The organism is Streptomyces sp. NPDC048521 (assembly GCF_043199855.1).
Classification (GTDB): Bacteria; Actinomycetota; Actinomycetes; order Streptomycetales; family Streptomycetaceae; genus Streptomyces.
On the sequence record NZ_JBICWR010000022.1, the window covers coordinates 1 to 111,339 of the forward strand.

Below are 111,339 nucleotides of genomic sequence, written 5' to 3' on the forward strand. Positions count from 1 at the left end.
TGAACGCGCACAAGTCCGGCACCATCAAGGGCCTGACCGCCGACGTCGGCGCCTCCATCACCTCGGGCGCCGCCATCTGCGAGATCAAGGACTGAGCACGGTCCGGGTACGCATGCTCGCAGGAGGGCCTCGACGGTGACGGGGGTTCGCGGACGCGGCGGCCGGTGCCGTGGAAGACCGCGTTGGTGATGGCGGGGGCCACGCCGACGTGGACGGCCTCACCGAGGCCCTTGACGCCGAGAGGGCCGGCCTCGCGGTCCTGCCCTTCCGGGTGGATCGCCCGCAGGCCGGGACGTCGGCGTTGACCGGGACGAGGTAGTCGGCGGGGTCGGCGGTGACGATCCTGCCGTCCCGGGGTCCGTGACCGTGTGCTCCAGCAGGGCGGAACCGATGCAGGCCACCATGGCGCGAAGCGCCTGGCTGTCGGTCGGTTCGGGGCTGATGATGCGGCCCGTGTCGGACACGCCGGGGTCCGTGCCGGGCGGTGGACCGATGGGAGCGGGTGCTCGATCCTGCCGCCCGTTGCCGCGACAGCCGTCAGCGCGGCGGTGCCTGGATGCCGGGTCGGAACTTGGGGACGCGAACCGTGATCTTCGTGCCGGCTCCGACGCCCGTCTCGATGACGAGGCCGTAGTCGTCGCCGTAGACCTGGCGCAGTCGTCGGTCGACGTTGCTCAGGCCGATACCGGTGGACGGGCCGGCGGTGCCGCGCAGGATCGCGCGCAGGCGTTCCGGTTCCATGCCGATGCCGTTGTCCTCGATGACGACCCGGGCCTCGGTGCCCTCGTCCTCGGCGACGATGGTGACGCTGCTGCGGTCGACGGATTCCTCCAGGCCGTGCTTGAGGGCGTTCTCGACGAGGGGTTGCAGGCAGAGGAACGGGAGCGTCACGGGCAGCACCTCGGGGGCGACGCGCAGGGTGACCCGGAGGCGGCGGCCGAAGCGGGCGCGAGCGAGTTCCAGGTACTGCTCGATGGACCGCAACTCCTCGGCGAGGGTGGTGAAGTCGCCGTCACGGCGGAAGGAGTACCGGGTGAAGTCGGCGAATTCCTGGAGGAGTTCGCGGGCCCGCTCAGGATCCGTGCGGACGAAGGAGGCGATGCTCGCCAGGGAGTTGTATATGAAGTGCGGGGAGATCTGGGCGCGCAGGGCCCGGACCTCGGCCTCGTGCGCGCTGGAGCGGGCCCGGTCGAGGTCGGCGAGGTCGAGTTCCGCGGAGAGCCGGCGGGCGGCTTCCTCGGCGGCCCGGACCAGCGTGGTGGACTCCGCGCCGCCGAGCACGGCGAGGGTGCCGAGAGTCCGGCCGTCGGCCGTGAGGGGGACCAGTACGCCCCAGCGCACGGGGCAGTCCTCCTCGTCGCACGGCAGCGGGAGGATCCGGGTGCGGGGGCTGGGGGCGAGCTGTGCCGCGAGCTGGTCGCGGTGGTGTTCGGCGGCTCCGTCCCAGGCGAGGACGGTGTCGTCGGCGACGGCGACGGCGAGCGCGGACGTGCCGAGCAGGGGACGCAGCCGGCGGACCGCCTTCCGGGCCGCCTCCGGGGTCAGTCCGGCGCGCAGGGGCGCGGCGGCGAGCGAGGCGGTGTGCAGGACGTGGAAGGTGGTGCGTGCCACGTCGCTGTCGGCGGAGTGCTCCTGCTGCCGGCGGGCCGCGCCGTGCCCGAGGGCGGCACCCAGGGCGAACACGGCGAGACCGGCGAGGACGAGGGCGGCGGTGACGAGCACGGTCATGGGCGGCACGCTCGATCCTGGTACGGCTGGTACGGACGGCCGGCGTGCCCGGCGCCCGCGGCGCCCGGGGAGCCGGCTCGCGGGAGGTGACGGGCGGGTGCGGGGCCCGTGTCGGCGGGGCCCGCCGCCGTGTCCGTGGGACTCGTGTGCACGGTGGCTCCTCGTCAGGTGGCGGGTCCGGGGCGGGCGGGCGCCGGTTCGGGCAGGTGCAGCCGGGCCATCGTCGCGGCGGTGCCCGCCGGGACGCGGTCGCGGGTGGCCAGGGAGGTCAGCACCATGGCCGCGAATCCCACGGGGACGGACCAGACCGCGGGCCAGGCGAGCAGGGTGTGCAGCCAGCCCGAGCGGGCGCCGCCGGCGATGGTGACCGTCACCGCGGTGAGCGCCGAGCCGCCGCCCAGGAGGAGCCCGGCGATCGCGCCCGGCGGGGTCAGGCCGCGCCACCAGATACCGAGGACGAGCAGGGGGCAGAACGAGGAGGCGGAGACGGCGAAGGCGAGTCCGACCGCGTCGGCCACCGGCAGGTCGCCGACCACGGTGCCCGCGGCGGTGGGCACCGCGATCGCGGGCAGTGTGGCCAGCCGGAAGTGGCGGACGTGGCGGATGCCGAGTGTGGGCAGCACGTCCTGGGCGAGCACGCCCGCCACGGACATGGTGAGCCCGGAGGCCGTGGACAGGAACGCGGCACAGGCACCGCCCGCCACGAGCGCGCCGAGCAGGTCGCCGCCGATGCCGCCGACCAGGCGCTGCGGTAGGACCAGGACGGCCGCGTCGGTGTCGCCGGTGAGCAGCAGGTCGGGCGCGTAGAGCCGGCCCAGCATGCCGTACAGGGGCATCAGCAGGTAGAAGGCGCCGAGCAGGCCGAGCACGATCACGGTGGTGCGGCGGGCGGCGCGGCCGTCGGGGTTGGTGTAGAAGCGGACGACCACGTGCGGCAGGCCCATGGTGCCGAGGAAGGTGGCGAGGATCAGCCCGTAGGTGGCGTACAGGCTGTGCTGTTCGCGGCTCGACGACAGCGGTCTGGCCCAGCTGGACGGGGCGGTGCGGTCGGGCGTCCGGTCCGGCAGGGGAACCCGGGCGCCGGCCGGGAAGCGCATGGTGGTGTCCGCGCCGAGCCGGTGGCGGCCCTCGGCCAGCCGCAGCGAACCTCCCCGTACGGGACGGCCGTCGACGGTTCCGGACACGGTCACCCGGACCGGCTCGTGCACGGTGACGGTGAGCGGTGTGTCCAGGCGTACCTCGGTGGAGCGGTGGAAGACGGGCCGGTCGTCCCAGGCGGGGACCGGGCTGTGGTCGGCGCGCCAGGCGAGCAGCAGGAACGCCACGGGCACCAGCAGGGCGGTGAGTTTCAGCCAGTACTGGAAGGCCTGGACGAAGGTGATGCTCCGCATCCCGCCGGCGGCGACGGACGCGGTCACCACGGCGGCGACGAGCAGGCCGCCCAGCGGACCGGGGACGCCGGTGAGCAGCCTGAGGGTCAGGCCGGCGCCCCGCAGCTGGGGCAGCAGATAGAGCCAGCCGATGCCGACGACGAGCACGCCGGCGATCCCGCGGACCGCCCGTGACTCGAGCCGGGCCTCGGCGAAGTCGGGCAGGGTGTAGGCGCCGGAGCGGCGCAGCGGGGCGGCGACGAAGGCCAGCAGCACCAGGAATCCGGCAGTGTAGCCGATGGGGAACCACAGCATGTCGACGCCCTGGGCGAGGACGAGTCCGGCGACGCCGAGGAAGGAGGCGGCGGACAGGTACTCGCCGCTGACCGCGAAGGCGTTGATCCGCGGGGCGACGGTGCGCGAGGCCACGTAGAAGTCGGAGGTGGTACGGGAGATGCGCAGGCCCAGCGCGCCGACGAGGACCGTGGCGAGGACCACGGCCGTGACGCCCGCGATGCCGTACGTCTGGTTCACCGGGCGGTCCCGGTGTGTGCTCGGCGCATGGTCAGGCGCGTTCCCCGGGGGCGGGGGCCGGGGCGCCCGTGGCGGTCTCGTCGCGCGCCGTGCCGGTCTCGTTGCGCTCGGCACGGCGGACGTACCAGGCGCCGATGGCGAGCAGGGCCGGGTACGGTGCCACGCCCAGGAGCAGCCAGACGCCCGGCGGGACGCGGGACGCGGCGTCGGGGAACGGCAGGACGCGCAGGACCACGGGGAGCAGCCCGAGGAGGGCCGCGAGCAGGGCCGTGGCGATGAGCGCGGCCCGCAGCTGTTCCCGCATCAATCGCCGTACCGAGGCGTCCACCTGCGGCGCGGGCCGGGTCTCCGGCGAGGCTGCCGGGCGCGGTGCGGTCGTGCCGTCGCAGGGGCGTGGCCGTCCGGTGACCACCTCTCTGCGAGGGACGGACTCCGCACCCATGACGCACTCCCCGACGCCGCGGTGATCACCTGTGTGCGGCGAGTGTACGCAGCGGGCCGGTGGGGAGACAGACGGCGGACGAGAATCGCCACAGGTCCGTCACGCCGGGGGCCGGGCGGCCGGCCGTCCCGGCCGGATCAACGCGCCCGCGCCGCCGCGTGCCGGGCCAGCAGGTCCCGTAGTTCCCGTGCGTTGCGCCGGCTCACGGCGAGGACGCGGTCCCCGATCCGGACGGTCAGGTTGCCGCCGTCCAGGCGGAGTTCCTCGATCCGGCCGAGGGCGACCAGCCGGCTGCGGTGGATCCGCACGAAGCCGCGGTCCCGCCACTGCTCCTCCAGGGTGGACAGCGGGATGCGCACCAGGTGACTGCCGTGGCGTGTGTGCAGCCGCGCGTAGTCACCGTGGGCCTCGACATGGCTGATGTCAGCGACGGGCACGAACCGGGTCACCCCGCCCAACTCCACCGGGACCTGGTCGCCCAGGGCGGGGACCGGCTCGGGCGAGGTCACCGGCAGGACGGCCGGGCGGGGTCCCTGCCCGGCCCGGATCAGCTCGGCGACCCGCCGTACGGCCTCGGCGAAGCGTTCCTTGCGCAGGGGCTTGAGCAGGTAGTCGACGGCCTTGAGGTCGAAGGCGCGGACCGCGAAGTCCTCGTGGGCGGTGACGAACACGATCAGCGGCGGTGCGGCGAACCCGCCGAGCAGGCGGGCCAGTTCGAGACCGTTCAGGCCGGGCATGTCGATGTCGAGGAAGACCACGTCGAAACCCTCCGGGCCGTCCGGGCCCTCCTCGACGGACCGGCTCAGCCGGCGCAGCGCCTCGGTGGCCGACGGCGCGGGCACCACGCGGCCGACCCGTGGGTCCTCCCCCAGGAGGTAGAGCAGCTCCGCGAGCGCGGGTTCCTCGTCGTCCACCGCCAGGACGCGCAGGGCGGCGCCGGTCACGCTCATGCCCTCGAAGCCCCTTTCTCTTCCTCGGTTTCCTCTCGGGCCATCGTGGTCCCCGCGGCCGCCGCCGTCGAGTTCGCGGGCGGCGGTGTGTCACGGCGGTCACCCGGTCATGATCCCTTTGTCCGCGGATCGACCAGCCCAAAGGAGGCCCGGTGGCACATCTGACGCCCGAGGAATGGGACGCGCACTACGCGAGCGGCGGCCGGTTCCGGTCGCTGGGCGGCGCCGAGCGGCGGCTGCTCGCCGCGCACGCCCCGGCGCCCGCGGACGGCCGCGCCCTGGACGTGGGCTGCGGTCTCGGTGAACTCGCCCGGCATCTGGCAGGGTGCGGATACCGGGTGGACGCCGTCGACCGGTCCGCCGTGGCGCTCGCCGAGGCCAGGCGCGCCGACGGCCCCGGGGTGACGTACCGGCGGCTCGACATCGAGCGGGACGACCTCGGCGGACTCCCCCGCTCCTGCTACGACTTGATCACCGTCCGGCTCGTCTGGGCGTTCGTCCGCGACCGCACCCGCGTGCTGCACCGGCTGCGGGAGCGGCTGCGTCCCGGTGGCGCGCTGTGCGTGATCACACCGGTCGCGGACGCCGTACCGGCCAGCCGGCGGGACATCGCCCTGGACGAGGAGGAGATCGGGCTGTTGTGCGCGGGCTGGGAGTCCGCCGAGCGGTACGACGCCGACGGGCTGGCCGTGCTCGTGCTGCGCGGCCCGTCCCCCGCCCCGCCCGGCAGCGCCGGCAAGGGCCGTCCCTCCCCGCACGCCCTCACCGGCGCCGGTGTCGTCGTCACGGACCGGGCGGGCCGGGTGCTGTTGGGCTGGTCGGTGCGGGGCGTGTGGGAGTTGCCCGGCGGCAAGAACGATCCGGGCGAGGACTTCGGCGCGGCGGCCGTGCGGGAGCTGGAGGAGGAGACGTCCCTGAAGGCCGACCCCGCCGGTGCGCGGGTGCTGGCGATCCTGATGGACTCCGTGGACGGCATGCCGAGGCTGACGGCCGCCGTCCGGGTCACCGACTTCACCGGCGAACCCGTCGTCACCGAACCGCGGTTGGTCCGCCGCTGGGAGTGGCACGAGGTCAGCGACCTCCCCGTGCTCGGCCGGCCCCTCTTCACGCCGAGCGCCCATGTCCTCGACACGGTGTGGCCGGGGCTGTTGCCGGGCCTGCCGCCCGTGCACCGGTACCCGGTGGCGGACGGCTGAACGGCCTCACTCGGGCAGCACCAGCCGTGCCGTCACCCCCGGCCGCACGGGTACCACCCGGTCCCGCAGACGGACGTCGATGGGTGAGCGGTCCGAGGACGGTACGTCGATCTCCAGCAGGCCGCTGCGCAGGCGCAGGTGGACGCCCCAGTGGCCGTGGTAGCGGAGGGAGAAGCCGTAGGAGGAGAGTTCGGGCAGCGGCACCGGGTCGAGGCACAGGGCGCCGCCCCGGGTCTCCAGGCCGGTCAGTCCGCGCTGGACGAGGTCGAGGGTGCCGGCCATCGCGCCGAGGTGGATGCCCTCGCCGGTGGTGCCGCCCTGCAGGTCGGCGATGTCGCCGCGCAGGGCCTCCTGGACGAAGGCCCAGGCGTCGGCGCGGCGGGCCCGGGCCAGGATCCAGCCGTGGACCAGGCCGCTGAGGGTGGAGCCGTGGCTGGTGCGGTGCAGATAGTGGTCCACGGTCGCCGTCCAGGTCCGCTCGTCGAGCCGGTAGCCCAACCGGTCGAACAGTCCGCGGAGTTCGGGGGGCGCGAAGAGATAGCCGAGCATGAGGACGTCGGCCTGCTTGGACGCCTTGTAGCGGTTGACCGTGTCGCCCTCGGCCTCCAGGATCCGGTCCAGGCGGCGGATGTCGGCGTACCGCCCGCGGTAGCCGTCCCAGTCCAGCTCGGCGAGGTCGCCGTAGCCCGCGAACTGGCTGATCACCCCGTCGTGGAAGGGGATGTGGAGGGTGCGCGAGATCTCCTCCCAGCGGTCGGGTTCGTCGCTCTCCAGCCCGGCGCCCTCGGTGAGTTCGCGGCGGCGCGGCTCGGGCAGGGCGTGCAGCAGCTCCAGGGTGCGGGTGAGCACCCAGGCGGCGGTGACGTTGGTGTAGGCGTTGTCGTCCAGGCCCGGCCGGGTCGCGCCGGGGTAGGCGTCGTGGTACTCGTCGGGGCCGACCACGCCCTGGATGCGGTACCGGCCGAGGTGGTCGTCGTAACCGGCCGAGTCCGCCCAGAAGCGGGCGATGTGCAGCATCATCTCGGCGCCCTCGCCGTGCAGGAAGTCGATGTCGCCGGTGGCCTCCCAGTACTGCCAGACGTTGTACGCCACCGCCGAGCCGACGTGGTGCTGGAGCCGGGAGTGGTCGGGCAGCCAGCGGCCGGAGCGCGGGTTGAGGTGGAGCTGCTGGGTCTCCTCGCGGCCGTCGCTGCCGCTCTGCCAGGGGTACAGCGCGCCGCGCCGGCCGCGTTCGCGTGCCGCGTGGCAGGCGGCGTCCAGGCGGCGGTGGCGGTAGTGGAGCAGGGCGCGGGAGACCTCGGGGAGGTGGAGGTTGAGGTAGGGCAGGACGAAGAGCTCGTCCCAGAAGACGTGGCCGCGGTAGGACTCGCCGTGCAGCCCGCGGGCGGGGACGCCGACGTCGAGGTCGGCGGTGTGCGGGGAGAGGGTCTGCAGCAGGTGGAACAGGTGCAGGCGCAGGATGCTGCCCGCCTCGCCGGGTACCTCCAGCGCGGTGCGCCGCCACAGCTGCTCCCAGGCGGAGGCGTGCGCGTCCAGCAGTTCGTCGAAGCCGGGCGCGGCGCGGACCCGGTCGACGGCCGCACGCAGCGGGTCGCTGATGGCGGGGTCGTGGGAGGTGTGCAGGGCGACGGTCTTGTCGACGGTGACGGTACGCCCGGGCGGCAGGCGCAGGCGCAGGTGCTGTACGGCGCGGTGGGCTTCGTTCGCGTGCGTGACCGGCGCCGCCCCGGCGGTCAGCCGGCCGGCCAGTCCGAAGCCGATGTCGGAGGTGCGGGTACGGCAGCGCAGCCAGACCGTGCCGGGTGCGGTGGTGCCGACGTGGATCTGGGTGAGGTGCCGGCCGTCCAGGTCGCGGTAGCGGGCGACACCGGAGTTGGTGACGCTCCCGTCGAGCGCGGCCTCGACGTCCAGGTCGACGGTGCGGCCTTCGGTGGTGAACTCGGTGCGCAGGGCGGCGAGATGGGGGTCGGCCAGATGGACGAGGCGCTGTTGCCGCACGAGGAGGGTGCGGTTGGCGCCGAGGGTGTAGCGGGTGCGGCGTTCCAGCAGGCCGGGATCGAGGTGGAGCATCTGGTGGTGTTCGGTGACGGGGGCGGTGTCCGGGGTGAGCCAGTCCTCGCCGACGGGACGGAAGCGCAGTGGCAGCCAGTTGGGCAGGTTGACCATGTCCTCGTTCTCGACCCGGCGTCCGGCGACCTCGGAGGTGAGCCGGTTGTAGCAGCCGGCCCCGTAGGTGCCGGGGTAGTGGACGTCGTCCGCGGTGCACTCGGGCAGCGCCCCGCGGGTGGCGAAGTACCCGTTGCCGAGGGTGCACAGGGACTCCCGCAGGCGTTCCTCCTCGGGCCGGTAGCCGTCGTACTCCCAGGTCGGTCCCGTCACCGTCACCCCTCGGACAGCAGGGCGGTGAGGATCCGGTCGGGGGTGAGGGGAAGTTCGCGGAAGCGGATTCCGGTGGCGTGGTGGACGGCGTTGCCGAGGGCGGCGGCGGTGCCGACGATGCCGATCTCACCGATGCCCTTGCTGCCCATGGGGTTGAGGTGGGGGTCGTCCTCGTCGATCCAGTCGGCCTCGATGTCGGGGACGTCGGCGTGGACCGGCACATGGTAGGAGGCGAGGTCGGCCTCGGTGAAGTCGCCGAACGCGCGGTCCAGGGTGCTGTGTTCGGTGAGGGCCATACCGAGGCCCATGGTCATGGCGCCGACGAACTGGGAGCGTGCGGTGCGGGCGTTGAGGATCCGTCCGGCGGCGAAGACGCCGAGCAGCCTGCGCACGCGGGTCTCGCCGGTGACGGTGTCGACGGCGACCTCGGCGAAGTGGGCGCCGAACGCGTGCCGCGCATAGGGGCTGTCGGCGTCGGCCTTCCCTGTGGTGTCGGCGCGGACCTCGATGCCCTCGGTGGGCAGTGGTCCGGTGTGCGCGGCCAGCCGGGACGCCACCTCGGCACAGGCCTCGTGGACGGCCCAGCCCCAGGAGGCGGTGCCCATGGAGCCGCCGGCCAGCGGGGCCGGGGGCAGATCGCTGCGCCCGACCTCGGTGCGCACCCGGTCCAACGGCACGCCGAGGGCGTCGGCGGCGACCTGGGCGAGGACGGTACGGGACCCGGTGCCGATGTCGGTCGCGTTGGTCCGGACGACGAAGGTGCCGTCGGGCAGGGCCCGGGCGGTGGCCGTGGACGGGGCGATCTGGACGGGGTAGGTCGCGGCGGCCACGCCGGTGCCGACGAGGAAGGCGCCCTCGCGGCGGGCGCCGGGGCGTGGGTCGCGGTCGGCCCAGCCGAAGCGGCGGGCGCCCTCGCGCAGGCACTCCACGACGTGTCGGCTGCTGAAGGGGTCGCCGCTGCCGGGCTCGCGGTCCGGTTCGTTGCGGATGCGCAGGTCCACCGGGTCCATGCCGAGCGCGTCGGCGAGTTCGTCCACGGCGGACTCCAGGGCGTACATGCCGGGCGCCTCGCCGGGGGCCCGCATCCAGGACGGGCTGGGTACGTCCAGCGGGACCACCCGGTGGCTGCTGCGCAGGGCGGGGGTGGCGTACATGACGCGGGAGACCACCGCGGCCTGCTCCACGAACTCCTTGACGTGCGAGGTGTACGTGGTCACCTCGTGCAGCAGGGCGGTGAGCCGGCCGTCCGCGCTCGCGCCGAGCCGCATCCGCTGCACCGTTGGGGCGCGGTGGCCGACGACGGTGGGCAGCTGCCGGCGGGGGTAGGCCAGGGTGACGGGGCGGCCGGTGTGCCGTGCGGCCATCGCGGCGAGGACGACGTCGGGGCGCGGGGTGCCCTTGGAGCCGAAGCCGCCGCCGACGTGCTCGGCGACGACGGTGATCCGCTCCTCAGGCAGCGCGAACAGCTGGGCGAGTACGGAGCGGACGGTCGTGCCCCCCTGGCTTGAGGTGTACACGGTGAGCCGGTCCCCGTCCCAGTGGGCGGTGCTCGCGTGCGGCTCCATGGGGTGGTTGTGCAGCGGCGGCACCCGGTAGACGGTGTCGACGCGGACGTCGGCGGCGGCGAACGCGGCCTCCGGGTCGCCGTGCTCGACGCGCCCGGGCCCGCTGCTGACCTCCTCCGGCTCGTAGGCGCCCGGGTGGCCCTCGACGAGGTCGACGTCGTGGGGCGCGGTGTCGTACGTGACGCGGACGGCACGGGCGGCGGCGCGGGCCGTCTCCGGGGTCTCGGCGACGACGAGGGCCACGCACCAGCCGCGATGGGGCACGTCCGGGCCCTGGAGCACGGCGAGGGTGGCGTCCTCGGGTTCGGCGAGGCGGGGCGCGTCACCGGGGGTGAGGACGGCGAGGACGCCGGGCAGGGAGAGGGCGGCAAAGGTGTCGACGCCGGTGACCCGGCCGCGGGCGATCGCGGCGGGCACGGGCCAGGCGTGGGCGCGGCCGGGCAGGGCGTACTCGGCGGCGTAGCGGGCGGCGCCGGCGACCTTCTGCCGTCCTTCCCGGCGCTCGGCGGGCGCGCCCAGGGCGGTGCCGGTCATGGGATCCTCCAATGGCGTGCCGGTCGACTCAGACCCCCGCGGGCGCCGGGGCGAGACGGCCCAGGACGTCCAGGGCGAGGTTGCGGGCGAGGGGCACTTTGTAGGCGTTGTCCCGCAGCGGTTCGGCGTGGGCGAGTTCGAGGGCCACGGCGCCTTCGAAGGCCGCGGGCGTGGCGGGGGCGCCGAGCAGGGCCAGCTCGGTGTGCCGGGCCCGCCAGGGCCGGTGGGCGAGCCCGCCGTAGGCGACGGCCACCTGGTCGACGACGCCGTCCGCGACCCGCAGCACGACGGCCACGGAGGCGAGGGCGAAGGCGTACGACGCCCGGTCCCGGGCCTTGCGGTAGGCGGACGGGACACCGGCGGTGGCGGCCGGCAGCAGCACGCCGGTGATCAGTTCGCCGGGTCGGATCCAGGTGTCCCGCTCGGGGTGCTCGCCCGGCAGCCGGTAGAAGTCGGCCACCGGAACGCGCCGGGGGCCGTCGGTGCCGTGCAGCTCGACCTGGGCGTCGAGGGCGGCGAGCGCGACGGCCATGTCGGAGGGGTGGGTGGCGATGCAGTGCGGGGAGTGCCCGAGGACCGCGTGGTCGCGGTGGACGCCGTCCCGGGCGCCGCAGCCGCTGCCCGGTTCCCGTTTGTTGCAGGGTTTGCCCAGGTCCTGGAAGTAGGGGCAGCGGGTGCGCTGGAGCAGGTTGCCGCCGGTGGTGGCGGCGTTGCGCAGCTGCCCGGAGGCACCGGCCAGGAGCGCCTGGGACAGTGCCGGGTAGCGGTCGCGGACGCGCGGGTCGGCGGCCAGGTCGCTGTTGCGGACGGTGGCGCCGACTCGCAGGGAGCCGTCGGGCAGGTCCTCGATCGTGTCCAGCGGCAGCCGGCCGACGTCGATGAGGACCGTGGGACGCTCCACGCCGAGTTTGAGCAGGTCGACCAGGTTGGTGCCGCCGGCGAGGTAGGACGCTCCGGGGTGGGCGGCGAGGGCGTCGACGGCCTCCTGGACGGTGCCGGGCCTGAGGTATCCGAAGCCGTTCACCGGATCACGTCCTCCACCGCCTCGACGATGCGGGGATAGGCGCCGCAGCGGCACAGGTTGCCGCTCATGCGCTCACGGATCTCGGGCCGGTCCAGCGGGACGGGCCGGCCGGAGGGGGCCGTGGGGTCGGTGACGTGGGAGGGGTGGCCGGCCGCGGCTTCGGCGAGCATGCCCAGCGCGGAGCAGATCTGCCCCGGCGTGCAGTACCCGCACTGGAACGCGTCCCGGTCGAGGAACGCCTGCTGGAGCGGGTGCGGCTCCTCGCCGTCGCCGCCGAGGCCCTCGACGGTGGTGACCTCGCTGCCGTCGAGGGTGACGGCGAGCAGCAGACAGCTGTTGACGCGGCGCCCGTCGACCAGGACGGTGCAGGCGCCGCACTGGCCGTGGTCGCAGCCCTTCTTGGACCCGGTGAGATCCAGGTCCTCGCGCAGCAGGTCCAGCAGGACGCGCCGGTGGTCGACGTGCAGGGTGTGGGGCTTGCCGTTCACCCGGAGGGTGACCTCGGAGTGGTGGCCGGGCTCGGGTGCACTGGTCATGGCACGAAAGTGACCTTCCGGACGGGCGGTGGTGCCGTGCAGACCGCGTATCCACACCGGGGCGGCTCACACGTATCAGCCGGCGCCCGTGCCGGTCCTGGTCATCTTGCCCGTGACGTCCGCGGTGTCCCCGGCGGGCGGCGCGCCGACCCGCACCTCGGTGCCGTAGTCCGAGAAGCGCAGCACGGTCGTGCTCGTCACGGCGGCGTTCCCCTGGCCCGGTGTCTTCTGGTCGAGCGGGTGCAGGGTGAGCCGGACGCGCTCCTGCCGAAGCCGGCCCTGCCCGTCCAGCCACAGCTCCAGGGGCAGCGTGGAGGTCCCGAGCTGCCGTCGCAGTTCCCGCTCCTGCCCCGCGGTGCCCTGGGAGAGCGCGGAGACGGGGACGGACACGCGGTAGTGGGTGGTGGGGGTGCCGTCGAGGGTCTGGGTGCCGAGCCGGGTGACGTCCTCGGAGCCGATGTCCTTGAGGTAGCGCACCGGCTCGGCCGGGTCGCTGACCTGGGACCGCCCGGCCGAGCCGTTCTTCGCCGACCGGGTCAGGTCGATCTTCGTCCAGGTCTTGCCGTCAGGGACGGTCCCGCGCTGCGTGCCCGACGGCTTCTGGTACACCACGCCGTCGACGACGCGCTGCTCGACGGTGGTGCCCTGCGAGGTCAGGGTGACGCGGCTGGTGCCGTCCTTCAGGTCGGCCACCCCGCTGCCGTGTGCGGTGAGGGCCTGACCCTCGGCGACGACCTTGCTGGTGACGGTCATCTTCGCGGTGCCGGCGGCCACCGTCTTGCGGTAGGCGTCCTGGACGGCCCGGACGGGCGGGGTGGCGCTCGGCCGGGCCTCGGCGTCCCCGCCCTTGCCGTTGCCGTCCTCGCTGCCGCAGCCGGTCGGCCCGGCGGCGAGGACGAGGACGGCGAGGGCACTTGTGATGCGGGCTTTCGACACGGTGGGGGTCTCCTTCAAGTCGGGCCACTTCGCACGTACTTGACCCGACCCCGGTTTCCCCGTCCGGTGCCGCTCACGCCCGTCCGGTCACGGGTAGCGGACCAGGTTCGCCACGTTCGTGCCGGAGTTGGAGGGTCCTCCCGTGTTGTTGACGACATGGCTGATGGTGCCGGTGCCGCCGAGGGAGACGGTCACCATGCTGGTGAAGCGCACATTGGGGTTGTTCGGCGCCTCGATGGCGCGGGCGGCGACGACACCGGGGTTGACGTTGAAGTAGCAGTAGCTGCCGAGGCCGTACGCCTGGTGGCTGGTGACGGAGTCGGCGACCTTGTAGGCGGCGTAGCCCTGGGTGGAGCCGTTCATCCAGGCGGACTGGTTCGGCGGGTCGTAGGGCATCTCGTTCTGGAAGAAGTAGGTGCGGCCGCCGTTGCCGTTCCAGATGGTCTGGTACTTCTGGAAGTGCTCGACGAACAGCCCGTACATCGTCACGTCGTCGCCGTTGACCACGAGCCCGGTGTCCGCGGTGTTGCTGGTCCAGCCGACGCCGCTGCCGTGGTCGGCGCGCCAGATCCACATGTGGTCGCCGATGACGTTGTCGCTGTTGACGACGAGGCTGGTGGCCGCCTTGCCGACGCCCGCGCCGCCGACGCGGAAGTACACGTCGTGCAGGGAGGTCGGGTCGGTCGCGTGGGAGGCGCTGGAGCCGGCCGGCCCGACCTCGACCAGGGTCTTCGAGCTGGTGGTGCCGGCGTCGAAGAGCAGACCCGCGATCTTGACACCGTCGACGTCGGCGACGGTCATCGCGGTGATGCCGTTGTCCGGGACGAAGGTGGCGAGCCCGAGGCCGAGGACGACCGTGTCGGGGCGGGTCACCTTCAGGGTCTGGTCGAGGTGGTAGACGCCGGGCGTGACGAGCAGGTTCTGTCCGGCGGCGAGCGCTGCGTTGATCTGCGCGGCGGTGGCGCCGGGCTTGACGACGTAGAACTGGCTCAGCGGCAGCGAGGAGCCGGACGGGCTGCCGCTCGCCCAGCTGGTCGCCGTGGAGTCGGTGCGCAGCGACGGCACGAACACCTGGTAGTTCCCGGAGCCGTCGACGTACAGGAACGGCTTCTCGCGGCTGACCGGGCTCTGGGCGACCGTGGTGTACGGCGGGTTGGGGAAGCTGGTGCCCGGGACGCCCTGGCTGCCGACGAACACCATGTTCCAGTTGGACCCGGTCCAGCTGCCCAGCTGGGAGTTGCGGGTCAGCCACTGCTGCTGGCTGCCGGAGTTGACCTGCCCGTCGACCTTGCTGTCGGCGAGGTAGCCGCCCGACGACCAGCCGCCGTCGTCGAGGGCGAGGTTGCCGCGCAGATGCATCCGGCGGTACGACGCGGCCTGCGAGACCGCCCAGCGGTCGCCGCCGCCCGTGGGGCTGACGGAGAGGTTCTCGGCGCCGCGCCAGAAGTTCTGGGTGGCGTTGCCCTGGAACCAGTCGGCCTCGGCGTGCACCGCACCGTTGACGGAGACCGCGTCCGGGGTGAGGCCGAGGCCCAGCACCTGGGTGTAGAAGCCTACGTTGACGTTCGCGTTGTACGTGCCGGGCTTGAAGAGGACGGCGTAGCGCTGGGAGCCGAACTGGTTGGTCTCCTGCTGCTTGAAGATCGAGTCCAGCCTGCTCTGGATGGTGGAGGACGGCATCGACGGGTCGAAGACGACGACGTTGGGGCCGAGGTCGGGGTTGCTCGACTGGTTCACCGGGACCACCTGGAAGCGCTGGGCGGCGGTGCCGTTGCAGGTGTACTGCACGAACTGCACGCTGTCGGCGGTCGAGGCGCCGGGGTCGTCCAGGCACTTGCCACTGCCCCGGTTCACGAAGTGGAAGGCTCCCCCGCCGTCGTCCACGGGCAGCCACTGCTGGTTGGCGCCGCCGCCGTAGGTCCACAGGTGGACCGGCGCGTTGTCGGCCGTGGACACGTCGGCGACGTCGACGACCTGGTTGGTGTCGTTGCGGTTGTTGATGCGGACGTAGCCGTTGCCGGCGTCGGTGAAGCTCCACTGCTGGGCCGTGGTGCCGTTGCACGTGTACTGCTGTACGGCGGTGCCGTTGGCGGTGGCGGCGGCCTTGGCGTCGAGGCACTTGCCGCTCGCGGCGTTGACGACGGTGGCGAAGCCGGTGGGCAGGGTCGCGGCCTGAGCGGGTGCGGGCGCGGCGGTGAGCAGGGACGCGGCCGCCACGGTGAGCAGCGCGGCCGCGGTCGGTCCGCGGCGGCGGGAGAGGCGAGGCACGGGATCTCCTGGGGGACGAGGGTCAGCCGGTGTAGGCGGCGAAGACGCGGGTGTAGTCCCAGGCGGACTGGGAGACGCCGGAGCAGCTGTCGGCGGGGCCGCCGGTGCAGGGGCGGTCGCGGTTCGCGGACCAGAAGGTGAGCCGGGCCAGGTGGTGCTGCTGGGCGTAGGCCAGGATGGTCCGGAAGTCGTTCACCGTGACCGTCTCGTTCTGGTCGGTGATGCCGTTCATGGACGAGATGCCCATGTCCCGGTAGGCCTGGTCGTCGCTGTAGTGGTAGGCGTTCTTCAGCGCGTTCTTCAGGCCCTCGGCGGCCTGCGTGGTGAGGTTGCCCATGTTCTGTCCGGCGCCGCCGAAGTCGAACGGCATGATGGCCCAGGCGTCCACGGTCAGCCCGGAGGAGGCGGCCCGGTTGATGAGGCTGGTGTCGGGGCCGCTCTGCCCGGTGCCGATGGTGATGTACACCTTCAGGCCGGGGTTGTTGGCCTTCACCGTCTTCAGCGCGTCCACGGTCCGCTGCTGCACGGTGCCACTGCTGTAGGCGTCGGCCTCGAGGTCGATGTCGATCGCCTTCAGGCCGTAGGTGTTGATCACCTTCTGGTAGGCGGCGGCGAGTTCGCCGGCGCTGGAGCAGGAACTCTCCAGCTTGTTGCCGCTGTAGCCGCCGAAGGACGGAATGACGTCACCGCCGTTCGCCCGCACCGTGTTGACCGTCTGCTGGTCGACCCCGCCGGTCAGCGGGCGGCTGCCGTCCCACTGCGGGTTGCAGTAGCCGTTGCTGAGGACGAAGGCGAGCGTGAAGTACTTGACGCCCGTGGCCTGGGTGATGGTGGTGGGGCTGGGCGGGCTGCCCCAGCCGTTGTAGAGGTACGGCGCCACGGCCATCGGTGCGGCGGGGGTGCTGCCTCCGGACGAGGGCGCGGTCCACTTCTGGTTGGCGGCGCCGGTGCAGCTCCAGATCTGTGCCCGGGTGCCGTTGGCGGAGGTGTTGCCGGTGGCGTCCAGGCACTTGTCCGCCTGCGGGTTGACGATGTCGTGGGCGGCGGTGACGGTCCACTTCTGGTTCGCGCCGCCGGTACAGGTCCACAGCTGCGCCTTGGCGCCGTCGGCGGTCGAATTGCCCGTCACGTCCAGGCACTTGCCGAGTGCCCGGATGGTGCCGTCACTGCCGACCGTCCACTGCTGGGCGGCGGTGCCGTTGCAGTCGTAGAGCTGGACGGCCGTGCCGTCGGCGGAGCTGGCCCCGGCGACGTCGAGGCACTTGCCGCCGAGTCCGGTGATCGTACCGGTGGCGGCGTGGGCGGGAGCGGCGGTGAGCACGCCGGTGGCGAGGGAGAGCGCGGCGAGCGACAGGGCTGCGGTAAGCGGTCTGGCCATGCGGGGGCGGCCTTTCGGTGGGGGTACCGGAACGCGCCCAACTCGGGGGGACAGTTGGGGCGTTGGGCGCGCCCGGTGTCTTTGTTTAAGGCGTGAAGTTAAAGGTCCGGACCACTGGAGTCAAGAGGTTGGACAGCGGTCATGGACTTGGACGCCCCGTGAACTGCCGCTCCTTCAGACGACCGGCACCTCGTCGTCCCGCCGCGTGAACTGCGTCCGGTACAGCTCGGCGTACCGCCCGTCCGCCGCCAGCAGCTCCTCGTGCGTGCCCCGTTCCACGATCCGCCCGGACTCCACGACCAGGATCTGGTCGGCGGCCCGCACGGTGGACAGGCGGTGGGCGATCACGACGGCGGTGCGGCCCTCCAGGGCCTCGGTGAGCGCCTCCTGCACGGCCGCCTCGGAGGTGTTGTCCAGGTGGGCGGTGGCCTCGTCGAGGATGACCACGCGCTGGCGGGCCAGCAGCAGCCGGGCGATGGTCATGCGCTGGCGTTCGCCGCCGGAGAGCCGGTAGCCGCGCTCGCCGACGACCGTGTCCAGGCCGTCGGGCAGGGACCGTACGACGTCGGCGAGGCGGGCGCGGTCGAGGGCGTCCCACAGTTCGTCCTCGGTGGCGGCCGGGCAGGCCAGCAGCAGGTTGGCGCGCACGGAGTCGTGGAAGAGGTGGCCGTCCTGGGTGACCATGCCGAGGGTGGCCCGCAGGGACGCGGCGGTCAGGTCGCGCACATCCACCCCACCGATGCGGACGGCGCCCGCGTCGACGTCGTACAGGCGCGGCAGGAGCTGTGCGATGGTCGACTTCCCCGCGCCGGAGGAGCCGACCAGGGCGACGGTCTGCCCGGGTTCCGCGCGGAAGGAGATGCCGTGCAGGACCTCGGAGCCGCCGCGGGCGTCGAGGGCGGCGACCTCCTCCAGGGAGGCGAGGGAGACCTGGTCGGCGGACGGGTAGGAGAAGCGGACGTCGTCGAACTCGACGGTGACCGGACCCTCGGGGACCTCGCGGGCGTCCGGCTTCTCCTCGATGAGCGGCTTCAGGTCCAGTACCTCGAAGACCCGCTCGAAGCTGACGAGGGCGCTCATCACCTCCACCCGGGCCCCGGCCAGCGCGGTCAGCGGGGCGTAGAGACGGGTCAGCAGCAGGGCGAGGGAGACGACCGCGCCCGCCTCCAGGGTGCCGCGCAGCGCGAACCAGCCGCCGAGGCCGTAGACGAGGGCCAGCGCGAGGGCGGAGACCAAGGTGAGGGAGGTGATGAAGACCGACTGGGCCGTCGCCGTGCGGACCCCGATGTCCCGGACCCGGGCGGCCCGCGCCGCGAACTCCGCCGACTCCTCCTCCGGGCGGCCGAACAGCTTGACCAAGGTGGCGCCGGGCGCGGAGAAACGCTCGGTCATACGGGTGCCCATGGCCGCGTTCAGCGCCGCCGCCTCGCGCTGCATCCGGGCCATCCGGCTGCCCATGCGGCGGGCGGGCAGCACGAACACCGGCAGCAGGACGAGCGCGAGCAGCGTGATCTGCCACGACAGGGTGAGCATCACCGCGAGGGTGAGCAGCAGCGTGACCAGGTTGCTGACGACACCGGAGAGGGTGTTGGCGAAGGCCCGCTGTGCGCCGATCACGTCGTTGTTGAGACGACTGACCAGCGCTCCCGTACGCGTACGTGTGAAGAACGCGACGGGCATGCGCTGCACATGATCGAACACAGCCGTTCTGAGGTCGAGGATGAGTCCCTCCCCGAGCGTCGCCGACAGGCGCCGGCCGAGTATGCCGAGCCCCGCCTCCGCGAGGGCCACGACCGCGATGAGCAGGGAGAGCCGGACCACCGTGCCGGAGTCGTGCCCCACCACGATCGCGTCGACGACGTGGCCGGCGAGCACGGGGGTCGCCACGGCGAGCAGTGCCGTCACCACCCCGAGGAGCAGGAACCGGACGATGCCGGCGCGGTGCGGGCGGGCGAAGACGGCGATGCGGCGCAGCGTGGCGCGGGCGAAGGGGCGGCGCTCGGACTGCGCGTTCATCACGCTGTGCAGCTGCGTCCATGCGGTGGTCTCCATGCTCATGGAAGAGAACATAGAACCTCAAGGTTCGTTGAGGTCAATGTCCGCGCTTTCTCACCCCCACCGGCGTCCCCCCGACCGAAGGCCCCGATGACCACAGTCCGCACACCGCCGTCCCCGGTTCCGCCACCCTGTGCCGGGGCGGCGCGGACAGCCGCTGCCAAGGGGACGGCCGTCCCGCTCGCCCCGCTCCCCCGGGGACGGCTCCCCCGTCGCGTCCCCGTCCGCCAGGTGCTGTGCCTCGTCCCGCTCCTGCTCGTCGCCGTGGCCGCCGTACGGCACCGCTCGGTGCTCGCCGAGGGCTTCGGCCAACTGCGCACCGCCTCCTGGCCGTGGCTGCTCGCGGCGGCCGGGGCGACCTGCCTGACCTGGGTGGCGGCCGCGTTCACCCGGCAGGGCGCGGTGGTGCAGCCGCTGCCCAAGGGGCGGCTGCTGGCCACCCAGTTCGCGGCGGGGGCGGCCAACCACCTGCTGCCGACGGGCTCGGCGCGGGCGCGGTGAACCTGCGCTTCATGACCGTGTGCGGCGTGCCGCTCGCCCGTTCCTCGGCCGCGCTCGCCCTGTACCTGCTGGCCGAGTGCGTGGGCCGGCTCGGCCTGCCGGCCGCGCTGCTGCTCGCCTTCCCGGACGCGCTGCGGCTCGGCACCCTGCTGCCGGACGGCTCGGCGCTCCCGGTGCTGCTGGGCGCGGCCGGCCTGCCGCTCGCGGCGGCGGTCGTCCTGGCGCTCGTACGGCGGTTGCGCACGCGGGTGTGCGCCTTCGCGCGGGACGTCCTGGGCGAGGCGCGGTCGGTGCACACCCGGCCGGCCCGCGCCCTGACCCTGTGGGGCGGCTCGCTGGCGTTCACGGCGCTCCAGACGGCCGGTCTCGCCGCGGTCGGCCGGGCGCTGCGGCTGCCGGTGCCGCCCACGCACATGGCGCTGGCCTATCTCGCGGCGACGGCCGCGGTCGCCCTGGTGCCCACACCGGGCGGGCTGGGCTCCGTCGAGGCGGCGCTGATCGTGGCGCTGGTCGCGGTGGGCGGCCCGGCCGCGGTGGCCACGGCGGTGGTGCCGGCCTACCGGGTCATCACCGTGTGGGTGCCGCTGGTGCCGGGGGCGCTGACGCTGGGGGCGCTGGTGCGGCTGAAGTTCATCTGAGGCACAGTGGCCCTCCGAGCCGCCCCCCGAGAAGGAGCACCCGCCGTGCCGGTCCGCGTGGAACGCAAGGAGTACGTCACCACGGTCGTCCTCTCCCGTCCGGAGGCCCGCAACGCGGTGGACGGTCCGACGGCCGCCGGACTCGCCGCCGCCTTCCGGGCGTTCGAGGAGGACGACAGCGCCCGCGTGGCGGTGCTGTGGGGTGAGGGCGGCACCTTCTGCGCGGGCGCAGACCTGAAGGCGATCGGCACCGAGCGCGGCAACCGGGTCGCCGAGGACGGCGACGGCCCGATGGGGCCGACTCGCATGCGGCTGTCGAAGCCGGTGATCGCCGCGGTGGCCGGGCACGCGGTCGCGGGCGGCCTGGAACTCGCCCTGTGGTGCGATCTACGGGTCGCGGAGGAGGACGCCGTCTTCGGGGTCTTCTGCCGCCGCTGGGGCGTGCCGCTGATCGACGGCGGCACGGTACGGCTGCCCCGTCTGATCGGTGCCGGCCGGGCCATGGACATGATCCTCACCGGCCGCCCGGTACCGGCCCGCGAGGCGTACGGGATCGGCCTCGCCGACCGGCTGGTGCCGACCGGGACCGCCCGCGCGGAGGCCGAGGCGCTCGCGGCGGGCATCGCCCGCTTCCCCCAGGCCTGCCTGCGCAGCGACCGCGCGTCGGTCCTCGACCAGGAGGGGCAGGACGAGGCGACGGCCCTGCGGGGCGAACTCCGGCACGGGGTCGGCGTACTGGCGGAGAGCAGGGAGGGCGCCGCACGGTTCGCCGCGGGCGCAGGACGGCACGGGTCCCCAGCGGAGCTGTGAGGGCCCGAGAGGGCTCCGCCACCGAGCTGCGAGGGCCCCGGGGCTGTGCTCAGCGCCCGCGGCACCAGCGGCACCCACACGGAGATGACCCGGTGGGCCGGCATCACCGGCGTGGCCCCCGCGGCCCACCCGCGGCTCCGACCGCTGCCGCCCTGGTGCCCGCGCCGGGCGGGCTGGGTTCTGCCGACGCGGCGCTGATCACCGGTGTGCCGCTGCGCGGGCTTCGACTCGGTGCTCGACACGTTGCACCCCGCTGTCATGGCGCTGGTCGCGGTGGGCGGCCGTTCGGCCCATGGCCGGTACCTCAGCGGTTGGGGCCCGGTGCGACCGCACCGCCCGATCAGGCCCCGGCCTCCTGCGGCCACTCCGCTCCCGCCAACCATTCCAGCACCGCGCCGGCCGCCAGCGTCCCGTTCCGGGTCGCCGCCTCGGCCCGCTGCCCAGGGGCGAGGACACCGCCCGCGGCGAAGACACCGGGCCGCGAGGTGTGCGGACGCGCGTCCAGGGTGAGGCCGCCCCGGCGGGCGAGTTCCTTCTCGGGGACGAAATCGCCGGTCCCGAAGATCACCGCGTCAGCCTGCCGTCCACCCCGACCCCGCGTCAAGGCGTGCCGGATGACGGTCAACTCACCTGAAGGAATAGTTCAGTCGGCAATAATGGTGAGGGGGGAACCGCCGCCTCTATAGTGACCGCCGACCACCACGCGACACCTCGATCACCGCCCAGGGGAGGGCTGTTCTGCCTGCCGCAGGCCTCACCGGTGACGGTCGACACGATGAACTACGCCTCGATCGCCCTCCCCGTGGTCCTGGTCCTCGCCAGCGTCTGGTGGTACGTCGCACGCCGGTCGTACAGCACGCCCACCACCGCGGCGTACGGCAGCGACCGTGACCAGGCGGAACTCGCCGAGGGCATCGTCTGAGCCGTCTGCCGGGGCGCCGGTCCGGGTGCGAACTGGCGTGCCGGATACGGCAGGATGAGCGAGCGCGCGGTCGCCGGGGGACGGCCGGCCCGCGCGATCGCACATCCCGGACATCGAGCAGGTGACAACGTGACGAGACTTCACAACAGGCTCCGCGCAGCCTCTTCGCGCCCCGGAGGTGACCGGTGAACCGCGCGCTGACCGTGGACGACCTCGTCCTCGCCGGAATCGCCCTGGGGGCGGGCCTGCTGCTCGCCTTCATGTCGCGCACGCTGCTGCGCTGGCTCGCCAAGCATGCCAAGCGGACCCGGTGGAGCGGCGACGACGTCATCGTGGACGCGCTGCGCTCGGTCGTCCCCTGGGCGGCCATCGCGGGCGGCGCGGCGGCGGCAGCGGCGGTGCTGCCGCTGACCCGGACCGTCCAGCACCACGTCGACCAGATCCTCCAGGTGTGGCTGATCTTCGTGGTGACCCTGTCCGCGGCCCGGGTGATCGCCGGCCTGGTCCGCACGGTCACCCAGTCCCGCTCGGGCGTGGCGGGTTCGGCGAGCATCTTCGTCAACATCACGCGCGTCCTGGTGCTGGCGATCGGCTTCCTGGTCGTGCTCCAGACGCTCGGCATCTCCATAGCGCCCCTGCTGACCGCCCTGGGCGTCGGCGGTCTGGCCGTGGCCCTGGCCCTGCAGGACACCCTCGCGAACCTCTTCGCGGGCATCCACATCCTCGCGTCCAAGACCGTCCAGCCGGGCGACTACATCCGGCTCAGCAGTGGCGAGGAGGGATACGTCGTCGACATCAACTGGCGCCAGACGACGGTCCGCCAGCTCTCCAACAACCTCGTGGTCATCCCCAACGGCCAGCTCGCCAAGGCCAACATGACCAACTACACGCGGCCGGAGCAGGAGTTGACCGTGCTGGTGCAGGTCGGCGTCAGCTACGACTCCGACCTCGAGCAGGTCGAGCGGGTGACGGCCGAGGTCGTCACGGAGGTCATGACGGACGTCACGGGCGCCGTCCAGGACCACGAACCCGCCATCCGCTTCCACACCTTCGGCGACTCCCGCATCGGCTTCACGGTGATCCTCGGCGTCGGCGAGTTCAGCGACCAGTACCGGATCAAGCACGAGTTCATCAAGCGCCTGCACCGCCGCTACCGCGAGGAGGGCATCCGCATCCCGGCCCCCACCCGCACGGTGGCCCTGCAGCAGGGCACGGTGGTGATACCGCAGCAGCGCAGCGGGGACGAACGAGCACCGGACTCCTCCCTGGCCGACTAGAGCCGACCGCGCGGGCGGGTGGGCCGGGGGGCGCGCCGGCACCTCGGGTCCGGGGCCGGTGCGGCGAGGGTGTGCAGGGCGTCGCGCGGCAGACGGGAACGGTCAGACAGGCACTAGGCTCGAGGCAGCATGACGTCCTCTCCCGGGCCGCACTCCCCCGGCCCCTCCTCCCCCGGCCCCCGCTCGCTCGACCAGCGGCTGGACGCCCTCGCGCGGCAGCCGTTCCGGGCACGGTTCCGGCTGCGCGGGCGGGACAGGGCGACCGCCGAGCTGAAGGGGCCGGCGACGATCCGCCGGCACGCGTACGACCTGATCGCCAAGCGGCTGGCGCCGGCCGAGCCGTACAAGGACGGAAAGCAGACGCCGTACCGGGGGCATCCGGTGTTCGTGGCCCAGCACGCCACGGCGACCTGCTGCCGCGGCTGTCTTCAGCGCTGGCACGGGATTCCCCCGGGGCGGGAGCTGACCCGCGCGGAGCACGCGTACGTGGTGGACGTGATCTGCCGGTGGATCGAGCGCGAGATGACGGGCGGGGGCGGTGCGGACCCCGCCCGCCGCGCTTGATCAGAGCGTGGCCGAGTTCTCGTGCCAGTGACCGCCTCGCCTGCTGTGCGGGGCGGCGAAGGACGAGCTGACCGGGGTCACCGTCCAGTCGGGGTGACCGGGCATGCGCGGGGTCTTGGTGCCGTACAGCCAGTCGCGCAGGAACCCGGACCGGTCCTGGCCGGAGACCTCCGAGGCCACCGCGATGTAGTCCTCCGTGGACGCCGAGGAGTCCCGGAAGCGCTCCAGGAAGGCGCGCTCGACGGCGCTGAAGACGTCCTCGCCGACCAGTTGCCGGAAGGCGTACAGGACGAGGACGCCGCCCAGGTAGCGCTGGCTGTCGAAGAGGTTGGTCGCGTTGGGCGCGGCCACCGGGCCGGAGTCGTGGCGCCACTGGTCGCCGCGGGCGTAGGTGTCCTTCATCCGGGCCTCCATGGTGGTGAGGCCGAGGGAGTCGGTCCAGCCGCGCTCGTAGCGGTAGAGCAGCCCGTAGAAGTCGGCGTGGCCCTCGTTCAGCCACAGGTCGGCCCAGGTGGCGGGGCTGACCAGGTTGCCGAACCAGGAGTGGACCAGCTCGTGCATCATGTGCGAGCCGATCTTCTTCTCCTCCTGGAGCAGGAAGTTCGGCTTGTACAGGGTGAGGGTCTGGGTCTCCAGACCGGTGAAGTCGAAGGCGTTCGGGTCGTCGGAGTTGCACGGCAGCAGGCCGTACGTCTCGAACGGGAAGGCGCCGAGGCGCTCCTCCAGCCAGCCCACGAGGCCGGGGGTGAGGGAGAGGGCCGGTTCGAGGGCGGCGGCGCGGGCGGCCGGGACGACATCGCGCAGAGGCAGTCCGTGCGGGCCCTGCCGGTCCTTGATCACATAGTCGCCGACGGTGATCTGGACGAGTTCCGTGGCGATCGGTGATGCCGAGCGGTACGTGTACGCCGTGCGGTCGTCCGCGAGGGCCTCGGTGCCGGTGAGCAGGCCGTTCGCGACCGCGCGCAGCCCGTTCGGGACGGTCAGCCGGAAGGAGAGGTCGGCCTTGTCCGAGGGGTGGTCGTTGCACGGGAAGACGGTGTGCGCGGAGTTCGGCTGCGGGCAGATCGCGAAGCCGTCCGGGGTGGGCACCCAGGCGGTGTGCGGGAGGGTGCGGCGCGGGTCGGCGGAGTAGGTCACGCAGACGGTCGCCGTCTTGTGCGCCGGGAGCGGCGCGGCGGGGGTGATGCGCAGCTTCTCGTCCGCCTGCTCCCAGCCGGCGCCGCGCCCGGTCACGCGTATCGCGCGTATGTCCAGGCCGAGGGAGTCGAGGGAGAAGCGGCTCAGCGTCCGCGTGGTGCGGATCCGCAGGGTGGCGGTGGCCTCCACCAGGCGGGTCGTGGCGTCGTAGGCCAGGTCGAGGTGGTACGACGACACCCGGTAGCCGTCGTTGCCGAGGGCCGGGAAGACCGGGTCGCCGAGGGTCTCCGGGCCCGGCTCCCCGGTGCGCCTGGCCGGGGCGGCCTGGGCCGGGGAGTCCAGGGTCAGTGCCGTCGCCGTACCGATCATCAGTGCGGCCGCCGGGGCCGTCAGTCTGGTGCGATATCTCATGGTCCGCTTTCGCTCGGGCGGCCGGGAGGTCAGGACCGGCCACCGATGAGTGGAGGATCGCCCGTGGTCGGCGGGCGATCGCTTGTCATGACCACATGGGGCGGGATTCGGTTGCACGGCGCGGCGGGGTTTCCGGCCGGGACCCCTGTCGAGCCGACCCCGATCACGAGATATCTTGATGTCGAGCAATGTTGCAGACGTGGAGCGGAGCACCCGGTGACTGACTCGACCATCATCTACACCTACACAGACGAGGCCCCGGCCCTGGCGACGCACTCGTTCCTGCCGGTGATCCAGGCGTACGCCTCGCAGGCCGGTGTGCCCGTGGAGACCCGCGACATCTCGCTGGCCGGGCGCATCATCGCCGTCTTCCCGGAGTACCTGAACGAGGACCAGCGCATCCCGGACGCGCTGACCGAGCTGGGCGAGCTGGCCAAGACCCCCGCGGCCAACATCATCAAGCTGCCGAACATCTCGGCGTCCATCCCGCAGCTGAAGGCCGCCGTCGCCGAGCTGCAGGGCAAGGGCTACGCGCTGCCGGACTACCCGGACGACCCCAAGACCGACGAGGAGCGCGAGATCCGCGCCCGCTACGACAAGGTCAAGGGCTCCGCCGTCAACCCGGTGCTGCGCGAGGGCAACTCCGACCGCCGTGCCCCGGCCTCGGTGAAGAACTACGCCAAGACCCACCCGCACCGCATGGGCGCCTGGACCTCCGAGTCCAAGACGAACGTGGCGACCATGGGCGAGAACGACTTCCGCTCCACCGAGAAGTCCGTCGTCGTCGCCGAGGACGGCGCGCTGCGGATCGAGCTGGTGGGCGAGGACGGCACCACCACCGTCCTCAAGGAGTCCGTACCGGTCCTCAAGGACGAGGTCGTCGACGCCTCCGTGCTGCGCGTCGCCGAGCTGAACTCCTTCCTCGCCGCGCAGGTCGCCCGCGCCAAGGAGGAGGGCGTCCTGTTCTCCGTGCACCTGAAGGCCACGATGATGAAGGTCTCCGACCCGATCATCTTCGGTCACGTGGTGCGCGCCTTCTTCCCGAAGACGTTCGCGAAGTACGGCGAGACCCTCAAGGCGGCCGGCCTCACCCCGAACGACGGCCTCGGCGGCATCCTCAAGGGCCTGGAGAACCTGCCCGAGGGTGCCGAGATCAAGGCCTCCTTCGACGCCGAGATCGCCGAGGGCCCGGCCCTCGCCATGGTCGACTCCGACAAGGGCATCACCAACCTGCACGTGCCGTCGGACGTCATCATCGACGCCTCCATGCCGGCGATGATCCGCACCTCCGGCCACATGTGGGGCCCGGACGGCCAGGAACACGACGCCCTCGCCGTCATCCCGGACTCCTCCTACGCCGGTGTCTACCAGGCCGTCATCGACGACTGCCGCGCCAACGGCGCCTACGACCCGTCGACCATGGGCTCCGTCCCGAACGTCGGCCTGATGGCGCAGAAGGCCGAGGAGTACGGCTCCCACGACAAGACCTTCGAGATCCCGGCCGCAGGCACCGTCCGCCTGGTCGACCAGGCCGGCAACGTCGTGATCGAGCAGCCGGTCGCCAAGGGCGACATCTTCCGCGCCTGCCAGACCAAGGACGCCCCGATCCGCGACTGGGTCAAGCTGGCCGTCACCCGCGCCCGCGCCACCGGCGACCCGGCCGTGTTCTGGCTGGACGAGGGCCGCGCCCACGACGCCAACCTGATCGCCAAGGTCAAGCAGTACCTGCCGGAGCAGGACACCGAGGGCCTGGACATCCGGATCCTGTCCCCGGTCGAGGCCACCAAGCTGTCGGTGGAGCGCATCCGCCGCGGCGAGAACACCATCTCGGTCACCGGCAACGTGCTGCGTGACTACCTGACCGACCTGTTCCCGATCCTGGAGCTGGGCACCAGCGCCAAGATGCTGTCGGTCGTCCCGCTGATGGCGGGCGGCGGCCTGTTCGAGACGGGTGCCGGCGGCTCCGCGCCGAAGCACGTCCAGCAGCTGGTCAAGGAGAACTACCTGCGCTGGGACTCGCTCGGCGAGTTCTTCGCGCTCGTCCCCTCCTTCGAGCAGTACGCGGCGGCCACCGGCAACACCCGCGCCAAGGTCCTCGCCGACACCCTCGACCGGGCCACGGCCACCTTCCTCAACGAGGACAAGTCCCCGACCCGTCGCGTCGGCGGCATCGACAACCGCGGCAGCCACTTCTACCTGTCCCTGTACTGGGCGCAGGAGCTGGCCAGGCAGACCGACGACGCCGACCTGGCCAAGGCCTTCGCGCCGCTCGCCGAGTCGCTCGCGGCGGCCGAGCAGCGGATCGTGGACGAGCTGAACGCCGTCCAGGGCTCCCCGGCCGACATCGGCGGCTACTACCAGGTCGACAAGGCCAAGGCGGACGCGATCATGCGGCCGTCCGCCACCTGGAACGAGGCGCTGGCGTCGCTGAGCTGACGTCCCAGCCCGAGGATTCCTGAAGCCCCCGCCCCGGCCGGCACCGCCCGACCGGGGCGGAGGCGTGTCCGGGGCGGAGGCGTGTCCGGGGCGGAGGCGGTGACCTGCCGCCTGTGGTGCGCAACGACAGGTATCGATGTGTGACAGACCGCCATGGCATGCTGCACACACGGCTCTTTCACTCGTCCAAGACGCCAGGAGCCTGCCGAACCGTGGTTCGGCCCCCTCGGCTCGGTGGACCGTGCGGGACAGGGGCCCCGAGCGTCCACCAGCCCATCCGTCCACCCGTTGGAACGCCCCCGGAGCAGCCCGTGACCGCACCCGCCACCTCGTTCGAACTCCTGCCCGGTGCCGCCGAGTCGCCCGTGCTGCTGCACGTGCCGCACTCCGCGCGGGCGATACCGGACGACGTGCGCCAGGGAGTCCTGCTGGACGACGCGGCGCTCGAGCGGGAGCTGGACCACATCACCGACGCGCACACGGCGCAGATCGCCGAGCAGGCTGCCGCGTCGGCCGGGGTCAGGCCATGGCGGTTCGTCAACCGGCTGTCGCGGCTGGTGGTGGATCCGGAGCGGTTTCCGGACGAGCGGGAGGAGATGCTCGCCGTGGGGATGGGGGCCGTGTACACACGGACCACGCACCGGGGCGAGCTGCGGGCCGCGGACACCGATCCGGAGCCGCTCGTGGAGCGGTACTTCCGGCCGTACGCCCGGGCCATGACGGAGGCGGTGGCGGGGCGGCTGGCCGCGACCGGGCGGGCCGTGGTCATCGACGTGCACTCGTATCCGACCGAGCCGCTGCCCTACGAGCTGCACGCCGCCGGACCGCGACCGCCGGTGTGCCTGGGCACGGACGCCTTCCACACGCCGCCGGAGCTGACCGAGGCGGCCCGCAAGGCCTTCGCCGGGTGCGGGGAGACGGGCCTGGACAGCCCGTTCGCCGGTACGTACGTGCCGCTGGGGTTCTACGGCCGCGACGCCCGGGTCAGCGCGCTCATGGTCGAGATCCGGCGGGACACGTACATGACGGAGCCGGGCGGCCCGGCAGGTCCGGGACTCGACCGGCTGGCCTCCGCGCTGGCCGCGCTCGTCGACGCCCTGTAGTCCGACGGGGACGATCCGCGGGCCGCGGTCGCTCCCGGTCACCCGGTGAGCGTGGTCAGGCCCGCAGCCACTCGGTGACGATCACCTCCGCGCCGGTCCGCAGCCGCAGGGCGAAGGGGCCGGCCGGCGGGCTGTCGCTGGTGAAGCGGCCCAGGGTGTCGACCGTGACCGGGTGGGCCGTCTGCGGGCCGCCGAGCACCTCGACGCGCGCCGACCGCGGCGGCAGCACCTGGCCGATCAGCCCGTCGTCGGTGACCTCGACGTCGACCGTCACCTCCCCCGCGCGGAACGTCAGCATCCGCGGCGCGTCCGTGACGCCCCTGACCGGCAGGGCGTCCACGAGCGAGTCGAAGGTCAGCTCGGCGATCCGGGCGTCGAGGTCGTGCAGGGCGTAGGCGTCCAGGGCGAGTTGGCGCAGCCCGTCCGGGACCGGGTCCAGCACGGCGGCCGCCTGACGCAGCTCCTCCTCCAGCAGCGCGTCCGCGAACTCCTCCCCGTCCACGCCCCGCGTCGCCGCGAACTCCTCGCCGTCCGCATCGCGCGCCACCGCGAACCGCTCACCATCCGCACCCTGCGCGCCCGCGAACTCCTCACCCTGCATGTCCTGCGCCGCCGCGAACTCCTCACCGCCCGCGTCCCGCGCGACCCTGAACTCCTCGCCGTCCACGCCCCGCGTCGCCGCGAACTCCTCGCCGTCCGCATCGCGCGCGACCGCGAACCGCTCACCATCCGCGTCCCGCGGAGCGAAGCCGTTCTCGTCGTGTCCGTTCACGCCGCACCCCGTGCGTTCATCCGGGCCCGCAGCCGGCGCAGACAGCGCTGGCGCAGCGGCCCGATGCTGCCGACCGCGATGCCGAGCGCGGCCGAGATCTCCACATAGCTGGGTGGCGGGGAGGCCATCAGCACCCGCAGCAACTGCCGGCACCGGTCGCCCAGTCCGTCCAGTTCCTGCCACAGGCGGCGGACCCGCTCGGCGCGGTCCGCCGCCTCTTCCGAATCGATCAGCGACTCCTCCGGCGTCCGGTCGTCGCTCGCCCGGTCCAGGATCTGCGGATCGTCGGTCAGGGTCAGCCGGGTCAGGCCCTTGAGCACCTTCAGGCACTCGTGGCGGGCCGTACTGGCCAGCCAGGAGCCGGCCTTGTCGGGCTCGCGGATCCGGCCCAGGTGCTGGGCGAAGCGGAACCACACGGTCTGGAAGACCTCGTGTCCGTCGGCGTCGGAGAGCCGGTGCGCTCGCACGACCGACCACACCAGTGGACTCATCCCTTCCACCAGCGCCTTCCAGGCCGCGGCGTCCCCGTCGACGGCGGACCGGACCAGCGCGCCGACCTCTGTTCGGTCCACGGCTCCACCCCTCGTGTACGGGACGTCATCGTACGCCGTGGAGCGGAGGGTTCCGGCCCTCATGCGGGCAGCGCGGGGGTCGCGAGCGGGACCGGGCGCCAGGTGGGCGGGCGGAGCGCCGGGACGTGCGCCCCGCGCACCTCGGCCCGGTCGGTGGTGTCCGCGAGGAGCCGGGCGCCGGCCGTGCGCGGGTCCGGCTGCTGGTGCGCCGTCATATGGGCGGCCACGAGGCCGGCGGCGACCGGGGTCGCGAAGGAGGTGCCGCTCCACTGCGCGAGCCCCTCGAACATCACCTGGTCCGCCTTGGACCCGGTGCTCTCCCGTCCTTCGCTCAACACTCCGGTGTGGGGCGGGAACTGGCAGGTGCAGGCGTAGCCGGAGCCGTACCGGCAGCTGTCGTAGGTGGAGTGCTGGTAGAGGTACGGCACGGGCGTGTCGAAGCCGGTGAGGGCGCTGGTCAGGCGCTCGCCGGGGGCGTAGACCCGGACCCAGGGGCCGTGGTTGCTGAAGCAGGCCTCGCCGTCGCCGTCGGCGCGCAGCGCGCCGACCGACAGGACGCTGTCCGCGTATTCGGGCAGGGCGGCGTAGGCGGCGGGCCAGAACGGCGTGTCGCCGCCGTTGTTGCCGGCGGCGGCGACCAGCAGGGTGCGCTGGGCGCGCAGTTCCCGCATGAAGGCGTCCAGGCCGATGAGACCGTCGGCGCTCTCGGTGGGCGTGCCCGCGGACAGGCTGATGACGTCGGGCCAGCCGTCCCGGTCCACGGCCTCGAAGAGCTTGGCGCCGAACTCGGACTCCAGGACGGCGCCGGCGTCGTTCAGGGTGCCGCGGACGGTGATGGCGGTGTTGGGTGCGACGGCCGCGAGGATGCCGGCGATGAACGTGCCGTGGCCGACGTACTGGTGGAGCACTCCGTCGCCGCCGGTCTCGTTCAGCTGGGGGTCGCCCGTGGTGTGGGCGAGGAGCGGGTAGGAGCGGTGGTCGTGCACGAGACCGGTGTCGACGACCAGGACCCGGACGGCGGAGTCCGGGTGGTGACCGCCTTCCGCGGCGCCTGGGTTGGCGGCTGCGGTGCGCGGGACGGGCACCGGTTCGTCGCCGGGGCAGGCGTTGACCGCGATGTGCACCACGTGGTTCCGGCTGACCAGCCGGCGACCCCGGCGGTCCTCGGCCTGCCGCAGGGCGCGCAGGGCGTGCGGCACGGTGTCGTCGCCCACGTCCGGATCGGCGACCCGGATGCGGGTGACGCCGGTGCGGTTGGTCTGCGGGCCCGTGCGGCGTACGTGGTCGGGGAGCAGGCCCTGGGTCTCGGTGAAGTGGGCGCGCACGGTGTCCTCGACGACCCGTGCCTCCTCGCCGTCCCGGGCGAGGACGACGCCCTTCTCGTACAGGAAGTGGGCGTCGTCGTCCGGGCCCATGGCCAGTGGGACGTCGGGCATCGAGCGCTGGATGTGGTCGAACTGCTCGTGGAATCGCTGTGGTGCCATGTCGTGTCCTCCCCCTCAAGACGGCGTTCGACAGTGAGAGTCGCGGGGCCACCGTCTGATACAGCAGGCCACTACGATGCGAGACGTGACGGCGGGAAGCGAGTCGGTTCTCGAACTGCTGCCCCTGGTGTTCGCCGACCCGGGCGAGGCCCGGGCGCGCGCGGAACAGGTGCTGTGTGCCGCTGCGCCGCCGTTGCACGCCAGCGTCGCCCACCAGGTGCTCGGCATCTGGCAGCGGGACTTCGGCGATCTGCGGATCGCGTTGCGGCATCTGCGGCGGGCCCGGGCCCTGGCCGCGCGCGCCGAGTCGGCCGACCGGGAGGCCGATGTGCTCGCGACGCTGGGGGTCGCACTGGTGCACGCGGGGCGCACGCGGCAGGGGCTCGCGTCGTTCGAGCGGGGGGTCGCACGGGGCACCGGACACACCCGAGCACGGGTGCTGTTCCGGCGGGCGTACGTGTGGTGGGTGCTGGGGCATCACCGGGAGGCACTGGAGGACGTGCGGCGGGCACTGCCGGTGCTGCGGCAGGTCGCCGACGACATCTGGACCGCGCGGGCGCTGACCCTGAGGGCGACCGTGCATCTGGCGCTCGGCGCGGTGGACCGGGCGGTCGCGGACTTCTCGGCGGCGGAGCGGCTGTGGGACACCACCGGTCAGGAGCACGACAAGGCGGACGCGGTGGAGAGCCGGGGGCTCGCCGCGTTCCGGACCGGGGACATCCCGGCGGCGCTGCGGCTGCTGGACGAGGCCGAGGAGCGGTACGCGAAACTCGGCACGCCGACCTACATGCTGTCCGTCCGGCGCTGCGAGGTGCTGATGGCGGCCGGGCTCGCCCCGGAGGCGCTGGCCGAGGCGGACGCGGCGATCGCGCTGCTGGACCGGATCGGCGGGCAGTCCACCCGCAAGGCCGAGCTGCTGCTCGCCGCCGCGCGGGCGGCCCGCTCGGCCGGGGACCCGCACACCGCGATCGCCCGCGCCGCCGTCGCCGTACGGCTGTTCGCGGCGCAGCGGCGGATGTGGTGGGAGACCCACGCCCGGCTCGTGCTGATCGAGGCGCGGGTGGCGGCCGGTCGCCGGTCGGGGCGGCTGGTCGCGGACGCGGCGGCGGTCGCCGAGCGGCTGGCCGGCTTCGGCTCGCCCGCCGCGCCCGAGGCGTCGCTGCTCGCGGGCCGGATCGCGCTGGCCCTGGGCTGGACGGCCGACGCGGAACGGCACTTGGCGGTGGCCGCGCGCAGCCGGCACGCCGGACCGCCGACGGCCCGGATGACCGGCTGGGCGGCGCAGGCGCTCAGGGCGCGCGCGGCCGGGTCCCGGCGGGGTGTGCTGGAGGCGTGCCGGCGCGGTCTGGACGTGCTGGACGACCACCGGATGACCCTCGGCGCCTCCGAGCTGCGGGCCCACGCGACCGCGCAGGGCGCCGAACTGGCCGCGCTCGCTCAGGAGGTGAGCCTCGCCCAGGGTGATCGACGACGGCTGCTGGTGTGGAGCGAGCGCTGGCGGGCGACCGTGCTGTCCGCGCCGCCGACCCGGCCGCCCGACGACCCGGCGCTGCTGAGCACCCTCACCGCCTACCGGGAGATCGCCGCGCGCGCGGAGGGTGCCCGGATGGAGGGGCGTCCGGTGCCCGCGCTGGAACGCGAACAGCGGCGCCTGGAGCGGGAGATCCGCTCCCGCACCCACCACATGCGCGGGGCCGCGCCCGGCTCCGGGGACCGCTTCGACGCGGCCCGGCTGCTGGACCGGCTCGGTGACGGCCGGCTGGTCGAACTGGCCGTGGTGGACGGGCGGGTGCACGTCCTGCTGTGCGGACAGGGGAAGGTGCGGAGGTTCGACGGCGGGGCGCTGGCGGAGGCGGTGGCCGAGGCGGAGTACGTGCAGGCCGGGCTACGGCGGCTCGCGCATCCCGGGGCGGAGGCGCGGCTGCCGCTCGTGGAGGCGACGGGCCGGCGGCTGCAGGAGCTGCTGCTGGGCGGGGCGGCGGCCCACCTCGGTTCGGGTCCGGTGGTGATCGTGCCGCCGGGGGCACTGCACCGGGTGCCGTGGGCGCTGCTGCCCGCGCTGCGGGACCGGGTGCTCAGCGTGTCCCCGTCGGCGGGCAGCTGGCTGCGCGCCCGGGAGACGGAGCCGCCGCCGGACGGCCGGGCCGTGCTGGTGCGCGGCCCCGGCCTGGCGACGGGCGGTGCGGAGGTACTGGAACTGGCGGACCGGTACGGCACGGCGACGGTCCTGGAGGGTGACGAGGCACAGGTGCCGAGGGTGCTGGCGGAACTCGACGGCGCGGGCCTCGCGCACCTCGCGGCGCACGGCACGTTCCGCGCGGACAGCCCCTTGTTCTCCGCGCTGCGGATGGCCGACGGCCCGCTGATCGTGCACGACTTCGAACGGCTCGCCCGCAGCCCCTACCGGATCATCCTCTCCAGCTGCGACACCGCCCGCCTCGCCTCGGTCGGCGCCGACGAACTCCTCGGCCTGGTCACCGCGTTGCTGCCGCTGGGCACGGCCGGGGTGGTGGCGAGCAGCGCGCCGGTCAACGACGCGGCGGTGGTGCCGCTGATGCTCGCCCTGCACAAGGGCCTCGGCGCCGGCCTCTCCCTGGCCGAGGCCCTCCGCGACGCCCGCGCGGCCCTGCCCGGCGACGCGGTGCACCAGGCAACAGGCTGGGCCTTCGCGGCGTTCGGGGCGGCGTAAGGGTGCGTTCGAGGCCGACGGCACGCCACCGGCCCACCACGCGTCGACAAGGGGCGCCGGGAACTGCGCGATCAGCCACGACGCACCCGCAGCCGACCGCCGACCCGCAGCCCCCTACCCCCGGCCCCCTCCCCCTCGCACATACGACTACGCCGACTCCGCGACCGGCGGCTCCACCAGCCACGGCAGCGCCCCCCGATCCCCCGTACCGAGCCGCGTATACGCGCTGTACAGGTGATTCCCCACCGTCCGGACCGACAGAGTCAACCGCTCCGCGATCTCCCGGTTGCTGAGCCCCGCCGCCGCCAGACCCACGATCTGCCGTTGCCGAGCGGTGAGTTCACTCAGGACGAGCCCTGCCAGCGCCGGCGTACGGGCCCCCTGGCACCGCCCGGCCAGGGCAAGCGCACGGGTACGGGAGCGTCGCGCGGCACGCGGATCACGATGCGCCCGCACGGCCTGCGCATGCGCCTCCGCCGCGTACAGCAGAAAGCCACGCTCCTCGAGGGCCGCCGCGGCCTGGTCCAGCGCGGCGCCGTGATCGCGGGCCAAGGCCTCGGCGTGCCGGGCGAACACGCTGCCGGCCGGCAACCGTCCCGCCATCCGCTCGGGGTGGCCGAGACGGACGGCTTCGTACCGCGCGTGGACGTCGTCCCCGTCGACCCCCGCGGCCCGCGGCCGCGCCTCGGCCGTCTTCGCCGACTCGGCCTCCGCGAGCCGCAGTTCGCTCCGGCATCCGGGGTCTCCCGGCGCATGGCGCAGCCCTTCCCGGGCCCACGCCGCCGCGTCCCGTACCTCGCCGCGCAGCCGCGCGTACCGGGCGCGTACGGCTGCGTAACCGGCCGGGAGCGGGATGCCCTCCGCCACCAGCCAGTCCCCCACGGGCGTGGGCACCGGCCGGACGTCCAGCTGCTCGATCCGCCGGGCCAGGGTGCGCTGTTCGGCGTCGAGAGCGGGGCCGCGGCCGTCCGGGGTGCGGGCCAGCCGGCGGGCCCGCAGCCGGCCGGTCGTGGCCCGCAGGGCCGAGCCGTGCAGGGGGTGGGCGAGGGTGACGGCGCCCTGCTCGTCGACCTCGATCAGGCCGTCCGCCTCCAGGCGTTCCAGGACGTCGAGGTCGAGGTCGTCCAGGGGCACCGGCAGGGGCTCGGCGAAGGCGAGGCGTTCGAGGGCGTCGCGTTCACCGGGGCCGGAGCGCTCCAGGACCGGGGCGAGCCGCTCGCGCAGGGCCGGGGTGACCGGCAGCGCGCCCCGCCAGGCCCGCTCGCCGGTGCCCGAGGCGGGGGCCGGCCGCCCGGAGTCGCCGAGTGCGGTCACCAGGTCGCGCAGCAGTCGCAGATCGCCCCGGCACACGCGGTGCAGGCGGCCGACCGTGAGGGGTTCCAGGCCTGCCGCGGCGAGCAGTCGCGCGGTGTGCTCGCGGGGCAGCGGGGCGAGGGCCAGCCGGGGCAGCAGCTCGCCGGTCCACAGCCGGGACACCGCGCCGGGCGCGGGCACCTCGTCCACCGCGGCCACGAGCAGGCGGGTGCGTCCGTGTGCGGCGAGCTGGTGGACCAGCGCCGCGGAGGCCTCGTCCAGCAGATGCGCGTCGTCCACGACCAGCAGCCGTACGCCGGACAGGAGCTGGACCGCGCGGTGCAGTGAGACGGTGTCGGGGAGCAGGTGTGCGAACGCCGCGAAGGGCAGGTTCTGGGCCTCGGGGGTGCCGGTGACCCGGGTGTGGTCCGTGCCCCGGACCGCCTCCGTGAGCAGCCGGGTCTTGCCGTGGCCCGCCGGACCGGTCACCACCATGCCGTGCCCACCGGTGGCCAGCGACCCGCGCACCAGCTCCAGTTCGTCCTGCCGGCCGGTGAACGGCCAGGGCATCTGCAGTGTCTTCGCGTCCTGTTCGAAAGTCCTCACATCATCCGGAGCGCGCGTACTCAGCTTTGATACAGGTGGACTTGAGTAGCCCCCGACTCAGGCGCCCGGCACCGCGGGCGGGCACGCTGGCCGCATGACCCGACGCCTCTGCTCGCTTCCGCGGCAGCCGGCTCCGTCCTTCGCGGCGGGGCTGACGGCCGAGCGGCAGGGTGCGCTGCTCGCCGGGCGGCGGATGTGGGTCAACGGCACGGTCCTGCACTACTGCTTCCTCGACGCCGACTCCGACGCCTCGGTGATCCCGGTCCCCGGGAGCGGGGAACTGCGCCGGGTGCCGTGGGCCGGGGGCGAGGAGCAGCGGGACGTGGTGCGCGAGTGCTTCCGCGAGTGGCAGGGTCTCGGCATCGGCGTCACCTTCGCCGAGGTCGGCGACCGGGGGGAGGCGGAGCTGCGGATCGGCTTCCAGGCCGGAGCCGGTTCCTGGTCGGCGGTGGGCCGGGAGGCGCTGTCGGTGGGCCGGGGCGAGCGCACCATGAACCTCGGCTGGGATGTGACCGCGCCCGGGGAGCGCGGGACCGTCCTGCACCAGATCGGGCACGCGCTCGGCATGGTGCACGAGCACCAGAGCCCGTTCGCCGGGCTCCACTGGGACGACGAGGCCGTGTACGCCGAGCTGGCGGGTCCGCCGAACTTCTGGAGCCGGGAGACGACGGACACGAACGTGCTGCGCGCGCTGGACGCCGGCGAGGCGAGCGGCTCGGTGTGGGATCCGCAGTCGGTCATGGCGCTGCCGTTCGGGCCGGGGCTGGTGCTGGAGCCGGAGCAGTACCGCGGGGGGCTGCGTCCGTCCGGCACACCGTCCCCGGCCGACAAGGAGTTCGTGCTCCGCTGGTACCCGCCCGCCGACCCTGCCGGGCCGGCCGCGCTGGTGCCGTTCCGGTCGGTGCCGCTGGGTCTGGGCCCGGCGGAACAGGCCGACTTCACCGTCGAGCCGCCGGAGACCCGCGCGTACACCGTGGGTACCTTCGGCGACGCCGACACCGTGCTCGTGGTCTTCGAGGAGCGCGACGGGGAAGCGCGCTTCCTCGCGGGCCACGACGACGGCGGCGGCCCGGACAACGCCGTTGTCGGGGTGCGGCTCGTCAAGGGCCGCCGCTACTTCGTCCGCGTCCGCCTCCACTCCACGTGGGGTGCGGGAGAGACGGCCGTCATGTGCTGGTGACGGCACACGGACGACGAGGACCACGGTCCGGCACCGGGGGAACGGTCGCGGACGTCACCTACGGGGGAGGTGACGTCCGCGGCCACACCGGTGCTTCCGGGGTGGGTGAGGAAGCCCGGGGGGACGCCCGTGACCGGGTCGGTCCGGTACGTGATCAGGTGATCGTGAGGGACCTCAGGACGCGGCACGCTCGGCCGAGGCGCGGGCGTCCGCGTCGGGGTGGGCCAGACCCAGGTGGTCGCGCAGGGTCGTGCCCTCGTAGTCGGCGCGGAAGACGCCCTGTTCCTGCAGGATCGGGACCACCTTGTCGGCGAACGGGTCGAGGCCGCCCGGGGTGATGTGCGGGACGAGGATGAAGCCGTCGGAGGCGTCCGCCTGGACGAAGTCGTTGATGGTGCGGGCGACGGTGGCCGGGGAGCCGATGAAGGTCTGCCGGTTGCCGGTGTTGATGACCAGGTCACGGATGGACCACTTGTTGGCCTCGGCGAGCTGCCGCCACTCGCGGGCGATGGCGATCGGGTCGCGGTACATGCGCACCTGGGCGCGACCCCGGGAGATGTGCTCCTCGCTCACCACCGGGTCGACGTCGGGCAGCGGCCCCTCCGGGTCGTAGGCCGACAGGTCCCGGTTCCAGACGAACTCCAGGTGCTTGATGGCGGTGGCACCGCTGACCTGCTGCCGGCGCACCTCGCGCGCCAGCTCGGCTGCCTCCTGGTCGGTGTCGCCGAGGACGAAGGTCGCGGCCGGCAGGATGAGCAGCTGGTCGGGGCGGCGGCCGTACGCGGCGAGGCGGGACTTGACGTCCTTGTAGAAGGCCTGGCCCTCCTTCAGCGTGGCGTACCGGCTGAAGATCGCGTCCGCGCCGGCCGCGGCGAACTCGCGGCCCTCGTCGGAGTCGCCCGCCTGGAAGATCACCGGGCGGCCCTGCGGGGAGCGCGGGACGTTGAAGCGGCCGTGGATGTCGAAGTGCTGCCCCTGGTGGACGAAGGATCCGGCCTTGGCGTCCCGCAGGAAGGTGCCGGTGGCCTGGTCGGCGAGGATCTCGTCGCCGCGCCAGGAGTCGAACAGCTCGTTCGCGGTGGCCAGGAACTCCTTGGCGCGGGAGTAGCGCTCCTCCTGCGGCAGGAAGCCGCCGCGGCGGAAGTTCTCGCCGGTGAAGGCGTCCCAGGAGGTGACCACGTTCCACGCGGAGCGGCCGCCGGAGAGGTGGTCGAGGCTCGCGAACTGGCGGGCCACCTCGTAGGGCTCGTTGAACGTGGAGTTGATGGTGCCGGTCAGGCCGAGCCGGTCGGTGACGGCGGCCAGCGCGGCCAGCACGGTGAAGGTGTCGGGGCGGCCGACGACGTCGAGATCGTAGATCCGGCCGTTCTGTTCGCGCAGGCGCAGGCCCTCGGCGAGGAACAGGAAGTCGAACTTGGCGCGTTCGGCGGTGCGGGCGAAGTGCACGAAGGAGCTGAACTCGATGTGGCTGCCGGCGGCCGGGTCGCTCCACACGGTGGTGTTGTTGACGCCGGGGAAGTGGGCGGCCAGATGGATCTGCTTCAGCGGCTTGCTCATGGCGTTGCGTTCCTCCGGCTCAGGCGATGGCTGCGGCATAGCGGTTGGTGGGGCGGCCGAGGCCGAGGAGACCACGCAGGGTGTCGGCCTCGTAGGCGTCGCGGAAGCGGTGGCGGCGCCGCAGTTCGGGCACCAGGTCCCGGCTGATGCGGGGCAGGTCGTGGCCGGCGACGGCGGGCCGCAGTCGGAAACCGGTCAGTCCGCCTTCCGCCAGCTCCTCCAGCAGGTCGGCCAGTTGGTGGGCGGTACCGGTGAAGATCCGGGCGTCGCTGGTGTACGGCTCGCCCGCGAGCGTGTCGAGGCGGTCCCGGCGGGCCTCCGCCTCGGCCGGGGTGTCGTCGAGGAGGACGACGAGGTCGCCGAAGACGTGCACGGTCTGGTCGGCGCGGCCCGCGGCCTGCTGTTCGGCGCGGATCTCGGCGACGATCGCGCGGGCCTGCTCCAGGTCGTGCGGGGTGACGTAGCCGATGTCGGCCTGGCGGGCCACGAGCCGGTACGGGATCGTCTGGTGGGCGAGGGCGGTGACCAGCGGCTGGCCCTGCGGCGGCCGGGGCGTGATGGAGGGGCCCTTGACGCTGAAGAAGCGGCCCTCGAAGTCGATGTAGTGCAGCTTGTCCCGGTCGACGAAGCGGCCGGTCGCCGCGTCCCGGATCTCGGCGTCGTCCTCCCAGCTGTCCCAGAGCCGGCGCACGACCTCCACGTAGTCGGCGGCCTCGTCGAACAGCTCGGTGACGAGTTCCAGCGCGGCCGGGCTGTCGTAGGCGTCGATCGGGTCGATGGTCCGGCGGCCGAAGTGCGCGGCCTCGTTCGGGCGGGCGGTGATCTGCACGCGCAGACCGGCGCGTCCGCTGCTGACATAGTCGAGGGTGGCGATCGCCTTGGAGATGTGGAACGGCTCGGTGTGTGTGGCCACCACGGTCGGGACGACACCTATGTGCCGGGTGAGCGGGGCGACGCGGGAGGCGACGAGGACCGCGTCGAGCCGGCCGCGGACCTGATCGGTGCGCTCGTCCGGCTCCAGGAACCGCGCGGACTGCGGGCCGAGGCCGTCCTCGATGGTGACGAAGTCGAGCAGGCCGCGTTCGGCCTCGGCGACCAGGTCGGCCCAGTAGCCGGCGGTGAACAGTTCCCGGGGGCGGGCGACCGGCTCGCGCCAGGACGCGGGATGCCAGCCGGTGCCGTCCAGTGCGACGGCAAGGTGTAGAGGGGAAGGAGGAGTTGAGGACATGTCGGTGCCTTCCTTGATGTCCGTACGAGAACACCGGCTCGCGCGGCAGGGAGGTGGCGAGGGGCGAGCGCGGCAGGAGGAGACGGCCGGGGGCCGGGGGGAGAGTCAGTGGCGACAGAGCGCGGTGGACACGCGCTGGAGATCTATGTGCGGCCGGGAGTGCAGGCGGACCGAGCGGTACGGGTGCGCAAGGCGCACCGGGAGTACCCGTGTCACGGCCGTCACCTCCGTCCGTCGGGCGCGGCGGGCCGGGTCGGCGACCGCCGTGCGGATCTCGTCGCGACGGACAACGCCCGGCCCGCGCCGGATGTTCCCGGCGCGCGGACCTGGACGATGCGTGAGCGGCGGCGCAGGGTGAACCCGATCGACTCGTAGAGCCGGATCGCCCGCGCGTTGTCCGCGGCGGCATGCAGGAACGGAGTGTCCCCGCGGTCCCGGATGCCCGCGGCGACCGCCCGCACCAACCGCGTGGCCAGCCCTCGGCCGCGGTGCTCGGGGTCGGTGCAGACGGCGCTGATCTCCGTCCAGCCGGGCAGCCGCAGCCGCTCCCCGGCGAGCGCGATCAGCCGGCCCTCGTGCCGGATGCCGAGATAGGTGCCCATCTCGACGGTCCGCCTCAGGAACGGGCCGGGGCGGGTCCGGGCGACCAGGTCGAGGATCTCGGGGACGTCGGCGGGCCCCAGCCGTACCGCCTCCGGGGCGGGCTCGGCCCGCAGCGCGGTGCCGACGAGCTGGACGCCCTCCCCGCCGCCGACGACCTGCCATCCGTCGGGGACCCGCTCGACGGGCTTGATCCGAACGGTGTTTCCGGGACCGACGAGCGTGTGCAGGTCGGCCCAGGCGGCCGGGTCCGACGGGTCGGCGAGGGCGGCGAAAGCGTAGGTCTCGGGCCGGTAGCGGGCGGCGCGGCCGACCCGTTCGGCGAGGTGGGCGTGCGGGCCGTCGAGGGCGGCCCAGACGGCGTTGTCGAGGAGGGTGGCTCGGGGCAGGGCCTGGGGGGCTCCGCCTGCGCGGACGCCGGTGGGGCGGGCCACGGAGGCGGAGTCCCTGCTTGGCTCACGTCGCATATCGGCTGTGGCGGCCCGTCAGGAGTTGTCCAGCGGCAGTCCGGGCGGGTTGACCTCGGACTTGGCCACGGCCTCGTTGGAGAGGTTGTAGGCGGCCAGCCACTTGGCGTACTGCCCGTTCTTGATCAGATGGTTGATGGCGTCCGCGAGCGGCTTGGCCAGTCCGCTGTCCTTCTTGGCGGTGGCGGCGATCAGACCCTGGAGCGTCTCGCCGGCGCCGGAGAAGGTGCCCGCGTTGCGGGTCGGGTTGGGCGTGTTCGCGGTCTGCCGGGCGCGGTAGGCGACACTGGGGTTGGGTCCGAGGAAGGCGTCGATCTTGCCGCTGCTGAGCGCCAGGTTGATGGAGTTCTGGTCCGGGAAGTACTTGACGGTGAGCTTCTTGCCCTCCTTGGCCAGCTTGGCCTTCCACTCCAGGAGGATCTTCTCCTGGTTGGTGCCGGAGCCCACGGAGACCGTCTTGCCGGCGAGGTTCTCGTAGTCGCCGTCGAAGTTCCAGGGGTTCTTCTTCAGTACCTCGAAGGCGAGGTTGTCCTGCCGGTAGGAGGCGAACTCGTACTTCTTCTTGCGCTCCTCGGTGTCGGTGACGTTGGAGAAGGCCACGTCGACCTTGCCGCTGTCGATGCCGACGAAGAGGTTCTCCCAGGTGAAGTTCTTGATCTCGGGCTCGAGGCCGAGGACGGCGGCCACCAGGCGGCCGAAGTCGGGCTCGGAGCCGGTCAGGGTCTTCTGGTCGCTGCCCACGTAGTTCAGCGGCGCGGATCCCGCGGGCAGGGCTCCGATGCCGATGACGAGCTTGCCGCTCTTGCGGACGGATGCGGGCAGTTCGGCGCTGATGGACTTCACCTCGGAGACCTTCAGCTCGGTCTCCTTGGCGGCCCCGTTGGACAGCTGTCCCACGGTGACCGTACCGGCGGCGTCGGTCCTGGCGGCGGCCTCGCTGTCGCCCCCGCAGGCGGCGAGCCCGGTGGCGAGGGTGGCGACGGCGGTCGCCGCGGTGATGCCGCGTATCAGGCTGCGTCGGGTGATGTGGGTAGGCATGGCTCGGCTGTCCTTGTCTCGCTGATGAGGGTGGTGGCGGTGATGTGGTGGGGGAGGTCGTGGGGGCGTCGCCGGGGAGGGGGTCAGAGCACCTTGGCGAGGAAGTCCCGGGTCCGTTCGTGCCGGGGCTTGTCCAGCACCTGACCGGGCGGGCCCTGTTCGACGATCCGGCCGCCGTCGATGAAGACGACCCGGTCGGCGACCTCGCGGGCGAAACCGATCTCGTGGGTGACGATGACGAGGGTGGTGCCGCTGGTCGCGAGGTCCTTGATGACGGCCAGCACCTCGCCGACGAGTTCGGGGTCGAGCGCGGAGGTCGGCTCGTCGAAGAGGATGACCCCGGGACGCAGGGCGAGGGCGCGGGCGATGGCGACGCGCTGCTGCTGCCCACCGGACAACTGCCGGGGGTAGGCGCCTGCCTTGCCGCCCAGGCCCACGCGTTCGAGCAGTTCGCGGGCCAGTTCCTGGGCCGCCGGCTTGGTCAGCCTGCCGGTGGCGGCGGGCGCGGCGGCGACGTTGTCGAGGACGGTCAGGTGCGGGAAGAGGTTGAAGTTCTGGAAGACGAAGCCGATCCGGCTGCGCTGGGCCAGGATGGCGCGCTCGCTGAGTTCCTTGAGCCTCCCTGGGCCCGCGCCCGTGGGGACCCCCGCTCCGTGCCGCTTCACGCCGATCAGTTCGCCGCCCACGCTGACGTGGCCGATCTCGGGCTTCTCCAGGTGGTTGACGACCCGGAGCAGGGTCGACTTGCCTGAGCCGGACGGCCCGAGGATCACGGTGACCTCGCCGGGGCGGATGGTCAGGTCGATGCCGTCGAGGACGCGGTGGGCGCCGTACCACTTGTGCACGTTGTGCACCTCGATCGCGGCGGGAGCGGCCTTCTCGAGGATGTGGGCGCTGGTCATACGGCGGCCTCCCTGCGCAGCCGGGCCCGCAGGTCGGCCAGGCCGGCCCGGGCTTTCTGCAGTGGTGTCGGCGGCAGGGTGCGCGTGGCGCCCCGGGCGTAGTACCGCTCGACGTAGAACTGGACGACGGAGACGGCGCTGGTCAGGATCAGGTACCAGACGGTGGCGACCAGCAGCAGCGGCACGATGTCACCGGGGTAGGTGTTGCCCATCGCCTGCACCGAGCCGAACAGGTCGAGCAGGGAGACGTAGAACACCAGGGACGTGCTCTTGATGAGGCCGATCAGCTGGTTGACGTAGTTCGGGGTGATGGACCTGAGGGCCTGCGGGAAGACGATCCTGCGGAACTGGTAGCCGTTGGGCAGGCCGAGCGCGGACGCCGCCTCGTGCTGTCCCTGGTCGACGGAGAGGAGACCGCCGCGGACCACCTCGGCCGCGTACGCCGCCTCATTGAGGCTGAGGCCGACGACGGCGATCGCCATGTCGGTGGCCAGCTTCGACTCGTCGAAGCTGACGAAGGCCGGGCCGAACGGCACACCCAGGCTCAACGTCTTGTACAGGGCGCTGAAGTTGTAGAGGAAGATCAGCACCACGATCAGCGGTACGGAACGGAACAGCCAGGTGTAGGTCCAGCTGACCGCGCGCAGCACCGGGCTTCCGGAGAGCCGGCCGAGCGCCAGCACGATCCCGCCGGCCAGACCCAGCACGGCGCTCAGGGCGGCGACTTCGAGGGTGACGAGGAGGCCGTCGAGAACGGTCGGGCGCAGGAACCAGTAGCGGAAGCGGTCCCACTGGTAGAAGGGGTTCGTGACCAGTCCGTGCAGGATCTGCGCGACGAGCACGAGGACGACGGCGGTGACGATCCACCGTCCTGGCCGACGCAGTGGCTGAACACGCTGTGCCGACAAGTTTCTTGACGGTGTGTCGGTGGGTGGCGCCTCGGCGAGGGAGAGGGCGGCGCCTGGGGGTTCACTCATGGCGGGCTCCGGCGGAATCGGACACCCCGGGACGGCGGCGAGCGAGCGTGGGTCACGACGGCGCATGACGGCACTACGGCACGAGGTGGCACACGGGAACGCGCGGAACCGGGAGCTGGGCGGGCAACGGCACACCACACGGAGGGTGTGCGTGACGAACGCGGGGGCTGGGAAGCGGGTGTCAGCCCCGACAGCGGGCAGAGCCCGGTGCGGTACACAGTGCGCTGTTGACGCGGAGCAGATCGACGGCGCGGTTCGCGACGAGGAGCTGGGCGTACGGCGGTACGCAGCCCTGGGGGCGGCTCGCGGCCGTCCTGGGAGCTGCGTACATGGCGTCACCTGTCACTGTTCCGGCCCCGTGGGGCCTCGCGCTTACCGAAAACGTCATCCGGTCCGGTCGTCACCTGGGGCACCCCACCGCGATGCGAGGGTTGCCGGTCAGCGAGCCAGGGCTTGGCGCTGACGCTCATGACCGTTCTGAGCCGTAAGTAAGGCAGTTGTCCGTTCGAATGTCAACGGCCGTCCGCGTAGTGGACTTACGACATTCGCTCTCACCTGCGGCAAGCGCCCGGAGCATCGCCCGCGTGGCCGACCCAGTCCAGGATCTGGACAGCCGCTCCGGCGGCCTCCAGGCCCTGGCAACGGCCGTGGTGGCGGCGGGAGATGCCGTCCAGGTCGAGGTGGCGGCCGAAGGCGGGGTGGGCGGCCAGGCGGCGGGCGTAGGCCCACAGGGCGCGGTGGTCGGCGATCCGGTGCACGGCGGAGGCGTCGAGGTGGCAGCGGTGGACGGTGTCGAGCTGCACGAGGGTCACCCACAGCTCGATGTCGGCGGCGGTGAGCAGGTCGCCGACCAGGTACTCCTCACCGGTCAGCCGTCGCTCCAGCCGGCCCAGGGTGTCGAGCAGCACGTCGAGGGCGGCGGCCTGCTCGGCGGGGTCGGCACCGGCGCGTCCGGCGCGCTGGGCGGCCTCCTCGATGCCCTCGGCGCACATCCGCTCGACCGCCTCGATCACCGACTCCGTGCCGCAGGGGTACAGGGAGGCCTGGTCGTCGCCCGGGAAGCGGTCCAGGTCGCGCAGGATGTCGGGGGCGTGGGTGCTCACGATGCGTCCGGACCAGTCGTCGCTGAGGACGGGCGCGAGGGCCGGGCCGGTGTAGTGGTGGGCGCTCGCCTCGTACAGCGGGCGCAGTGCCGTGTGGCCGCCGCCGGGACAGTCCGGGACGGCGGGCAGAACGGTGACCGGACAACTGCCGTCCAGGCCGAGGAGGCTGTGTCCGACGGCGAGGCGGAGTCCGTCGGGACAGGCGGTCGAGAGATGGAGCCGGTAGCGGTGGGGCACGGCGTAGTGGCCGCTGCGCGCGTCCCGGCCGATCCGGCCCCGGAAGCCGGGGGTGGATCGGCGGACGTGGGCAGCGGCGGTGAGCGGACTGACGGACATGCGTCTCCCCGGGTCATGGGTGTGCGGACGGGCGCGCCGACAGGCGCCGTCCTTCGATGAGGGCGAGGGGCCGGGCTCAGCGCCGGCCGCTGATGGCGCTGCAGACGCGCAGCAGGTCGATGTGGAGCCGGGAGGTGAGCAGGGGTGTGCGCAGCGGCGACCGGCCCGCTCGGCCGGTGACCGTATCGAGGCGCGCCATGATTCCCTACCTGTTCACTAGGATTCCCTACCTGGAGTGTCGATCCGGCTCCGTACGACGTCAAGGGGGCGTCCACACCTGGGACTCCGCGCGGACGACCAGGGGCCGGCCGGGCGAGCGGCGCCGGGCGCACGGGGTCTCCTCAGGGACTGCGACATGTGACATAGTACTGGCGTGGTGAAGCGACTGACCTGCGATGTCGTGGTCGTCGGAGCCGGGACGGTGGGCGCGGCGTGCGCGTGGTACGCCGCGCGGGCCGGCCTCGACGTGAGGGTGGTGGACCGGGGCCCGGTGGCCGGCGGCACCACCGGCGCGGGCGAGGGCAACCTGCTCGTCTCCGACAAGGAACCGGGTCCCGAACTGGACCTGGCCCTGCTGTCGGCTCGGTTGTGGGCGGACCTGGCGGGGGAACTGGGCAGGGCGATCGAGTACGAGCCCAAGGGCGGCCTCGTGGTCGCCTCGACGCCCGCCGCCCTGGCCGCGCTGGCGGACTTCGCCGCGGGGCAGCGGGCCGCCGGAGTCACGGCTGATCCGATCGACGGTCACGAACTCCACGGCCTGGAACCGCATGTGGCACCCGGCATGGCAGGCGGCGTGCACTACCCGCAGGACGCCCAGGTCATGCCCGCGCTGGCCGCCGCCCACCTGCTGCGCGCCTCCGGCGCCCGCCTGCACACCGGCCGGACGGTGACGGGAGTGCTGCGGGCGGCGGACGGCAGGGTGCGTGGCGTCCGCACCGACCGGGGCGACCTCCACGCGCCGGCGGTGGTGAACGCGGCCGGCACCTGGGGCGGCGATCTCGCGGCGCTCGCGGGCGTCCGGCTGCCGGTGCTCCCCCGGCGCGGCTTCGTGCTGGTCACCGAGCCGCTGCCCCGGATGGTCCGGCACAAGGTGTACGCCGCGGACTATGTGGCCGACGTCGCGAGCGACTCCGCCGCCCTGCGCACCTCGCCGGTCGTGGAGGGCACGGCCGCCGGACCGGTCCTGATCGGCGCCACCCGCGAACGGGTGGGGTTCGACCGCTCGTTGTCGCTCCAGGCGGTACGGGCGCTCGCGGCCGGGGCGATCGGGCTGTTCCCGTTCCTGGAGCGGGTCAGCGCGCTGCGGACGTACGCGGGCTTCCGGCCGTACCTGCCCGACCACCTGCCGGCGATCGGCCCCGACCCCCGGGCGCCCGGACTGTTCCACGCCTGCGGGCACGAGGGCGCCGGCATCGGACTCGCCACCGGCACCGGGCAGTTGATCGCGCAGACGCTCACCGGGAAGGCGGCGGAGCTGGATCTCGCCCCGTTCCGGCCGGAGCGGTTCGACACCGACGGGAGCGGGACGCCGTGAATCCGAGAGAGTTGGTCCGGGCCCGTCCGGGCGAGACCTTCACCGTCACCTTCGACGGCAGGCCTCTGCAGGCGCTGCCCGGCCAGACGGTGGCGGCGGCACTGTGGGCCGCGGGCGTCACGGCCTGGCGCAGCACCCGTGGCTCGGGCCGACCCCGCGGGGTCTTCTGCGGGATCGGGGTGTGCTTCGACTGCCTCGTGACGGTCGATGACCGCCCGAACCAACGGGCTTGCCTGGTGCCGGTGCGGCCGGGAGATGTGATCCGCACACAGGAGGGGACGGGCCACGACGATGACTGAACGACCTCACCTCGCCGTCATCGGCGCGGGCCCGGCCGGCCTCGCCGGGGCGCTGGCGGCCGCCGCACGGGGCGTCCACGTCACCCTCCTCGACGCGGCCGACCAGGCGGGCGGGCAGTTCTACCGGCAGCCCGCCCCGGCCCTCGGCGCACGCCGGCCACAGGCCCTGCACCACCAGTGGCGCACCTGGGAGCGGCTGCGGGACGGACTGGACCGGCACCTCGCCACGGGACGGATCCGTCACCTGACGGACCATCACGTCTGGTGTGCGCAGCGGGACCCGGCCTCCGCCTCCTTCTCCGTGCACGCGCTGCGCGGCCCCGCGCAGGAGGAGGGCGTCACCGTCCGCGCCGACGCGGTTCTGATCGCCACCGGCGGCTACGAACGCGCCCTGCCCTTCCCGGGCTGGACGCTCCCCGGGGTGGTCACGGCCGGTGGCGCGCAGGCCATGCTCAAGGGCCGCCTGGTGCTGCCCGGCCGGACGGCCGTCGTCGCCGGCACCGGCCCGCTGCTGCTTCCCGTGGCCACCGGGCTCGCCGCGGCCGGCGCCCGGGTGGCCGCGCTGGTCGAGTCCGCCGACCCCGGTGCGGTGCTGCGCCGCGCGCCGGTCCTGGCCGCACATCCGGACAAGCTCGCCGAGGGCGCCTGGTACGCGGCCCGGCTGCTGCGCCACGGCGTACCCCTCGTGCCCCGGCACGCCGTGGTGGAGGCGCACGGCACCGACCGGCTGGCGGCGGTCACGGTGGCCGCGCTCGACCGGGACGGGCGGACCACACCCGGCAGCGCCCGCCGCATCCCCTGCGACACCCTCGCCGTCGGCCACGGCATGCTGCCGCACACCGACCTCGCCGAGACCCTGGGCTGCACCCTGTCCGGCACCGCCGTACGGGTCGACGACGAGCAGCGCACGGACGTGCCCGGCGTCTGGGCCGCCGGGGAGACCACCGGCATCGGCGGCGCGGCCCTCGCGCTCGCCGAGGGTCACATCGCCGGACGCTCGATCGCCGCCCGCCTGCACGGCACTACCCCCGATCCGCGCCGCTGGTCCGCCGCCGCCCGGGCCAGGACCCGGCTGCGGCACTTCGTCGCGGCGCTCGACGCGGTCTGCGTACCGCCGGCGGGCTGGGCCGACACGGTCCCGGACGACACGGTGGTGTGCCGCTGCGAGGAGGTCACCGCCGGGGAGATCCGGACGGCCGCGGGCACGCTCGGCGCCTCGGACCTGCGCACGGTGAAGCTGCTCACCCGGGCCGGAATGGGCTGGTGCCAGGGCCGGATGTGCGCACCCGCGGTGGCCGGCCTGACCGGCTGCCCGCTCGCCCCGGGACGCCGGCCGTTCGCACGGCCGGTACCCCTCGGCGTCCTGGCCGCACTGCCCGACCCCGACTGATCGGCCCCTGAGCACCATGCACGGCACCGCACGACACCACCCCCAAGTGCTATGTCACACCCTAGTGAGTGAGGAATCGCATGCCCCATCCGCAGCACCGCCCCTGGCGCGGCATCCTCGTCGCCACCGCGCTCCCCCTCCGCGACGACCTCTCGATCGACTTCGACCGCTACGCCGAGCACTGCGCCTGGCTGGTCGAGAACGGCTGCGACGGCGTGGTACCCAACGGCTCGCTCGGCGAGTACCAGGTGCTCACCGCCGAGGAGCGCGCCCGGGTGGTGGAGACCGCCGTGGCCGCGACCGGGGGCGAGCGGGTGATGCCGGGCGTCGCCGCGTACGGTTCCGCCGAGGCACGCCGCTGGGCCGAGCAGGCGGGCGAGGCCGGCTGCGCGTCGGTGATGCTGCTGCCGCCCAACGCGTACCGCGCCGACGAGCGGTCCGTCCTCGCCCACTACGCGGAGGTCGCGAGGACGGGCCTGCCAGTGGTGGCGTACAACAACCCGATCGACACCAAGGTCGACCTGGTGCCCGAACTCCTCGCCCGGCTGCACGGCGAGGGTCACATCCACGGCGTCAAGGAGTTCTCCGGTGATGTCCGCCGCGCCTACCGGATCGCCGAACTCGCCCCGGAACTGGACCTGTTGATCGGCGCCGACGACGTCCTGCTGGAGCTGGCCGTAGCCGGTGCCAAGGGCTGGGTGGCCGGCTACCCCAACGCGCTCCCCCGGGCCTCGGCCGAGCTGTACCGTGCCGCCGTGGCCGGGGACCTCACCACCGCGCTCCCCCTCTACCGGCAGCTGCATCCGCTGCTGCGCTGGGACTCGCGGGTGGAGTTCGTGCAGGCGATCAAGCTGTCCATGGACGTCGTCGGGCGGTACGGCGGCCCGGTGCGCCCACCGCGCGTCCCGCTGCCGCCCGAGCAGGAGGCCGCGGTCCGCGCGGCCACCGAGAAGGCCGTCGCCGCGGGGCTCGTCTGACAGGGAGGCCGGAGCATGCGCAGCAAACTGGTCCTGCACGCCGTCGACTCGCACACCGAGGGCATGCCGACCCGCGTGATCACCGGCGGGATCGGCACCGTGCCCGGTGCGACGATGAACGAGCGGCGGCTGTACTTCCGTGAACACCGCGACCACATCAAGCGGTTGCTGATGAACGAGCCGCGCGGCCACTCCGCGATGAGCGGTGCGATCCTGCAGCCGCCGAGCCGCCCCGACTGCGACTGGGGGGTCGTCTACATCGAGGTCTCCGGCTATCTGCCGATGTGCGGGCACGGCACGATCGGGGTCGCCACCGTGCTCGTCGAGACCGGCATGGTGGAGGTGGTGGAGCCGGTGACCACCCTCCGGCTCGACACACCGGCGGGCGTCGTGGTCGCCGAGGTGGCGGTGGAGAACGGCGCCGCGCGGAACGTGACACTGAGGAACGTCCCGTCGTTCGCCGTCGCCCTGGACCGTAAGATCACCCTCCCCGGCGGCCGCACGGTCACCTACGACCTCGCCTACGGCGGCAACTTCTACGCCATCCTCCCGCTGGACGCCTTCCGTCTGCCCTTCGAGCGCTCCCGCAAGGACGACATCCTCGCGGCCGGCCTGTCCCTGATGAGCGCGATCAACGCGGAGTCGGAGCCGGTGCATCCCGAGGACCCGTCCATCCGCGGCTGCCATCACGTCCACCTCTACGCGCCCGGCGCCACCGCCCGGCACTCCCGCCACGCGATGGTCATCCACCCGGGCTGGTTCGACCGCTCCCCGTGCGGTACGGGTACGAGCGCGCGCATGGCGCAACTGCACGCACGCGGCGAACTCCCCCTGCACACCGAGTTCGTGAACGAGTCCTTCATCGGCACGCACTTCACCGGGCGGCTGCTGGGCACGACGGAGGTCGGCGGCATCCCGGCGGTGCTGCCCAGCTTCACCGGCCGCGCCTGGATCACCGGGACCGCGCAGTATCTGCTGGACCCCACCGACCCGTTCCCGGAAGGGTTCGTCCTCTAGACTCACCCCGGTGATACGTGACATGGCACAGAACACGCCGGGCACGGACATGCCCGCGCTCCCCCGGCTGGGCGGCCGGCGGAGCAGCTACCGCGAGCGGGTGGCCGACGCGCTGCGCGCCGCGCTGATCGCGGGCGAGCTGCGACCCGGCGAGGTCTACTCGGCGCCGTCGCTCGCCGCCCGCTTCGGCGTCTCGGCGACGCCGGTGCGGGAGGCGATGCTGGACCTGGCCAAGGAGGGGCTGGTCGACACGGTGCCCAACAAGGGCTTCCGGGTCACCGCCGTCTCCGACCGGCAGCTGGACGAGTACACACACATCCGCGCACTCATCGAGATCCCCACCGTGGTGGAGCTGGCCCGCACGGCCGACCGCGTCTCGCTGGAGGCGCTGCGCCCGGCGGCCCGCGAGATCGTCACCGCCGCGGTGGCGGGCGACCTCATCGCCTACGTCGAGGCCGACACCCGCTTCCACCTCGGCCTGCTGGCCCTGGCGGGCAACGCCCACCTCGTCGAGGTCGTCGCCGACCTGCGCAAGCGCTCCCGCCTCTACGGGCTCACCGCACTGGTGGAGGCGGGCCGGCTGCTGTCCTCCGCGCAGGAGCACCTGGAACTCCTCGACGCCCTGCTGGAGCGCGACGAGCAGGCCGTGCACGAGATCATGACCCGGCATCTGGGGCACGTCCGCAGCCTGTGGGCGTCCGCCGACTGACCGCGTACGCCTGTGCGGCCCCACGCTTGCCGAGGCGGCCGGACATCTGACGGCGCCAGAGTCCCCGCACCACGCTTTTTACGTGCTCCGGCAGGTCTGACGGGACAAGAACCGGCGATTTTGAGCCAGATCGGAGCATCCCCGACCATGGGGCCGTCCCGGCGATCCCGGGAACGTCAGTTCCATGAGAGGCGCACCACCCATGCACAGCACCGGAACCGTCCCGCAGTCGGCTCCGGCCTCCTCGGAGACCCGCGCGGTTCCCGTCGAGGACCCCCACGGCGACACCGGCAGGCACGCCCGCCGGTTCGGCCTGCCCGTCGCCACCGCTCTGGTGATGGGCAACATCATCGGCGGCGGCATCTTCCTGCTCCCCGCCTCCATCGCCCCCTACGGCACCGTCAGCCTGGTCGCCTTCGGCGTCCTGACCGTCGGCGCCATCGCCCTGGCCCTGGTCTTCGGCCGGCTCGCCGCGCGTGACCCACGCACCGGTGGTCCGTACGTCTACGCCCGCGAGGCCTTCGGCGACTTCGCCGGCTTCCTCGCGGCCTGGGCGTACTGGATCACCACCTGGGTGTCCAACGCGGCGCTCGCCGTCGCCGCCGTCGGCTATCTCGACGTGCTGATCCCGGTGGGCGGCCACGCCTGGACGGCCTGCCTGGCCGCCCTCGCCCTGCAGTGGCTGCCCGCGCTCGCCAACTTCGCCGGCACCCGGTACGTGGGCGCCGTGCAGCTGGTGTCCACCGTGCTGAAGTTCGTCCCACTGCTGCTCGTCGCGGTGGGCGGCCTGTTCTTCTTCGATCCCTCCCGGCTCGGGCCCTTCAACGCCAGTGGCCACGGCGCGGTCGGCGCGGTGTCCGCCTCCGCGGCCCTGCTGCTCTTCTCCTACCTCGGTGTGGAGTCCGCCGCCGTCAGCGCGGGCGAGGTCAGGGACGCCCGCCGCAACGTGGGGCGCGCCACCGTCATCGGCACCGCGGGCGCCGCGCTGGTCTACCTGCTGGGCACGCTGTCGGTCTTCGGCACCGTCGCGCACGACCGGCTGGTCACCTCCACGGCGCCGTTCTCGGACGCCGTGAACACGATGTTCGGCGGCAGCTGGGGCGGTACGGCGGTGGCGCTCGCGGCACTGGTGTCGATGACCGGCTGCCTCAACGGCTGGACGCTGCTGAGCGCCCAGACCCCGTACGCCGCGGCGAAGGACGGCCTGTTCCCGGCCGCGTTCGCGCGTCGCCGCCGGGGCGTGCCGACGGTCGGCGTCGGTGTGACCGTCGCCTTGTCCTCCCTGCTCACCGCGTACAACTACCTGTCGGGCTCGGGGAAGGTCTTCGAGGTCCTGGTCCTCGTCACCACGTTCACCGCGACCGTGCCGTACCTGCTGGCCACCACCGCGCAGATCTTCCACCTCGTCTCCGGTCGCGGCCCGGTCGACCGGGCGCGGCTGGTGCGGGACTCGGTGATCACCTCGGTCGCGGCCGCCTTCTCCATCTGGTTGATGGCGGGCGCCGGTTACGCGGCGGTGTACCAGGGCGTGCTGTTCCTGTTCGTCGGGATCATCGTCTACGCGGTGCTGGCGGCACGACGTCATCGACGCGAGGCGGCGACGGACGGCCGGGTCTGACCGCAGGGGCGGCACGGCGCATGAGATCCGGGGCCGTATGACGAGGAGATCCGTCGGGGCGGCATGACGAAGGGGTGGTGCAGAATACTCTGACACCACCCCTGACCTGCGCTTCGGCAAGTCGGGACGACAGGATTTGAACCTGCGACCCCTTGACCCCCAGTCAAGTGCGCTACCAAGCTGCGCCACGTCCCGCTGCGGTCTCACCCGGGATGCCCCGTGTGATCACGCAGGTCAACCCTACCGCACCCGCGCGGGTGCCCGTGTCGGCTCCGCCGGTACGGCGTCCACGACGCGGCCGGGGCGGCGGACCGGGACGAGGAGGGCGGCGCCGGCCGCGGCGAGGCACAGGAGGGCGAGCAGGGCCCAGCCGTGGGTGTAGCCGGAGGCGTAGGGAAGGCCTGAGGGCTGGAGCCGGCCGGTGACCAGAACGCTGGTGAGCGCGGCGCCGATGGAGCCGCCGATCGTGCGGATGTTGGCGTTCATGCCGGTCGCGGCGCCGGTCTGCTCGGGCGGGACGCTGCCGACGATGAGGTTGGCCATCGAGGCGAAGGCCAGTCCGATGCCGAGCCCGAACAGACCGGCGACGACGGCGATCTGCCACTGTGCGTCATGCCACAGCGTGAGGAAGCCGCAGGCCAGCGCGCCCAGCGCGGCCCCCGTCGTGAGCAGGGCCTTCGCGCCGACGCGGGGCTCCAGGCGGCCCGTCAGGACGCCGGAGAGGAACATCGCGACGAGCATCGGCAGCATGAGCAGTCCGGACGCGGTGACGCCGGCGCCGAAGCCGTAGCCGGCCGCGGAGGGTGTCTGGACGAAGCCGGGCAGGAAGGACCAGATCGCGTACATGCCCGCGCCGAAGAGCAGCGCGGCCGCGTTGGTCGTCCACACCGCGGGCAGCCGCATCACGCGCAGGTCGATCAGCGGGGTGCGGGAGCGGGCCTCGGCCGTGAGCCACAGGGCGAACAGCACGACGGCGGCGGCGAACAGGCCGAGCACCTTCGGCGAGCCCCAGCCCCACTGCCCGGCCTGGCTCAGCGGCAGCAGCAGGGCCACCAGCCATGCGGAGAGCAGCGCGGCACCGGCCCAACCGACCTTCCCCTGTGCCCGCTTGGGCGACTCGGGGACGTAGCGCAGGGCGATCAGGACGGTCGCGGCGACGATGCCGACCGGGATCCAGAACAGCCAGCGGTAGTCGAGCGCGGAGACGATCGGTCCGGCGGCCACGATCCCGACGCCGCCGCCCGCGGCGATCACCGCGGAGAGGTTGCTGATGCTGCCGCTGACCTCGGCCGCGGCGAACTCGTCCCGGATGATGCCGAAGGAGAGCGGGAACAGGGCGCCGCCGACGCCCTGGACGACCCGGGCGACGATGAGCACGCCGATGTTCGGGGCCAGCGCGGCGACGAGACAGCCGGCGAGGACGGTGACCAGGACGGCGACGAGGGTCCGTTTCTTGCCGACGAGGTCGCCGACCCGGCCGAGGATGGGGGTGAAGACCGAGGCGGACAGCAGGTACGCCGTCATCACCCAGGTCGCGGTTGCCTGGGAGGTGTGCAGGGCCTGCTGGACGGTCGGCAGGGCCGGCGCGATCAGCGACTGCAGCATGGAGAACACGCCCGCACCGGTCGCGAGGACCGCGAAGGTGAGGCGGGTGGACTTGCGGGGCATCGAGAAGCCTCTCCGAAATCCGTGACGCGGAGTGTGAGTGTTGCGGGGCCGGGCGCTACGGCCCGTGCGGCAGGGGTGCGGTGGCAGGCGCCCGGACGCGTCCGTCCCGGGTGCGGCCACCTCCGCACTGCTAAAGTGGAGGTACCCCTCCACTGTAGCGGAGGCACACCTCCGGTTCAAGGAGCGGGTGGATACCTCCGCTTCTCCGATCACCTCCCAGGAGGCAGCAGTGACGGCCACGCCGTTCCCCGTCGGTGAGATCGTGGCGGCCCGCCGGCCGCACCGTAAGGACGCCGCCCGCAACTACGACGCCCTGATCGCCGCCGCCCGCGAGGCGTTCGCGGAGCACGGCTCGGACGCCTCCCTGGAGGACATCGCCCGCCGCGCGGGCGTGGGCATCGGCACGCTGTACCGCAACTTCCCCACCCGCCGCGACCTCTTCGAGAGCGTCTACGCGGACGAGGTGAACGCGCTGTGCCGGGCCGCCGTGGAGCTGGCCGACCGGGAGCCGTGGGAGGCTCTCACCGCCTGGCTGGACCGGTTCGCCGGCTACATGGTCACCAAGCGGGCGGTGCGCGAGGCCCTGGACGACGAGTCGGACATCTTCGCGGCCTGCCGGGACTCCATGTACGGCGCCGGCGGCCCGCTGCTGGAGCGCGCCCAGCGGGCGGGTGTGGCGCGGGCGGACATGGACTTCGGGGACCTGCTGCGGATGGTCGCCGGGATCACGGCGACGGCGTTCGAGGACGACACCCAGCGCGACCGGGTCCTCGCCATCGCGCTGGACGGGGTCCGCACCGGCCGCTGAGCCTCGCGCGACGGTCGGCGGTTCGTGCGGGTGCGGTCCGCCATGCCGAAGCAATCCGGCGGCCGCTGCGTCAGCCACGCCGATCCCCTTGCTCATGCGGACCGGCCACCTCCTCCCCGCGGCCCGCCGCCCGGCTACTCGATGAACGCGTTCGCCACGACCACGACCACGCCGAGCAGGGCGTCCCCCGCGCCGGTGGCCACGGCGACGGCCCAGGTGCGTCCCGCCCACCGGGCGGTGGCCAGGCCCAGCGCGAACAGCAGGGCGATGTTGAAGGAGAACACCGGGACCTCGATGTCGCGGGCGGGCCACCAGCCCCAGCCGGCTCCCGCGAGGATCAGCGCGGTGGGCAGCACGGCCACGACGAGCGGCCACTCGCGGACGAGGACTCGCAGCGCCTCCGTGCGGGGGCGGGGGCCGCGCTCGGCGATGTAGTGGGCGTAGCCGTGTGCCAGCGCGGAGGCGAACCCGGTCACCAGCAGCCAGGCGGCGTCGTAGAGTCGGCTCTGCCGTGTGGTGTGCCCGTACTGGATGAGCGCCGCGACCATCGCGCTGGCCAGGACCGAGCCGTAGACGCCTCCGAACAGCATCTGGGACCGGGTGTCGTGCGCGGACCACGTGCGGACGGTCTCCGTTGTGTCCGCCATGGCTGCTCCCTTCGCGGCGTACGGAGACGGTTGCTCCCACGATCACCTGAGCAGTGCGCCGCCGCCACCCCGTCCTCCGGCCGCGACGAAGTGTCCGCGCGCCCACGCCGATCCCGCACACACTGTCGACGCCCCAGGGGCCGACGACCGGGCTAGGGTTCGTCCGCCTCCGTGTCCGTGACCACTCCCGGGGTGATCTGCCAGATCCCGCGGAGCTGCCGGCCGTCCGGTGACTCCCAGACCAAGCTGTTCGTGGTGATCAGCGGCTCGGCGACGATCGAGGTGGCGGACGGGCCCACGCTGACGGTGGGCCCCGGCGACATGGCGGTGCTGCGCGCCGGCGACCGTACGACATGGACCGTGCACAAGACGCTGCGCAAGGCGTACGCGATCAATCGGTGAGGCCGCCCCCGGGCGGTCCTGTGGTCCCCCGGACCTCCAGCGTCGGTACGGCCAGGTGCACGCGCCCCTCGCCCGCCGGCCGCTCGAAGCGGTCCAGCAGGCAGCGAGCGGCGCGCCGGCCCACCTCGTGCGGGGCGGTGTCGACGGTGGTCAGCCACACATGCCGCAGCCGGGAGATGCTGGTGTTGTCGTACCCGGCCACCGACAGGTCGCGCGGCACCCGCAGGCCCAGCTCCTCGGCGGCCGAGAGCGCGCCGACCGAGGCCATGTCGTTGACGGCGAAGAGTGCGGTGGGCCGGTCGGCGCGGCCGAGCAGGCGTACGGTCCCCCGGTAGCCGCCCTCCTCGGTCAGGTCGCCGGGCTCGACGAGCGGTTCGGCGCCGTGGGCGCGCATGGCCGCTTCGAAGCCGCTGCGGCGCAGCGCTCCGACGGCGCCGTGGCCCGCGAGGTGGGCGATCCGGCGGTGGCCGAGGCCGAGCAGGTGCTCGGTGGCGAGCCGGGCCCCCTGCTCGTCGTCCCCGGCGACGACGTCCACGCCCGCGGGCCGGGGCTCGCGGGCGCCCGCCACGACGACGGGCATCCGCCGCGCGAGGGCGTCGAGCCCGCCGGCGTCCGGGACCGTGCCGACGACGACCAGCCCGTCGACGCCGAGGTCGAGGAAGGGTTCGGCGAGGTCCTGGCCCATGCGCCGGTTCAGCCGGGCGTCGGCGAGGAGCATGTGCAGGCCGGCCGCGTGGAGCAGGGAGTTCAGGCCGTCGAGCAGCTCGACGAACCAGGGGTTGCGCAGATCGTCGAGGAGGACGCCGACCGTTCGGGTGCGCTGTTCGCTCAGGCTGCGGGCGGCGGCGTTGGGCCGGTAGCCCAGCTCGCGCACGGCCTTCAGGACGGCGTCCCGCTTCTCCGCGCGCACCGGGCCCGAGCCGCGCAGCACCAGCGAGACCAGCGACTTCGACACTCCGGCCCGCTCGGCCACGTCGCGGATCGTCGGAGATCTCATGGGATGGACCGTTCCATGTGCACGGTGGGCTGTCAAAGGCCGGGCTCGAGCGGGGACGTCCCTGCTTGACAGCCGCTCCATGTCCGGACATGGTGACCGGGACAGGAGATGGACCGGTCCAAAAAGGGGCTGTCATGGTGGATGCGCTCGGTGTCGCCGTCGTCGGGTTCGGCTGGATGGGCCGGGTGCACACCCAGGCGTACGCCCGCCTCCCGCACCACTATCCGCGGCTTGCGCTGCGCCCACGGCTCGTCACGGTCGCCGACGAGGTGCCGGGACGGGCCGAGGAGGCCGCCGAGCGGTTCGGGTTCGCCTCCGCCACCCGGGACTGGCGGGAGGTGGCCGCCGACCCGCGCGTGCGGGCCGTCAGCATCACCGCGCCGAACTTCCTGCACCGGGAGATCGGCGTGGCGATGGCCGAGGCCGGCAAGCACATCTGGATCGAGAAGCCGGTGGGACTGACCGCCGGGGACGCCCGCGCGGTCGCGGACGCGGTCGCCGAGGCCGGCGTGCAGGGCACCGTGGGCTTCAACTACCGCAACGCGCCCGCCGTCGAGGCCGCACGCGACCTGATCGCGTCCGGCGGGATCGGCACGGTCACGCATGCCCGCCTCCGCCTGTTCAGCGACTACGCGGCACATCCGGACTCCGCCCTGACCTGGCGGTACGAACGGGAGCGCGGTGGCAGCGGGGTACTCGGCGACCTGGCCTCGCACGGCGCCGACCTGGCCCGCTTCCTCCTCGGCGACATCGTCTCCCTGACTTCCGACACCGCGATCTTCGTACCGGAACGGGCCCGCCCGGCCGGCGCCACCGCCGGCCACGCCCTGGCCTCGGGCGGCGAGCCGGGTCCGGTGGAGAACGAGGACTACGTCAGCTGCCTGCTGCGCTTCGCCTCGGGGGCCCGCGGGGTCCTGGAGGCCTGCCGGGTCTCGGTCGGTGAGCAGAACAACTACGGCTTCGAGGTGCACGGCACCAAGGGCGCGGTGTTCTGGGACTTCCGCCGGATGAACGAGCTCGGGATCAGCCGCGGCACGACGTACCAGGACCAGCCGGTGAGCACGGTGTACGTCGGCCCCGGCGCCGGGGAGTTCGCCGCGTTCCAGCCGGGCGCGGCCAACGCGATGGGCTACGACGACCTGAAGGTCATCGAGGCGTACCGCTTCCTACGGTCCGTCGCCGAGGGCACGCCGTACGGGGCGACCCTGGCGGACGCCGTCCACAGTGCGGCCGTGCTGGACGCGATGGCGCGGTCCGCTCAGCGTGGCTCCTGGGTGGGCGTCGGCCACCGCTGAGCCAGCCGTGCCACACCGGCGGCGAGGGCGTCGGCCACCGGCCGCGGGGGTGTGTCGGCCGCACCGGTGGTCCGGGCCAGGAGCGGCAGTTCCACCTGTACGCCGCCCAGACGGGTCAGGTTGACCGGGTTCCTGGGGTGCAGGCCGCGCAGGGCGGGCGGGATCGCCGTCAGGTCCGTGACGGTCCGGAACCTGGGCGTGAGGGCGCGCAGTTCCTCGGCGAGGACGAGCGCCGCCTCGCGGTTGCCGCCGCCCAGGAAAAGGGTGTGCGTGGCCCAGGGCCGCATGTGGCCGTGCAGGGACACGGTGAGGCAGACCCGGTCCAGGAACGCGCGCAGGAGGGCGCAGTGGTCCGCCGCCATGCGCGGGGACGGGATGTGCACGGGCCGCCGCACCCCCGGCTGGGTGAAGACCAGGCTGGTGGCGCCGCAGCGGCGCGCCACCAGCTCCGCCAGCTCGGCCGTGCCTCCCTCGTTGCTGCCGTGCAGCGACAGCAGCCCGATGCCGCTGCCCGGGAGGAGGGTGGCGACCAGCGGCACGCCCTCGATCTCCACATGCTCGGTGCGGGCCACGGCGTCCCCTCTCACTCGGCCGTCTGCGCGGGCAGGTTGTAGGGCGTGACGACCTGGATCGCGGACGGCAGCGCCGGCCCGGCCGGAGGCAGCGCGCCGTGCGCGCGCATCACGAGGTGGCAGGCCTCGCGCATGTCCTGGCGCAGGTCGTGGTGGAGGACCGCCGACAGCCGGTGCCCGCGCAGCAGGCGGGTGTTGTCGTGGTCGAGGTCGTGGGCGATGAACACCGCGCACGCGCGGCCGGCGTCGGCGAACGCCCGCAGGGTGGCGTTGTTGCCGCCGCCGATGGAGTACACGGCCCGGATCTCCGCATCGCGCGCCAGGGCGGCGCGGACGAGGTCGTACTGCGTGGCGTCCAGGCCCTGGCCCTCGGTGATCTCGACCAGGGTCCGCTCCGGATGCCGGGCCCGCATGACGCCGCGGAAGCCCATCTCCCGTTCCTCCTCGTTGCGGAAGAAGCCGCTGCTGAGGCTGGTGAGGACGTTGCCGGGCCGGTCGCCGAGCCACTGGCCCATCAGATAGGCGGCGGTCGCACCGGCCGCCCGGTTGTCGATGCCGACGTAGGCGAGGCGCCCGCTGCCGGGCAGGTCGGTGACGAGGGTGACGACCGGAATGCCGGCGGCGGTGAGCCGGCCGACGGCCGCGGTGACCTCGGGGACGTCCGGCGCCTTGAGGATCACGCCCTGCGAGCCGCGCCGGGCGATCCGGTCCAGCGTCCTGACCTGCTCCTGCACCGGGCCCGTCTCGCGGAAGTGGAAGCGGGAGCGGACCACCGCGGGGTGCAGGGCGGGCAGTTCGGCCTCCAGGGCGGCGCGCACGGCGGTGGTGAAGCGCTCGGGCGCCTGGACCACGATGTCGACCATGAAGGTCCGGCCGACCAGCCGGACCTGGGTGCGCTGCCGGTCGAGGTCGGCGATGGCCCGGTGCACCTCCTGCGCGGTGCTCTCCCGCACCCCTCCCCTGCCGTTCAGCACACGGTCCACGGTGGCCTCGCTGAGGCCCGCCTGACGTGCGATCTCCCGGATCGGGAACGGGTGGCCCATGGACCGCCTCCTTGAGGGGTTTTTGATGGCTTCCTGCTGGTTGTTCGAGGGGTTTGTACTGACAAGAATGACAGGGCCGCGCCGCTCCCGTGCCCGAAAGAAGGACACCGATGTCCCTCACCTCCGCTTCCGGACGCACCCGGCTGACCGAGCAGGACTGCGATCTCGACGCCTTCCGCGCGCTGGTCGGCCGGACGACCGATCTCGCGGACTATCCGCACGCCGCCTCGGTGACGGAGAACGTCCTGGTGTACGAGGGTGAGCGGCTGCGCACGGCCGATGACCGGGACGTTCTGCGGGGCGAGCTGGTGCGGGCGCTCACCGACGGCCCCGGGATCGCCGTCGTCCGGGGTGCCTTCCCCGACCCGTCGGTGGTCGACCGGGTCACGGCGGTGTTCGAGGCGCTGATCGCCGAACAGCGGGCCTCCGGCGCGAGGGCCGGCGACCACTTCGCCGAGCCGGGCGCCAACGACCGGGTGTGGAACGCCCTGGAGAAGACGGCCCTGTACGACCCGGAGGCGTTCGCCGACTACTACGCGAACGAGGTCCTGGCCCTGGTCTCCACGGCCTGGCTGGGCCCCGGCTACCAGGTCACCTCGCAGGTCAACGTGGTCAACCCGGGCGGCGCCGGGCAGACCGCGCACCGGGACTACCACCTCGGCTTCCTGAGCAACGCGGCGGCGGCCGCCTACCCCGCCCATGTGCACCGTCTCTCCCCCGTACTCACGCTGCAGGGCGCGGTTGCCCACTGCGACATGCCCGTGGAGTCGGGTCCGACGCTCTACCTGCCGTACTCCCAGCTCTACGAGCCCGGCTATCTGGCCTGGCGACTGCCCGCGTTCCAGTCGTACTTCGAGGCACACCACGTCCAGCTCCCGCTGGCCAAGGGCGACGCGGCCTTCTTCAGCCCCGCCCTCTTCCACGCCGCCGGCACCAACCGGACGGCGCACGTGCGGCGCACGGCCAACCTCCTGCAGATCTCGTCCGCGTTCGGGCGCGCGATGGAGACGGTGGACCGGGAAGCGGTGGCGAACGCGGTCTTCCCGGTGCTGCTGCGGCGCAAGGCCGCGGGCGCGGCGCCGGAGTGGCTGGACAACGTCGTCGCGGCGAGCGCCGAGGGCTACCCCTTCCCCACCGACCTCGACAGCGATCCGCCGGTCGACGGTCTGGCCCCGCCCGCGCAGGCGGACCTGGTACGGCGGGCGGTGCGCGAGGAGTGGACGCCGGAGCGGCTGCGCGCGGAACTCCGGGCCGGCGGCGAACGACGAGAGAGCTGAGGAACGACATGGGACGTGCCGACGGACTGCTCCGGGACAAGGTCGTGCTGGTCAACGGCGGCAGCCAGGGGGTGGGCGCCGCGATCGCGCGGGCCGCCGTCCGCGAGGGTGCGGTGGTGGCGGTGACCGGGCGCCGGCCAGAGCCGGGCGAGGCACTGGTGGCGGAGCTGACGGCCGCCGGCGGCACGGCGCTGTTCGTGCGGGCCGATCTGGCGGACGCCGGGCAGGCCAAGGCGTCGGTGGCCGAGGCCGTGGACGCGTACGGGCGGATCGACTGCCTGGTGAACTCGGCCGGGCTGACCTCCCGGGGGACGCTGCTGGACACCACCCCGGAGCTGTTCGACGCGCACATCGCCATCAACCTCAAGGCGCCGTTCTTCGCGATGCAGGCGGCGGTCGCCGACATGCTGGCCCGCAAGGCGCCCGGCACGATCGTCAACATCATCACCTCGTCGGCGCACGGCGGGCAGCCGTTCCTCGCGCCGTACGTCGCCGCCAAGGCGGGCCTGGCGGGCCTGACCCGGAACGCGGCGCACGCCCACCGCTGGGACCGGATCCGGATCAACGGCCTGAACATCGGCTGGACCGCGACGGAGGGCGAGGACGCCACCCAGCGCGCCTTCCACGGGGCCGGCGACGACTGGCGGGAGCGCGCCGCGGCCCGGCTGCCGATGGGCAAGCTCGGCCGGCCGGACGAAATCGCGGACTTCGTGGTCTTCCTGCTGTCCGACCGGTCAGGGGTGGTCACGGGGTCGGTGATCGACTGGGACCAGAACGTGCTCGGCGGACTGGACTGAGACAGGCCGGCCCGTCTCGGGGTGCCCCCTTGGGCAGCTGGAGGTCGGGCCCGAAGGGTGACCGGGGTCCGGGGCGGAGCCCCGGCAGCGGACCGCAACCACATACAAGGAAGCAGCGAAGCAATGCGTATCGGAATCCTCGGCCTCGGCCGCATCGGCGCCTTCCACGCCGAGACCCTCTCCGGACTGGACGCCGTCGAGTCGCTCGTCGTCGCCGACCCGTTCGCGGACGCGGCCAAGGCCGCCGCCGAGCGGTTCGGTGCCGAGGTCGCGGACTCGCCGGAGGCGCTGCTGGCCGCCGGCGTGGACGGCCTCGTCGTCGCGGCGGCCACCGACGCCCATCCGGCGCTGATCCGGGCCGGTGTCGAGGCCGGTGTGCCGGTCTTCTGCGAGAAGCCGGTGGCCCGCACCATGGCGGAGGGCGTCGAGGTGGGGAAGGCCGTGCGCGGCAGCGACGTCCCGATCCAGATCGGCTACAACCGCCGCTTCGACGCGGGCTTCACCGCCGCGCGGGCCGCGGTGCGCGCCGGTGCGCTGGGCACGCTGCACACGGTCCGCTGCACCACCCTGGACCCGGCGCCGCCACCGGCCGCGTACATCGCCGCGTCCGGCGGGATCTTCCGGGACTGTTCCGTGCACGACTTCGACATCATCCGCTGGGTGACGGGCCGCGAGGTCACCGAGGTGTACGCGGTGGGCGGCAACCGGGGCGCCGACTACATCGCGGCGGCGGGCGACGCCGACACCACCGGTGCGCTTCTCACCCTGGACGACGGCACCATCGCGACGGTGTCCAACTCCCGCCACAACGGACGGGGTTACGACGTGCGCATGGACCTGCACGGCTTCACGGACTCGATCGCCGTCGGCCTGGACGACAAGCTGCCGCTGCGCTCGGTGGAGCCGGGGGTGACCTTCCCGGCCGGGACCCCGCACGACTTCTTCATGGACCGTTTCACCGACGCCTACCGCGCCGAACTCACCGCGTTCACCGAGGTGGTGGCCGGCTCCCGCCCCTCCCCCTGCACGATCGAGGACGCCCTGGAGGCGGGCTGGATCGCCGAGGCCTGCACCCTGTCGATGCACGAGCACCGGCCGGTGACGCTCGCGGAGGTGCGGGAGCGCTGAGAACGCCGTGCGGCGCCGGTGCGTGACCGGCGCCGCACACTCGTCTCAGCCGCAGTACCGGATCAGCCACTCGTCCGGGTTGTAGGTGTCGCGTGCCGGGTCCGGCACGGTCGCCGGCTTCGTCTCCACCGTGTCCTGAGGGCGTATCCGCTCGGGCAGCGTGCCGAAGCGATTGCGGCGCAGGACGGCCGCGTCGGTGGTGTCCGTGTCCGGGGCGCTCCCCCGGGGTTCGGTGCGCTGCGTCATCTCGTCCTCCCGTCTGTGCGGGCATCCCCCGTCATCGTGCACAACGCCCGCGTGGGCCCGGTTGGTTCCCGGCCGCCCCCTGGCCGAATCCCCTGAGGTTCCGCAGGGACCGGCGGGCGCGGACGCAGAAGGCTCCGGGCCCGCCGACCTCGGGAACCGGCGGGCCCGGACGGGTAACGCTCAGGCCCCGCAGGACCGCAGGAAGCGGCGGGTGCGCACGGCGATCGGCAGTGGCTTGTCCGGCTCGCACGGGTACATGTCCTGTTCGACGATGGCGAACAGCTCCACGCCGAGCTTCTGCGCCGCCTCCAGCACCGGTCCCAACGCGGGTACGCCGGAGGGTGGTTCGCACATCACGCCGCGCTGTACCGCCGGCCCGAACGGCACCTCGTGCGCGATCACCTCGGCGAGGATGTCCGGGTCGACCTGCTTGAGGTGCAGATAGCCGATCCGCTCGCCGTAGGTCTCGATCAGCTTGACGCTGTCGCCGCCGCAGTATGCGTAGTGCCCGGTGTCCAGGCACAGGTTGACCAGCTCGCTGTCGGTGGAGTCGAGGAAGCGCTCGACGTGCTCCTCGGTGTCGACGTGGGTGTCGGCGTGCGGGTGCACGACGAGGTCCAGGCCGTACGTCTCCTTGACCTCGTGGCCGAGCCGTTCCATGCCCTTGGTCAGATGCGCCCACTGCTCGGCGGTCAGCTCCGGCGGCTCCAGGATCTCGGCGGTCCTGTCGTCCCGCCAGAAGGAGGGGATCACGACCAGATGCCGGGCGCCCATCGCCTGGGTGAGCGCGGCCACCTGGCCGACGTGCGCCCAGGTCTCCTCCCAGACGGACGGGCCGCGGTGCATGCCGGTGAAGACCGTGCCCGCCGACACCCTGAGGTTCCGCTTGGCCACCTCCTCGGTCAGCCGGGCCGGATCGGTGGGGAGGTAGCCGTAGGGGCCGAGTTCGATCCAGTCGTAGCCGGCCTCGGACACCTCGTCGAGGAAGCGTTCCCAGGGGACCTGCCGCGGGTCGTCGGGGAACCAGACACCCCAGGAGTCGGGGGCCGAGCCGATCCGGATGCGGTCCAGCGAAGACGGGTGCGCCATGTCAGGTGGTCCCTTCCGGGGAGGTCGCCACGGGTGCGGTGAGGTCGTCCGCCTCGGGCAGCTCCTCCACGTCGACGCCGCGCACCTGCGCCAGCTCGTGCTTGAGCGCGGCCAGTTCGGCGCCGCCGGCCATGTGGTTGGTCAGTTCCTCGAGGCTCACCGCGCTGCGGTCGGCGGAGAGTTCGAGGGTGCCCAGGCGCAGCACGCTGAAGTGGTCCCCGACCATGTAGGCGTGGTGGGGGTTGTGGGTGATGAAGATGACGCCGAGGCCGCGGTCGCGGGCGGCGGCGATGTACTTGAGGACCACCCCGGACTGCTTGACGCCGAGGGCGGCGGTCGGCTCGTCGAGGATGAGGACGCGGGCGCCGAAGTAGACGGCGCGGGCGATCGCCACGCTCTGGCGCTGACCGCCGGACAGGGTGCCGATGGGCTGCTCCAGGTCGTCCAGGACGATGCCCATGTTGCGCAGCTCCTGGTCGGCCGTCCGCTTCATGCGGGCGATGTCGAGACGGCGGACGGGCCAGGGGCCCTTGGTCATCTCGGAGCCGAGGAAGAAGTTCCGCCACACCGGCATGAGCGGGACGGTGGCCAGGTCCTGGTAGACGGTGGCGATGCCCTTGTCGAGGGCTTCGCGCGGGGTGCTGAAGCGCACCGGCCGCCCGTCCACGAGGAAGTCGCCCTCGGTGTGCTGGTGCAGCCCCGAGATGATCTTGATGAGGGTGGACTTGCCGGCGCCGTTGTCGCCGAGGACGCAGGTCACCTGGCCGGCGTGGACCCGCAGGTCGACACCGTGCAGGGCACGGATGTTGCCGTAGGACTTGCCGGCGCCGCGCAGTTCGACCAGGGGGCCGTCCTGGGCGGGCGGGGCGTCCTTGAGGACGGCACCGTGGGTTCCGGTCGCGTTGTCAGTCATCGGTCACCTCCGGGTCGCCGCGCGCTGGACCCATAGATTGATCAGGACGGCGCCGAGCAGCATCACGCCGAGGAACGCCTTGAACCAGTCGGGGTTCCAGCCCGCGTAGACGATGCCCTGCTGCACCATGCCGAACATGAAGGCGCCGAAGACCGGGCCGATCGCGGAGCCGTAGCCACCGGTGAGCAGACAGCCGCCGATGACGGCAGCGGCGATGTAGATCAGCTCCTGGCCGACGCCCTCGCCGGACTGCACGGTGTTGAACGAGAACAGGTTGTGCATGCCGACGAACCAGGCGCCGAAGCCGACCAGCATGAACAGTGAGATCTTGGTGAACCTCACGGGGACGCCGACGGCGCGGGCGCTGTCCTTGTTGCCGCCGACCGCGAAGATCCAGTTGCCGTACTTGGTGCGCCACAGCACCCAGGTGGCGAGGGCGGCGAAGACCAGCCACCACACCACGGTGATCTTCACCTGGACGCCGCCGACGTCGAAGGACGAGGCGAAGATGTGCCTGGCCTGGTCGAAGCCGTCCATGTCGCTGATGTCGTCGGTGGCGACGGTGTCGGTGACCAGCTTGGTCACGGCGAGGTTCACGCCTTGCAGGATCAGGAAGGTCCCGAGGGTGACCAGGAAGCTGGGCAGTCCGGTCTTCACCACCATCCAGCCGTTGAAGGCGCCGATCGCGAGGGAGACGATCAGGGCGACGATCACGCCGGTCCACACGTTCACGGTCAGCTGGTAGCTGAGCATGCTCGCGGTGAGCGCCGAGGTGATCACGGCGACGCCCGAGGACAGGTCGAACTCGCCGCCGATCATCAGCAGGGCCACCGGCAGGGCCATGATCCCGATGGTCGAGGACTGGTAGAGGATCGTGGCCATCGAGCTGCCCTGGCGGACCGAGGGCGCGACGATCAGGAAGAAGACCAGGACGGCGGCGGCGCCGAGGAAGACACCCACTTCGGGCCGGGCCAGCAACCGCAGCGCCAGCGGGCGTCGGGCGGTGCGGCCGTCGGTCTCCTCGGGGCCGGAGGCCGGTGGTTTGCCCACCGCCGGCCCTGCCTGCTGGGCCATGCTCATCACCGGGTGCCCTTCGCGGCGAACTCGGCGACCTTGTCGACGTTGGACTTGTCGACGAAGGCCGGGCCGGTCAGCACCGGCTGCTCACCACCGCCGCTGTAGTTGCCGTTGTTCTTGTAGAGCCACAGGGAGTCGACCGCCAGGTAGCCCTGCAGGTAGGGCTGCTGGTCGACGGCGAACTGGATGCTGCCGTTCTGGACGGCCTTGACCAGCTCCTTGTTGAGGTCGAAGGTGGCCACCTTCGCCTTGCTGCCCGCGTCGCCCACGGACTGGACCGCGGTGAGGGCGAACGGGGCGCCGAGGGTGACGACGGTGTCGATGGAGTTGTCCTGCTTCAGCTTCGCCGTGATGGTCGACTTCACGGACGGCATGTCGGTGCCGTTCACATACAGGGTCTCAGTGGTGCCCCCGAACGTCTTCTTCACTCCGTCGCAGCGCTGGGTGAGGCCAACGTTGCCCTGCTCCTGGATCACACAGACGATCTTCTTGGCGCCGGTGGTGTTGAGCTTCTTGCCGAACGCCTCGCCCGCCACGCTCTCGTCCTGCCCGAAGAACTCCAGCAGCCCGAGCTTCTTCCAGTCGCTCAGTCCCGAGTTCAGGCCGACGACCGGGATGCCGGCCTGCTGCGCCTTGCCGATCACGTTCTTCATGGCGTCCGGCTTGGCCAGGGTGACCGCGATGCCGTCGACCTTCTGGTCGATCGCGTTCTGCACCAGGCTGGCCTGGTTGCCGGCGTTCGGGTCGGCGGAGTAGACCAGTTTGATGTTGTCCTTGGCCGCCGCGGCCTCCGCGCCCTTGCGGACGGTGTCCCAGAAGGTGTCGCCGGCTGCCTGGTGGGTGACCAGCGCGACGGTCATCCGTGGGGTATCGGCCTTGCCCGCGGAGGCGTTCGCCGCTCCCTCCTCGGCCTTCTTGCCGCCGGAGCTGCTGGAGCAGCCGGCGAGGGTGAGGGCTGCCGCAGCGGCCACGGCCACGAAGGGGGCCAGTCTGCGGGAGCGGGGGCGAGAAGAGCGGTCCATCTTTCCTGCACCTCACTGTGCGACGGGGGAGGGACGCTGTTGCGTGGGCACGCTGTCGCGTTGGGACGCGATCAAAGCCCTTGACGGGCCCGCTGTCAATACTTTGTTAAGACATCATTTCACAAGCAGGTCCGAATGTAAGTACAAACTATTGACATCGCTGCCTCTCCGCGCCTACACCTGGCGGGTGCGGTTCCTGCGCCCAGTACACCGCACCCGACGGCGAACGGCACCGGCCGATCGCCGCGAAGTCCCGCTCCGCCTCTCGGAAGGAGGTGCCCCCGTGGCGAGGACCGGCAACCCTTCCCGCCCCGTGCCCGGCTCCGCGCTCGACTCCCTGACCTTCGCCCTGGACCGCACGAGCCCGGTACCGCTGTACCACCAGCTCGCCCAGCAACTCGAAGCGGCCGTCGAGCAGGGGGCGCTGGCACCGGGGAACCTCCTCGGCAACGAGGTCGACCTGTCCGTGCGGCTCGGACTGTCCCGGCCCACCGTCCGCCAGGCGATCCAGTCCCTGGTCGACAAGGGGCTGCTGGTGCGCCGCCGCGGGGTCGGCACGCAGGTCGTGCACAGCCAGGTCAGACGGCCGCTGGAGCTGAGCAGCCTCTACGACGACCTGGAGTCGGCCGGACAGGCCCCGACCACCCGGATCCTGCGCGAGGAACGGATCCCTGCGACCGCGGATGTGGCCGCGGCCCTCGCCATCACGGAGGGCGCCGAGGTCACCGTGCTGGAACGGCTGCGCTGCGCCCACGGCCGGCCGGTGGCCTTCCTGCGCAACCACCTGCCCGCGTCCCTGCTCGAACTCGGCACCGAGCGACTGGAGGCGACGGGCCTGTACCGGATCATGCGCTCCGCCGGGATCACCCTGCACAGCGCCCGGCAGTCGATCGGCGCCCGCGGCGCCACCGCGCAGGAGGCCGCGCTGCTGGAGGAGACGGCGGGCGCGGCCCTGCTCACCATGCGGCGCACCGCCTACGACCACACCGGGCGGCCGGTGGAGTACGGCAGCCACGTCTACCGGGCGTCCCGCTACGCTTTCGACTTCCAGCTGCTGGTCAGACCCTGAAACGGAACCACCCGTGTTCGCACAGCCCCCACGGCCGCCGGCGCCGTGGGGGCCGTTCCGCCCGGCTTCCACCAACGGTGCAGGTAACGATGACGATTACGTTTCGGGCAAGAGACCCCCCAGTGCGACCGCACCTATTGACGCATGAGCGGACATGGGGCTGTTATTACGCCCACGATGTTCGGTCGAGTTGGTTTCTGAGCGGTTTCGAGAACCTTCCGGTGATCAACTCATCCCCTTGGCCGAACCCTGCATTCCTCAGGAGCCGCCATGCGCCTCTCCCCCTCCGGTCTGTCCGTCCCGGGGCCCAGTCGTCGTTCGCTGCTGCGCGGAGCGGGCGGTGCCGCCCTGCTCGCCGGTGCCGGCATACCCCTGCTGTCCGCCTGCGGAGGCAGCGGTTCCTCGTCCGACCCGAAGACCGTCACCCTCGGCTCCAACGCCTCCGACGCGGTGCCGAAGAAGGCCTTCGCCGAGATCTACGCGGCCTTCAAGAAGCAGTCGGGCATCACGGTCGACGTGAACACGAAGGACCACAACACCTTCCAGGAGCAGATCAACTCCTACCTGCAGGGCACGCCGGACGACGTGTTCAACTGGTTCGCCGGTTACCGCATGCAGTTCTTCGCGTCGAAGAAGCTGGCCACGCCGATCGACGACGTGTGGGCGAAGATCGGGGACAACTTCCCCGAGGCGATGAAGAAGCTGAGCAAGGGCGCGGACGGCAAGTACTACTTCGTACCGCTGTACACGTACCCCTGGGCGATCTTCTACCGCAAGAGCGTCTTCCAGCAGCACGGCTACGAGGTCCCCACCACCTGGGACCAGTTGGTCGCCCTGTGCAAGCAGATGAAGAAGGACGGGCTGGTCCCGATCGCCTTCGGCGACAAGGACGCCTGGCCGGCGATGGGCACCTTCGACCAGATCAACTTCCGTCTCAACGGCTACGACTTCCATGTCGAACTGATGGCGGGCAAGGCCTCCTGGACCGACTCCAAGGTGAAGGCCGTCTTCGACCACTGGAGCGAGCTGCTCCCCTACCACCAGGACGGCGCGATGGGCCGTACCTGGCAGGACGCCGCGCAGACGCTGGTGGCGAAGAAGGCCGGCATGTACCTCCTGGGCTCCTTCGTGGCCCAGCAGTTCACCGACAAGGCCGATGTCGAGGACCTGGACTTCTTCGCCTTCCCGGAGATCAACTCCGCGTACGGCCAGGACACCGTCGAGGCGCCCACCGACGGATTCATGGTCAGCAAGGCCCCGAAGAACCACGCCGGCGTGGTGAAGCTGCTCGAGTACCTCGGCACCCCCGAGGCCGAGGCGATCTACCTGAAGTCGGACCCCAGCGTGGTGGCCGCCTCCAGCAAGGCCGACACCTCCTCGTACACCGCGCTGCAGAAGAAGGCGTACACGATGATCAGCGGTGCCAAGAGCCTCACCCAGTTCATGGACCGCGACAGCCGCCCGGACTTCACCTCCACGGTGATGCAGCCCGCGCTGCAGAAGTTCATCCAGAACCCCAAGGGCGTGGACGGGCTGCTGTCGTCCATCGAGCGCCAGAAGAAGACCATCTTCGCGTCCTCGTGAGCAGCCCGATGACGACGGATACGACGACGAAGAGCCCGGAGGCGGCCGCCGTGCCGCCTCCGGGCACCGTGCCTGAGCAGAAGCGGGTCACGCAGGGCCACCGGCGCCTGCTGACCCGCCGTGACCGGTTCACGCTCGCCCTGATGGCGGGCGTGCCCACCATCCTGCACGTGGCCCTGGTCTGGGTCACCGCCATCGCCTCGATCTTCCTCGCCTTCACCACCTGGGACGGCATCGGGTTCGACTCGATCAAGTGGGTGGGCCTGGACAACTTCAAGCAGCTCTTCAGCGACAACCCGCAGTTCTGGCCTGCCGTCCAGCACAACATCGTCTGGTTCGTGGTGCTGATCCTCGTCCCGACGCCGTTCGGCCTGTTCCTAGCCGTGCAGCTGGACAAGAAGATCCGGTTCAGCCGGGTCTACCAGACCGCGTTCTTCCTGCCGGTCGTCATCTCGATGGCCTGCATCGGCTTCGTCTGGCAGTTGGTGTACAACCCGGACACGGGCCTGATCAACAGCATCATCGGCGCGAACAAGCCCGGCCACTACATCGACTGGATCGGCGACCCCGACCTCAATCTGTGGGCCGTCCTCATCGCCGCTTCCTGGCGGCACGCGGGCTACATGATGATCCTGTACCTGGCCGGCCTGAAGAGCGTCGACCCGTCGCTGCGGGAGGCCGCCGCACTGGACGGCGCGGGCGAGTGGCAGACGTTCAAGAACGTCATCTTCCCCACCCTGCGCCCGACCAACACGGTCGTCCTGGTCGTCACCATCATCGAGGCGCTGCGCGCCTTCGACCTGGTCTTCGTCTTCAACAAGGGTGCCCAGGGCACCGAGTTGCTGTCGATCCTGGTCACCAACAACATCATCGGCGAGTCCAGCCGCATCGGTTACGGCTCCGCCATCGCCGTCGTCCTGCTGGTGATCTCGCTCGCGGTGATCATCCCGTATCTGATCGCCACCTTCCGGAAGGAGCGGCGCGCATGAGCGGCACCCCTCTCCCGCTGAAGCGGCGCGCCCCGATCCGCCCGGCCCGCGTCCTGCTGCACGTCTTCCTCGCCGGCACGGCCCTGGCCTGGCTCGCCCCGCTGCTGTGGGCGGTCTTCTCGGCGCTGCGCCCGTACAGCGAGACCAGCACCAAGGGGTACGTGTCCTGGCCGGACAAGCTGAGCCTGGACAACTTCACGAACGCGTTCCAGCAGTCGGACATGCTGCACTACTTCGGCAACACGCTGCTCATCGCGGTGCCGGCCGTGCTGCTGACGCTGTTCCTGTCCTCCTGCGTGGCCTTCTACGTCAGCCGGTTCGACTTCCGCCTCAACCTCGCGCTGCTGCTGGTCTTCACGGCGGGCAACCTGCTGCCCCAGCAGGTCATCATCACCCCGCTGTACCGGCTCTACCTGCTCACCGACCTGCCCGGCATCACGATGAGCGGCAAGCTGTACGACTCCGCGCTCGGCCTGGTCCTCATCCACGTGGCGTTCCAGTCCGGTTTCTGCGCGTTCGTGCTGAGCAACTACATGCGCTCGCTGCCGCACGAGCTGACCGAGGCCGCGCTGGTCGACGGCGCCTCGGTGTGGCGGCTGTACTGGCAGATCACGCTGCCGCTATGCAAGCCGGCGATGGCGGCCCTCGCGACCCTGTTGTCGATCTGGATCTACAACGACTTCTTCTGGGCGCTGGTGCTGATCTCGACCGGTGAGAACATGCCGATCACCTCGGCCCTGAACAACCTCTCCGGCCAGTACTTCACCGACCCCAACCTGGTCGCCGCCGGCGCCCTGCTGACGGCGATCCCGACCCTGATCGTGTACTTCGTGCTCCAGCGCCAGTTCGTCAGCGGCCTGACCCTCGGGTCCAACAAGGGCTGAGCGGCGCGCACGTGAAAGAGAACCCCGTGAATCGCACCCTGTCCGTCCCCGGCCTCGCCTACGGCGGCGACTACAACCCCGAGCAGTGGCCCGAGGAGGTGTGGGCCGAGGACATGCGCCTGATGCGCGAGGCCGGCGTGAACCTGGTCAGCGTCGGCATCTTCTCCTGGGCGCTGCTGGAACCGTCCGAGGGCGTGTACGACTTCTCGCGCCTGGACAAGGTCCTCGGCCTGCTGCACGAGAACGGCATCGCGGCCGACCTCGCCACGCCCACGGCGGCGCCTCCGGCCTGGTTCTTCCGGGCCCATCCGGAGGCGCTGCCGGTCGACCGGGACGGCCGTACCCTCTCCTACGGCAGCCGCCAGACGTTCTGCCCGTCCAGCCCCGCCTACCGTCAGGCCGCCCTGCGCATCGCGGGCGCGCTCGCCGAACGGTACGCGGACCACCCGGCCGTGGCCATGTGGCACGTGCACAACGAGTACGGCTGCCACAACGCGGCCTGCTACTGCGACACCAGCGCGGCCGCGTTCCGCCGCTGGCTGCGGGCCCGCTACGGCGACGACCTCGCGGCCCTCAACCGCGCCTGGGGCACGGCGTTCTGGAGCCAGTGGTACTACGACTGGGAGGAGATCCTGCCGCCGCGCGCCACCGGCGCCGTACCCAACCCGACGCACCAGCTGGACTGGCGCCGCTTCTGCTCCGACGAGTTGCTGTCGCTGTGCACGGCGGAACGGGACGTGCTCCGGGCGGCGGCCCCCTCGGTCCCCGCCACCACCAACTTCATGGTGATGGCCACCTTCGACGCCCTCGACTACCGGCGCTGGGCGCCGGAGCTGGACATCGTCTCCAACGACCACTACCTGATCTCCACCGACCCCGAGTCGCAGATCGACATCGCGCTGAGCGGCGACCTGACCCGCTCGCTGGCGGGCGGCCCGTGGCTGCTGATGGAGCACTCCACCGGCGCGGTGAACTGGCAGCCCGTCAACCGGGCGAAGCGGCCGGGCGAGCTGCGGCGCAACGCGCTCGCGCACGTGGCGCGCGGCGCGGACGGCATCGCCTACTTCCAGTGGCGGCAGTCGAAGGCGGGTGCCGAGCAGTGGCACTCGGCGATGTTGCCGCACGCCGGGACGGACAGCCGGATCTGGCAGGACGTGGTGCGTCTCGGCGCCGACCTGAAGGCGCTGGCCGAGGTGCGCGGCAGCACGTCCCCCGCCGAGGTGGCGATCGTCTGGGACTGGAACGCCCGTTGGGCGCTGGAGCTGCCCTCCCAGCCGAGCGGCGAGCTGCGCTACCTGGATCTGGTCCGGGCCTGGTACGAGCCGCTGTGGCGGGCCGGGGTGGCCGTGGACTTCGTGGCGCCGGACGCGGACGTGTCGGCGTACCGGCTGGTGCTGGCCCCGAGCCTGTACCTGGTGGACGACGCGGGCGCGGCCAACCTCTCGGCGTACGCCGAGCGCGGCGGCACCCTCGCGGTCGGCTTCCACAGCGGGGCGGTGGACGAGAACTGCCACGTGCGGCTGGGTGGTTACCCGGGTGCCTTCCGGGAGGTGCTGGGCGTCCGCTCGGACGAGCCGTTCCCGCTGCTGCCCGGTGAACCGGTCGCGCTGAGCGGTGCGGTGCCGGACCGGGCGACGGGCTCGCTGTGGTCGGAGCGGCTACGGCTGGCGGGCGCCGAAGCGGTCGCGACGTACGCCGACGGTCCCCTGACCGGCGTCCCGGCGGTGACGCGTCGTGCCCACGGCTCCGGCGCCGCCTGGTACCTGGCGACGCTGCCCGACCCGGCCGCGCTGACCGCGCTGCTGGACCGGATGCGCGGCGAGGCGGGCGTGGAGCCGGTGCGGACCGCCCCGCCCGGAGTGGAGGTGGTCCGCCGGCGCGGCACCGAGGCGGACTACCTCTTCGTCATCGACCACTCCGGGCAAGGCGCCGAACTCCCCGTGGCGCCGGGCTCCTCGGAACTCCTCAGCGGCAAGCAGGCGTCCGGCTCGGTCACGGTCGCGCCGGGCGACGTCGCCGTGGTGCGGGAGCCGCGCGGTCAGTGAGCCGCGTCCAGCCGGGTGCGCTGCTCCTCGGTGAGTTCCAGGTCCACGGCGGCGAGGTTCTCCTCGAGCTGGGCCACCGAGGAGGCCCCGGCGAGCGGTATGACGGGCAGCTCTCCACTCAACTGCCAGGCGAGCACGACCTGGTTGACGGTGGCCCCGGTCTCCCGCGCCACCTCGCGCAGCACCGCGAGGCGGGCCGGGGTGCCGGGGTGGTCGTAGTCGGGCGGGAGCGGCTTGTCGGCTCGGGTGTAGGCACCGGCCAGCAACGGTGAGTAGGCGACCAGGGTCAGCTGCGGCTCCGCCCGCAGGTAGTCCCGGAGCTGGGCGTCGGCGCCGCCGAGGCTGCCGTCCGGGAACAGCTCGCTCGGCACGTCCGTACGAGGCCGCAGGTAACTGTGCTGGTACTGGAGGACTTCGTAGCCGGGCAGCCCCGCCGTCGCCGCGAGGGCGCGGGCCCGCTCCACCCGCCACACGGCGTGGTTGCTGACGCCGAGCAGGCCGACGGTGCCCTCGGCGACCAGTGCGGCGAACCCCTCGACGGTCTCCCGCAGCGGCACGGTGGGGTCCTCGATGTGCGCGTACAGCAGGTCCAGGCGGTCCACGCCGAGCCGTTCCCGGCTGCGTTCGGCCGACTCACGGACGACCTTCGCGGACAGGCCCTCGGGGTTGTCGGTGTAGCTGGTGCCGGGGGCGAGCGGGCGGGCGCCGAGCTTGGTGGCGATGACGATCTCGTCCCCGATGCCCCGGCTGCGCCGCCACCGCCCGAGCAGCTCCTCGCTCTGGCCGCCCTGGCTCCCGTCCTCCCAGAAGGCGTAGTTGTCGGACGTGTCGATGAAGTTCCCGCCGGCCTCGACATAGCGGTCGAGGACGGCGAAGGAGGTCTTGTCGTCGGTACGCGACCCGAACAGCATCGCCCCGAGCGCCAGCACACTCACCTCGCGGCGGGTGGCCGGATCCGAGCCGATCGTGCGGTACTTCATGCTGGTCCCTCCCGTGGACGGCTGACAGCACGGGAGTGTTCAGCTTGAAGTGCACGCGAAGTCAAGGGACATGATCGCGGGCGCCGACGCCGCCCCGGACAGCCCGGTGACCGTCACCGCGGGAGGGGCGGCCGACCGCGCCCGCCGCCGGGAGACCCGGCCCGGTCATGGGCGCCCCGCACCCCGGGCCGGACGTCCGCGCCGCTATCCGGAGCCGACCGCGCGCCGTGGCCCGTTCCCCCGTCGGCACGGGGGAGGAGCCGCGGCGCGGCGGGGGTCAGGCGGCGGTGCGCGTCCGCGGTTCCGTCGGCCGCACCGTCTCCTGCTCGAAGCGCGCGTGGAACCGGCGGTTGTGGTCCACAGGGCGTTCGGGGCCGGTCAGGGTGACCGTCGCCGTCAGGCGGGCGTCGGTGCTGGACGCCGCCAGGCGCAGCTGCAGCTCGCCCGGTTCGACCACCCGTCGCCCGTCGCGGCCGGTGAAGGAGGCCAGGTCGGCGGGCACGGTCACGCGCAGGCGGCGGGCCTCCCCCGGGGCGAGCGGGACCCGGGCGTAGCCGATGAGACGCTGCACCGGCTGAACGACGGAGGCGACCGGGTCGTGCAGGTAGAGCTGGACGACTTCGGTGCCGTGCCGCCGGCCTGTGTTGCGCACCGTGAAGGCGAGGGCGAACTCGCCGCCGGTGTCCGCCTCCGGCCGGTCGACCGTCAGGTCGCTCCAGTCGAAGGACGCGTAGGACAGGCCGTGCCCGAAGCCGAAGGCCGGCGTCGGATCGATGTTGGACACGTCGCCTGCCTGGGCGAGCCGGGCGCCGAGATAGGTGGCGGGTTGCCCGCCGGTACCGCGGGGCACGCTGACGGGCAGCCGTCCGCAGGGGTTGGTCCGGCCGCTCAGCACGCCGGCGATGGCGGTGGTGCCCTCCACGCCCGGGAAGAAGGACTGCACGATCGCGGCGGCCTCGTCCGTGGCGCGGCCGAGGGCATAGGGCCGGCCGGCGAGCAGGACCGTCACCACGGGCGTGCCGGTGTCGAGCAGCGCGTCGAGCAGGTTCTGCTGGGCGCCGGGCAGGGCCAGGGACTCGGCATCGCAGCCCTCGCCGCTGGTACCCCGGCCGAAGAGGCCCGCGCGGTCGCCGAGGGCGGCGACGACGATGTCGGCCCGGCGGGCGGCGCTGACGGCCTCGGCGATGCCCGCGAGGTCACCGTCGTCGACGCCGGTGCCGCGTACGACGGTGAACTCCGCGTCGGGGAACTCGCGCCTGAGGGCGTCGTCCAGTGTGGGCAGGTCGATGCCGGGCGGTGTCTGCGGGTGGTGCACGCCGACGTGCTGGGGGAAGGAGTAGCAGCCCAGGACGGCCGTGGCTTCGGTGGCGTTGGGGCCGATCAGGGCGATGCGGCGCGGCCGGGTCAGGGGCAGGGTGCCGTCGTTGGTCAGCAGGACGACGGCCTCCTCCGCGACGGTACGGGCCAGTTCCCGGTTCTCGGCGGTGTCCAGGTCGACGGTGCCGCGCAGCGCGTCGGGGTCGTTCAGGTCCGCTCCCCCGAGTGCGGCCGGGACCGGGTCCCAGTCCGCGTCGAGCAGTCCGAGCCGGGCCTTCTGGACGAGCACCCGGCGCAGGGCGCGGTCGATGAGCGCCTCCGGTACCCGGCCCGTGGCGACGGCTTCGGCGAGGGGCGCGCCGAACGTCTTGACGGTGGGCAGTTCCACGTCGACGCCCGCGCGCAGGGCAGCTCCGGCGGCTTCCGCCCAGTCGCCGGCGACACCGTGCAGGGTCTTGAGGAAGGCGATGCCGAAGTAGTCGGCGACGACCGTGCCGTCGAACCCCCAGGTGTCGCGCAGCAGCCCGGTGAGGAGCTCCTCGTCGGCCGCCGAGGGCATGCCGTCGGTGTCGGTGTAGGCGTGCATGACGGAGTCCGCCCCGCCCTCGCGCACGGCCATCTCGAAGGGCGGCAGGAGGACGTCCGCCCGCTCGCGCGGGCCCATGCCGACGGGCGCGAGATTGCGGCCGGCGCGGGAGGCGGAGTAACCGGCGAAGTGCTTCAGGGTGGCGACGACACCGGCGGACCGCAGACCCTGCACATAGGCGGTGCCGATGCTGCCGACGAGGTAGGGGTCCTCTCCGATGGTCTCCTCGACGCGGCCCCAGCGCGCGTCCCGCACCACGTCCAGGACGGGCGCGAGGCCCTGGTGGACGCCGACGGACCGCAGGTCGCGGCCGATGGCGGCGGCCATCCGGCGGATCAGGCCGGGGTCGAAGGTGGCGCCCCAGGACAGGGGAACGGGGTAGGCGGTGGCGCCCCAGGTGGCGAACCCGGCCAGGCACTCCTCGTGCGCCAGGGCGGGGATGCCGAAGCGGTTCGCCGCGGCGATCCGGGTCTGGGTGCGCAGCAGGGAGAGCGCGCCGAGCGCGGGGTCGACGGGCGCCGTGCCGAAGGGCCGGGTCAGCTGTCCCAGGCCGGCCGGCAGCAGGGCGTCGAGGTCGACGGCCTCCTCCATGTCGTGCTGGTGCGGGGCGACTTCGCCGCCCTCCGCGGAGGCGCCGACCCACACGCCGTACAGCTGGGCGGTCTTCTCCTCCAGGGTCATCGCGTCGATCAGCGCGGACACGCGGGTGCCGATGTCCTGGGTCGGGTCGTTCCAGAGGGGGACTTCGGGGGTGGTCTCTACGGCCACGTTGGCGGTCACTTTCCTCCCATGCCCATCAGGCCCTGGACGAGGGCCCGGCGGGCGAACAGGTAGACGAGCAGAACGGGCACCATGGACAGCGTCACCGCGCCCAGCAGGCCGGGGATGTCGATGCCGTGCTCGGTCTGGAAGTTGTACAGGCCCAAGGTGATCACCTTGGTGGAGTCGGACTGGGTCAGGACGAGCGGGAACAGGAAGCCGTTCCAGGCCTGGAGCGCGGAGAACACCACGATCGTGGACAGTCCGCCGCGGGAGAGCGGGACGACGAGCTGGAAGAACATCCGTCTCGGGCTCGCGCCGTCCATCGTCATCGCCTCGAACAGCTCCGGGGAGATGTCGCGCATGGCCCCGCTGAGGATGAGCGCCGACATCGGCAGGCAGAACGCGGCGGTGGGCAGGATGATCCCGAGGAGGTTGTCGTACAGGCCCGCCTCGCTGATCAGGTAGAACATCGGGACGATGACGGCCTGGGCGGGGATGGCGAGGCCCAGCAGGAACAACCGGAAGATCTGCGAGGTGACGCGGCTGCGGCTGCGCACGATCGCGTAGGCCAGCGGCGGTACGAGCAGCAGCACCACGCCGACGACGCAGACGGTGACGACGATGGTGTTGAGGAAGTACTGCCCGAAGCCCGAGTCGAACGCCCCGGTGTAGTTGTCGAGGGTGAAGTCGCCGGGGAAGGACAGCGGGCCCTTCTTCGCGTAGTCCTGCCGTGAGCGCAGGGTCGCGGCGAGCATCACGTACAGCGGCAGACCCACCAGGACGAGCCAGACGATCGAACCCGCTCCGGCCAGGTAGTTGGGGCGGTTCCTCATGACACCCCCTCCATGTCGCTGCGCATCTTGTCGTAGCCGGAGACGCGGACGACGATCAGCGAGACGACCGTGGCCGCCACGACCAGGCAGAGGGCGATGGCCGAGCCGGCGCCGAAGTCGAAGCCCTTGAACGCCTTTTGGTACATGTAGTAGGCGCTGATCGTGGTGTCGGTGCCCGGTCCGCCCTGGGTGAGGATGAGCACGGTCTCGAAGGTGGTGAGGCCGCCGACGATCATCAGGATCATCGAGGTGACGACCGAGTTGCGCAGCTGCGGCAGGGTGATGTGGAAGAACTGGCGGTAGCGTCCCGCACCGTCGATCTCCGCCGCCTGGTACAGCACCCGCGGGATCGCCCGGGCGGCGCCCTGGTAGATGAGCGTGTGGAACGGGGTGAACTGCCAGGTGCTGACGAAGGCCAGCACGCCGATGGCCGAGGCCTGCTCACCGAAGAGGTTGCCGTCGCCGAACAGCCAGGTCATGCGCGCGGGGATGCCGAAGTTCGGGTCGAGCAGCGCCCGCCAGAGCACCGACACGGCGGTCGAGGACAGCAGCAGCGGGATGAAGTAGATCGCCGAGAGGACGGCGCGGTTGCGCTGGTGTCCGGCGGCCCAGACGCCGAGCACGATGCTCAGCGGGGTCTGGAGGGCCACGCCCAGGGCGGTGAGCAGCAGGGTGAGCCAGATGCTCTTGATCATCACGGGGTCGTCGAGGATGCGCTGCCAGTTGTCCATCCCGACGAACTGGGGGGACCCGAGGCCGTTCCAGCTCATGAAGGACAGCACCGCCACCATGATCAGCGGTGCGATGGCGAAGAGAGAGAAGAACAGGGTGGCGGGCAGCGCCCAGAGGAAGCCGGGGCGCGTGCCGTGGGCGGCGTAGGAGCCTTCCGGCCGCCGCCGGGCCTTTCCGGGGGCCGCGGCGGTGGGCGGAGCGCTCGTGATCTGGGTGGTCATGAGCGGTTCATTCGGCCGGGAGGGCCTGCATGGCCTTGATGAAGCCGTCCGCGTCGAGCTGTCCGTTGAAGAACTGCTGGACGGCCTGGTGGATGGGCGTCATGGCGGACGGCGGGTAGGCCTGGTCCCAGGACAGCTGGAAGGACTTGGCCTTGGCGACGAGGTCGTACTGGAAGCGCGAGTAGGCGGGGCTGGCCGACGTGTCGAGGAACTGCGGGGTGTTCGTGGTGGTCGGCAGGTTGCCGATGGCCAGCTGGGCCTTGACGAACTCGTCGGAGTACATCAGCTTCAGGAACTCGGCGACGGCCTCGGGGTGCTTGGTCTTCTTCAGCACCGAGTAGAAGTTGTTGGTGTTGCCGACGACGTCGGACGGGTCGCCCTTGCCGCCGGGGACGGTCGGGAACGTGCTGTAACCGAGGCCCTTGGCGGCGAAGTCCTTGGCGTCCTGCTGCTGTTGCGCGTAGTACCAGGACCCCATCAGCTCGAAGCCGGCCTTGCCCTGGGCCACCAGCGCGGGCGAGGCACCGTTGGTGTACTTCACCGAGTCGTAGTTCTTGCCGAAGGCGCCGGCGTCGACCAGTTCCTTGAGCATGCCGAGCGCCTTCTTGCTGTCCGCGCTCGCCCAGGCGTCCTTGTCTCCGCTCAGGGCCTTCTCGAACAGCTCGGGGCCGGCGACGCGGTCGTAGACGTACTCGAACCACATCAGCGTCGGCCACTGGTCGCCGCCGCCGAGGGCGATCGGGGTGACACCTTCGGACTTGAGCTTCTTGACGGCGTCGAGCAACTGGTCCCAGGTCTGGGGTTGCTTCACGCCCGCCTTGTCGAGCACGTTCTTGTTCTGGAACAGCAGCACCGGCTGCGTGCCGCGCATCGGGATGCCGTAGGGCTTGCCGTCGACGACAGCGCTGTTGTAGACGCTGGGCAGGAACTTGTCGTCGAGGTTCGGGTCCTTCTTGACGAAGTCGTCCAGCGGCATCAGCAGCCCGGCCTTGACGAACGGCTGGATGCTGCCGCCGCCCCAGTTGAAGAAGATGTCCGGCGCCTGCGGCGTGTTGATGATCGTCTGCAGCTTCTGCTGGTAATCGGCGCCGGGGATGGTGTCCAGGACGGCCTTGACGTCCGACGTCTTGTTGAAGGTGTCGACGATCTGCTTCTCCACCTTGTTGCTGGCGTCCCCGTAGACCAGCACATGGATCTTGCCGTCGTTCGAGGAACCTCCGCTTCCGTTCCCGCAAGCGGCGAGACTCGCCGCCAGCGCGAGCGTCGCGCCACAGGCGAGCACCCGGGGCATCCGTGTACGCATGATCATCCGCCTTCCGAAAGTTTCGGTAGTTATGCCGAAAGTCCTGCGGCTGGACAGTAGGAGCGTGGAGAAGAATTGGTCAACGGTCGTGCACCTACGCATCCAAACCGTTACCGGACCTCGTGGCCTATGCTGCGGTTATGCGTGAAGAAGCCCAGGTCGGTCGCAGAGTCACCTTGGCAGCCGTGGCCCAAGAGGCCGGGGTCTCGCTTCCGACAGTTTCGAAGGTCCTCAACGGTCGTTCGGATGTCTCTCCGGCGACCCGCGTCAAGGTCGAGCGCCTTCTGGAGGTCCACGGCTACCGCCGGCGCGCCCCGGGACGGCCACCGGCCCCGCTGATCGAGATCGTCTTCCACGAACTCGAGAGCGTCTGGGCGATGGAACTCATCCGCGGCGTGGAGAACGTCGCCAAGCGGAACAACGCGACCGTCGCGCTCACCGAGAGCGGGACCCGGCAGGCTCCCGGGCCCGAGTGGATCGAGGGGGTCCTGCGCCGTCGGCCGCTCGGCGTGCTCCTGGTCTTCTCCACGGTGCCGGAGGACGTGAAGAGGCAACTGCGGTCCCGGGCCATTCCGTTCGTCATCGTGGACCCGGCGGGCGATCCCGACCCCGACGTCCCGTCCGTGGGTTCGGCCAACTGGGCCGGAGGTGTGGCCGCCACACGCCACCTCACCGACCAGGGGCACGAGCGCGTCGCCATCATCACCGGCCCGGAGGACCTGATGTGCTCGCTGGCTCGGCTGGACGGATACCGCTCGGCCATGGCGATGGCGGGTTACGAACCGGACCCGCGGCTGGTGCGTTTCGGCGACTTCCACGTCCAGGGCGGCTTCGAGCACGCCATGGACCTGCTGCGGCGGCCGGACCGCCCGACGGCGATCTTCGCCGGGAGCGACCTGCAGGCGCTCGGCGTCCTGGAGGCGGCACGGGTACTGGGCCTGAGCGTGCCCGGGGAGTTGTCGGTGGTCGGCTACGACGACGTGCCGCCGGCCCGGTGGTCGAGCCCGCCGCTGACCACCGTGCAGCAGCCGCTCCAGCGCATGGCCGAGGAGGCGGCCCGGATGCTGCTGCGGCCCCCGGATCCCAAGAAGTCCGCGCTGCGCATCGAACTGGCCACGCATCTGGTGGTACGGCAGAGCACCGCGCCGCCGGCGGGCGGCTGAACACAGGCCGCGGGTGAAGCGCGCCGCCGGCACACAGCCGCACGCGGCCGGACGAGCCGGACCGGGCGGGAGATCCGCACCCGCCGGGCAGCGGCCGGCGTGGCCCGGGCACCGCCGGAGAGGCGAGTCGACATGTCGATGGCGAAAGAACGGTCACCGGCGGCGACTTCGACCGGTGCGGCCCGGTGGCAGGCCCTCACCGCTCCCCCGCCGCACGGCACGCCACGCGCGCCTCGGCGATGCCGGCCGCGGCATGCTGTTCGCCGCGGTGACGGGCGCGTTCCGGGTCAGCCGTCCTCGCGAGCAGGCGGCCGGAAACAGGCGATGACGGTCTTGCCGTGCGGGCAGGGCCGGGCCTCCCAGCGGTCCGCCAGGGCGTCCATCAGGAGCATGCCGCGCCCCCCGGGCTGCAGCGCGCCGGGATGCCGGGGCTCCGGCAGCACCGGGGACGTGTCGTGCACCGCGATGTGCAGGCACTGGTTGTCCCAGGACATCACCAGTTGTGCGGTGCTGTGCGCGTGGACGTGTGCGTTGGTGACCAGTTCGGACACGACCAGCAGCACGTCGTCCGCCGTATCGGGGGCGGAGCGGGTCCAGCCCAGCTCGTCCAGATGGGCCCGCGCCCAGTCGCGCGCCGTCTTGATCTGACTGTTGAGCGGCAGTGAGCGTGCCCAGCCCACCGCACGAAGCGAACGTCCGTCCACGAAATTTCCCTGTCTGTGCGACTGGACCGTCTCCGTCCACCCGGCTACCCCGCACCCGGGTCCGGTACGGCTGCGACTTGGCACCGATTCCCTGGAGCGGGTACGCCCCCACGTCGAAACTTTCGAATCACCTGTTCTGAGCGCCCCGCCCGCCGGAGAGCCGCCACGTCTTGTCAACCCGTGCGACAGGACCCATTTCGGACAGCCGTGCTCGGGCGATCCGAAACTTTCGCTCCTACACCAGGCCAATCCCCCTTCAGTTTCGAGGAAGTTTCGGAAACGGACGCATTGACCGCCGTTTCAGCCCGGGCCCATACTCTCCAGCAATCGAGCCCTCCCCCTCACGGGGACGGCCCCGCCATGGGTACTGGCGCGAACATGACAAAGCCGCACACCTTCAGCCAGGAGGAAGCATGGACATGGACAACGCCCTTTCCCGCCCGATGAGCCGCAGGGGCTTCATCAGCCGTGCCGGCGCCCTGGCGCTGGCCACGTCCGCGTCCGGGCTGCTGCTGCCCGGCACCGCCCACGCCGCCACGACCATCACCACCAACCAGACCGGCACCGACAACGGCTTCTACTACTCCTTCTGGACCGACGGCGGCGGGTCGGTCTCGATGACCCTGAACTCCGGCGGCAACTACAGCACTTCGTGGACGAACTGCGGGAACTTCGTCGCGGGCAAGGGCTGGAGCAACGGCGGACGCAGGAACGTGCAGTACTCGGGCAGCTTCAGCCCGTCCGGCAACGGCTACCTGGCTGTGTACGGATGGACGTCGAACCCGCTCGTGGAGTACTACATCGTCGACAACTGGGGCACCTACCGGCCCACCGGAACGTACAAGGGCACCGTCACCAGCGACGGCGGCACGTACGACGTCTACCGGACGACGCGGTACAACGCCCCTTCCGTGGAAGGCACCAAGACCTTCGACCAGTACTGGAGCGTCCGGCAGTCCAAGAGGACCGGCGGCACCATCACCACCGGCAACCACTTCGACGCCTGGGCCCGCTACGGCATGCGGCTGGGCAGCTTCAGCTACTACATGATCCTCGCCACCGAGGGCTACCAGAGCAGCGGCTACTCCAACATCACGGTGAGCGGATGACCGTCCCGTTCCGCCCGACCGACCCCCCACCGCGGTCACGCCGCCCCCACGAGGAGGACCCACCCGCATGCGCGCCACCCCCCGCCCCCTGCTGACCGGACTGGCCGTCGCCGCGACGGCCGTGGCGACCACCGTCACCGCCGCCGTCGACGCCGCCCCGGCGCACGCCGCCACCTGCACCGGGTACGTCGGGCTCACCTTCGACGACGGCCCGTCCGACAGCCACACCCCGGCTCTGCTCAACGCCCTGAGGCAGAACGGCCTGCGGGCCACGATGTTCAACGAGGGTCAGTACGCCGCCGCCTACCCGGCCCAGGTCCGCGCCGAGGTCGACGCCGGGATGTGGATCGGCAACCACAGCTACACCCACCCGCATCTGACCCAGCAGAGCCAGGCGCAGATCGACTCCGAGATCTCCCGCACCCAGCAGGCGATCGCCGCCGCCGGCGGCGGTACGCCCCAGCTGTTCCGCCCGCCGTACGGCGAGACCAACGCCACCGTCCAGGCGGTGGAGGCCAAGTACGGCCTGACGCAGATCATCTGGGACGTCGACTCCCAGGACTGGAACGGGGCGAGCACCGACGCGATCGTGCAGGCCGTGTCCCGGCTGACCAACGGCCAGATCATCCTCATGCACGAATGGCCGGCCAACACCCTCGCCGCCGTTCCGCGCATCGCCCGGACGCTGGCGGGCAAGGGCCTGTGCGCCGGCCGGATCTCCCCGCAGACCGGCCGCGCCGTCGCCCCCTGACCGTGGGCGCACGCTGACGCGGCCGGAACCGCCGGTTCCGACCGGTCTCGAAGAACGCGTCAGGGGCAGCTCCGGATACCTCCGGAGCTGCCCCTGACCTGCGTTTTCCCGGGTCGGGAACACGTTCCTCAGCCCAGTGACAGGTCGCCCTGATCGTCCTCGATCTTCACCTTGACCCAGGCATGGCCGCTGCTGTTGCCGTCGCCGACGCCGTCGACGTTGCACTTGAACTCCCGGCCCGCCTCGACGGGTATGGAAGCGGGGCAGCTGACATCGTCGATGGTCGGGGGCTTGGCGAAGTCGGCGGAGTTGACGTGGTTGAGCACGGCCCGCGCCAGCGCGTCCTGATCCAGGACACGCTGCGGCTGCACGGCGGGACTCCCGGCCAGCAGCATGATGGTGAAAGTGAGCGCGCAACAGGCGATCACGGCCAGGGAGAGCGCGATGACGGTACGGGCGAAGCTGCGTTGGTCAGTCACGCGGACAGTCCTATCCGGCTGTCCGTGCTCATACAACCCGTGTGGCGCCGTGAAGTCGCCTCCTCCCTGATCGGCGGCGCCGCACACGCGATGCGACCAGATGTGACACAAGACCGTGCACAAAGATCGAGAGCCCTGTCTCGCTGATGCGAAACAGGGCTCTGACATGCGACTACGGAGAGAACTCCCAGTCGGGACGACAGGATTTGAACCTGCGACCCCTTGACCCCCAGTCAAGTGCGCTACCAAGCTGCGCCACGTCCCGATGCGCTCACTCGCGGTGACCCGCGTGATCGCGCGAACAGAACTTTACCCCACGTCCGGGGGTGCGCCGAAGAGGGCACGGGGCGGTGCGGGGACAATCGGCCGTATGACGAACGCGGGCGCATCGGACGGCAGGGACCGGGACGTGGAGGGGCGGGCGCGCAGCGCGCGGCCCCGGGACGGGCTCGGCCGGCCGCTGCCCCACGGCGCGGAGGGCGTGCCGCGGCAGCCGGAGGGCGTCGTACGGGCGCCGCGGGAGACGGTCGCCGAAGCGCAGGCGCTGCTGGACGCGGGGAAGCCGTTCCACGCGCACGAGGTGTTCGAGGACGCCTGGAAGTCGGGCCCGCGGCACGAGCGCACGCTGTGGCGGGGACTGGCCCAGCTGGCGGTGGGGCTCACCCACGCGGCACGCGGGAACAGCGTCGGCGGGGCGCGTCTGCTGCGGCGGGGCGCGGGCGCGGTCGAGGAGTGGGCGGAACTACGCGGCGAGGACCGGCCGTACGCAATGGACCTGCCCGGACTCGCCCGGTGGGCGCGGGAGCTGGCCGGACGCGTGGACGACGGGTCCGGTCCGGTGGACGCGCGCGCCGAGGCGCCCCGGCTCGGCCCCTGAGGAGTGCCGTCGGCGGCCGCGCGGAGCCGGTGCGGGCGCTGCCGGGGGCATGCGGCAGACTCGGGGCGTGCGAAAGATTCATGTCATCGGTATCGGCGCGGGCGACCCCGACCAGCTGACCCTGCAGGCGGTCAAGGCGCTGCGGAGCACGGACGTGTTCTTCCTGCTCGACAAGGGCGAGGTGAAGAACGACCTGACCCAGCTCCGCCGGGACATCCTGGACGCACATCTGGCCGAGGGCTCGTACCGGGTGGTGGAGGCGCGGGACCCGGAGCGGGACCGCAAGGCGGGCGGGGCGGCGTACTCGCCGGCGGTCGAGGACTGGCGCAGCGCGCGCGCCGGGATCTACGAGCGGCTGATCGTCGAGGAGCTGGCCGAGGACGGCACCGGTGCCTTCCTGGTGTGGGGGGATCCGGCACTGTACGACAGCACGCTGGGCATTCTCCAGGAGGTGCTGGAGCGTGGCACGGTGGCGTTCGAGTACGACGTCGTGCCCGGCATCAGCAGTGTCTCCGCGCTGGTCGCCCGGCACCGCACGGGCCTGAACCGGGTGGCCCGCCCGGTGCAGATCACCACCGGGCGGCGGCTGACCGAGGGCTTCCCGGCAGGGGTGGACGACGTGGTGGTGATGCTGGACGCCCACCAGGCCTTCACCCGGTACGCCGACCAGGACATCGACATCTACTGGGGGGCGTACATAGGGACGCCGGACGAGATCCTCGTCTCCGGCCCGATCGCTGAGGCCGGCCCGCGCATCGAGCGGCTGCGGGCCGAGGCACGCGAGCGCAAGGGCTGGATCATGGACACGTATCTGCTGCGCAGGAACACCGCCGAGGACTGAGGTCCGCCGCGACCGCACACCGGCGAGGGCCCCGGTCCGCCGTGCGGGAACACCGGCGAGGACGTCACCCGGGGCCGAACCCCAGCTTCTCCAGTACGCCCGCCGCGTCGGGCACCACCGTCACCCCGGCCGGCAGCCCGGGTCGTCGTACGACGACGACGGGCAGCCCCAGGTCGCGTGCGGCCGTCAGTTTGGCGGCCGTCGCCTCGCCTCCGCTGTCCTTCGTCACCAGGACGTCGATCCGGTGGGCGCGCAGCAGCTCGGTCTCGTCGGCGAGGGCGAACGGGCCGCGTGCGAGGACCACTTCGGTGTCCGGCGGCAGCGGCGGCTCGGGCGGGTCCACCGAGCGTACGAGAAAGTGCAGGTCCGTCAGGTGGGCGAAGGCGGCGAGGCCCAGGCGGCCGGTGGTGAGGAACACCCGGCGGCCGAGGCCGGGCAGGACCTCGGCGGCCTCGGCCAGGGACGGGACCGGGTGCCAGTCGTCGTCGGGGCCCGCGCGCCAGCCGGGGCGGCGCAGGACGACCGCGAGGACGCCGGTGGCCGCCGCCGCACGGGCCGCGTGGGCGGTGATCGACTCGGCGAAGGGGTGGGTGGCGTCGACCAGGGCGTCCACCTGGTGCCTGCGCAGCCAGTCGGCCAGGCCCTCCGCACCGCCGAAGCCACCGATCCGGACCCCGCCCGCCACCGCCCCCGGCCGGGCGACCCGGCCGGCCAGGGAGGTGGTGACCCGGACACCGGGGCGGGCGGCGAGGTCGGCGGCGAGGCGGCGGGCCTCGGCGGTGCCGCCGAGGATGAGGACGTGCGCGGGCATAGGGGTGAGCGTATCCAGGTCGTGCGGGACGATCCGCGACCCGGTCGCTACGGTCGGACCATGGAATCCGCGCGTGCCGTGCTGATCGACATCGACGGTGTCCTCACCGTCTCCTGGAAGCCGCTGCCCGGTGCGGTGGAGGCACTGCGGAGGATCCGCGCGGCCGGTCTCGGCGTGGCCCTGGTGACCAACACGACCTCCCGTACCCGCACCTCGATCGCCGAGACCCTGTCGGGGGCCGGTTTCGAGGTGGCCCCGCAGGACGTCCTCACCGCGCCCTCCGTGACGGCCGCCCATCTCGCCGAGCACTTTCCGGGCGCCCGCTGCGCCCTCCTGAACAGCGGCGACATCGGGGCGGACCTCGAGGGCATCACCCTGGTCGAGGACCGTCCCGACGTGGTCGTCCTCGGCGGGGCCGGGCCGGAGTTCGACTACGCGGCGCTGAACCGGGCCTTCGGGCATCTGCAGCGGGGTGCGCGGCTGATCGCCATGCACCGCGGTCTGTACTGGCGGACCGACGCCGGGCTGCAGCTGGACGCGGGGGCCTTCCTGCTCGGTCTGGAGAAGGCAGCGCGGGTGGAGGCGGAGGTCACGGGCAAGCCGTCGCCGGCGTTCTTCGGGGCGGCGCTGGCCCGCCTGGGTGTGGCGGCGCACGAGGCGCTGATGGTGGGCGACGACATCGAGTCGGACGTGCTCGCGGCGCAGCGGGCCGGGCTCACCGGGGTGCTGGTGAAGACGGGCAAGTACCGGCCCGAGACGCACGAGCACGCGAGCGGCACACCGGACCACGTCGTGGACTCCTTCGCCGACCTGCCCGGTCTGCTCGGGCTAGCGCAGTAGCAGCTGCACCCCGCCCACGATCGTCGCCGCGATCACGAGCCGTTCGAAGAGCTTCTGGTCGATCCTGTTCACCGCCCATGTGCCGAAGAACGCGCCGGGTACGACGAACACCACGAGCGCGGCGTCGAGGAACAGCGAGCGGCCGTCGATCAGGCCGAGTCCCGCGCTGAACGGCACCTTCGAGACGTTGACGATCAGGAAGAAGAACGCCGACGTGCCCAGGAAGCCCAGCTTCCGGAAGCCGGCGGACAGCAGGTACATCGACATCACCGGCCCGCCCGCGTTGGCGACCATCGTCGTGAATCCACCGAGCACGCCGTACGAGCGTGCCTTCATCCGGCCCGCCCGGGTCGTGACCGCGTCCGGCGCGTCCTCCGTCGCCTCCTCCCGGCGCCGACGCCACAGGGTGACGCCGGCCATCAGCAGCAGGATCACCCCGATCGAGATCCGTACGATCCCGTCGTCGGCCCAGACCAGGAACAGCGTGCCGACCACCACGCCCGCCGCGACGGCCGGGAACAGCCGCCACAGCGTGGGCCAGTGCGCGTGCCGCCGGTAGGTGAGGACGGCGAGCACGTCGCCGGCGATCAGGACGGGCAGCAGGACGCCGGTGGAGGCCCGGGCGGGCAGGACCGCCGCGAAGATCGCGAGGCTGACCGTGTTGGCCCCGCTCACGGCGGTCTTGGAGAAGCCGACGAGCAGGGCGGCGAAGGCGAGCGCCGCGAACTCCCAGCCGGACAGGTGCCAGAGAGTCATCGTGTTCATGCGGGGACCGATGCTATGCGCACGCAAGGGGCCCGCGTAAGGACCGTCTCGCTGGTCGGTCCCTAACGCCCTGTGTACCGCGCCCGCAGCTCCCGCTTGAGGACCTTCATGCTCGGCCCGAGCGGCAGCGCCTCCGTGAACTCCACGCGCCGCGGGTACTTGTGCCGGCCCAGGTGCTCCTTGGACCACTCGGTGAGGGCGGTGGCGTCGGGGGCGGCGCCCTGCGCGGGGACGACGACGGCGCACACCTCCTCGCCGTGCAGTTCGTCGGGCAGGCCGATGACGGCGACCTGGGCGACGTCGCAGTGGCGCATCAGCACCTCCTCGACCTCCCTCGGGTACACGTTGTAGCCGCCGCGGATGATGACGTCCTTCTTGCGGTCCACGATCCGCAGGAAGCCGTCGTCGTCCTTGGTGCCGAGATCGCCGGTGCGGAACCAGCCGTCGACCAGGGCCTCGGCCGTGGCCTCGGGGCGGCCGAGGTAGCCGGAGAAGACGTTGTGGCCGCGGATGACGACCTCGCCCAGCTCGCCGGCCGGCAGCAGTTCGATGCGTCCTTCGACCTCGGCGCGGGCGATCTCCACGTCGATGCCCCACAGCGGATGCCCGATGGTGCCCGCTCGGGTGCCGAAGACGGGCTGGTTGACGGTGGCCGTCGGCGAGGTCTCCGACAGCCCGTACCCCTCGTAGACCGTCGTCCCGAACGCGGTCTCGAACCGTTCCAGTACGGCGACGGGCAGCGAGGCCCCGCCCGAGACGCACACGCGCAGCGTGGGCAGCGCGGCGGCGTCCGGGGCTGCCGCCGCGAGGGCGACGAACATGGTCGGCACGCCGTGGAAGGTGTTCACGCCCTCGTTCACCATCAGCTCGATGGCGCGGGCCGCGTCGAAGCGGGGCAGCAGGACGAGGGTGGCGCCGGCCCGCCAGGTGGAGTTGAGGGAGACGGTCTGGCCGAAGGCGTGGAACAGGGGCAGGGCGCCGAGGGCGATGTCGTCGGGGCGGATGTCGTTGGCGTCGAAGGCGTTGACGGTCGCGTTCATCACCAGGTTGAAGTGGCTGAGCACGGCGCCCTTGGGCACGCCGGTCGTACCGCTGGTGTAGAAGATCACCGCGGGGTCGTCGGCGGCCCGGGTGAGGTACGACGGGAGCGGCTCGGCGTCGGCGGCGAGTTTGCCGAACTCCTCGCCCAGGGTGACCGCCCGGACGCCGGTGGCGGCGGCCGCGGCCCGGCCGGTCTCCGCCTGGGCGGGGTGGACGAGCAGCAGCGTCGCACCGCTGTCGCGCAGGACGTGCTCCACCTCCCCGGCGGACAGCAGCAGGTGCACGGGGACCACGACGGCGCCGGCCGCGGCGATCGCGTAGTACGCGACCGGGAACTCGGCGGTGTTGGGGGCCATCAGCGCCACCCGGTCGCCCGGTCGTACGCCGAGGCCGGTGAGGGCGCCGGCCCGGGCCAGCGCCTGCCGCCACACCTCGGCGAAGGTGAGCCGCAGATCGCCTTCGACGAGAGCCGTCTTCCCGGGGCGGCGCCTTGCGTTCTCGGCGAGGATGGACGCGACGGACAGGGTTGCCATGGAGTGGTGCTCCGTTTCCTTGCTGCGGCTCGTGTACCGGTTCCCCTTGCGGGGCGCCCCCGTTGCGGTGCGGTCAGTGCCTCTCGACCAGCACCGCGCTGCCCTGTCCCACCCCCACGCACATCGTCGCCAGTCCCCGCTCCGCGCCCGTGCGGCGCATCCGGTGCAGCAGGGTGGTCAGGATGCGGGCGCCGGAGCAGCCGAGCGGATGGCCGAGGGCGATGGCGCCGCCGGTGGGGTTCACCAGGTCGGGGTCGATGCCCAACTGGTCGACGCACGCGAGTGCCTGCGCGGCGAACGCCTCGTTGAACTCCGCCTCCTGGAGGTCGCCGATCTCCCAGCCGGCCCGGGCCAGCGCCTTGCGGGTGGCGGGGACCGGGCCGATGCCCATCACGTCGGGATGGACCCCGGCGGAGGCACCCGCGACATAACGCCCCAGGGACTCCAGCCCCAGCTCGTTCAGGGCCTCTTCGCTGACCAGCAGCAGACCGGCCGCCCCGTCGTTCATCGGCGAGGCGTTGCCCGCCGTGACCGTGCCGCCCTGGCGGAAGACCGGCTTGAGACGGGACAGCTTCTCCAGCGAGGTGTCCTCGCGGACGCACTCGTCCTGCTCGACCACGATGCCGTCCGGGCGCTCGACGGGCAGGAGTTCGTCGTCGAAGTGGCCGTTCTTGCGTGCGGCGGCGGCGAGCCGGTGGCTGCGCAGGGCGAACGCGTCCTGGCGCTCACGGGAGACACCGTGGCGCTCGGCGACCTCCTCGGCGGTCTCGCCCATGGACAGCAGGCCGTGCAGGTCCTTCATCGCGGGGTTGACCAGGCGCCAGCCCAGCCGGGTGTCGTGGGTCTCGATGCGCTGCGGCAGCGCCTCGTCGGGCCGGGGCAGCACGAAGGGGGCGCGGCTCATGGACTCGGAGCCGCCCGCGATCACGATGTCGGCCTCGCCCGCGGCGATCGTCCGGGCGGCGGTGGTGACCGCTTCCAGGCCGGAGGCGCACAGCCGGTTGACGGTGGCGCCGGGTACGGACTCGGGGAGTCCGGCCAGCAGGGCGGCCATCCGGGCGACGTTGCGGTTGTCCTCACCTGCCTGGTTGGCCGCGCCCCAGTAGACGTCGTCGATCCGGGCGGGGTCGAGGGCGGGCACGTCGGCCACCAGGTGGCGGATCACGGTCGCCGCGAGATCGTCGGGCCGGACGGAGGACAGGGCTCCGCGCAGCTTGCCGATGGGGGTGCGGCGGGCGGCCGCGAAGTGGACGGGACGCACGGCTGGACTCCTGACCTACGACGCTGTGGATCAGCCGGGGCCGCGTTGTACCGCAGCCCCTCATTAATTAGCACTGCTAGTTTTGGACTATAGACCCCCGACCCGCTCGCTGGGAAGATCCCCCCGGACCTTCACCGAGGCAGCTGGAGGAGACATGCCCCACGTCCGCGAGCACGTGCTCGACGGCACCCGCGGCGCCGTGACCGTACGCGAGTGGCCGCACCCGGCACCCCGCTACCTGGCGCTCCTGGCGCACGGGTACGGCGAGCACGCGGGCCGGTACGAGGAGCCGGCCGCCGTGCTCACCGTGCACGGGGCGGCGGTGTACGCACCCGACCACATGGGGCACGGGAAGTCGGCGGGTGAGCGCGTGCTGATCGAGGACTTCGAGGACGTGGTCACCGATGTCCACGCGGTGGCGGAGCTGGCCCGGACCGCACACCCGGGCCTGCCGCTCGTGCTGGTGGGCCACTCCATGGGCGGCCTGATCGCGGCCCGCTACGCCCAGCGGTACGGGCAGGAGCTGAGCGCGCTGATCCTGTCCGGACCGGTCATCGGCGCCTGGGAGCTGCCGGGGCGGCTGCTGGCCCTGGACGAGATCCCGGACACCCCGGTCAGCCCGTCCGCGCTCTCCCGCGATCCGGCCGTGGGCGCCGCGTACGCCGCCGATCCGCTGGTGTGGCACGGGCCGATGAAGCGGCCGACGCTGCAGGCGTTCGTGCGGACCCTGGAGACCGTCGCCGAGGGCGGCGACGTCGGACCGCTGCCGCTGCTGTGGCTGCACGGGGACGACGACCGGCTGGTGCCCCTGCCGGGCAGCCGGGCCGGAGTGGAGCGGCTCAGCGGCGGCCGGCTGACCGAGCGGATCTTCCCGGGGGCCCGGCACGAGGTGTTCCACGAGACGGACAGGGAGCAGGTCCTCGCGGAGGTGATCCGCTTCCTGGACGCCGCACTGCCCCGCTGATCAGGCCTGTTTGCGTCTGCTGACGTGGGGCACCCGCCCTGTCGGACGTGACCGCAGACCACTGACGAAAGGGGACCGACGCACCATGACCGTGGTCAGGAGCACGCTGCCCGAGGAGGCGCTCGGCGTCACCGGGACCGCCCTGCAGGAGACGCTGGTCGACCTGCTCGGACTGTCGCTGGTCGGCAAGCAGGCGCACTGGAACATCGTGGGCCCGCGGTTCCGGTCGATCCACCTCCAGCTGGACGAGGTGGTCGCGACGGCCCGTACCCACTCGGACACGGTCGCCGAACGCGCCGCCGCGCTGGGCGTGCCGCCGGACGGCCGCCCGGAGACCATCTCCGCGACCTTCGCGCTGCCCGGCACCAAGGACGGCTGGCTGCGTGACACGGAGGTCGTGGAGCTGATGGTGTCGGCGCTGGAGACGGCCGTCCGCCGGCTGCGCCAGCGGATCGAGGCGACGGAGAAGGCCGATCCGGTCACCCAGGACCTGCTGATCTCCATCACGGCGGACCTGGAGAAGCAGCGCTGGATGTTCGAGGCCGAGAACCAGCCGCGCGACAACGCCGCCGGTTAGCAGAGCCGCTCCCGCAAGGAAGGGGAAACCCATGGCCGACGCCCTCGAACTCGACGCGCTGTGGGAGGACTTCCACCGCGTGGTGAACATGACCTCGGTGGAACTCGCGGCCTGGCTCAGGGTCCGGGACGCCGACGAGGAGGCGGAGCCCCTGCCCGAGGAGGCGGGGACGCCGACCGGGCAGCATGTCCTCGCGATCCTCCAGAAGCGGCGCACCGACCTCACCGACGACGACATCCGCGTGATGCACGAGGTCGTCGACACCGTCGGTGACCTCGTGGACATGGAGAACGAGCCCGAGCCGGAGCGGACGGCCGAGGACACCCGTCGCCGGCACCGGCTGATGACGCTCGGCCACGACCCGCTCAAGCCGTGAGCCACGCACCGGAGCCGTAGGCCCATGAAGCGCGGGAACAAGGACGAACGGGTCGTCCACGAGCTGGTGTCCGAGTACGGGCGGACGTACGCCGAGGAGGCGGGCATCCGCCTGACGGACACCCCCCAGTCGCTGTACCGGCTGCTCGTGCTGTCCCTGCTGCTCAGTGCCCGCATCCGGGCCTCGGTCGCGGTGGCCGCCGCGCGGGCCCTGCACGAGGACCGCCTCGACAGCCCGCGCCGGATGGCCGACGCCGACTGGCAGCAGCGGGTGGACGCGCTCGGCCGGGGCGGCTACCGGCGCTACGACGAGCGCACGGCGACCCAGCTCGGCGACGGGGCCGAGCTGCTGCTCGACCGCTGGCACGGCGACCTGCGCCGGCTGCACGAGGAGGCGCACGGTGACACCGGCGAGCTCAGGCGGCTGCTCCAGGAGGAGCCCGGCGTGGGCCCGGCCGGCGCCGACATCTTCCTGCGCGAGGCGCAGCGCGTCTGGCCGGAACTGGCGCCCTACCTCGACGGCAAGGCGCTGTCCGGGGCGCAGCGGCTCGGCCTGCCGAAGGACCCGGACAAGCTGACCGAGCTGGCCGGGGAGACCGAACCGGCCGTCCTGGCCGCCGCGTTGGTGCGGGCCGCACTCGACAAGCAGGTGGCCGAAGACTGTCTCCGCCGCGCCGCGTGATCGTGTCAGACTGCTGCCCGCACTGGTTCCTCGGCGGCACGGACAACCACCCCGTCGACGAGGAACTCGGCCGCCGGATCACCGCGATCGACGCGGGCGCCGCCCGGGCCGCGCGCGCCAACCGGGCGTTCATGCACCGGGCCACGCGCACGCTGGCCCAGGACGGCGTCCGCCAGTTCCTGGACATCGGCACCCGCATACCGGCCGAGCCAACCTGCACCAGATCGCCCAGCCTGCGGTGCCGGACCCCCGCGTGGTCTACGTCGACAACGACCCGACCGTGCCGACCCACGCGAGCGCGCTGCTGCGGGGCACCCCCGAGGGCGCGACCGCGTACGTGCAGGCCGACGCCCGCGACCCGCAGGGCATCCTCCGACGCGCCGCACGCGTCCTGGACCTGGACCGCCCGGTGGCCCTCTCCCTCATCGCCCTGCTCCACTTCGTGGCCGACGAGGACGGCGCCCACGACGTGGTGCCGGCCCTGGTCGACGCGCTGGCACCGGGCAGTTGCCTGGTGCTGTCGATGATGACGGCCGACTTCGAACCGGAGAACGTGCAGAAGGGCATCGCCGCCTACGCGGCGGACGGGGTGACGCCGGTGGCGCGTTCCCGGGACGAAGTGGGCGCCTTCTTCCGGGGCTCGACCTGCTCGAACCGGGCATCGTGCCGGTCGACGACTGGCGGCGCGAGCAGGCCCCGGACGGCATGGGGCCGTTCTCCCTGTACGGCGGAGTGGGCCGGAAGTCCTGACCTCCGCCGCACGGTCCCACGCGTGGCCCGGTGGCCGGCCCTACACGCCGAGCACCCGGGCGATGGTCCTCAGCACCCCGTTGTCGTTGTTGGACGGGGCCAGGTGACGGGCCCGGCGCACGACCTCCGGGTGGGCGCCCGCCATGGCGAAGGACCACTCGGCGGCGTCGAGCATCTCCAGGTCGTTGAGGTAGTCGCCGAAGACCATGGTCTGGGCGGGCGTGATGCCGAGCGCGCGCTGGAGGCCGCGCAGGGCGGTGCCCTTGTTCGCGGAGCGGTTCATCACGTCCACCCAGTGCTCCCCGGAGACGACGACCTGGTGGGTGCCGGCGAACTCCGCGAGGGCCGGGGCGGTGGAGTGCTCGGCCGGCCCGAAGTCGAACAGCGCGACCTTGATCACCTCGTCGTCGACGGCGGTGACGTCCGGCACGATCCGGTGCTCGACGTAGTACTTGCGCACCTCGGCCAGGAACGCCTCGTCGGTCCGCTCGACGTACGCCGACCGCTTGCCGCACACGACGGCGCCGACGTCCACACCGTCCGCGACCAGCCGCCGCACCGTCCGGGCCACCCCGGCGGCGACCGACCGCGCCAGCGGGTCGGAACTCAGCTCCACGCCGTCCCGGACCACGTACGTGCCGTTCTCCGCGATGAACACCATGCCCTCGGCGACGTCCGCGAACTGCCGGGCCAGCGTGGCGTACTGGCGGCCGCTCGCCGGGCTGAACAGCACGCCTCGCCGGCGCAGTTCGGCGAGCATCGGCCACAGCCCGTCGGGGATCCGCTTGGCGTCGTCCAGCAGCGTGCCGTCCATGTCGGTGACGACGAGCCGGATGTCGGCGGGGCCGGCGGGCAGGCCGGGGGCGTCCAGGAAAGGCGTGGGCGTGGCGGGCATGTCCTGCTTCCGGTCGGGGACGGCGTAGGGGTCCAGTGTTCCCCATGGGCCGGAACGTCCCGGAGGCGCCCCGAACCGCCCACGGTGCGCGGTTCCCGGGACAGCGCGTTCGACCGGCGGCACAATGACGGCAGCACCGCGCGCGAGAAGGGCGGCGACGTGACCGAAGGGCAGCCTCCGACGACCGGACCGGCGAAGCTGAACACCTCCGTGGCGCACAACGCCCGGGTGTGGAACTACTGGATCGGCGGCAAGGACAACTACGAGGTCGACCAGCGGGTCGCGGAGCACGTGGCGGGGATGTTCCCGGTGATCCGGGCGGTGGCCCGCGCGGACCGGGAGTTCCTCGCGCGGGCGGTGCGGTTCCTGACCGCCGAGCGCGGCATCCGGCAGTTCCTCGACATCGGCACGGGCCTGCCGACCGTGGACAACACCCACGAGGTCGCCCAGCGGATCGCCCCCGAGTCACGGATCGTGTACGTCGACAACGACCCGATCGTGCTCGTGCACGCCCGCTCGCTGCTCACCGGCTCCCCCGAGGGCGTCACCGACTACATCGACGCAGACGTCCACGACCCGGAGGGCATCGTGCAGTGCGCCGGCGAGACCCTGGACCTGGGCCGGCCGGTCGCGGTGATGATGCTGGGCATCCTGAACTTCGTGCTCGACACCGGCGAGGCCCGGGACATCGTGCGTCGGCTGATGGCGGCGGTGCCCTCCGGCAGCTACCTGGTGCTCACCCACCCGACCTGCGACGGTGACGTGGGCGGCGAGGGGAACGTCGCCGCGATGGAGTTCTGGAACGCCAACGCCACCCCGCCGATCACCGCCCGCGGCCGGGCGGAGATCGCCGGGTTCCTCGACGGTCTCGAACTGGTCGAGCCGGGTCTGGTGCCGTGCTCGCAGTGGCGCGCCGAGCCGGTGTCCGCCGCCCCGGTGCCGCAGTTCGGCGCGGTGGCCGTGAAACGCTGACCCCGGCCGTCCGCGCCGCCGAGCCCGCCGAGGAGGACGTATGACCACCCTTGACGACCCCGTGCCCGGCGGGCGTCCCGGCGATCTGCGCCGGGTCGCCGGGCTCACCGCCGACCTGGCCGCGAAGGACGTACGCGGCGTCGTGCTGGCGTACGTCGACACCGCGGGCGTCGGCCGGGTGAAGACGGTCCCGACGGCACGGCTGGAGGCGGCCGTGTCCTGGGGCGTGGGCATGTCCCCGGTGTTCGACACCTTCCTCGCCGACGACTCGATCGTCACCACCGACGTCCTCGGCTCCCCGGACGGTGATCTCCGGCTCTACCCGGACCTCGATCAGCTGGTCGTGCTGGCCGGGCAGCCCGGCTGGGCGTGGGCGCCGGTGGACCGGATCACCCAGGAGGGCGCCCGGCATCCCGGCTGTGCCCGAACCTTTCTGCGCCGGATCGTCACCGAGGCCGCCGAGCGGCACGGGCTCGTCTTCAAGGCGGCCGTCGAGGTCGAGTGGGCGGTCGGGCTCGGTTCGGCGCCCGCCGGGGAGTTCGTGCCGGCGGTCTCCGGACCGGCGTACGGCGCGACCCGGCAGGTCGAGCTGAGCGACTACACCGCCGACCTGCTGGCCGCGTTCGCCGCGCAGGACGTGGACGTCGACCAGCTCCACCCCGAGTACGCGGCCGGGCAGTTCGAGGTCTCGGTGGGCGCGCTGGACCCGGTGGCGGCGGCCGACCGCAGTGTCCTGGTGCGGCAGACGATCCGGGCGGTGGCGCAGCGGCACGGCCTGCGGGTGTCGTTCGCGCCCGCGGTGTCCGCCGAGGGCGTCGGCAACGGCGGCCATCTGCACCTGTCCTGCTGGCGCGACGGGGTGAATCTGCACGCGGGCGGCGGGCGCCGGTACGGCATGACGGCCGAGGCGGAGTCCTTCGCGGCCGGGGTGCTCGCACGGCTGCCCGGGCTGACGGCGGTCACCGCCCCCAGCCCGGCCAGTTACCTGCGGCTCAAACCGTCCCAGTGGGCGGGGGTGTTCACCGCCTGGGGCCGCGAGACCCGGGAGGCGGCCCTGCGGGTGATCACGGGCACGGTGGGCCGCCACGACCAGGACGCCAACCTCGAGGTCAAACCGGTCGACCTGGCCGCCAACCCGTACCTGGCCCTCGGCTGCGTGATCGCCGCGGGCCTCGACGGCCTGACCAGGGCCCTGTCCCTCCCCGAGGAGATCACCGGCGACCCGGCCCGTTACGGCGGGGACGAGGCGGCGGCCCCCGGCGTACGGCGGCTGCCGCGGTCGCTGCCGCGGGCCGTGGAGGAGTTCCGCGCGGACCAGGTGCTGCGGGACGCGCTGGGCCCGGTCCTCGCGGACGCCGTGATCGCCGTACGGCTCGGGGAGGCGGCGGCCGTGGCCGGCCTGGACGACGCCCAGGTGGCGGCGGCCTACCGCTGGGCGTACTGACGATGGCCGCCGTATCCGGGCCGGTCCACGAGGCACTCGCCGAGCTGCCCCTGGTGGACCACCACTGCCACGGCGCCGTGACGGCCGACCTCACCGCCGACGCGTTCGAGTCCCTCATCACCGAGGGCGAGGCCTGGCCGGGCATCTCGCCCTTCGACAGCCCCGTCGGCGTGGCCGTCCGCCGTCACTGCGCGCCCCTGCTGGACCTCCCCCGCCACGCGCCGGCCGTCGACTACCTGGCCCGGCGCTCGGCCCTCGGCTGGCAGGAGGTCAACCGGCGCTTCCTGACGGCGTCCGGAGCGGAGGTGTTCTGCGTGGACACCGGCTACGCCCCGCACCCGGTGACCACCCCCGCCGAACTGGGCCGCTCGGCAGGGGCCGCCGCCTACGAGGTCGTACGGCTGGAGCAGCTCGCCGAGGCGGTGGCCGCGCGGGGCGTGGAGCCGGACGCGTACGCGGCGGCCTTCCGCGGGGCCGCCGAGGAGGCCGTGCGCCGGCCGGGGGTGGTGGCGGTGAAGTCGGTGGCCGCCTACCGCACCGGTTTCGCGCTGGACCCGGCACGCCCCACGGACACCGAGGTGACCGGGGCCGCCGCCCGCTGGCTCCCACACGGCGGACGCCTCACCGACCCCGTCCTGGTACGGCACCTGCTGTGGACCGCCGTCGACCTGGGCCTGCCGCTCCAGCTGCACACCGGCTTCGGCGACGCCGACGTACGACTGCACCGCGCGGATCCCGCCCTGCTCACCGACTGGCTGCACCTGACGTCCGGCGCCCTGCCGGTCCTCCTGCTGCACTGCTGGCCCTACCACCGCCAGGCCGCCTACCTGTCCGCGGTGTTCCGGCACGTGTATCTGGACGTCGGGCTCGCCCTGCACTACACCGGCCCGGCCCGCTGCCGGGCGGTGCTGGAGGAGGCCCTGGAGATCACTCCGTTCCGCAAACTGCTGTACAGCTCCGACGCCTACGGTGTGGCCGAATTCCACCACCTGGGCGCGCTGTCCTTCCGCCAGGGGCTGGCCGGAATGCTCCAGGCCCGCGTGGACTCCGACGAGTTGAGCCTGTCCGACGCTCTGCGGATCGCGACCTGGACGGGACGCGACAACGCCCGCCGACTGTACGGACTGCCCGCAAACGAACCGGCCCGCGACCTCGGCGGGCGCCCCACCCGGAAAGTATGATCAAGCAATGTCTGACATGACCGAGACCACGCCCGGCTGGCTGACCACGGACGAGCTGGAAATGGCCAGGGCCCGGATGCCGATCCTGTACGTCGAGGCCGTGCCCGTCCGCGTGGACGACAGCGGCGAAGTCACCAGCATCGGACTGCTGCTGCGCATCGGCCCGGACGGAACGGTCAGCCGGACCCTGGTCTCCGGCCGCGTCCTGCACCACGAGCGGGTCCGCGACGCGCTGCTGCGCCACCTGGAGAAGGACCTCGGCCCGGTCGCCCTGCCCCGCGTCCCGGCCTCCCTGCAGCCGTTCACGGTCGCGGAGTACTTCCCCACGGCGGGCATCACGCCGTACCACGACCCGCGCCAGCACGCGGTGTCCCTGGCCTACATCGTGCCGGTGACCGGCGACTGCCGCCCCCGGCAGGACGCGCTGGACCTGGTCTGGTTCAGCCCGCAGGAGGCCGCCTCCCCGGCCGTGCAGAGCGAGATGCCGGGCGGACACGGAGTACTGCTGAAGCAGGCCCTCGCGCACGTGGGCCTGGCCTTCTGATGCGGTGACACGACGCAGCGCGCACGAGCCGCCCGACGTCGTGCGCGCTTGGTCCCCAGGAAGGGAGAAGGGCCGCTTCGGATTTCTCCGAAACGGCCCCGGACCTGCGACTCTCGCGAGTCGGGACGACAGGATTTGAACCTGCGACCCCTTGACCCCCAGTCAAGTGCGCTACCAAGCTGCGCCACGTCCCGCTACCCGTTTGACCTGGGGTTTCCCCGGCCGAAACGCGCAGGGAAACCATACCGCACTCGGGTCGGTGGTCGCGCATCCGTTTCGGCTTGACCTCAAGTTTGCTTGAGGTTGCATGATCGACGGCATGACGATCACAGCGGACGAGCGCCCCGCGTACGGCCATGACGACCTGCCGGGGCTGATGAGCCTGATGACCGGAGACGAGAAGCACGGCCCGGCGGCCACCTCCACGCTCGACGTGCTGTGGGTGCTGTACGACCGGGTGCTCCGGGTCACGCCGGAGCGGCGGGACGATCCGGGCCGGGACCGGTTCCTGCTGAGCAAGGGGCACGGGCCCATGGCGTACTACGCCGTGCTGGCCGCGAAGGGCTTCATGCCCGTCGACTGGCTGCCCGGGTTCGCCTCGTACGACTCCCCGCTCGGGCACCACCCGGACCGCGTGCTGGTGCCGGGGGCGGAGATCAGCAGCGGGTCGCTCGGGCACGGGCTGCCGATCGCAGTGGGCACCGCACTGGGGCTGCGGGCGCAGGGGCTGCACGACCCGGCGGTGTGGGTACTGATCGGGGACGCCGAACTGGACGAGGGCAGCAATCACGAGGCGATCGCCTTCGCCGGGCCCTCCGGTCTGGAGCGGCTGCACACCGTGGTGGTCGACAACTCCTCCGCCAGCCATGCGCTGCCCGGTGGGATCGCCGCCCGCTTCGAGGCCGCGTGCTGGTCCGCGGTCACCGTGGACGGACGCGACCACGAGGCCCTGTACGCCGCCTTCACGGCCCCGCACCCGGGTCGGCCGCACGTGGTCGTGGCCCGTGTCGAAGCGAAGAACGCCTGAACCACTCTTGCTCTCCGGAAAGGCCCAACCCCCATGGACACCATGCGTGACCGTTTCGCCCCCGTCGCCTCCCGGCTGCTGGACGAGGACCCGCGGGTCGCGGTCGTCCTCGCCGAGATCGGCAAGGACGCCTTCCGCGAGGCCATGCGCCGGCATCCCGACCGGGTGATCAACGTCGGCATCCGCGAGCAGCTCCTGGTCGGGGCGGCGGCGGGGCTGGCGCTCACCGGGCTGCGTCCGGTCGTGCACACCTTCGCCAGCTTCCTCGTGGAGCGGCCGTTCGAGCAGATCAAGCTGGATCTGGGACATCAGAACGCCGGAGCTGTGCTGGTGAGCGCGGCCGCCTCCTTCGACTTCTCCACCGGGGGCTACACGCACATGGCCCCGGGCGACGTGGCCCTGCTCGACACCCTGGACGGCTGGACCGTGCACGTGCCCGGGCACCCCGACGAGGCCGAGACACTGCTGCACCACGCGGTCGCCGCGGGCGACGACAAGGTGTACGTGCGGCTCTCCGTGCAGTCCAACCGGCAGGGCCGGGTGATCGACGGCAAGCACTTCGTCACGGTCCGCGAGGGCCGGACCGGCGTCGTGGTAGCGGTCGGCCCGGTACTGGACGCGGTCCTCGCGGCCACGGAGGGTCTGGACGTGACCGTCCTGTACGCGACGACCGTCCGGCCCTTCGACGCGGCGGGGCTGCGCCGGGCCACGGAGGCCGCGGGCGGCGACGTCGTGCTGGTCGAGCCATATCTCGCGGGGACGTCGACGGGCGCGGTGAGCGAGGCGCTGGCCGAGGTTCCGCACCGGGTGCTCGGACTGGGCGTCGGCCGCCGTGAGCTGCGCCGTTACGGGACCGTGGAGGAACACGCGGCCGCGCACGGGCTCGACGCCCCCAGCCTGCGGGAGCGGATCGGGCGGTTCGTGGGCGCGGGGCGGCGCGTCGCGGCGCGGGCGTGAGCTACGGCGCCTCCGGGACGGCGGCGGTCGCGTCGGCGCGGACGAGGTCGCGTATCGCCGGGACCGCGAGCAGGGCCGCGGCCACCGCCAGGCTCGTCACGGCGGAGACCAGCAGGACTCGGTCGGCACCGAGTGCGCCGGCCGCGGGGCCCGCGAGGGCCTGGCCGACCGGCATCATCGCCAGGGAACCCGCCACGTCGTAGGCGTGGATGCGGTTGAGGACGTCGGCCGGGACCTGGGTCTGCACGCTGGTCGCCCACATCACGCCCCAGAACGCCATCCCGGCCCCGGCCACCGCCGCTCCGGCCGCCATGGCCGGTAGGCCGAGGCCCGCGCCGACGGCTCCGGGGAAGCCGAAGAAGGCGAACAGGGCGAGCGCGCCGGCCCGCAGCATGCGGCGGGGGCGCAGTTTGAGGGCGAGCAGGCCGCCGACGACGGTGCCGGCGCCGAGGGCGGAGTTGACCAGGCCGTAGGCGCGGGGGCCGTGGTGCTGGACGACCTCGGTGGCCACCAGCGGGACCGTCGGCCCCCACACGGCGATCATGTACAGGCACCAGACGGCGATCACGCCCCACAGCCAGGTCCGCGACCGGAACTCCCGCCACCCCTCGACCAGATCGGCGCGGAAGGCGCGCATGCCGCGGCCGGTGGCGGCGCGGGCGCCGGCGGGGAGCGGGGGCAGCCGGAGCAGCACCAGGCACAGCGCGCTGATCGCGTAGGTCGCGGCGTGCGCGGCGAACACGCCGCCGGCCGAGGCGAAGCCCACCAGGAGGCCGGCGACGGCCGGACCCGCCAGTTGTGCGGCCGACTCGGCGATGCGGATCGCGCCGTTGGCGCCCTGGATGTCGGTGGCGAGCCGGGGCACCGTGCTGGCCACGCCCGGCTGGAAGACGGCTCCGGCCACGCCGCCCACGACGCCGATGGCGCAGACCTGCCACAGGACCACGTGCCCGGCGAAGAAGAGGCCGGCCGCGAGGGACTGGGTGACGAGCCGGACCAGGTCGGAGCCGATCATCAGTCTGCGGGTGCTGAACCGGTCGGCGATGACCCCGCCGAAGACGACGAGACCCGCGAACGCGGCGGCCGTGGAGGCCATGGCGAGGCCGACCGCGCCCGCGCCGTACCCGTGTTCCAGGAGGCCGGCGGCGAGCGCCACGGGCAGCATGGTGTCGCCGAGGCGGGCGACGGCCCGGGCCACGAAGAACAGGGCGAAGTCCCGCGACCAGACGGCCGGGGCGCCCGCTTCGCTCCTGGGCACGGTCGGGGCAGCGCTGTCGTGCCGTGCGTCCGTTCCGGTCATCCCGGGTGCTCCCCTCCCTGCCGACCCGCGGTGCCCCCTCACCGCTCCCGCCGCGCGGGATCATGCCACGCGCCGCGCGCGAGCACCCGGTATTTTCAGCCCCCGGGCGGCAGCCCCAACTCGGGGTGGGCGTCGAGGAGTCGGGGCGGGGCCGCCTGGCGCCAGGAGTCGGCCAGGATGTCCCGCAACTCCTCCTCGTCCTCCAGCGCCCCGAGTCTGGCTCTCACCCAGGCGAACTGGGCCTCGTGGTCGGCGATCCAGAACTTGCCGGGCTCGGCCAGCACCAGTTCGTCGCGCTCCTCCTTCGGGCAGCGCACGGCGATGGACGTCTCGTCCTCCGGGAGCGTGGCGAACATCTTCCCGGCCACCCGGAACGTGGGCATGCTCCAGGCGACCTTCTCCGTGGTGTCCGGCAGGGACAGGGCGATACGGCGTACGTCTTCTGCGTCCGGCATGCCCCGCACGCTAGCCCGTGCCACTGACAGTCACCCCTGCCGAGCGGCCGGCCGCTTGAAGTACAGGGTCGTGGGGCGCAACTCGCCCGCGGGGTCGAGGGCGTAGTCGGGGATGGTGCCGGCCCGGGTCCAGCCGGCCGAGCGGTACAGGTGCTCGGCGGGGCTGCCGGTCTCGGTGTCGAGGTGGAGGAGGGTGATGCCGGCGGACACGGCCGCGTGCTCGGCGGTGGTCAGGAGCCGGCGGCCGAGGCCCCGCCCGCGCGCGCAGCGGTGCACCATCAGCTTCACGAGTTCGGCGCGGTGGCGGCTGTTGGGCTTGTCGGGCAGCGCCAGACTCACCGTGCCCGCCACCCGGCCGGTGTCGTCCACGGCCACCCACACCGTCAGCCGCCCGGCCGCCACGGCGTCCGCCCGCTCGTGCCACCAGGCGGCGGCCTCCGCCCGCCCGAGCGGTGCCAGGAAGCCGACCGAGGCGCCCCCGGCCACCGTGTCGGTCAGCAGGTCGGCCAACTCCTCCACGTGGTGGCGTACTTCGGTGTCGTTCCAGCGCAGCACCCTCATGGCCGTACCACCGCCAGCGCATAGCGCGCCTCGCCCGGTCCGGTGCAGCGGAACCGCGTGGGGCCGAAGACGCGCATCCGCAGGCAGTCGCCCGCGTCGAGGGCGTGGCCCAGGTCCGCGACGGTCACCTCGAGCGTGCCGTCGAGGACCCACAGATGCTGTTCCAGGCCGGGCACGGGCGGGCGGTCGTAGGCGATGTCGGCGCCCGGGGCGAGCCGGCCCTCGACCAGTTCGCCGCGCAGCCCGGCGTGTGGCGGGGACACGGACCGGCGCACGAAACCGGAGGCGCGGTCCTCCCAGACCTGCTGCTCCGCCGCCCGGACCAGTGGGGCCGGCTCGGCCTCGACCTCGCTGAGCAGCTGGGACATGGTGCGTCCGTAGACGTGGCAGAGGCGGTTGAGGAGTGCGGCGGTGGCGCTGATCTCGGCCCGCTCGGCCCGGGACAGGGTCGATCTGCTCACCCCGCTGCGTTCCGCCAACGCGTCCAGGGACCAGCCGTGTCGGGACCGGAGTTCGGCGAGGCGGGCGCCGAGCCGGGTGTCGATGGGGTCCTCGTCTCTCATATCCGGGACGCTATCCCGGACATGAGACGAGGGGGTTACGGAAGGCTCACGCCTGCGCCGCGTCCTGCAGCGCCTCCAGCACCGGCCGGATCAGCGGGTGTCCCTCGGCTCCCCGGCGCACGGCGGCGAAGACCCGGCGGGTCGGGGCCACGCCGTCGACGGGGCGTACGACCACGCCGGTGAGGTCCATGCCGCGCAGCGCGGAGCGCGGTACGAGGGCCACGCCGGCGTCGGCCGAGGCGAGGGCGACAACGGCCCGGAAGTCGTCGGAGGAGTGCTCCAGGCGGGGCTGGAAGCCGGCGCTCTCACAGGCCAGGACGACCACGTCGTGGCAGGGGTTGCCCGGGTACGGGCCGATCCACGTGTCCTTGGCCAGTTCGGCGAGGGGCACCTCGGCGGAGTCCGCGAGGCGGTGCCCGACCGGCACGACGGCGTCGAACGGCTCGGCGTACAGCGGCACGTGGGTGAGCCGGGGGTCGTCGGCCGACGGGGCGCCCCGGTACTCGACCGCGACGGCCACGTCCACCTGCCGGTCCAGCACCATCGGCAGGCTCGCGTCGCCCTCCGCGTCCTGGACGCGGATGCGTATGCCGGGTGCGCGGTCCGAGAGGCGGCCCACGGCCGGGGCCACGACCTGGGCGATGCCGGTCGCGAAGGCGGCCACGGTGACCGTGCCCGCCTCGCCCGAGCCGTAGGCGGCCAGCTCCGCCTCGGCCCGCTCCAGCTGGGCGAGGACCGCGTTGGTGTGGCTGAGCAGGATCTCACCGGCCGGGGTCAGCCGTACGCCCTTGGCGCCGCGCTCGACCAGGCGGTGGCCGGTCTCCTGCTCCAGGGCCGTCAGCTGCTGGGAGACGGCCGAGGGGGTGAGGTACAGCGCGGCGGCTGCCGCGGTGACCGTGCGGTGGTCGGCCACCGCACGGAGGATGTGGAGCCGCCGTGCCTCGATCATGTTTCGATTATCCCAGGGCGTCAGCCCTGATCAGGCCTCCAGCTCGGCGCGCGCCGCGATGAACGCGTCGACCGCGCGGTCGACGTCCTGCGTGGAGTGCGCGGCGGACAGCTGGACGCGGATCCGGGCCTGGTCCTGCGGGACGACCGGGTAGGAGAAGCCGATCACGTACACCCCGCGCTCCAGGAGCAGTTCGGCCATCCGGGCCGCCTTCGCCGCGTCGCCGATCATGACGGGCGCGATGGCGTGGTCACCGGGGAGGACGTCGAAGCCCTCCTCGGTCATCCGGCGGCGGAAGAGCGCGGTGTTCTCGGCGAGCCGGACGCGCAGGTCGTCGGCGGACTCCAGCAGGTCGAGGACCTTGAGGGAGGCGGCGGCGATCACCGGGGCGAGGGTGTTGGAGAACAGGTACGGGCGGGAGCGCTGGCGCAGCAGGGCGACGATCTCGGCGCGGGCGGCGACATAGCCGCCGGAGGCGCCGCCGAGGGCCTTGCCGAGGGTGCCGGTGATGATGTCGACGCGGTCCATGACGCCGTGCAGTTCGGGCGTGCCGCGGCCGGTGGGGCCGACGAAGCCGACGGCGTGCGAGTCGTCGACCATCACCATGGCGTCGTAGCGGTCGGCGAGGTCGCAGATCTCGCGCAGCGGGGCCACGTAGCCGTCCATGGAGAAGACGCCGTCGGTGACGACGAGCTTGCGCCGCGCGCCGGACCCGGTCGCCTCCTTGAGCTTGGCCTCCAGGTCCGCGAGGTCGCGGTTGGCGTAGCGGAAGCGGCGGGCCTTGGACAGGCGGATGCCGTCGATGATGGAGGCGTGGTTGAGGGCGTCGGAGATCACCGCGTCCTCCTCGCCGAGCAGGGTCTCGAAGACACCGCCGTTGGCGTCGAAGCAGGAGGAGTACAGGATCGTGTCCTCCTGGCCGAGGAACGCCGACAGCCGGGCCTCCAGCTCCTTGTGCACCTCCTGGGTGCCGCAGATGAAGCGCACCGAGGCCATGCCGTAGCCCCAGCGGTCCAGGGCCTGGTGGGCGGCGGCGATCACCTCGGGGTGGTCGGCGAGGCCGAGGTAGTTGTTGGCGCAGAAGTTGAGGACCTCGCCGGGGCGGCCGCCGGCGGTGACGTGGACGGTCGCGGACTGCGGGGTGTCGATGACCCGCTCGGGCTTGTGCAGGCCGGCGGCGCGGATCTCGTCGAGGGTGGCGCGCAGGTCGTCGCGGACGGTGTCGAACATGGGAGTGCTCTCCTGAAGGTGCTCGCGGGTGAGGGGGTTACGCGGTCCAGTCGAGGATGACCTTGCCGCCCTTGCCGCTGGCGGCGTCGGCGAAGGCCGCTTCGAAGTCCCGGTAGCCGTACCGGCCGGTGATCACCGGGGCGAGGTCCAGGCCGCCCTCCAGCAGCACCGACATCGCGTACCACGTCTCGAACATCTCGCGGCCGTAGATGCCCTTGATGGTGATCATGGAGGTGACGATCCGGGACCAGTCGACCGCGAACTCCTGCGCGGGCAGGCCGAGCATCGCGATCCGGCCGCCGTGCGTCATGTTGGCGATCATGTCCCGGACGGCCTCGGGGCGGCCGGACATCTCCAGGCCGATGTCGAAGCCCTCGCGCAGCTCCAGTTCCCGCTGGCCGTCGGCGATCGTGGACTCGGCGACGTTCAGGGCGAGGCTCACTCCGATCTTGCGGGCCAGCTCCAGGCGCTCCTCGCTGACGTCGGTGATGACGACGTGGCGGGCGCCCGCGTGCCGGGCCACCGCGGCGGCCATCAGGCCGATCGGCCCGGCGCCGGTGATCAGGACGTCCTCGCCGACCAGCGGGAAGGACAGCGCGGTGTGCACGGCGTTGCCGAACGGATCGAAGATCGCCGCGATGTCGAGGTCGACGGGGACGCGGTGCACCCACACGTTGGACGCGGGCAGGGCCACGTACTCGGCGAAGGCTCCGTCGCGGCCGACACCGAGGCCGACGGTGGCCCGGCACAGATGGCGGCGGCCGGCCAGGCAGTTGCGGCACTTTCCGCACACCAGGTGCCCCTCGCCGCTGACCCGGTCGCCGATGCGGATGTCGCTCACGTCGCGCCCGATCTCGACGACCTGCCCGACGAACTCATGCCCGACCACGAGCGGGGTGCGGATCGCCTGCTGCGCCCAGCCGTCCCAGGCCCGGATGTGCAGGTCGGTGCCGCAGATACCGGTCCGCATGACCTTGATCAGCACGTCACCGGGACCGATGGCGGGCTCCGGGACGTCCGTCAGCCAGAGCCCTGGCTCCGCCTTCTCCTTGACCAGCGCCTTCAACGCTACGGCTCCTGTGGGTGAGGTCCCGGACGAGGGCATGCCGAAGGAGCCCGCACCGGGTCAGAGGGGTGGAATCACCCTGCAATCTGCCGTATGCGCGGGCCGGGGTCCATCGAGCTTTTCTTAACCGCCGCCTCAGCTTTCCTTCATACCCCTCGTGACGCCCCCCGGGATGCCCGTCGCGTCACAGGGGCAGGCCGTCGTCCGTGCTCCGTTCGAGGCGTACGACGAGATCGGCGGCGAGCGCCTTGATGGTCTCCAGGCCCGCCTTCCCCCAGGCGCGGGGCTCTGTGTCGGCGGCGCACACGGTGCCGAGCGCCATACCGGAGCTGTCGATGAGCGGGGCGCCGAGATAGGACCGGATGCCGTACTCGTCGACGACCGGATTGCCGGCGAACCGGGGGTAGTCGCGGACGTCCTCCAGGACCAGCGCCTTGCGGCGGACCACCACATGGGGGCAGAACCCGTGGTCGCGCGCCAGAACCCGGCCCAGCTCGGCTCGGCTGCCGTCCTCGCGGACGAACGGGGCGAGGGCGGGGGCGCTCAGGCCCGCGAAGAACTGGTGGTCCTCGCCGATGAAGTTGACCATGGCGTACGGCGCCCCGGTGAGCTGGGCGAGGTGCCCGGCGAAGGCGTCGAGCCCGGGGTCGGGCCGGTCCGCCAGGCCGAGTCGGCGCAGCCGGTGGACGCGGGCGGGGGCCTCTTTGTCCTCGGGGGTGAGCAGCAGACCCCGGACCGGTCGGGGCGGCTCGTAGCTCATGACCGGGCTCCGTCGCTGTGGGCGTACCTCATAGATGGGCTCCGTGGGCGGTAGGGCGGAATCACATGTGGGCGCCACGGGTGGGCGCGGGCTCCGGGGTGTGGGCCAGGAGATGGCGAACGAGGGTGAGCAGGGTCTGGACGCCGGAGCTGGAGATCCGGGCGTCGCAGCGGACGACCGGGACCTCCGGGTCGAGGTCGATGGCGGCCCGGATCTCCTCGGGGTCGTAGCGGTGGGCGCCGTCGAACTCGTTGACGGCGATGATGAAGGCGAGCCCGCGTTCCTCGAAGAAGTCCACGGCGGCGAAGCAGTCCTCCAGCCGGCGGGTGTCGGCGAGGATCACCGCGCCGAGCGCGCCCTCGGACAGCTCGTCCCACATGAACCAGAACCGCTCCTGCCCCGGTGTGCCGAAGAGGTACAGCACATGCTCCGGATCGAGGGTGATCCGGCCGAAGTCCATGGCGACCGTCGTCTCCATCTTGTTCTCGATGCCTTCGAGGCTGTCCGTGGCGACGCTGACCGTGGTGAGCAGCTCCTCCGTGCTGAGCGGCGCGATCTCGCTGACCGCGCCCACGAAGGTCGTCTTGCCGACCCCGAAACCGCCCGCCACCAGGATCTTGAGGGCGGTGGGGAACGGGTCAGAGCTGTCGTCGTAGTCCATCGAGCACTGCCTCCAGCAGAGACCGGTCAGTAGGAGTGTGGTGGAAGGCGGGCGGCTTGGTGGTCAGCGCACCGCAGTCGACCAGGTCCGAGAGGAGCACCTTGGTGACCACTGCGGGCAGTGTCAGCTGAGCGGCGACCTCGGCGACCGAGACGGGGGCGCGGCACAGGTCGAGTGCCTGGGCGTGCTCGGGTCCGAGGTAGCCGAGCGGGGTCACCCCGGTGGCCATCACCTGCGACATCAGGTCGAGGGCGACGCTCGGCTCGGTACGGCCGTTGCTGACCGTGAACGGGCGCACCAGGCGTCCGGCCGCGTCGTCCAGCCAGGGCCCGTCGCCGGCTGCGGCCACGCTCAAGGCCTCGTCGCCGTGGGTTCGACGGCGTGCTGCCGGGGCGCGGTCACCAGGTAGGGGCGGACACTCTTGACCAGCATCGCCATCTCGTAGCCGAGCACGGCCGCGTCGGCCTCGCGGCCGGCCAGCACCGCCAGGCAGGTGCCGGAACCGGCGGTGGTGACGAACAGCAGGGTCGAGTCGAGTTCGACGACGACCTGGCGGACGTCGCCGCCGTCGCCGAACCGGACGCCCGCGCTGCGGCCGAGCGAGTACAGCCCCGAGGCCAGGGCCGCCATGTGGTCGGCGCTGTCGGGGTCGAGACCGTGGACGGACTTCACCAGTCCGTCGCAGGACAGGAGCACCGCGCTGCTGGTGTGCGGTACGCGCTGCACGAGGCCGCTCAGCAGCCAGTCGAGGTCGGATGCGTGGGCGGTCGGCGCATCGCTCGCCATGGTGGATCGACTCCTTGGGGTACGAAGGTCTGCGGGAGCGCTGGATGGGGGTGTGCGGGTGTGGGGTGCGTACGGGAGGTGCGGTCAGCCGGCCGGTGCGCTCCCGTCGGTCCGGCCGGTGCCACGGGTGCCGTCGG

The 111,339-nt window shown here is 72.5% G+C and carries 100 protein-coding genes, 3 tRNA genes, 6 pseudogenes and 1 riboswitch; of the genes and pseudogenes, 45 read left to right on the plus strand and 64 right to left on the minus strand.

Features of this window, described 5'->3' with window-relative positions:
* Nucleotides 1-119 precede the first annotated feature (119 nt).
* The 5 genes and pseudogenes from ACGFRF_RS35265 to ACGFRF_RS35285 all read right to left on the minus strand — a co-directional run.
* Nucleotides 120-467 (minus strand): annotated as a pseudogene (locus ACGFRF_RS35265) (molybdopterin cofactor-binding domain-containing protein); the annotation flags it as partial.
* 70 nt (nt 468-537) lie between these two features.
* Nucleotides 538-1,728 carry a sensor histidine kinase gene (locus tag ACGFRF_RS35270; protein WP_393747109.1) on the minus strand — a complete coding sequence of 397 codons (1,191 nt, stop codon included), beginning with the start codon at nt 1,726-1,728 and terminating at the stop codon, nt 538-540.
* Nucleotides 1,729-1,892: 164 nt separating this feature from the next.
* A complete protein-coding gene (locus ACGFRF_RS35275; RefSeq protein WP_393747111.1) occupies nt 1,893-3,632 on the minus strand; it encodes a cation acetate symporter in 1,740 nt (579 codons plus the stop codon).
* 31 nt (nt 3,633-3,663) lie between these two features.
* Complete coding sequence (locus ACGFRF_RS35280; protein WP_393747113.1) at nt 3,664-4,074, minus strand: hypothetical protein; 411 nt, start codon at nt 4,072-4,074, stop codon at nt 3,664-3,666.
* 137 nt (nt 4,075-4,211) lie between these two features.
* Nucleotides 4,212-5,024, minus strand: a complete 813-nt coding sequence (locus ACGFRF_RS35285) for a LytR/AlgR family response regulator transcription factor (RefSeq protein ID WP_393747115.1) — start codon at nt 5,022-5,024, stop codon at nt 4,212-4,214.
* Nucleotides 5,025-5,176: 152 nt separating this feature from the next.
* Between ACGFRF_RS35285 and ACGFRF_RS35290 the strand changes: the two genes are divergently transcribed.
* Nucleotides 5,177-6,220 carry an NUDIX domain-containing protein gene (locus tag ACGFRF_RS35290; protein WP_393747117.1) on the plus strand — a complete coding sequence of 348 codons (1,044 nt, stop codon included), beginning with the start codon at nt 5,177-5,179 and terminating at the stop codon, nt 6,218-6,220.
* A 6-nt stretch (nt 6,221-6,226) separates the two neighbouring features.
* Here the strand turns inward: ACGFRF_RS35290 and ACGFRF_RS35295 are convergent, their stop codons facing one another.
* The 8 genes from ACGFRF_RS35295 to ACGFRF_RS35330 all read right to left on the minus strand — a co-directional run bounded on the left by ACGFRF_RS35295 (nt 6,227) and on the right by ACGFRF_RS35330 (nt 18,892).
* Nucleotides 6,227-8,599 carry a glycoside hydrolase family 65 protein gene (locus ACGFRF_RS35295; RefSeq protein ID WP_393747119.1) on the minus strand — a complete coding sequence of 791 codons (2,373 nt, stop codon included), beginning with the start codon at nt 8,597-8,599 and terminating at the stop codon, nt 6,227-6,229.
* Nucleotides 8,600-8,601: 2 nt separating this feature from the next.
* Complete coding sequence (locus ACGFRF_RS35300) at nt 8,602-10,698, minus strand: xanthine dehydrogenase family protein molybdopterin-binding subunit (RefSeq protein WP_393747120.1); 2,097 nt, start codon at nt 10,696-10,698, stop codon at nt 8,602-8,604.
* Between the two features lie 28 nt (nt 10,699-10,726).
* Complete coding sequence (locus ACGFRF_RS35305; RefSeq protein WP_393747122.1) at nt 10,727-11,722, minus strand: FAD binding domain-containing protein; 996 nt, start codon at nt 11,720-11,722, stop codon at nt 10,727-10,729.
* Entirely contained in the window at nt 11,719-12,258 is a 540-nt protein-coding gene (locus ACGFRF_RS35310) for a 2Fe-2S iron-sulfur cluster-binding protein (protein ID WP_393747124.1), read from the minus strand. Before ACGFRF_RS35310 ends, ACGFRF_RS35305 begins: the two co-directional genes overlap by 4 nt.
* 75 nt (nt 12,259-12,333) lie before the next feature.
* Nucleotides 12,334-13,194: a hypothetical protein gene (locus tag ACGFRF_RS35315; protein ID WP_393747126.1), complete on the minus strand. Its 861-nt coding sequence runs from the start codon at nt 13,192-13,194 to the stop codon at nt 12,334-12,336.
* An 87-nt stretch (nt 13,195-13,281) separates the two neighbouring features.
* Complete coding sequence (locus tag ACGFRF_RS35320) at nt 13,282-15,462, minus strand: RICIN domain-containing protein (RefSeq protein WP_393747128.1); 2,181 nt, start codon at nt 15,460-15,462, stop codon at nt 13,282-13,284.
* A gap of 22 nt (nt 15,463-15,484) precedes the next feature.
* A complete protein-coding gene (locus ACGFRF_RS35325) occupies nt 15,485-16,840 on the minus strand; it encodes a ricin-type beta-trefoil lectin domain protein (RefSeq protein WP_393747130.1) in 1,356 nt (451 codons plus the stop codon).
* A gap of 174 nt (nt 16,841-17,014) precedes the next feature.
* Nucleotides 17,015-18,892, minus strand: a complete 1,878-nt coding sequence (locus ACGFRF_RS35330) for an ABC transporter ATP-binding protein (RefSeq protein WP_393747323.1) — start codon at nt 18,890-18,892, stop codon at nt 17,015-17,017.
* A gap of 93 nt (nt 18,893-18,985) precedes the next feature.
* Between ACGFRF_RS35330 and ACGFRF_RS35335 the strand changes: the two are divergent.
* Nucleotides 18,986-20,034 (plus strand): annotated as a pseudogene (locus ACGFRF_RS35335) (YbhN family protein).
* Nucleotides 20,035-20,079: 45 nt separating this feature from the next.
* On the plus strand, nt 20,080-20,844 hold the full coding sequence (locus ACGFRF_RS35340) for a crotonase/enoyl-CoA hydratase family protein (RefSeq protein WP_393747131.1): 765 nt from the start codon (nt 20,080-20,082) through the stop codon (nt 20,842-20,844).
* A gap of 340 nt (nt 20,845-21,184) precedes the next feature.
* Here ACGFRF_RS35340 and ACGFRF_RS35345 read toward each other — a convergent pair whose 3' ends face one another.
* Nucleotides 21,185-21,412, minus strand: a complete 228-nt coding sequence (locus tag ACGFRF_RS35345) for a hypothetical protein (protein WP_393747133.1) — start codon at nt 21,410-21,412, stop codon at nt 21,185-21,187.
* 165 nt (nt 21,413-21,577) lie between these two features.
* Between ACGFRF_RS35345 and ACGFRF_RS35350 the strand changes: the two are divergent.
* The 3 genes and pseudogenes from ACGFRF_RS35350 to ACGFRF_RS35360 form a co-directional block, all read left to right on the plus strand.
* Nucleotides 21,578-21,766: pseudogene (locus ACGFRF_RS35350) on the plus strand (amino acid permease); the annotation flags it as partial.
* Nucleotides 21,767-21,951: 185 nt separating this feature from the next.
* Entirely contained in the window at nt 21,952-23,043 is a 1,092-nt protein-coding gene (locus ACGFRF_RS35355) for a mechanosensitive ion channel family protein (protein WP_393747135.1), read from the plus strand.
* A 129-nt stretch (nt 23,044-23,172) separates the two neighbouring features.
* Nucleotides 23,173-23,607 carry a DUF4186 domain-containing protein gene (locus tag ACGFRF_RS35360; protein WP_393747137.1) on the plus strand — a complete coding sequence of 145 codons (435 nt, stop codon included), beginning with the start codon at nt 23,173-23,175 and terminating at the stop codon, nt 23,605-23,607.
* Here ACGFRF_RS35360 and ACGFRF_RS35365 read toward each other — a convergent pair whose 3' ends face one another.
* Nucleotides 23,608-25,155 (minus strand): M1 family metallopeptidase, encoded by a 1,548-nt coding sequence (locus tag ACGFRF_RS35365; RefSeq protein ID WP_393747138.1) that lies wholly within the window; start codon nt 25,153-25,155, stop codon nt 23,608-23,610.
* A gap of 216 nt (nt 25,156-25,371) precedes the next feature.
* Here ACGFRF_RS35365 and ACGFRF_RS35370 point away from each other — a divergent pair, with 216 nt between their 5' ends.
* Nucleotides 25,372-27,591 (plus strand): NADP-dependent isocitrate dehydrogenase, encoded by a 2,220-nt coding sequence (locus ACGFRF_RS35370; protein WP_393747139.1) that lies wholly within the window; start codon nt 25,372-25,374, stop codon nt 27,589-27,591.
* 311 nt (nt 27,592-27,902) lie between these two features.
* Complete coding sequence (locus ACGFRF_RS35375) at nt 27,903-28,694, plus strand: N-formylglutamate amidohydrolase (RefSeq protein ID WP_393747141.1); 792 nt, start codon at nt 27,903-27,905, stop codon at nt 28,692-28,694.
* 55 nt (nt 28,695-28,749) lie between these two features.
* Here ACGFRF_RS35375 and ACGFRF_RS35380 read toward each other — a convergent pair whose 3' ends face one another.
* The 3 genes from ACGFRF_RS35380 to ACGFRF_RS35390 form a co-directional block, all read right to left on the minus strand.
* Nucleotides 28,750-29,295: a hypothetical protein gene (locus tag ACGFRF_RS35380; RefSeq protein WP_393747325.1), complete on the minus strand. Its 546-nt coding sequence runs from the start codon at nt 29,293-29,295 to the stop codon at nt 28,750-28,752.
* Nucleotides 29,296-29,462: 167 nt separating this feature from the next.
* The gene (locus ACGFRF_RS35385) at nt 29,463-30,101 is read right to left on the minus strand and encodes an RNA polymerase sigma factor (protein WP_393747143.1); all 639 of its coding nucleotides are present in this window, start codon (nt 30,099-30,101) and stop codon (nt 29,463-29,465) included.
* Nucleotides 30,098-31,522, minus strand: coding sequence for a S8/S53 family peptidase (locus ACGFRF_RS35390; RefSeq protein ID WP_393747145.1), 1,425 nt, complete (start codon nt 31,520-31,522; stop codon nt 30,098-30,100). The genes ACGFRF_RS35385 and ACGFRF_RS35390 overlap by 4 nt, the downstream gene beginning before the upstream one ends.
* A 76-nt stretch (nt 31,523-31,598) precedes the next feature.
* Between ACGFRF_RS35390 and ACGFRF_RS35395 the strand changes: the two genes are divergently transcribed.
* Nucleotides 31,599-34,211 (plus strand): CHAT domain-containing protein, encoded by a 2,613-nt coding sequence (locus ACGFRF_RS35395; RefSeq protein ID WP_393747147.1) that lies wholly within the window; start codon nt 31,599-31,601, stop codon nt 34,209-34,211.
* 147 nt (nt 34,212-34,358) lie between these two features.
* Here the strand turns inward: ACGFRF_RS35395 and ACGFRF_RS35400 are convergent, their stop codons facing one another.
* Entirely contained in the window at nt 34,359-36,110 is a 1,752-nt protein-coding gene (locus tag ACGFRF_RS35400) for a LuxR C-terminal-related transcriptional regulator (RefSeq protein ID WP_393747148.1), read from the minus strand.
* 94 nt (nt 36,111-36,204) lie between these two features.
* Between ACGFRF_RS35400 and ACGFRF_RS35405 the strand changes: the two genes are divergently transcribed.
* Complete coding sequence (locus ACGFRF_RS35405) at nt 36,205-37,290, plus strand: M12 family metallopeptidase (protein ID WP_393747149.1); 1,086 nt, start codon at nt 36,205-36,207, stop codon at nt 37,288-37,290.
* Between the two features lie 174 nt (nt 37,291-37,464).
* Here ACGFRF_RS35405 and ACGFRF_RS35410 read toward each other — a convergent pair whose 3' ends face one another.
* The 9 genes from ACGFRF_RS35410 to ACGFRF_RS35450 form a co-directional block, all read right to left on the minus strand.
* On the minus strand, nt 37,465-38,847 hold the full coding sequence (locus ACGFRF_RS35410; RefSeq protein WP_393747150.1) for an NtaA/DmoA family FMN-dependent monooxygenase: 1,383 nt from the start codon (nt 38,845-38,847) through the stop codon (nt 37,465-37,467).
* Nucleotides 38,848-38,866: 19 nt separating this feature from the next.
* A complete protein-coding gene (locus ACGFRF_RS35415) occupies nt 38,867-40,075 on the minus strand; it encodes an LLM class flavin-dependent oxidoreductase (protein WP_393747151.1) in 1,209 nt (402 codons plus the stop codon).
* 105 nt (nt 40,076-40,180) lie between these two features.
* Nucleotides 40,181-40,300, minus strand: coding sequence for a putative leader peptide (locus ACGFRF_RS35420; RefSeq protein ID WP_393747152.1), 120 nt, complete (start codon nt 40,298-40,300; stop codon nt 40,181-40,183).
* Complete coding sequence (locus ACGFRF_RS35425; RefSeq protein WP_393747153.1) at nt 40,297-41,142, minus strand: GNAT family N-acetyltransferase; 846 nt, start codon at nt 41,140-41,142, stop codon at nt 40,297-40,299. Before ACGFRF_RS35425 ends, ACGFRF_RS35420 begins: the two co-directional genes overlap by 4 nt.
* Before the next feature lie 18 nt (nt 41,143-41,160).
* Nucleotides 41,161-42,180, minus strand: a complete 1,020-nt coding sequence (locus ACGFRF_RS35430; RefSeq protein WP_393747155.1) for an ABC transporter substrate-binding protein — start codon at nt 42,178-42,180, stop codon at nt 41,161-41,163.
* Between the two features lie 83 nt (nt 42,181-42,263).
* Nucleotides 42,264-43,082 carry an amino acid ABC transporter ATP-binding protein gene (locus ACGFRF_RS35435; RefSeq protein ID WP_393747157.1) on the minus strand — a complete coding sequence of 273 codons (819 nt, stop codon included), beginning with the start codon at nt 43,080-43,082 and terminating at the stop codon, nt 42,264-42,266.
* Nucleotides 43,079-44,059 carry an amino acid ABC transporter permease gene (locus ACGFRF_RS35440; RefSeq protein WP_393747159.1) on the minus strand — a complete coding sequence of 327 codons (981 nt, stop codon included), beginning with the start codon at nt 44,057-44,059 and terminating at the stop codon, nt 43,079-43,081. Before ACGFRF_RS35440 ends, ACGFRF_RS35435 begins: the two co-directional genes overlap by 4 nt.
* A 363-nt stretch (nt 44,060-44,422) precedes the next feature.
* Nucleotides 44,423-44,533, minus strand: a riboswitch (SAM riboswitch).
* A gap of 77 nt (nt 44,534-44,610) precedes the next feature.
* On the minus strand, nt 44,611-45,498 hold the full coding sequence (locus tag ACGFRF_RS35445; RefSeq protein ID WP_393747161.1) for a glutathione S-transferase C-terminal domain-containing protein: 888 nt from the start codon (nt 45,496-45,498) through the stop codon (nt 44,611-44,613).
* 76 nt (nt 45,499-45,574) lie between these two features.
* Nucleotides 45,575-45,697 (minus strand): putative leader peptide, encoded by a 123-nt coding sequence (locus tag ACGFRF_RS35450; protein ID WP_393747163.1) that lies wholly within the window; start codon nt 45,695-45,697, stop codon nt 45,575-45,577.
* 174 nt (nt 45,698-45,871) lie between these two features.
* On the opposite strand from ACGFRF_RS35450, the gene ACGFRF_RS35455 reads away from it, so the two are divergent.
* The 7 genes from ACGFRF_RS35455 (at nt 45,872) to ACGFRF_RS35485 (ending at nt 53,042) form a co-directional block, all read left to right on the plus strand.
* The gene (locus tag ACGFRF_RS35455; RefSeq protein WP_393747165.1) at nt 45,872-47,032 is read left to right on the plus strand and encodes an NAD(P)/FAD-dependent oxidoreductase; all 1,161 of its coding nucleotides are present in this window, start codon (nt 45,872-45,874) and stop codon (nt 47,030-47,032) included.
* Nucleotides 47,029-47,331 carry a (2Fe-2S)-binding protein gene (locus tag ACGFRF_RS35460; RefSeq protein WP_393747167.1) on the plus strand — a complete coding sequence of 101 codons (303 nt, stop codon included), beginning with the start codon at nt 47,029-47,031 and terminating at the stop codon, nt 47,329-47,331. The genes ACGFRF_RS35455 and ACGFRF_RS35460 overlap by 4 nt, the downstream gene beginning before the upstream one ends.
* Entirely contained in the window at nt 47,324-48,721 is a 1,398-nt protein-coding gene (locus ACGFRF_RS35465; protein ID WP_393747168.1) for an NAD(P)/FAD-dependent oxidoreductase, read from the plus strand. Before ACGFRF_RS35460 ends, ACGFRF_RS35465 begins: the two co-directional genes overlap by 8 nt.
* A gap of 80 nt (nt 48,722-48,801) precedes the next feature.
* Nucleotides 48,802-49,698 carry a dihydrodipicolinate synthase family protein gene (locus tag ACGFRF_RS35470; RefSeq protein ID WP_393747170.1) on the plus strand — a complete coding sequence of 299 codons (897 nt, stop codon included), beginning with the start codon at nt 48,802-48,804 and terminating at the stop codon, nt 49,696-49,698.
* 15 nt (nt 49,699-49,713) lie between these two features.
* The gene (locus ACGFRF_RS35475) at nt 49,714-50,715 is read left to right on the plus strand and encodes a proline racemase family protein (RefSeq protein ID WP_393747172.1); all 1,002 of its coding nucleotides are present in this window, start codon (nt 49,714-49,716) and stop codon (nt 50,713-50,715) included.
* A 22-nt stretch (nt 50,716-50,737) separates the two neighbouring features.
* Complete coding sequence (locus tag ACGFRF_RS35480) at nt 50,738-51,424, plus strand: GntR family transcriptional regulator (RefSeq protein WP_393747174.1); 687 nt, start codon at nt 50,738-50,740, stop codon at nt 51,422-51,424.
* A 202-nt stretch (nt 51,425-51,626) separates the two neighbouring features.
* A complete protein-coding gene (locus ACGFRF_RS35485; protein WP_393747176.1) occupies nt 51,627-53,042 on the plus strand; it encodes an amino acid permease in 1,416 nt (471 codons plus the stop codon).
* Nucleotides 53,043-53,163: 121 nt separating this feature from the next.
* Here ACGFRF_RS35485 and ACGFRF_RS35490 read toward each other — a convergent pair.
* Together ACGFRF_RS35490 and ACGFRF_RS35495 are read right to left on the minus strand one after the other, a co-directional pair.
* Nucleotides 53,164-53,237, minus strand: a tRNA-Pro gene (locus ACGFRF_RS35490).
* A 45-nt stretch (nt 53,238-53,282) separates the two neighbouring features.
* Nucleotides 53,283-54,710 (minus strand): MFS transporter, encoded by a 1,428-nt coding sequence (locus ACGFRF_RS35495; RefSeq protein ID WP_393747178.1) that lies wholly within the window; start codon nt 54,708-54,710, stop codon nt 53,283-53,285.
* 229 nt (nt 54,711-54,939) lie between these two features.
* Between ACGFRF_RS35495 and ACGFRF_RS35500 the strand changes: the two genes are divergently transcribed.
* Entirely contained in the window at nt 54,940-55,518 is a 579-nt protein-coding gene (locus tag ACGFRF_RS35500; RefSeq protein ID WP_393747179.1) for a TetR/AcrR family transcriptional regulator, read from the plus strand.
* A 134-nt stretch (nt 55,519-55,652) separates the two neighbouring features.
* Here the strand turns inward: ACGFRF_RS35500 and ACGFRF_RS35505 are convergent, their stop codons facing one another.
* Complete coding sequence (locus ACGFRF_RS35505; RefSeq protein WP_393747181.1) at nt 55,653-56,165, minus strand: hypothetical protein; 513 nt, start codon at nt 56,163-56,165, stop codon at nt 55,653-55,655.
* 243 nt (nt 56,166-56,408) lie between these two features.
* Here ACGFRF_RS35505 and ACGFRF_RS35510 point away from each other — a divergent pair.
* Nucleotides 56,409-56,567, plus strand: a pseudogene (locus ACGFRF_RS35510) (cupin domain-containing protein); the annotation flags it as partial.
* Here ACGFRF_RS35510 and ACGFRF_RS35515 read toward each other — a convergent pair.
* Nucleotides 56,557-57,564 (minus strand): LacI family DNA-binding transcriptional regulator, encoded by a 1,008-nt coding sequence (locus ACGFRF_RS35515; protein ID WP_393747183.1) that lies wholly within the window; start codon nt 57,562-57,564, stop codon nt 56,557-56,559. The pseudogene ACGFRF_RS35510 and the gene ACGFRF_RS35515 overlap by 11 nt on opposite strands.
* Before the next feature lie 134 nt (nt 57,565-57,698).
* Here ACGFRF_RS35515 and ACGFRF_RS35520 point away from each other — a divergent pair, with 134 nt between their 5' ends.
* Complete coding sequence (locus ACGFRF_RS35520) at nt 57,699-58,859, plus strand: Gfo/Idh/MocA family protein (protein WP_393747185.1); 1,161 nt, start codon at nt 57,699-57,701, stop codon at nt 58,857-58,859.
* Here ACGFRF_RS35520 and ACGFRF_RS35525 read toward each other — a convergent pair.
* Together ACGFRF_RS35525 and ACGFRF_RS35530 are read right to left on the minus strand one after the other, a co-directional pair.
* Nucleotides 58,823-59,431, minus strand: coding sequence for a poly-gamma-glutamate hydrolase family protein (locus ACGFRF_RS35525; RefSeq protein WP_393747186.1), 609 nt, complete (start codon nt 59,429-59,431; stop codon nt 58,823-58,825). The two genes, ACGFRF_RS35520 and ACGFRF_RS35525, sit on opposite strands and share 37 nt — an antisense overlap.
* 11 nt (nt 59,432-59,442) lie before the next feature.
* Nucleotides 59,443-60,474 carry a LacI family DNA-binding transcriptional regulator gene (locus ACGFRF_RS35530; RefSeq protein WP_393747188.1) on the minus strand — a complete coding sequence of 344 codons (1,032 nt, stop codon included), beginning with the start codon at nt 60,472-60,474 and terminating at the stop codon, nt 59,443-59,445.
* 110 nt (nt 60,475-60,584) lie between these two features.
* Between ACGFRF_RS35530 and ACGFRF_RS35535 the strand changes: the two genes are divergently transcribed.
* The 3 genes from ACGFRF_RS35535 to ACGFRF_RS35545 all read left to right on the plus strand — a co-directional run bounded on the left by ACGFRF_RS35535 (nt 60,585) and on the right by ACGFRF_RS35545 (nt 63,676).
* Entirely contained in the window at nt 60,585-61,751 is a 1,167-nt protein-coding gene (locus ACGFRF_RS35535) for a phytanoyl-CoA dioxygenase family protein (RefSeq protein ID WP_393747190.1), read from the plus strand.
* Between the two features lie 8 nt (nt 61,752-61,759).
* On the plus strand, nt 61,760-62,548 hold the full coding sequence (locus tag ACGFRF_RS35540) for an SDR family oxidoreductase (protein WP_393747192.1): 789 nt from the start codon (nt 61,760-61,762) through the stop codon (nt 62,546-62,548).
* 123 nt (nt 62,549-62,671) lie between these two features.
* Nucleotides 62,672-63,676 carry a Gfo/Idh/MocA family oxidoreductase gene (locus tag ACGFRF_RS35545; protein ID WP_393747194.1) on the plus strand — a complete coding sequence of 335 codons (1,005 nt, stop codon included), beginning with the start codon at nt 62,672-62,674 and terminating at the stop codon, nt 63,674-63,676.
* A gap of 45 nt (nt 63,677-63,721) precedes the next feature.
* Here the strand turns inward: ACGFRF_RS35545 and ACGFRF_RS35550 are convergent, their stop codons facing one another.
* From ACGFRF_RS35550 to ACGFRF_RS35570, 5 genes are all read right to left on the minus strand, one after another.
* The gene (locus tag ACGFRF_RS35550) at nt 63,722-63,922 is read right to left on the minus strand and encodes a hypothetical protein (protein WP_393747196.1); all 201 of its coding nucleotides are present in this window, start codon (nt 63,920-63,922) and stop codon (nt 63,722-63,724) included.
* A gap of 180 nt (nt 63,923-64,102) precedes the next feature.
* On the minus strand, nt 64,103-65,011 hold the full coding sequence (locus ACGFRF_RS35555) for a sugar phosphate isomerase/epimerase family protein (protein ID WP_393747198.1): 909 nt from the start codon (nt 65,009-65,011) through the stop codon (nt 64,103-64,105).
* A 1-nt stretch (nt 65,012) separates the two neighbouring features.
* Nucleotides 65,013-65,924 carry an ATP-binding cassette domain-containing protein gene (locus ACGFRF_RS35560; protein ID WP_393747200.1) on the minus strand — a complete coding sequence of 304 codons (912 nt, stop codon included), beginning with the start codon at nt 65,922-65,924 and terminating at the stop codon, nt 65,013-65,015.
* A 3-nt stretch (nt 65,925-65,927) separates the two neighbouring features.
* The gene (locus ACGFRF_RS35565; protein WP_393747202.1) at nt 65,928-67,004 is read right to left on the minus strand and encodes an ABC transporter permease; all 1,077 of its coding nucleotides are present in this window, start codon (nt 67,002-67,004) and stop codon (nt 65,928-65,930) included.
* A complete protein-coding gene (locus ACGFRF_RS35570; RefSeq protein WP_393747204.1) occupies nt 67,004-68,023 on the minus strand; it encodes a sugar ABC transporter substrate-binding protein in 1,020 nt (339 codons plus the stop codon). The genes ACGFRF_RS35565 and ACGFRF_RS35570 overlap by 1 nt, the downstream gene beginning before the upstream one ends.
* 283 nt (nt 68,024-68,306) lie before the next feature.
* Here ACGFRF_RS35570 and ACGFRF_RS35575 point away from each other — a divergent pair, with 283 nt between their 5' ends.
* The 5 genes from ACGFRF_RS35575 (at nt 68,307) to ACGFRF_RS35595 (ending at nt 74,594) form a co-directional block, all read left to right on the plus strand.
* Nucleotides 68,307-69,092, plus strand: coding sequence for a GntR family transcriptional regulator (locus tag ACGFRF_RS35575; protein WP_393747205.1), 786 nt, complete (start codon nt 68,307-68,309; stop codon nt 69,090-69,092).
* A 270-nt stretch (nt 69,093-69,362) separates the two neighbouring features.
* Nucleotides 69,363-70,676, plus strand: coding sequence for an ABC transporter substrate-binding protein (locus tag ACGFRF_RS35580; RefSeq protein WP_393747207.1), 1,314 nt, complete (start codon nt 69,363-69,365; stop codon nt 70,674-70,676).
* 8 nt (nt 70,677-70,684) lie between these two features.
* Entirely contained in the window at nt 70,685-71,665 is a 981-nt protein-coding gene (locus tag ACGFRF_RS35585) for a carbohydrate ABC transporter permease (RefSeq protein WP_393747209.1), read from the plus strand.
* Nucleotides 71,662-72,549: a carbohydrate ABC transporter permease gene (locus ACGFRF_RS35590; RefSeq protein WP_393747211.1), complete on the plus strand. Its 888-nt coding sequence runs from the start codon at nt 71,662-71,664 to the stop codon at nt 72,547-72,549. The genes ACGFRF_RS35585 and ACGFRF_RS35590 overlap by 4 nt, the downstream gene beginning before the upstream one ends.
* A gap of 26 nt (nt 72,550-72,575) precedes the next feature.
* Nucleotides 72,576-74,594, plus strand: a complete 2,019-nt coding sequence (locus ACGFRF_RS35595; RefSeq protein WP_393747213.1) for a beta-galactosidase — start codon at nt 72,576-72,578, stop codon at nt 74,592-74,594.
* On the opposite strand, the gene ACGFRF_RS35600 is transcribed toward ACGFRF_RS35595, so the two are convergent.
* The 5 genes from ACGFRF_RS35600 to ACGFRF_RS35620 form a co-directional block, all read right to left on the minus strand.
* A complete protein-coding gene (locus tag ACGFRF_RS35600; protein ID WP_393747215.1) occupies nt 74,588-75,574 on the minus strand; it encodes an aldo/keto reductase in 987 nt (328 codons plus the stop codon). The genes ACGFRF_RS35595 and ACGFRF_RS35600 overlap by 7 nt on opposite strands.
* Nucleotides 75,575-75,851: 277 nt before the next feature.
* Entirely contained in the window at nt 75,852-78,257 is a 2,406-nt protein-coding gene (locus tag ACGFRF_RS35605) for a glycoside hydrolase family 3 N-terminal domain-containing protein (protein WP_393747217.1), read from the minus strand.
* A complete protein-coding gene (locus tag ACGFRF_RS35610) occupies nt 78,254-79,072 on the minus strand; it encodes a carbohydrate ABC transporter permease (protein WP_393747219.1) in 819 nt (272 codons plus the stop codon). Before ACGFRF_RS35610 ends, ACGFRF_RS35605 begins: the two co-directional genes overlap by 4 nt.
* A complete protein-coding gene (locus ACGFRF_RS35615; protein ID WP_393747221.1) occupies nt 79,069-80,025 on the minus strand; it encodes a carbohydrate ABC transporter permease in 957 nt (318 codons plus the stop codon). Before ACGFRF_RS35615 ends, ACGFRF_RS35610 begins: the two co-directional genes overlap by 4 nt.
* Before the next feature lie 7 nt (nt 80,026-80,032).
* Nucleotides 80,033-81,334 (minus strand): ABC transporter substrate-binding protein, encoded by a 1,302-nt coding sequence (locus ACGFRF_RS35620; protein ID WP_393747223.1) that lies wholly within the window; start codon nt 81,332-81,334, stop codon nt 80,033-80,035.
* Between the two features lie 134 nt (nt 81,335-81,468).
* On the opposite strand from ACGFRF_RS35620, the gene ACGFRF_RS35625 reads away from it, so the two are divergent.
* Complete coding sequence (locus tag ACGFRF_RS35625; protein WP_393747225.1) at nt 81,469-82,491, plus strand: LacI family DNA-binding transcriptional regulator; 1,023 nt, start codon at nt 81,469-81,471, stop codon at nt 82,489-82,491.
* A gap of 287 nt (nt 82,492-82,778) precedes the next feature.
* On the opposite strand, the gene ACGFRF_RS35630 is transcribed toward ACGFRF_RS35625, so the two are convergent.
* The gene (locus ACGFRF_RS35630) at nt 82,779-83,195 is read right to left on the minus strand and encodes an ATP-binding protein (RefSeq protein WP_393747227.1); all 417 of its coding nucleotides are present in this window, start codon (nt 83,193-83,195) and stop codon (nt 82,779-82,781) included.
* A 413-nt stretch (nt 83,196-83,608) separates the two neighbouring features.
* Here ACGFRF_RS35630 and ACGFRF_RS35635 point away from each other — a divergent pair, with 413 nt between their 5' ends.
* Both ACGFRF_RS35635 and ACGFRF_RS35640 read left to right on the plus strand, forming a co-directional pair.
* The gene (locus ACGFRF_RS35635) at nt 83,609-84,304 is read left to right on the plus strand and encodes a glycoside hydrolase family 11 protein (protein ID WP_393747229.1); all 696 of its coding nucleotides are present in this window, start codon (nt 83,609-83,611) and stop codon (nt 84,302-84,304) included.
* 67 nt (nt 84,305-84,371) lie between these two features.
* Nucleotides 84,372-85,052, plus strand: a pseudogene (locus ACGFRF_RS35640) (polysaccharide deacetylase family protein); the annotation flags it as partial.
* A 131-nt stretch (nt 85,053-85,183) separates the two neighbouring features.
* On the opposite strand, the gene ACGFRF_RS35645 reads toward ACGFRF_RS35640, so the two are convergent.
* Nucleotides 85,184-85,534: a DUF4333 domain-containing protein gene (locus ACGFRF_RS35645; protein ID WP_393747231.1), complete on the minus strand. Its 351-nt coding sequence runs from the start codon at nt 85,532-85,534 to the stop codon at nt 85,184-85,186.
* A 191-nt stretch (nt 85,535-85,725) separates the two neighbouring features.
* Nucleotides 85,726-85,799 (minus strand) — tRNA-Pro (locus ACGFRF_RS35650).
* Nucleotides 85,800-85,904: 105 nt separating this feature from the next.
* On the opposite strand from ACGFRF_RS35650, the gene ACGFRF_RS35655 reads away from it, so the two are divergent.
* Nucleotides 85,905-86,411 (plus strand): DUF309 domain-containing protein, encoded by a 507-nt coding sequence (locus ACGFRF_RS35655; protein WP_393747232.1) that lies wholly within the window; start codon nt 85,905-85,907, stop codon nt 86,409-86,411.
* 67 nt (nt 86,412-86,478) lie between these two features.
* The gene (gene cobF / locus ACGFRF_RS35660; RefSeq protein ID WP_393747234.1) at nt 86,479-87,252 is read left to right on the plus strand and encodes a precorrin-6A synthase (deacetylating); all 774 of its coding nucleotides are present in this window, start codon (nt 86,479-86,481) and stop codon (nt 87,250-87,252) included.
* Between the two features lie 64 nt (nt 87,253-87,316).
* On the opposite strand, the gene ACGFRF_RS35665 is transcribed toward cobF, so the two are convergent.
* Entirely contained in the window at nt 87,317-88,063 is a 747-nt protein-coding gene (locus ACGFRF_RS35665) for a cobalt-precorrin-6A reductase (RefSeq protein ID WP_393747236.1), read from the minus strand.
* Nucleotides 88,064-88,123: 60 nt separating this feature from the next.
* Between ACGFRF_RS35665 and ACGFRF_RS35670 the strand changes: the two genes are divergently transcribed.
* A complete protein-coding gene (locus ACGFRF_RS35670) occupies nt 88,124-88,903 on the plus strand; it encodes a TIGR01458 family HAD-type hydrolase (protein ID WP_393747238.1) in 780 nt (259 codons plus the stop codon).
* On the opposite strand, the gene ACGFRF_RS35675 is transcribed toward ACGFRF_RS35670, so the two are convergent.
* The 3 genes from ACGFRF_RS35675 to ACGFRF_RS35685 form a co-directional block, all read right to left on the minus strand.
* Nucleotides 88,892-89,668, minus strand: coding sequence for a sulfite exporter TauE/SafE family protein (locus ACGFRF_RS35675; RefSeq protein ID WP_393747239.1), 777 nt, complete (start codon nt 89,666-89,668; stop codon nt 88,892-88,894). The two genes, ACGFRF_RS35670 and ACGFRF_RS35675, sit on opposite strands and share 12 nt — an antisense overlap.
* 62 nt (nt 89,669-89,730) lie before the next feature.
* Nucleotides 89,731-91,242: a long-chain fatty acid--CoA ligase gene (locus ACGFRF_RS35680; RefSeq protein WP_393747241.1), complete on the minus strand. Its 1,512-nt coding sequence runs from the start codon at nt 91,240-91,242 to the stop codon at nt 89,731-89,733.
* 73 nt (nt 91,243-91,315) lie between these two features.
* Nucleotides 91,316-92,503: a thiolase family protein gene (locus tag ACGFRF_RS35685; RefSeq protein WP_393747243.1), complete on the minus strand. Its 1,188-nt coding sequence runs from the start codon at nt 92,501-92,503 to the stop codon at nt 91,316-91,318.
* 154 nt (nt 92,504-92,657) lie between these two features.
* Here ACGFRF_RS35685 and ACGFRF_RS35690 point away from each other — a divergent pair, with 154 nt between their 5' ends.
* The 5 genes and pseudogenes from ACGFRF_RS35690 to ACGFRF_RS35710 all read left to right on the plus strand — a co-directional run.
* Entirely contained in the window at nt 92,658-93,467 is an 810-nt protein-coding gene (locus tag ACGFRF_RS35690) for an alpha/beta hydrolase (protein ID WP_393747245.1), read from the plus strand.
* Nucleotides 93,468-93,552: 85 nt separating this feature from the next.
* Nucleotides 93,553-94,044, plus strand: coding sequence for a Dps family protein (locus tag ACGFRF_RS35695; RefSeq protein WP_393747246.1), 492 nt, complete (start codon nt 93,553-93,555; stop codon nt 94,042-94,044).
* Nucleotides 94,045-94,075: 31 nt separating this feature from the next.
* Complete coding sequence (locus ACGFRF_RS35700) at nt 94,076-94,420, plus strand: DUF3140 domain-containing protein (protein WP_393747248.1); 345 nt, start codon at nt 94,076-94,078, stop codon at nt 94,418-94,420.
* A gap of 24 nt (nt 94,421-94,444) precedes the next feature.
* Entirely contained in the window at nt 94,445-95,101 is a 657-nt protein-coding gene (locus tag ACGFRF_RS35705) for an endonuclease (RefSeq protein WP_393747250.1), read from the plus strand.
* 2 nt (nt 95,102-95,103) lie between these two features.
* Nucleotides 95,104-95,681: pseudogene (locus ACGFRF_RS35710) on the plus strand (SAM-dependent methyltransferase); the annotation flags it as partial.
* A 210-nt stretch (nt 95,682-95,891) separates the two neighbouring features.
* On the opposite strand, the gene ACGFRF_RS35715 reads toward ACGFRF_RS35710, so the two are convergent.
* Nucleotides 95,892-96,746 carry a Cof-type HAD-IIB family hydrolase gene (locus ACGFRF_RS35715; protein ID WP_393747327.1) on the minus strand — a complete coding sequence of 285 codons (855 nt, stop codon included), beginning with the start codon at nt 96,744-96,746 and terminating at the stop codon, nt 95,892-95,894.
* 159 nt (nt 96,747-96,905) lie between these two features.
* On the opposite strand from ACGFRF_RS35715, the gene ACGFRF_RS35720 reads away from it, so the two are divergent.
* The 4 genes from ACGFRF_RS35720 to ACGFRF_RS35735 are packed head-to-tail and all read left to right on the plus strand — an operon-like array spanning nt 96,906 to nt 100,887.
* Nucleotides 96,906-97,718, plus strand: coding sequence for an SAM-dependent methyltransferase (locus tag ACGFRF_RS35720; RefSeq protein ID WP_393747329.1), 813 nt, complete (start codon nt 96,906-96,908; stop codon nt 97,716-97,718).
* A gap of 40 nt (nt 97,719-97,758) precedes the next feature.
* Nucleotides 97,759-99,162, plus strand: a complete 1,404-nt coding sequence (locus ACGFRF_RS35725) for a glutamine synthetase (protein ID WP_393747252.1) — start codon at nt 97,759-97,761, stop codon at nt 99,160-99,162.
* A gap of 2 nt (nt 99,163-99,164) precedes the next feature.
* On the plus strand, nt 99,165-100,343 hold the full coding sequence (locus tag ACGFRF_RS35730) for an amidohydrolase family protein (RefSeq protein WP_393747254.1): 1,179 nt from the start codon (nt 99,165-99,167) through the stop codon (nt 100,341-100,343).
* A 16-nt stretch (nt 100,344-100,359) separates the two neighbouring features.
* Nucleotides 100,360-100,887, plus strand: coding sequence for an NUDIX hydrolase family protein (locus ACGFRF_RS35735; protein WP_208887170.1), 528 nt, complete (start codon nt 100,360-100,362; stop codon nt 100,885-100,887).
* 120 nt (nt 100,888-101,007) lie between these two features.
* Here ACGFRF_RS35735 and ACGFRF_RS35740 read toward each other — a convergent pair.
* Nucleotides 101,008-101,081 (minus strand) — tRNA-Pro (locus tag ACGFRF_RS35740).
* Nucleotides 101,082-101,206: 125 nt separating this feature from the next.
* Here ACGFRF_RS35740 and ACGFRF_RS35745 point away from each other — a divergent pair.
* Both ACGFRF_RS35745 and ACGFRF_RS35750 read left to right on the plus strand, forming a co-directional pair.
* Entirely contained in the window at nt 101,207-101,914 is a 708-nt protein-coding gene (locus ACGFRF_RS35745; RefSeq protein WP_393747255.1) for a transketolase, read from the plus strand.
* A 33-nt stretch (nt 101,915-101,947) separates the two neighbouring features.
* Complete coding sequence (locus ACGFRF_RS35750; protein ID WP_393747257.1) at nt 101,948-102,871, plus strand: transketolase family protein; 924 nt, start codon at nt 101,948-101,950, stop codon at nt 102,869-102,871.
* Nucleotide 102,872: 1 nt separating this feature from the next.
* On the opposite strand, the gene ACGFRF_RS35755 is transcribed toward ACGFRF_RS35750, so the two are convergent.
* The 11 genes from ACGFRF_RS35755 to ACGFRF_RS35805 form a co-directional block, all read right to left on the minus strand.
* Nucleotides 102,873-104,171, minus strand: coding sequence for an MFS transporter (locus tag ACGFRF_RS35755; protein WP_393747259.1), 1,299 nt, complete (start codon nt 104,169-104,171; stop codon nt 102,873-102,875).
* Between the two features lie 95 nt (nt 104,172-104,266).
* Nucleotides 104,267-104,626 (minus strand): MmcQ/YjbR family DNA-binding protein, encoded by a 360-nt coding sequence (locus ACGFRF_RS35760; RefSeq protein WP_393747261.1) that lies wholly within the window; start codon nt 104,624-104,626, stop codon nt 104,267-104,269.
* 30 nt (nt 104,627-104,656) lie between these two features.
* The gene (locus ACGFRF_RS35765; protein ID WP_393747263.1) at nt 104,657-105,187 is read right to left on the minus strand and encodes a GNAT family N-acetyltransferase; all 531 of its coding nucleotides are present in this window, start codon (nt 105,185-105,187) and stop codon (nt 104,657-104,659) included.
* Entirely contained in the window at nt 105,184-105,750 is a 567-nt protein-coding gene (locus ACGFRF_RS35770) for a helix-turn-helix domain-containing protein (RefSeq protein ID WP_393747265.1), read from the minus strand. The genes ACGFRF_RS35765 and ACGFRF_RS35770 overlap by 4 nt, the downstream gene beginning before the upstream one ends.
* A 46-nt stretch (nt 105,751-105,796) precedes the next feature.
* Nucleotides 105,797-106,699, minus strand: coding sequence for a LysR substrate-binding domain-containing protein (locus tag ACGFRF_RS35775; protein ID WP_393747267.1), 903 nt, complete (start codon nt 106,697-106,699; stop codon nt 105,797-105,799).
* Between the two features lie 30 nt (nt 106,700-106,729).
* Nucleotides 106,730-107,929 (minus strand): glycine C-acetyltransferase, encoded by a 1,200-nt coding sequence (locus ACGFRF_RS35780; protein WP_393747269.1) that lies wholly within the window; start codon nt 107,927-107,929, stop codon nt 106,730-106,732.
* Nucleotides 107,930-107,966: 37 nt separating this feature from the next.
* Complete coding sequence (gene tdh, locus ACGFRF_RS35785) at nt 107,967-108,995, minus strand: L-threonine 3-dehydrogenase (RefSeq protein WP_393747271.1); 1,029 nt, start codon at nt 108,993-108,995, stop codon at nt 107,967-107,969.
* 184 nt (nt 108,996-109,179) lie between these two features.
* A complete protein-coding gene (locus ACGFRF_RS35790; RefSeq protein WP_393747273.1) occupies nt 109,180-109,755 on the minus strand; it encodes a GAF domain-containing protein in 576 nt (191 codons plus the stop codon).
* A 61-nt stretch (nt 109,756-109,816) separates the two neighbouring features.
* Nucleotides 109,817-110,416 carry an ATP/GTP-binding protein gene (locus ACGFRF_RS35795; protein ID WP_393747275.1) on the minus strand — a complete coding sequence of 200 codons (600 nt, stop codon included), beginning with the start codon at nt 110,414-110,416 and terminating at the stop codon, nt 109,817-109,819.
* Entirely contained in the window at nt 110,394-110,765 is a 372-nt protein-coding gene (locus ACGFRF_RS35800) for a DUF742 domain-containing protein (RefSeq protein WP_393747277.1), read from the minus strand. The genes ACGFRF_RS35795 and ACGFRF_RS35800 overlap by 23 nt, the downstream gene beginning before the upstream one ends.
* Nucleotides 110,766-110,767: 2 nt before the next feature.
* Nucleotides 110,768-111,202: a roadblock/LC7 domain-containing protein gene (locus tag ACGFRF_RS35805; protein ID WP_393747279.1), complete on the minus strand. Its 435-nt coding sequence runs from the start codon at nt 111,200-111,202 to the stop codon at nt 110,768-110,770.
* Nucleotides 111,203-111,339: the final 137 nt, after the last annotated feature.

What these genes read in the sequence shown, in the direction of transcription:
- ACGFRF_RS35325 (WP_393747130.1), bottom strand. Translation starts at nt 16,840, where the DNA reads ATGGCCAGACCGCTTACCGCAGCCCTGTCGCTCGCCGCGCTCTCCCTC.
- ACGFRF_RS35485 (WP_393747176.1), top strand. Translation starts at nt 51,627, where the DNA reads ATGCACAGCACCGGAACCGTCCCGCAGTCGGCTCCGGCCTCCTCGGAG.
- ACGFRF_RS35505 (WP_393747181.1), bottom strand. Translation starts at nt 56,165, where the DNA reads ATGGCGGACACAACGGAGACCGTCCGCACGTGGTCCGCGCACGACACC.
- ACGFRF_RS35615 (WP_393747221.1), bottom strand. Translation starts at nt 80,025, where the DNA reads ATGACCACCCAGATCACGAGCGCTCCGCCCACCGCCGCGGCCCCCGGA.
- ACGFRF_RS35725 (WP_393747252.1), top strand. Translation starts at nt 97,759, where the DNA reads ATGACCACCCTTGACGACCCCGTGCCCGGCGGGCGTCCCGGCGATCTG.
- ACGFRF_RS35585 (WP_393747209.1), top strand. Translation starts at nt 70,685, where the DNA reads ATGACGACGGATACGACGACGAAGAGCCCGGAGGCGGCCGCCGTGCCG.
- ACGFRF_RS35470 (WP_393747170.1), top strand. Translation starts at nt 48,802, where the DNA reads ATGCCCCATCCGCAGCACCGCCCCTGGCGCGGCATCCTCGTCGCCACC.
- ACGFRF_RS35775 (WP_393747267.1), bottom strand. Translation starts at nt 106,699, where the DNA reads ATGATCGAGGCACGGCGGCTCCACATCCTCCGTGCGGTGGCCGACCAC.
- ACGFRF_RS35540 (WP_393747192.1), top strand. Translation starts at nt 61,760, where the DNA reads ATGGGACGTGCCGACGGACTGCTCCGGGACAAGGTCGTGCTGGTCAAC.
- ACGFRF_RS35285 (WP_393747115.1), bottom strand. Translation starts at nt 5,024, where the DNA reads ATGAGCGTGACCGGCGCCGCCCTGCGCGTCCTGGCGGTGGACGACGAG.
- ACGFRF_RS35465 (WP_393747168.1), top strand. Translation starts at nt 47,324, where the DNA reads ATGACTGAACGACCTCACCTCGCCGTCATCGGCGCGGGCCCGGCCGGC.
- ACGFRF_RS35440 (WP_393747159.1), bottom strand. Translation starts at nt 44,059, where the DNA reads ATGAGTGAACCCCCAGGCGCCGCCCTCTCCCTCGCCGAGGCGCCACCC.
- ACGFRF_RS35565 (WP_393747202.1), bottom strand. Translation starts at nt 67,004, where the DNA reads ATGAGCATGGCCCAGCAGGCAGGGCCGGCGGTGGGCAAACCACCGGCC.
- ACGFRF_RS35545 (WP_393747194.1), top strand. Translation starts at nt 62,672, where the DNA reads ATGCGTATCGGAATCCTCGGCCTCGGCCGCATCGGCGCCTTCCACGCC.
- ACGFRF_RS35515 (WP_393747183.1), bottom strand. Translation starts at nt 57,564, where the DNA reads ATGAGATCTCCGACGATCCGCGACGTGGCCGAGCGGGCCGGAGTGTCG.
- ACGFRF_RS35445 (WP_393747161.1), bottom strand. Translation starts at nt 45,498, where the DNA reads ATGTCCGTCAGTCCGCTCACCGCCGCTGCCCACGTCCGCCGATCCACC.
- ACGFRF_RS35680 (WP_393747241.1), bottom strand. Translation starts at nt 91,242, where the DNA reads ATGGCAACCCTGTCCGTCGCGTCCATCCTCGCCGAGAACGCAAGGCGC.
- ACGFRF_RS35780 (WP_393747269.1), bottom strand. Translation starts at nt 107,929, where the DNA reads ATGTTCGACACCGTCCGCGACGACCTGCGCGCCACCCTCGACGAGATC.
- ACGFRF_RS35480 (WP_393747174.1), top strand. Translation starts at nt 50,738, where the DNA reads ATGGCACAGAACACGCCGGGCACGGACATGCCCGCGCTCCCCCGGCTG.
- ACGFRF_RS35735 (WP_208887170.1), top strand. Translation starts at nt 100,360, where the DNA reads ATGACCGAGACCACGCCCGGCTGGCTGACCACGGACGAGCTGGAAATG.
- ACGFRF_RS35410 (WP_393747150.1), bottom strand. Translation starts at nt 38,847, where the DNA reads ATGAGCAAGCCGCTGAAGCAGATCCATCTGGCCGCCCACTTCCCCGGC.
- ACGFRF_RS35770 (WP_393747265.1), bottom strand. Translation starts at nt 105,750, where the DNA reads ATGAGAGACGAGGACCCCATCGACACCCGGCTCGGCGCCCGCCTCGCC.
- ACGFRF_RS35750 (WP_393747257.1), top strand. Translation starts at nt 101,948, where the DNA reads ATGGACACCATGCGTGACCGTTTCGCCCCCGTCGCCTCCCGGCTGCTG.
- ACGFRF_RS35700 (WP_393747248.1), top strand. Translation starts at nt 94,076, where the DNA reads ATGGCCGACGCCCTCGAACTCGACGCGCTGTGGGAGGACTTCCACCGC.
- ACGFRF_RS35625 (WP_393747225.1), top strand. Translation starts at nt 81,469, where the DNA reads ATGCGTGAAGAAGCCCAGGTCGGTCGCAGAGTCACCTTGGCAGCCGTG.
- ACGFRF_RS35360 (WP_393747137.1), top strand. Translation starts at nt 23,173, where the DNA reads ATGACGTCCTCTCCCGGGCCGCACTCCCCCGGCCCCTCCTCCCCCGGC.
- ACGFRF_RS35380 (WP_393747325.1), bottom strand. Translation starts at nt 29,295, where the DNA reads ATGCAGGGTGAGGAGTTCGCGGGCGCGCAGGGTGCGGATGGTGAGCGG.
- ACGFRF_RS35580 (WP_393747207.1), top strand. Translation starts at nt 69,363, where the DNA reads ATGCGCCTCTCCCCCTCCGGTCTGTCCGTCCCGGGGCCCAGTCGTCGT.
- ACGFRF_RS35310 (WP_393747124.1), bottom strand. Translation starts at nt 12,258, where the DNA reads ATGACCAGTGCACCCGAGCCCGGCCACCACTCCGAGGTCACCCTCCGG.
- ACGFRF_RS35765 (WP_393747263.1), bottom strand. Translation starts at nt 105,187, where the DNA reads ATGAGGGTGCTGCGCTGGAACGACACCGAAGTACGCCACCACGTGGAG.
- ACGFRF_RS35450 (WP_393747163.1), bottom strand. Translation starts at nt 45,697, where the DNA reads ATGGCGCGCCTCGATACGGTCACCGGCCGAGCGGGCCGGTCGCCGCTG.
- ACGFRF_RS35620 (WP_393747223.1), bottom strand. Translation starts at nt 81,334, where the DNA reads ATGATCATGCGTACACGGATGCCCCGGGTGCTCGCCTGTGGCGCGACG.
- ACGFRF_RS35695 (WP_393747246.1), top strand. Translation starts at nt 93,553, where the DNA reads ATGACCGTGGTCAGGAGCACGCTGCCCGAGGAGGCGCTCGGCGTCACC.
- ACGFRF_RS35530 (WP_393747188.1), bottom strand. Translation starts at nt 60,474, where the DNA reads ATGGGCCACCCGTTCCCGATCCGGGAGATCGCACGTCAGGCGGGCCTC.
- ACGFRF_RS35670 (WP_393747238.1), top strand. Translation starts at nt 88,124, where the DNA reads ATGGAATCCGCGCGTGCCGTGCTGATCGACATCGACGGTGTCCTCACC.
- ACGFRF_RS35715 (WP_393747327.1), bottom strand. Translation starts at nt 96,746, where the DNA reads ATGCCCGCCACGCCCACGCCTTTCCTGGACGCCCCCGGCCTGCCCGCC.
- ACGFRF_RS35675 (WP_393747239.1), bottom strand. Translation starts at nt 89,668, where the DNA reads ATGAACACGATGACTCTCTGGCACCTGTCCGGCTGGGAGTTCGCGGCG.
- ACGFRF_RS35330 (WP_393747323.1), bottom strand. Translation starts at nt 18,892, where the DNA reads ATGGAGACCACCGCATGGACGCAGCTGCACAGCGTGATGAACGCGCAG.
- ACGFRF_RS35760 (WP_393747261.1), bottom strand. Translation starts at nt 104,626, where the DNA reads ATGCCGGACGCAGAAGACGTACGCCGTATCGCCCTGTCCCTGCCGGAC.
- ACGFRF_RS35635 (WP_393747229.1), top strand. Translation starts at nt 83,609, where the DNA reads ATGGACATGGACAACGCCCTTTCCCGCCCGATGAGCCGCAGGGGCTTC.
- ACGFRF_RS35655 (WP_393747232.1), top strand. Translation starts at nt 85,905, where the DNA reads ATGACGAACGCGGGCGCATCGGACGGCAGGGACCGGGACGTGGAGGGG.
- ACGFRF_RS35535 (WP_393747190.1), top strand. Translation starts at nt 60,585, where the DNA reads ATGTCCCTCACCTCCGCTTCCGGACGCACCCGGCTGACCGAGCAGGAC.
- ACGFRF_RS35475 (WP_393747172.1), top strand. Translation starts at nt 49,714, where the DNA reads ATGCGCAGCAAACTGGTCCTGCACGCCGTCGACTCGCACACCGAGGGC.
- ACGFRF_RS35690 (WP_393747245.1), top strand. Translation starts at nt 92,658, where the DNA reads ATGCCCCACGTCCGCGAGCACGTGCTCGACGGCACCCGCGGCGCCGTG.
- ACGFRF_RS35555 (WP_393747198.1), bottom strand. Translation starts at nt 65,011, where the DNA reads ATGGCGCACCCGTCTTCGCTGGACCGCATCCGGATCGGCTCGGCCCCC.
- ACGFRF_RS35790 (WP_393747273.1), bottom strand. Translation starts at nt 109,755, where the DNA reads ATGAGCTACGAGCCGCCCCGACCGGTCCGGGGTCTGCTGCTCACCCCC.
- ACGFRF_RS35665 (WP_393747236.1), bottom strand. Translation starts at nt 88,063, where the DNA reads ATGCCCGCGCACGTCCTCATCCTCGGCGGCACCGCCGAGGCCCGCCGC.
- ACGFRF_RS35405 (WP_393747149.1), top strand. Translation starts at nt 36,205, where the DNA reads ATGACCCGACGCCTCTGCTCGCTTCCGCGGCAGCCGGCTCCGTCCTTC.
- ACGFRF_RS35730 (WP_393747254.1), top strand. Translation starts at nt 99,165, where the DNA reads ATGGCCGCCGTATCCGGGCCGGTCCACGAGGCACTCGCCGAGCTGCCC.
- ACGFRF_RS35610 (WP_393747219.1), bottom strand. Translation starts at nt 79,072, where the DNA reads ATGAGGAACCGCCCCAACTACCTGGCCGGAGCGGGTTCGATCGTCTGG.
- ACGFRF_RS35805 (WP_393747279.1), bottom strand. Translation starts at nt 111,202, where the DNA reads ATGGCGAGCGATGCGCCGACCGCCCACGCATCCGACCTCGACTGGCTG.
- ACGFRF_RS35280 (WP_393747113.1), bottom strand. Translation starts at nt 4,074, where the DNA reads ATGGGTGCGGAGTCCGTCCCTCGCAGAGAGGTGGTCACCGGACGGCCA.
- ACGFRF_RS35365 (WP_393747138.1), bottom strand. Translation starts at nt 25,155, where the DNA reads ATGAGATATCGCACCAGACTGACGGCCCCGGCGGCCGCACTGATGATC.
- ACGFRF_RS35755 (WP_393747259.1), bottom strand. Translation starts at nt 104,171, where the DNA reads ATGACCGGAACGGACGCACGGCACGACAGCGCTGCCCCGACCGTGCCC.
- ACGFRF_RS35435 (WP_393747157.1), bottom strand. Translation starts at nt 43,082, where the DNA reads ATGACCAGCGCCCACATCCTCGAGAAGGCCGCTCCCGCCGCGATCGAG.
- ACGFRF_RS35705 (WP_393747250.1), top strand. Translation starts at nt 94,445, where the DNA reads ATGAAGCGCGGGAACAAGGACGAACGGGTCGTCCACGAGCTGGTGTCC.
- ACGFRF_RS35550 (WP_393747196.1), bottom strand. Translation starts at nt 63,922, where the DNA reads ATGACGCAGCGCACCGAACCCCGGGGGAGCGCCCCGGACACGGACACC.
- ACGFRF_RS35395 (WP_393747147.1), top strand. Translation starts at nt 31,599, where the DNA reads ATGCGAGACGTGACGGCGGGAAGCGAGTCGGTTCTCGAACTGCTGCCC.
- ACGFRF_RS35390 (WP_393747145.1), bottom strand. Translation starts at nt 31,522, where the DNA reads ATGGCACCACAGCGATTCCACGAGCAGTTCGACCACATCCAGCGCTCG.
- ACGFRF_RS35425 (WP_393747153.1), bottom strand. Translation starts at nt 41,142, where the DNA reads ATGCGACGTGAGCCAAGCAGGGACTCCGCCTCCGTGGCCCGCCCCACC.
- ACGFRF_RS35745 (WP_393747255.1), top strand. Translation starts at nt 101,207, where the DNA reads ATGACGATCACAGCGGACGAGCGCCCCGCGTACGGCCATGACGACCTG.
- ACGFRF_RS35385 (WP_393747143.1), bottom strand. Translation starts at nt 30,101, where the DNA reads ATGAGGGCCGGAACCCTCCGCTCCACGGCGTACGATGACGTCCCGTAC.
- ACGFRF_RS35415 (WP_393747151.1), bottom strand. Translation starts at nt 40,075, where the DNA reads ATGTCCTCAACTCCTCCTTCCCCTCTACACCTTGCCGTCGCACTGGAC.
- ACGFRF_RS35300 (WP_393747120.1), bottom strand. Translation starts at nt 10,698, where the DNA reads ATGACCGGCACCGCCCTGGGCGCGCCCGCCGAGCGCCGGGAAGGACGG.
- ACGFRF_RS35570 (WP_393747204.1), bottom strand. Translation starts at nt 68,023, where the DNA reads ATGGACCGCTCTTCTCGCCCCCGCTCCCGCAGACTGGCCCCCTTCGTG.
- ACGFRF_RS35430 (WP_393747155.1), bottom strand. Translation starts at nt 42,180, where the DNA reads ATGCCTACCCACATCACCCGACGCAGCCTGATACGCGGCATCACCGCG.
- ACGFRF_RS35600 (WP_393747215.1), bottom strand. Translation starts at nt 75,574, where the DNA reads ATGAAGTACCGCACGATCGGCTCGGATCCGGCCACCCGCCGCGAGGTG.
- ACGFRF_RS35795 (WP_393747275.1), bottom strand. Translation starts at nt 110,416, where the DNA reads ATGGACTACGACGACAGCTCTGACCCGTTCCCCACCGCCCTCAAGATC.
- ACGFRF_RS35495 (WP_393747178.1), bottom strand. Translation starts at nt 54,710, where the DNA reads ATGCCCCGCAAGTCCACCCGCCTCACCTTCGCGGTCCTCGCGACCGGT.
- ACGFRF_RS35590 (WP_393747211.1), top strand. Translation starts at nt 71,662, where the DNA reads ATGAGCGGCACCCCTCTCCCGCTGAAGCGGCGCGCCCCGATCCGCCCG.
- ACGFRF_RS35520 (WP_393747185.1), top strand. Translation starts at nt 57,699, where the DNA reads ATGGTGGATGCGCTCGGTGTCGCCGTCGTCGGGTTCGGCTGGATGGGC.
- ACGFRF_RS35560 (WP_393747200.1), bottom strand. Translation starts at nt 65,924, where the DNA reads ATGACTGACAACGCGACCGGAACCCACGGTGCCGTCCTCAAGGACGCC.
- ACGFRF_RS35270 (WP_393747109.1), bottom strand. Translation starts at nt 1,728, where the DNA reads ATGACCGTGCTCGTCACCGCCGCCCTCGTCCTCGCCGGTCTCGCCGTG.